Origin of the sequence: Pseudoalteromonas sp. 10-33 (genome assembly GCF_001469195.1) — a bacterium.
Taxonomy (GTDB): Bacteria; Pseudomonadota; Gammaproteobacteria; order Enterobacterales; family Alteromonadaceae; genus Pseudoalteromonas.
Window position 1 is genome coordinate 1 of record NZ_LOFI01000001.1, and the last position, 115,343, is coordinate 115,343.

The following is a 115,343-nucleotide window of genomic DNA, read 5'->3' on the forward strand; positions in this document are numbered from 1 at the left end:
TGGAAGGGCCATCGCTCAACGGATAAAAGGTACTCCGGGGATAACAGGCTGATACCGCCCAAGAGTTCATATCGACGGCGGTGTTTGGCACCTCGATGTCGGCTCATCACATCCTGGGGCTGAAGTCGGTCCCAAGGGTATGGCTGTTCGCCATTTAAAGTGGTACGCGAGCTGGGTTTAGAACGTCGTGAGACAGTTCGGTCCCTATCTGCCGTGGGCGTTTGAGAATTGAGAGGGGTTGCTCCTAGTACGAGAGGACCGGAGTGAACGAACCGCTGGTGTTCGGGTTGTCATGCCAATGGCATTGCCCGGTAGCTACGTTCGGAACTGATAAGCGCTGAAAGCATCTAAGCGCGAAGCAGGCCTCGAGATGAGTTCTCACTAGACTTTTAAAGTCTCTGAAGGGCCGTTGAAGACTACAACGTTGATAGGCAAGATGTGGAAGTGGTGTGAGCCATTAAGCTAACTTGTACTAATTACCCGTGAGGCTTAACCATACAACGCCAAACGCGTTTTGTGTGATAGTTGAACAAGCGAAGAAGTTAATATAACTAAAGTAGATATTACTTAGAAAGACTTAAAAAATATTATCAGATATTTTCCAAATTTATGAGGTGACTCTTAGCGCGTAGCGTTAACATTGAGGCACCTTGCGCAAAGGAAAAAGAAGCACTACGTGCTTGTCATAAATCCTTTGCACCTAATTTGCTTGGTGACAATAGCGTTTTGGACCCACCTGATCCCATGCCGAACTCAGTAGTGAAACGAAACAGCGCCGATGATAGTGTAGCATTTGCTATGTGAAAGTAGGACATTACCAGGCTTCAAATACAAGAAAGCCCGATTCGAAAGAGTCGGGCTTTTTTACGTCTATAGGAAAGTAAAGTTAAGCATTTCTTTCTCTAAAGCGCAGCGTCTCTTAAGCGAAGCGCCTCTTTGTGAACAGTATTTGGACTAAAGCAGATACATTAAACCAAGCCATATTCGCTCATCTATTTCATCATAACTACTAAATACATAACATAATTAGATGTAGAGTATTGACCTAGTTAACTCCATATTTCTCAATTGGACTAAATGCAGCAAGGTAATAACGTGTATGGTATTAAAAATAGAGCGCCTGTTTTAGATGCTCTAATTTAGATTTCAACACGTTCCTTATATCTATCATCGACTCTTAATAGTTATTGATTTAAGCTAATTAAAATTTAATCTTGCGTACTACGTTTTAAGAGTATGCCTAATATAAAAATAACAAAGGCTTCAATATGGACAATTATCCACAAGGTATTTTTTGCTGGTCAGAGCTATGTACACATAATTGGAAAGAGGGTAAAGCTTTTTATACGTCTTTATTTGACTGGGGTACTGATGATCAACCTATAGGCGATGATCTATTTTATACTATGTTACAAAAAGAGAATGACGACATTGCCGCCATGTATGAAATGCCAAAAGAGCAAATTCAAGAGGGTATTCCAAGCAGTTGGTTAACTTATATTGCGGTAGACGATGTGGATGAATGTGCATTAAAAGCGAAGGAACTCGGAGCAGAAATAATTGCAGGTCCTCATAATGTTATGAATGCTGGCCGGATGTTAATGCTTACTGATCCGGGTGGAGCAACAGTTGCTTTATGGCAAGGTAGAGAACATAAAGGATGCAAGCGTCTCTCAGAGCTATCAACGCCTTATTGGCATGAGCTAGCTACACGCAACAGTAAAATTAGTAACGAGTTTTATTGTGCTTTGCTGGGATGGAGAAGTGAAATAAAACCAATGGATGGTATGGATTACACATTATTCATGGTGGATGGGAAGCCTGTTGCTGGAATGCTTGAAATGAATAATGAATGGCCTGAGGAGGTTCCTCCTCATTGGATGATTTATTTTTTAGTTGATAACTGCGATTCAACAGCCAACAAGGCACAGGAACTGGGGGCTCAATTATGTGTACCTTCTACTACAGTACCTGAAGTTGGTCGGTTTGCCGTTTTTTGCGATCCTCAAGGTGCTGTTTTTTCGGTGATCCAAGCGCAAGAGTAACGCGTTTATGGCGTATGAGTGAGTGTATGGGAAGACTAACTTGTACTCAACTACTCTGGCTATTAGCTTTAGCGTTTAATTATTCGTTATTTTGTTATAATGCCAGCCATATAAAATATCTATGCATGTTGAGCAGACAATGGAATTTGAACAAAATAGCAATTTAACCCTTCCTTTATTTCTATTAAATGAGTCTTTAAGTGATAGAGATTTAGAACAGCCTGATTTTGAAATATTAATACCACTTGATGATGATCTACTTGCTCAAATTTGCCAAAACCCTTCAGAGGATAGCAGCATAGCTATTACAGTGACAGATTATGAATTATTGATTACAGACCCTGCTTATACTCCTGTGTTAGAGCAACCGCACAGTGCGCAAATAACTTTAATTCATGGTCCTGTTCTAAGTGTTGTACTCAATACTGAGAACCAAAATGTATTTATATCTCCGCAAATGGATATGATGCCGACCTTCGATTTGGGTGATGAAGACGAATGAACAAACTCATAGGTATCGTTATATTAGTTATTCTCAGTGGTTGTGCGTACTTAGGTAATGCTCATTACAATGAGATATTTGGCACTGAACAACCTCAGCTGAGAATTGTTTCTCATAATACAGGCGAAGGGGCTAATTTTTTACAAAATGTAAAACCTGTGCTTGATACTCGCTGTGTTGTTTGTCATGGTTGTTACGATGCACCTTGTCAGTTAAAACTATCATCCCCTGAAGGGATAGATAGAGGTGTAAGTAAAAACCTTGTTTATGATGGTACTCGTTTACTTGCTACAACCCCAAGTCGGCTATTGTTTGATGCGACAACCACGCAGCAATGGCGAGAAAGGAATTTTACTCCAGTTTTAAATGAGCGAATCCAAACTCAAGAAGCTAACTTGGCTGGTAGCGTGCTGTTTAATAGTTTAGTGCTAAAGCAAAGTCATGAATTACCTGCAAATGAAATATTAGGTGATGAGTTTGATTTTTCGCTGAGCCGCTCTCAAACCTGTGCCACTATGGGGGAGTTTGATCAATTAGCGAGTGAACAACCTCATGCTGGTATGCCTTATGGATTACCGGGTGTATCTCGTGATGAGTTTAATCATTTGCAGAAATGGCTCAAAGCAGGTGGAAAGATGGCGCATATCGACCCGCCAACTGAGTTTGAGCTTGAGCAGGTTAAGCGTTGGGAAGCTTTTTTAAACCAAGATGCTTTGAAGTATCAGTTATCGGCTCGCTATATATACGAGCATTGGTTTTTAGCTCACATATATTTTGACCAAAAGACCCCAGATAACTTTTTTAAGCTTGTTCGTTCGAGCACGCCACCCGGTGAAAAAATAAAATTAATAAGCACACGCCGACCTTATGACGATCCTAAGGTTAACCGTGTTTACTACCGATTACTGCATGATCGCAGCACTATTTTATCTAAAACTCACTTACCGCTTAAGCTAAATGATGAAAAGTTGGCCCGTTTATACCAACAGTTCATTGCACCAGAGTATACGGTTAAAAGCATGCCAAGCTACAAGGCAGAGTCTGCATCTAATCCGTTTAAAACGTTTGAAGTGATCCCTATTGATTCTAAATATCAGTTTATGCTTGATGAAGCTGAGTTAATTATTATGGGCTTTATTAAAGGGCCAGTATGCCGTGGTCAAATTGCGTTAAATGTGATTAACGACCACTTTTGGGTTGCTTTTGCTGATCCCAAAAAAGTGGCAACCCCAGCGGTTGGACAAATGATAATGCAGCATGAAGACGCACTTGAATTACCCGCCGCAGAGGAAAGTAATGCATTTCCTATTGCTAACTGGGTTAAATACTCAGCTCTGGAGCAAAAATATTTAAAAGCAAAGGTCAATTTAGCTAATGAGATGTTTAAAGGTGGCGAGCATTTAACAACAGATCTATTGTGGAAAGGAGATGGTCACAATAAAAATGCAGCATTGACTATATTTCGTCATTTTGACAGCGCCACCGTGGTGAAAGGTTTTATTGGCCAAGAGCCAAAAACAACTTGGATTTTAGATTATGCCTTATTTGAGCGAATTCATTATTTGCTGGTTGCTGGTTTTGATGTTTACGGCAATATTGGGCATCAACTGGTAACGCGTTTGTATATGGATTTTTTACGCTTAGAAGGAGAGCAAAACTTCTTAGCATTATTACCTGAAAGTAAACGAGATAAAATTAAAGGCCAGTGGTATCGTAAATCACCACCAAGTCTTGCTGAGTTTTTTAAAAATAACCGTGAGTTTAGTCAGCCAAGCGGTATAACTTATAAAACAAGCAATCCTCAAAAAGAGTTATATGCATTAATTAAAGAGGCGCTAAGCCCAGTGCTAAGCGAACACTACGATTATAAACAAGTACCTAAATCGCTAAGTGCCATTAATGCTATGCCTGCAAAAGCAGTAAACTTACTACCGCAGTTATCGTTTGTGTTAGTAAAGCAAGATGACGATAGCCATAAGGCTTATACCATTATTCATCATAACGCACATTACAATATTTCGAGCTTATTAAATGAAGACGGTCAACGAGCTTTTGACGAAGACACGGCAACAATCGTCCCCGGTTTTATAGGTGACTACCCAGCTTCCATTTGGTATTTGAATAATGAACAACAGGTTGAGGCTTTTGCTGAACAGTTACCTATGATGCAAGTTGAAGCTGACTACGCAGCTCTAAAAACTAAGTTTGGTATTAGACGTTCCCATCCACAGTTTTGGCAATACAGCGATATTTTGCACGCTACAGCAAAAAAATACCGTGGTATTGAATACGGGATGTTCGATTACAATCGTTTAGAAAATAGATAGTAAATCCTCTTATATAGCCCAGCTTTGAGTTGGGCTTTTTTATATTTATAGATTAAGCATAGATATTGATGTAATTGGACTACACTTAAACCAAAAAGTTAGGCTAACTATGTTTGAAATTGTTGCAAATATTCGCCTACGTAATCGGTGGGCATTAATCGCGATTGCGCTATTAATTAGTGTTTCTGTATCACTAATGCAGTACTTTTTTTCAGTACAAAAAAATGATGCAAACATTATTAACATTGCTGGTAAACAGCGAATGCTGTCGCAAAAAATTGCATTGCATGGTGATAAGTTATTAACCTCGCAAGTACCTAGTACAGATCATCAGCAGTCTTTAGATGCATCGCTCAGCCTATTTAAAGCAAACCATCAATATTTATTGTCAAAAAACGATAATGGTCAATATAAATATCTCAGCCCTGAGCTTATCAAGTTATATATAAAATCACCTATTGAGCTAGATTTGCGTGTGCAAAAATTTATCCAGCAGGTAGAAGGGCTGCTGTATAAACAGGAAAAAATAGACCCCAATGTGTTTTCTGTTAAGCGCATGGAAGAGTTACTAAAGTATTTAGATCAAGCTGTTGGCTTATTTGAAAAAGAGTCCGTTAAAAAAGTGGCGTGGGTGTCTTCAGCCGAGTTGTTTTTTTGGTTGCTAACTATGTTATTGCTTATTGGTGTATTACGCTTTGTGTTCATACCGATGGAAAAGCAGATCACTAAGGCGTTATCAAAGTATCAACAGCAAAAAGATTTTGCGCAGCAAGTGAGCAAAAATAAAGAACACTTTATAGCTCGAGCAAGTCATGAGTTTAGAACGCCTCTACAAGGCTTTATTGCCTCGATTGATTCGTTAGAGGTCAGTAATAGCCAAAAATCGATTAAAACACAGGCCTCTTATTGCGCATCAAGAATAATAGCAATGCTTGACGAGCTACAAGATTTACAGGCACTTAGTTTAGGTCGTTGGACATTGAAACCGTCAAATGAAAACTTACTTCAGTCATTCAATAAAGTGCTTTTAGGGTATGAATTTGGTTACATCCAAAAAGGTATTACCTTAGTTACAACACTTGATTCGACACTTGATCAAGCTATAAAACTAGATCATCAACGCTTTCAGCAAGTGTTAGCTGAGTTAGTTGGCAACGCATTAAAGTTTACAGAAGAGGGGTCTGTTACTGTTAAGGCTTGTGTTAGCAATAAGCAATTAACAGTAACAATCACGGATACAGGTTCAGGGTTAACCAAGCCAGTCAGCAAGTTAACTTTTAATTCATCTAATCAAAATAATCACTTTCAAGGGTTAAGAACAGGCCTTGCAAGGGTGCAGTACATTGTTGATGCTTTTGACGGAAATATTGTGTTTGAAAATACATCGCCAAATGGGGTGCGCGTTACGCTGAAAATGCCCGTTGTGATTGATGAAAGTGCACCTTCGTTATGTGCGCTGTTACCTAAAAATCTGCATTGTTTAGTTGTTGAAGATAACCCGTTAAACATGCACATATTAACGCGAATTCTTTCACAACTTAACTACAGCTATGAATGTGCAGAAAACGGAAAGGTCGCCTGCGAGATGGCCACTAAAAACGAATACCAGGTTATTTTTATGGATTTAAATATGCCAATAATGGATGGCTTTGAGGCTATTAAAAAAATACGCATTTTTGACGCTAATACGCCTATTATTGTGGTTACCGCTAATACATCTACAGAGGATATGAAGTTAGTATATGAGTATGGCGCCAGTGGGCATATTCATAAACCAATTGGTAAGCAAGCAATTGTCGATGCGCTATTTAATGTATGTATGAGCAGTGAAATAAATTAAAAATGTGTAAAATACGCTGACTTACATAATTAGCCTTATGTTAACTTGGCAGTACAGTAAGTGCTATGATGTAGGCAAATCGACACTGTTTGCAGTGCTAATTGATAAGGTTAAATTAGTACTGCAAGCATAGAAGCACCTTACCCAAATGAAGTTATTGCTACCTGAGATACAATTTTTTTAGGTTTTAGAATGTTTTTTATATTTTTTATTAATACTTTCTATTGCGTAAATAATAATTTCGATCACAAGAAGTAAAGAAGCAATGATTAACCCACCACTTGGTTTAAAGTGTCCCTCTTGATAGTAATATATTCCACTTATAAAAAGCATGGAGAGAAAAAATAAAATCTCGAATTGAATACGTTTCATAATCCACCTAAATATTATTAGCTTACGCAGGGTAAATATTTACGTAAGCTTTATTGGAGTTCTTAGTTTTAAAGACGAGTAACACTAAAACCTTTGTCTTTTAGCTGCTTAATTAAGCCATGTTGCTCTGGTAAGTGCAGTGCACCTACCGCAATAAATAGTTTTTCGTTAGCTAAGCGAGGCACTAATTGCTCAACCCATTTATTATTTCGACTAACCAGCATGACTTGCTCGCTTATTTCACCGTAATTACTATCGTCAAAGCTCATATTGTAGTACTCGGTAAGCGTATCCATATCGCCATTTTTCCACGCGTTTACTAGCTTAATAAAATAAGTATTAATGTCGGCAAGCTGCTCGAAGGTTTCTTCAATCATTTCGTTACTTAATAGCGCCATACCATCAAACATTTGTAACTGCTGCTCTAGGGTTTCTAGTTCGCTTATTTTTATATTTTGCTTTTTAGCGTAAGCAAGTACTTGCTTGTCTATGCCTGTTTGATCAGAAAATCCTGCATTTTGAAATTCAATTTGCATCATAGTTACCATTACAGCCCACGGTTTAAAGGTGTTAAACATGGCAATATCAATCGACTTTTTTGCAAAGTAATCTTTAAGCTTTTTGTAGTTTTGTTTTGATAGTTCTGTTTGTAATGTTTTGCCATTTTTTAGCATCATTAACGGCATAGAGCGCTGTTGCATCTCAAATGGAGTAAGTTTACTAATATCCACTTCCACAACCACTTCATTACTTTGCTCAATGGCTTGAGTTATATTTTCAGGCAAGCCTTTCATACTGGCATCACCTACGTGAACAGTGCCAAATAAATAAGATGTTGTGCCGTTTTTTTCTATTTTATATAAGGCTGGTGTTGCAAGGCTATTAAAGCTGAGTGCTGTAAGCAGCACCATAATGAAAAAGTAACTAATACGAGGTATCGGTTTCATGGTTTGTCCTTCAAATCCTGTTGTTGAGTTAAACAAATACTAACCTAAATTTGCCTATACAGCAGTGCTAAATTCAGTATTTATCAATCGTCTTTGTGAGGGTATTGGTACTAATATACGCGCTCAGTAGAATATTTGTTCTAGTTACGTTTTTTGATTTAGTAAAGTCGCAAGTCATAATCATTAAAACTATTCGGAAGGTCTAAATACTATCTGTATAAAAAATTAATTTAATTTTTACTTAAACTCAAAAATTAATCAAACCATAAATGGGGGATATAAGAATAGTGAATTTCTATACTTTAAATTAAAACATAAAAATTTCTTTATAGTTGTTTTTAGTGAATTTTAAAACCACTTAATTTAAGTTTTAGTGCTTTTTTTGAATTGAGTTTGGTATTGACTTAAACCGCTCAGCGCGGTACTAATACATAACAGAGCGAAAGATGAACTTTCGCAACAGATTATTTAAATTTGGTGTTAATTACATGCTTACAACTGCACTTAAACTAGTCCTGATTATTATCGTGGTGATTATTCCCGCGGGGGCTTTGTAGTGCTATAAACTTGAGCATTAAAAAGCCCTCCGCACTTAACCAGTACGGAGGGCTTTTTAGTTTTAAGGGTAAAAATTAATTAGGTTGTCACTGAAGAATGAGGATTTATTAATGACAGGCGCAGAACTCACAATCGACTTATTAGCCAAACACGGCGTAAAAGAGGTATTTGGCTACCCTGGTGGAGCCATTATGCCAATTTACGATGCGCTGTATGGTGCGCCAGTCAAGCATTACCTCACTCGCCACGAGCAAGGTGCTGGTTTTGCTGCTGTAGGTTATGCCCGCAGCACAGGTAAATTAGGCGTATGTTTAGCAACATCAGGCCCTGGGGCAACTAATTTAATAACAGCACTTGCCGATGCAATGATGGACTCAGTACCATTATTAGCAATTACTGGCCAAGTACCTACTGCAGCCATTGGCTCTGATGCATTTCAAGAAGTAGATGTGCTAGGTATGTCACTTTCGTGCACAAAACACAGTTACATGGTAGAGCGTCCAGAAGATTTAGCCGAAATACTACAAGAGGCCATGCACTTAGCCCTAAGTGGTCGCCCAGGTCCTGTACTTGTGGATATCCCCAAAGATATTCAAATGGCGCAAGTGCCTTTTAAGCCGTGGTTAGCCGCTGATGAATACTTACCGCAACTCGATTTAAACCAAGTTGCTATTGCAAATCAGTTATTAAGTGAAGCAAAGCAGCCAGTTGCATATGTTGGCGGCGGCGTGCAAGCCGCTGATGCGCAAAATGAGTTAATGCAGTTTTTAAATAAAACGCAGATGCCAGCAGTATCAACACTTAAGGCATTAGGCAGTGTATTACCAGATTACGAACATTACTTAGGTATGCTAGGCATGCACGGTACACAAGCCGCTAATATAGCAGTACAAGAGTGCGATGTATTAGTGTGTATAGGCGCTCGCTTTGATGATCGCGTAACAGGTAACTTAGCTAAATTTGCCGCTAAAGCAAAAGTAATTCACTTAGATATAGATGCGGCTGAAGTAAGTAAACGAAAACCTGCTAAAGCCTCATTAATTGCTGATTTAAAAACGTCATTACCGACACTTGAGTGCTTTGTAACCCCTAAAGCGTGGTGCGATACAAATAGGCAGTTAAGCGTAAAACATGCGTGGCGCTACGACTACCCAGGCGAAAAAGTATTTGCCCCGTATTTATTGAACCAATTAAGCCAGCGTATGCCAAAAACAGGCGTAGTGTGCTGCGATGTTGGTCAGCATCAAATGTGGGTAGCGCAACACATGAAATTTAGCCACCCGAGCAACCATTTAAGTAGTGGTGGTGCAGGCACAATGGGCTTTGGTTTACCTGCAGCCATAGGTGCACAAGTAGCGCGTCCAGACGATTTTGTAATAACGGTGTCGGGTGATGGCTCAATCATGATGAACATTCAAGAGCTTGCGACTATTCGCCGTAACAATTTACCAGTAAAAATACTAATATTAGATAACCAACGCTTAGGTATGGTTCGCCAATGGCAGGAGCTATTTTTTGAAGGACGTTACTCTGAAACAAACCTTTCAGATAACCCTGATTTTGTTCAGTTAGCCGCTGTATTTGGTATTCCTGGGCAAACAATTACACATGCAAATCAAGTTGATGATGCGATAACTGCATTAGTTAACAGCAAAGGGCCGTACATAGTACATGCCTGCATAGACGATAAAGAAAACGTATGGCCACTTGTACCACCTGGGGCTGCAAATGACGAAATGATTACGGAGAAAGCACAATGAAACACAGCCTAACTATTGCATTAAAGAGCCAAAGTATAGCGGTCGAGCGTTTTTTACGTGTAGTGCGTCACCGTGGTTTTGATCTTACGCATTTTCAGCTCAATATGGATGATGGCCACTATAATGTAGCGATGACAGTAGACAGCGATAAACCAATCCATCTTTTAACAAGCCAGTTAAATAAGCTGGTGGACGTTAAAGAAATCACTTTACAAAATTTACAGCAACAAGCTGTGTAATTGCTAACGACACAAATTTACGAGTAATTTAATAACAGTTACTCACCAATTTTTAGAATGAGGAATGCCCGCTTACAGAGCGGCAAAACAGAGGTAACTATGGCTAAATTAAGAAGTGCAACAACAACTGAAGGACGTAAACGCGCAGGCGCACGTGCATTATGGCGCGCAACAGGCATGACCGACACAGACTTTGGTAAACCAATTATTGCTGTAGTTAACTCGTTTACGCAATTTGTACCAGGGCATGTTCACCTTAATCAGCTTAGTGAGTTAATGGCTGAAACAATCACGCAAGCGGGTGGTGTACCAAAAGAATTTAATACCATCGCTATTGATGACGGTATCGCAATGGGCCACGGGGGTATGCTTTACTCACTCCCATCACGCGACCTAATTGCCGATTCGGTTGAGTACATGGTTAACGGGCACTGCGCCGATGCGATGATCTGTATTTCTAACTGTGACAAAATCACCCCAGGAATGATGCTTGCAGCGCTGCGTTTAAATATACCTGTTATTTTTGTATCGGGCGGACCAATGGAAGCGGGTAAAACGAAACTTGCTAACATCGATATTAAATTAGATTTAGTCGATGCCATGGTTAAAGGCGCTGATGAGTCGGTAAGTGATGCTGATTCAGAGCAAGTAGAGCGCTCTGCATGTCCTACCTGTGGTTCGTGTTCGGGCATGTTTACTGCAAACTCGATGAACTGTTTACTAGAGGCTATTGGCCTTGCACTACCGGGTAACGGTACAACGCTTGCGACCCATAAAGACCGTAAGCAGCTATATGTAGAAGCGGGTGCTCGCATTGTTGATTTATGCCGTGAGTACTACCAAAAAGATAACCAAGACGTACTGCCTCGCGCTATTGCTAACAAAACAGCCTTTATGAACTCTATGGTTGTTGATATTGCCATGGGTGGGTCATCTAATACGGTATTGCATTTATTAGCTGCGGCACAAGAAGCCGGCGTCGATTTTGACATGTCGCACATTGATGAGCTATCTCGTAAAACACCATTTTTATGTAAAGTTGCCCCAGCAACAGCGCAGTACCACATTGAAGATGTGCACCGTGCTGGTGGCATGATGGCTATTGTGCGTGAGTTGGGCAAAGCCGGTTTAGTTGATTTATCGGTAAACCACGTAGCGGGTATGACCATGGGGGAGCTTGTTAAAAAGTGGGATGCGACTGATCCAACAAACGAAGCCGCACAAAAGTTTTACCGCGCAGGCCCTGCTGGTATTCGTACTACAAAAGCAATGAGCCAAGAATGCCGTTGGGATGAAGGCGATAACGACCGTGAAAACGGTTGTATTCGTAGTGTTGAGCACGCTTTTCGCCAAGATGGCGGCTTAGCTGTGCTCTCAGGTAACTTAGCGGTTGATGGCTGTATAGTTAAAAGCGCTGGCGTTGTTGACGAAATGCTACATTTTGAAGGCACTGCAGTGGTGTACGAATCACAAGACGATTCCGTAGAAGGTATTTTAAACGACGAAGTAAAAGCCGGTGACATTGTTGTTATTCGTTACGAGGGCCCTAAAGGCGGCCCAGGTATGCAAGAAATGCTTTACCCAACGAGCTACTTAAAATCAAAAGGCTTAGCTGAAAAGTGTGCATTGATCACCGATGGTCGTTTCTCAGGTGGTACATCAGGCTTATCTATTGGCCACGTATCGCCAGAAGCGGCAAGCGGCGGTGCCATAGCGTATGTTGAAAATGGCGACAAAATTATTATTGATATAGCAACGCGCGAAATCACCTTAGCATTAAGCGATGAAGAACTTGAAGCGCGTAAGCAAAAGCAACTAGCGCGTGGCAAATTAGCGTACAAACCGGTTGATCGTGAGCGTTATGTGTCGTCGGCATTAAAAGCGTATGCACTACTTGCAACCAGTGCTGATAAAGGCGCAGTACGTGATTTAGCCAAACTGGAGGAGCTTAGCTAATTATGGTTTCTCAAGAGCTCGATTACTTCCGTGCAATTATTCAAGCAAATATGGAGCCCTTGGCTAAAGTCACTGAGGTCAGCAAAATGCCCGACCTCAGTGCGAAGTTAGGTAACCATGTTTGGTTAAAGCGTGAAGATCAGCAGCCGGTGTATTCGTTTAAACTACGGGGTGCTTTCAATAAACTTAATAAGTTGCCCAAAGGCTCGGTTGTCATTACGGCATCGGCGGGTAACCATGCTCAGGGTGTTGCATTAAGCGCTTCGCATTTAGGGCATAAGGCAACGATTGTGATGCCTGTTACAACGCCAGAAATAAAAGTTAACGCCGTACGGGCTTTAGGCTCAGAGGTGGTATTACATGGTCATCAGTTTGATGTAGCTAAAGCTCATGCACTTGAACTTACAGAGCAGCGTAATGGCATTTTTGTTCCACCATTTGACGACCCTGACGTTATAGTAGGCCAAGGGACTGTAGCACGAGAGCTAATGCAACAACTCAATGAGCTTGATGCAGTATTTATACCTGTTGGTGGCGGTGGTTTACTGGCAGGCATGGCTGTTTATATAAAGTCACTTCGTCCTGATATCAAAGTCATTGGCGTTGAAGCCGATGAGAGTGCTTGTTTACAAGCTGCACTTAAAGCGGGTGAACCGGTAGAGCTTGACCGAGTTGGCAGTTTTGCCGATGGAGTCGCTGTTAAAATTATTGGCAAAGAAACATTTCGCTTGGCACAAAAGTTTTGTGATGAAGTGGTGACTGTAACCAGTGATGAAATATGCGCCGCCATGCAAGACATCTTCGTATCTACACGCGCAATTGCTGAGCCCTCTGGCGCTCTTGCAATAGCAGGGCTAAAAAAGTGGAGTCAGCAATCAGGTCTTAAAGGGTTAAATTTAGCGGCTATATTATCAGGGGCTAATTTAAACTTTGATCGGCTTCGTTATGTAGCAGAGCGCACTGCACTAGGTGAAAAAAACGAAGCGTTATTAGCCGTTACCATTAAAGAAGAAAAAGGCAGTTTTAAACAGTTTTGTGCGTCTTTAGGAGGTCGTGCTATTACTGAGTTCAACTACCGTTATGCAGGGCCTGGTGAAGCGCAAATTTTTGTAGGTATTGCACTGCGTCAAGGAGAGCAGGAGCTCAATGAGCTCAAGCAGGACCTAACTAAAAACGATTACGCATTTTGCGACTTATCAGATAATGAACTTGCTAAATTGCACGTACGTTATATGGTTGGCGGTAAAGCACCCGAAAAACTGCATGAACGTTTGTTACGTTTTGAATTTCCAGAATACCCCGGCGCACTAGCGCGCTTTTTAGATACGTTAGGCAACGATTGGAATATCACATTATTTCATTATCGGAGTCAAGGCGGCTCAATGGGTTATGTATTAGCCGGTTTTGCCATTGAACCTGAGCAATTTGAGACTTTTAACGAGCATTTAAATGACTTAGGCTATAGCGTGCAAGATGAAACGCATAATCCGTGTTTTACACAGTTTTTAACGACGCAACCTCTTTCAGAAAAAACCGCAAAGCTCGCTTCAGTTTAACAGCCATTAAAGAGCAAGTACCTTACAAGGGTGCTTGCTTTATCATTTGTTTTACATATAGTTACTGATACCGTCATTAACTTGAGGAAACTTGGTTGTTACTTAAAGGATTAATACTTGGATTGTGTTGTTTTTGTGGCCAAATTGCGGCGCAAGAATCGGTCACTTTACAATTAAAATGGACACATCAGTTTCAGTTTGCTGGTTACTACATGGCCAAAGAAAAAGGGTTTTATAAAGATGTGGGTCTTGATGTAACCATAAACCCAGCAGATCTAACAATGCCCGATGCGTTTAGTGCTGTGGCTAATGGCGACGCCGAGTTTGGTGTAGGTCACTCGGGTATTTTACAGGAACGTATAAACGGCCAATTTTTTGTAGCAATGGCGCCTATCTTGCAATATTCACCTTATTGCTGGATGGTCAAAGACACCTCTGATATTTTTCACCCTCGTGATTTTGTAAATAAGCGTATTAGTAAAGTGAGTCACAATGATAGCAATGAGTTAATGGCTATGCTGACTCGCAGCGGAGTTAATACGCGTTTGCTTAGTGTATACAACGGTGACAACCCAAGCCAAGCCTGGATTGAAAACAAGCTCGATGCGATGCAAGTTTATCTATCTACTGAGACATACAATATGACTCAAAGAGGTATATCACATCGCCTAATATGTCCTCAGCGTTACGGCATAGACGTCTATGCAGATATCTTATACACCACCAGGAAAATGTTAAACACATCCCCAGAAACGGTCGAAAGATTTTATCAAGCCAGCCTAAAGGGGTGGCGCTACGCAATGATGAATATGGACGAGGCCATTGCGGTAACCCAAATACTTTACGCACCTAACAAAAGTTTCCATGAATTAGCATACGAGGCTGAAATGCTAAAAGAGTATATTATGCCAGCAACAACCAGTTTGGGGCATATGTCTATTCCAAAGTGGCGCCTAATTGCAGACTTGTACGGTATTCACCAAACTGAGTTTGACAAGGTTAAAGCCAGTTTTATTTATAAATATCAGCGGCCGGAACAAATGGAGCTATCATGGATGTTAATTGCAGCGATGATTGTGAGTGTTATTTCTATACCTCTGTATTTGCGTTTAATGTTTAGTAAAAAAATAACCGTTTAATGGCTGTTAATGTTACTGATACAATTGGCCGCCTTTTAATAAATTAAGCTGTTATGACGTTAGCCGAGCAATTTACTTCACTTGATTCTATTTTAAAGCGGACTCGCGCCTATTGGCAGTGCACCGCTTTTGACTTTGATGCGATCCCTTGGCCTGAACTGCAAGGCATATTAAACAGCCTAACCGATGAGCAAGTAGCGACACTTGATACCAAGCAGAATGAATTAATAGATTTTTTTAATCCGCATATTAAGTTACTTGATGAATTACAGCTATTATGTGAATTACCTCAAGCAGATACCCGCCGATATGATTACCCTTTTTGGATTAGTAATGGCATAAAAGGGCGTAAGTTCGAACAACTTCAAGACTTTGTGTCTGCGTTGCCAAACACAAAATTACCGGTATTAGAATGGTGTGCGGGTAAAGGGCATTTAGGTCGCATGCTGGCATTCAACGGTGCTACACATATTAATAGCCTTGAGCTGCAGGCAAATTTATGCGAACAGGGTCAAAAAAGCGCAAAGCAACAAGGCTTGGCGATGCAATTTAGCCAAGTGGATGTATTACATGATGACACTACATTATTTTTTAATACTGAAATGCATGCTGTGGCGCTTCATGCATGCGGCGCTTTACATCAAGCTATGATACACAAAGCAATAGCTGCAAACGTGCAGCAAATTAGCTTCTCACCTTGTTGCTATCATTTATTCACACCGAACGATTACTTGCCAATGAGCGAGCTTGCCAAGCAAAGTCAGCTTAGGTTAACTCACCGTGATTTAAAACTGGCTCTGCAAGAAACAGTAACAGCACCATCTCGAGTTGATAAAATACGAAAAACAGAACTTGAGTGGCGATTGGGCTTTGATGCGCTGAGGAGGTCAATTACCAATGAGTCGTACTACGTTAGTGTCCCCTCAGTTAATAAGGCGGTGTTCTCAGGTTCATTTAAATCATTTTGTGAGTGGGCGGGTGATAAAAAAGCATTAAAAATACCACAAGACATTGATTATGAGCGTTTTTTATCTGAAGGCGTCGCTCGAAAAAAGGTGACTGACAGAATTGAACTGGTTCGACATGTGTTCAGAAGAGCAATTGAGGTTTGGCTTGTGCTCGATCGTGCTTTATATTTGCAACAGCATGGCTATCAAGTAAGTATTAAAACCTTTTGTGAAAAGCAGTTAACGCCTCGGAATATTTTAATTCTTGCCAATAATAACCCTTCCACCCAATAAATAGTCGTTTTGGCTTAATAAGAGATGCAATGAGAAAATTAAAAAAATTGTTCGATAATAATAAAAATTGGGCTGCGCGGACAAGCGAAGCGAACCCAGAGTTTTTTAAAATTTTGTCTATGCAGCAAAACCCAGAGTACTTATGGATTGGTTGTTCAGACTCTCGTGTACCAGCTAATCAAATAGTTGATTTATTACCGGGTGAGCTATTTGTACACCGCAATGTCGCCAATGTAGTTGTACATACTGACCACAATTGCTTATCAGTGATGCAATACGCAGTCGAAGTTTTAAAAGTTAAACACATTATGGTCGTTGGTCATTATGGGTGTGGTGGTGTTCAAGCGGTCCTGAACGATGCAAAGTTTGGCTTTATTGATAATTGGCTTCGTCATGTTGGCGATGTAAAAGAAAAACACATAGAGCAACTCAACAGTATAAATGAAGAACAGCGATTAAGCCGCTTGATAGAACTTAACGTAATAGAGCAAGTTCGTAATGTATGTCGAACCAATATTGTGCAAGATGCATGGGAGCGAGGCCAAGACTTAACGATTCATGGATGGGTTTATGGTTTAGAAAACGGCCATTTACATGACTTAGAAGCGGTTGTAACGTGTGCAGAGGAAGAGTCAGACAGTTACAAACGTGCAATACAACATGTATTTAAAAAAGCAGGTTGTGAGTAAATAAATGACGAAAACGGCGGTTGTTATTGGCGCAACAGGTTTAGTAGGGTCTGAGCTTTTGACGGCATTACTCAGCTGTGTCGAGTATAGTAAAGTTGTTGCTATAACACGCCGAGCGTTACCACTTTCCGATAAAAAGTTAACTAACCATATTATTGATTTTGAAAAGCTGACTCAATACAGTGAGTTATTTAAAGGTGATGTGTTTTTTTCATGTTTAGGTACGACACTTAAACAAGCAGGCTCTGTTGAGGCACAGCGTAAAGTCGACTTTGATTATCAATTTATTGCCGCGCAACTTGCTTCATGTAATGGTATGAAACACTATTGCTTAGTGTCATCAAGTGGTGCAAATGCAAACAGCAGCAGCGCTTATTTAAAAATGAAGGGGCAGTTAGAGCAAGCGGTTATGCCTTTGGCGTTTAATAAAACGAGTGTTTTTCAACCGTCACTGTTATTAGGGGCGCGGGATCACTTTAGGCTAGCTGAAAAGTTAGGCAGTGTTATTTTACCATTACTTACAAAAGTTAGTGTTTTAAAGCGTTATAAACCCATAACAGGCAAGCAAGTTGCTGTAAAAATGTTATTGGTGAGTTTAAAGCAAGAAGAGGCGCAAAAATATTATGTGCTTGATGAGCTATTTGAATAGATATTAATTTCATGTATACATAATAATGTAAAAAAAGCAGCTCAGGCTGCTTTTTTATGCGTTAAATTAATTATTCAACGTCTGTTTTTTCGCTTAGTTGCTGCTCAAGAACTGCCACTTTAGCTTCTAGCTCAGTTAGTTTTTCGCGTGTACGGATAAGTACTTGGCTTTGGATATCAAATTCTTCTCGGCTAACAAAGTCCATCTCAGCAAGTTTGTTTTGTAAAACTTGCTTTGTTTTACCTTCTAGCGTGTCTGCTAAATTTTTTACACCTTGTGGCATATTACTCGTAATTTGCTTAGCAATTTCTTCTAGTTTTGCTGGGTTGATCATAATTGTCCCTTCGGCATTGCCTAAAATGATAATGACTAATATTACCTTATACCCACTTCATTTAACACATGATCATGTTTGCGTAATTAATTATGGCAATCGCTATGCCTGTAGTAATGGTTACGTTAAAATTGCGCGTCTTTTAAATCATTCTGGTCGTTATGAAACTCAATCCAAAACAAGATGAAGCAGTAAAATATATAAGTGGCCCATGCTTAGTACTTGCTGGAGCTGGCTCTGGAAAAACCCGCGTTATTACAAATAAAATTGCTTACTTGGTACAAAAGTGCGAGTACAAAGCACGTAATATTGCAGCGGTTACCTTTACTAATAAAGCGGCCAAAGAGATGCGTGAGCGCGTATTACAAACGCTTGGTAAGCAAGAGGCAAAAGGGTTATGGGTATCGACGTTTCATACACTGGGTTTAGAAATAATAAAAAAAGAATTGAGCACACTCGGCTTTAAACCTGGTTTTTCGTTATTTGACGATCAAGATACCAATCAGCTGTTATCGGAACTCACCGAAGATGAATTAAAAAAGGACAAAGATTTACTTAAGCTGCTAAAAATGGAGATTGGTAGCTGGAAAAACGAGCTAGTGCTGCCAGAGCAAGCAATACGTGAAGCACGTGACGCGCAAAAGGCGTTATTTGCACAGCTTTATGCCCGTTATCAAACCCAATTGCGTGCTTATAATGCATTAGACTTTGACGATCTGATTATGATCCCCACATTACTACTTACTGGTAACGCAACATCTCGTGAGCGTTGGCAGCAACGCTTTAAGTATTTGCTGGTGGATGAATACCAAGATACCAACACCAGCCAGTATCAGCTTGTAAAGCTACTTGTTGGCGAGCGCGCACGTTTTACTGTAGTAGGTGATGATGACCAATCTATTTACTCTTGGCGTGGTGCGCGTCCACAAAACCTTGTTCTTTTAAGTAAAGATTACCCCGGGCTTAGGCTTATAAAGCTTGAGCAAAATTACCGAAGCGCGCAGCGAATACTTAAATCTGCCAATATACTCATTGCCAATAACCCGCACGATATAGAAAAAAAACTATTTAGTGAGTTAGGGTACGGTGAGCCGATAAAAGTGATTGGTTGTCGCGACGAAGAGCATGAGTCAGAGCGTGTAGTTGCTGAAATTATTTCGCATAAATTTATGAAGCGCACAAGCTACAAAGACTACGCTATTTTGTATCGTGGTAATCACCAAGCACGCGGCTTTGAAAAGTCATTAATGAGCAACCGTATCCCTTATAAAATAAGTGGCGGCATGTCGTTTTTCGCGCGTTCAGAAATTAAAGACATAATGGCGTACTTGCGCTTACTCGTGAACCAAGATGACGATAACGCATTTTTACGTATAGTGAACACGCCGCGACGAGAAATAGGCACGGTAACACTTGAAAAACTGGGTACTTTAGCCAACGAAAAACATCAAAGTTTGTTTGCTACCTGTTTTGATAACGACCTAGGTTACAGATTAAAAGGGCGAGGTTTTAACGCTTTAGCTGGGTTTGCTCGATGGATTGTCGAATTGTCAGACAACGCGGTACGCAGTGATACGTTAGAGGCGGTGAAAGATTTAGTGCGTAATATTAATTACGAAGCTTACCTTTACGAAACATCGCCTAGTGCTAAAGCGGCCGAAATGAGAATGAAAAATGTCTCTGAATTGTATCGTTGGATCACAGACATGCTAACCGGAGACGCTGATAACGAGCCGATGACGCTTGCCGAAGTGGTTAGTAAACTGACACTGCGCGATATGCTTGAGCGTAACGAGGAAGAAGATGAATCCGATGCTGTTCAGTTACTTACATTGCATGCCTCTAAAGGTTTAGAGTATCCGTACGTGTTTATGGTTGGTATGGAAGAAGGGTTGCTACCTCACCAGGTGAGTATTGACGAAGATAACGTAGACGAAGAGCGTCGACTCGCTTACGTTGGTATTACTCGTGCGCAGCAAGAGTTAACACTTACATATGCAAAGATCCGCCGTCAGTTTGGTGAAACCTCTGAGACAGAGTTAAGTCGATTTGTGCAAGAGTTGCCGCAAGATGATTTGGCATTTGAAAACAAAAAGGCGCCTAGTTCGCAGGCAGAGCGAATGGAAAAAGGGCAGGCTAGGGTAGCAAACTTACGTGCTATGTTTAAAAAGCCTGAGTAATACTCAGGCTTAAATAGACTGACTGATGTGTCCTTGATTTAGCTTAGAGCAGGTTAATGTATGTTGTTTGCCAACAAAAAATGACAAACCATGTTTATCTAATAAAGCTCTAAAATTAAGTATAGAAGGCCCTTTCGCTATTACCTTTATTTTTTTGAGCTTAGTGATAGGAAGCACACCTTGCAGTTGCAGATCGTAGCTTTCTTGCTGCAGTATACGTTTACTGAAGGTGGAGCTAAGTAGTAGATAGTCAAAGTTAACATCAGTTAATAAATTCAGTTCACATCTGTCTTTAGCAAAATTATTTAGGCCGACTGAGTACCCTAACAACGATAATTGCTTAAGGTTTTCTAGCTGGGTAGCACATGCATGGCGAATTTCTTGCTCATCAAAAAGTAAACAAAGCTGGCTTGGACCGCGTTGTTTGTTTAATACATCAATAAATAAAGTAAATTCGTGTTTTTCGAGTAATAAAGCAGAGCAGGGTACTAGTGCCATTGCCACATTGGCGTTTATGGCCTGCGCGTAAGCACACTCTAGCAGTTGTAACTCGACTTTGAGGTGCTGCTCTTTGTCGGTGGCAAATTTTTTCAAAACCTCAAAACTGGTAAACCCTAAAATAGGGTGTTCACCAAATGCTTCAAATAGCGATTCAGATTGTTGTTGCTCATTTAAAGTAATAATTTCTGAGCTTCTAAAACTCATCGGCATTACATCAAGATGATGCAATGCTTTTTGCCCTACATCAGCAATCGATTGAGTGAGTAGCGGATGAAATAACTCGTAACGATTTTTCCCTGAATTTTTTGCATGGTACATTGCGGCATCGGCATCACGAATAATTTCATCTGTGTGTTTATAGCTTTGTTTAGAGTAATTTATACCAATGCTCGCACCGCTTTGCAGTAAAGTACCTTTAATATTAAAAGGCTTTTTCATTAAATCGATAATGCGATTAGCCACATCTTCGGCTTGTTGTGGTTCGGTTAAATGCGTTAGTAAAATAACGAATTCATCTCCACCCAAACGGGCTAATAAATCGTGCTCACGAATACATTGTGAAAAAAGCTCACTTACATTAATTAAGAGCTGATCGCCAGCCTGATGGCCGAGTTGGTCGTTAATATCCTTAAACTTATCTAAATCGATAAAAAGTACGGCAAAGTGACGGTCTGGGAAGCGTTGAAAGTGCTGAAGTGTTTTTTCTAATTGAGTTAAAAACAAACTACGGTTTGGCAAACTGGTTAACGAGTCGTGATGGGCGTCGTGATAAAGCTGTTGCTCTATTTTTTTTCGTTCTTCAATTTGCATTTGTAAATGCAAATTAGTTTGTTGTAGTTCTTTTGTTTTTTCGTTTACTCTAAACTCAAGCTCTTGATGGCTTTTTGCAATGGCCTGATTCGCTAGTTTAGTTTGCAAAACAGCTGCTATTTGGTGCGATACAAAGGTAATTAGTTCATTATCGTCATGACTAAAAATATGTTTATTGTTGTATGCTTGGCACACAATTAGACCAATAACACCCTGAGATGTTTTTAAAGGTGCGCCCAGCCAACTAGTGGCTTGTTGTGTTTGAGGGACAGGTGTTGAGTGTTGTACTATGCCACTGTTTAATAGCGCTTGTGCCTTATCAGGATTTATAAGCTGCGTTTCTTCTGTGCTTATAACTAATTCGCTGTAGCCTTTGGCAAACTGACGGGGCTGAGTATTTTCTTTATATTCATCAACACAGTAAGGGAATGTTATCCAACCTGAGTCTTTGTCATAGAGTGCAATGTAAAGGTTTTCTGCGTAGGTAATTGTTTTTATTATGTCGTGTATTTTAACGTAAGCGTCATCAAGGTTTTTAGCTTGGGTAGCAATTTCAGATACTTTAAATAAAATTTGCTGGCGCTGCAGCGCGCGTTTGCGATTGGCAACTTCAAGGTTGAGTGCATCGTTACTTTGGGTCAGTGCTCGGGTACGAATTTTTACTTCTGACTCTAAATATTCACGTTTTTTTACACGCTCTATTGCCGTCGCTAAATACAGCGACATCACTTCAAGAAGTTGTATTTGCTGAGAGTTATAACTCTGATTTACGTCATAGCTTTGTGCGGCTAACACACCAATAATATTTTTTTCTTGGTACACAGGTACACCTACCCAATGTTCAGCGGGTGTACCTAAAGCCTTGAATAAACCATCAGCGGCGGCGTCTTGCATTTGTTGTTTTGTAAAGTAAGTAGTTTTACCTTCATTAAAAACGTAACCTGTGGCGCCTTCATCAAAGCTATTAGAGTGATTTAGTGGTACTGCAATACCATCTTTTTCGTCTGAAAAATAAGAAAGCTCTAACGATTGGCATTGTTGGTTTTGTAAAACGACATAAAAGCTTTTACTAGGCACATACTTTTGCAAAATATCGTGGATAGCGGGATAAAGTAGAGTTAGCTCCGAAACCGTACTCGCGCGCTCAGATAATTGGATAAGCGCGTTTTGCAAATGGTGTGATTGCTTGTACTTTTCGAGTAGGGTTTTGAGGCGTTTATTTTGGTACGCTAATTTACTCAATGCAGGGAGTTTATCTTCCAATGATGTGACCGATATTATTATTGTATAGTTATTAGACTTATACTTTCACTTTTAGTGCTTAGCGTCAAGTTGATATTCTAATAAAAATAATGGTTAACGCGGCATTTTAGACATAAAAAAAGGCTTAACAAGTTAAGCCTTTTTTTATGTCTAACGGATAATTATTCTGCTGTCATGAAATCGATTGCTGCGCTTATTTCATCGTCAGAACAATCCATACATGTGCCTTTAGCAGGCATTGCATTAAAGCCGTTAATTGCATGCTCAAGCAGCGTATCTTTGCCTTTGGCAATACGCGGTGCCCAATCGTCTGCAGATTTAGGTGCACCTAATGCGCCTGTACCATGACATGCAAAGCATGCAGCCTGGTAAACTTGCTCACCAGAGCGGGGCCCTGTTGGTGCGGCAGCTACTGCAGCTTTATCACCTTCAAGGTACACAGCACCAACAGGTGCTAAACGCTTTTTAATTGCATCTTCAGTCATAGAGTTATCATATGGCTGTGCGTATGCTGTAGTTGCTAACACTAATAATGCTAATGCTGTTAATTTTTTCATTTTGCCTTGCTCACTTCGATTTGAACGTGATCAATCACGATATAGATGACGGAAATTACGCCGATTATAACTCTCTGAGGCAATTTATAAAATGCTAAGAGGTATTTTTATTACTAAAAACTGACTACTTTTTGCGTTAGCTCAACAAAAATAAGTGCCTTGGCGTATTTATTTAGCCAATATACCTGGTCATCCAATAAATAACCTTTGTTACAATCAATTTAATGCTAATACGGACTTTACAAGTTTTTCGATCCCCGCATCTGCTTCAACAATCGATTGCGCTAGCATGTAAGCAGGTGTAGTCACAATTTTATTGTGCTGGTCAATCACAACGTCATCAACGTCACAGTTTAAATGTGTTGCGCCAAGCGAAGTGAGTGCGGCAGCTGTGTCATTATCATTGCCAATAGTGAGCTTTGCATTATCGTAAATAAATGGAATTAACGCAGGCGCAATACACATATAGCCAGCTGGTTTATTAGCATTAGCGAATTGTTTACACGCGTTTAATACGTCACTATTAATAGTCGCTTGCGCACCTTTTAAAGCGAAGTCACATAAGTTTTTCGCAGCGCCAAAGCCACCTGGAACTATTAATGCGTCAAACTCATCAATATTGAGGTGGTTAAGCGTTTTTATTTCACCTCGGGCAATACGTGCAGCTTCTACTAATACATTACGCTTTTCACTCATTTCCTCACCCGCTAGGTGATTAATAGTGTGAAGTTGCTCTATGTCTGGTGCAAAACACTGGTATGTTGCACCATTTTTAGCTATGTGTAGAAGAGTCAAAATGGCTTCATTAATTTCGGCACCATCGTATACACCATTTCCAGCTAATAACACGGCTACTTTTTTCATGCTTTTGTGCTCCTTGATTAAATTTATTCAGTCTATAGTTTGAAGTTTAACACGAGCTAAATTGTCTCTTTAAATTAATTTTTGCGTGAAAATTATCCGCTAAGTAAGTTGCAATGCGGCATATGCCATTTCACAATTAACACCAATAAAAAAAAGTATAAAGGATCGCTATGATCTTCGATCCATTATGCTAGAATACTCCTCCGGTTATTTAAATGGACGAGAATAACTAAAGTAGGTGATGGCATCAGCAGCCATAAAAAACCTTTTTCCACATTGGTTTAAAAATAATAAAAAAAGAACTTCGTATTATCTTTTTTAAATTAAAACATATAGTTAATTATTTTTCTAGGCGTTTAAATATGCTTTGGAAGAATTATTTGTGTCTGTTATCTACATACTTATCCACAGCTTGCTCTTATTTAAATAAAATACCTAGCATTAATTGATAGTCGTTTTATTTTAACCCTTGTGGCATGCTTACAATTATCATAATTTTTAGCATTTAGGATCCAATTTCACCATGGCTCAGATCCCCGAAAACCCACTTATTTTAGTTGATGGCTCGTCGTATTTATTCCGTGCTTATCATTCTCCTCCGCATCTAACTAATTCTAAGGGTGAGGCTACGGGCGCTATTTATGGCGTTATTAATATGCTTAAAAGCCTGATCAGACAATATGATCCTACGCATATGGTGGTTGTGTTTGACGCGAAAGGTAAAACATTCCGTAATGACATGTACAGCGAATACAAGGCTAATCGCCCACCTATGCCTGACGATTTACGCACCCAAATAGCACCTATCCACAGTATTATTAAAGCAATGGGGTTCCCGCTTATTAGTATTGAAGGGGTTGAAGCCGACGATGTCATTGGGACCTTTGCGCGAATTGCATCTGAACAAAAACGCCATGTACTGGTTTCGACCGGTGATAAAGACATGGCTCAGCTTGTGAATGAGCATGTGACACTTATTAATACCATGACTGACAGTATTTCAGATCCTGACACTGTGGTTGAAAAGTTTGGTGTTGGTCCTGAACTGATCATTGATTACCTGGCTCTTATGGGCGATAAAGTTGATAACATTCCAGGCGTTGAAGGCTGTGGCCCCAAAACAGCCGTAAAATGGTTGCAAAAATATGGATCTCTGCAAGGTGTAATGGATAACGCAGGCGAAATTAAAGGCAAAATTGGTGAAAAATTAGCAAATGCATTAGATCATTTACCTTTAAGTTATGAGTTGGCGACCATTAAGTGTGACGTTGAGGTTGAATCAGATCTTGATACGTTTAAATTACAAGAGCCAAATAAAGACGAGTTAATTGCATTATATGGTGAATGCGAATTTCGTCGTTGGTTAGCTGAGCTGCTAGATAACCCAAGTGATGCACAAACTCATTTAGCGGTTCCATCTGAGGAGACAGAATTACCAAAAGTTGAAGAGGCTCATTACGAGACAATTTTAACAGAGGCGCAGTTTAATACGCTAATAGAGCAGCTCAATAGCGCTGAGCTTTTTGCATTTGATACAGAAACAACTAGCCTCGATTACATGCAAGCTCAACTAGTAGGCATGAGCTTTAGCGTTAAATCAGGCGAGGCGGCATATTTACCGGTCGCGCACGATTATCCTGATGCGCCAGAACAACTAAGCCTTGAATTTGTGATGCAAAAGCTTGGACCAATTTTAGCTGACCCTAATAAAGCAAAAGTAGGACAGAATCTTAAATACGACAAAAGCGTATTAGCCAATGCTGGCTATGAACTTAATGGTATTAAATTTGACACTATGCTTGAGTCTTATGTTTTTAACAGCGTAGGTACGCGTCATGATATGGATTCGTTGGCACTAAAATACCTAGGCCATAAAAATATTAGCTTTGAAGATATTGCAGGCAAGGGTAAAAAGCAGCTAACGTTTAATCAAATTGAACTCGAAAAAGCAGCGCCTTATGCAGCTGAAGACGCAGACATAACACTTCGCTTACACGAAGTGCTATGGCCTAAAATTGAGGCGGATGAAAAGCTTAAATCGGTATTTGAAGATATTGAAATGCCATTGGTAAGCGTCATTTCAGATATTGAGCGCACAGGGGTTGCGATTGATAGCAATATGCTTGGCGCGCATAGCCAACGCTTAGGTGAGCGCTTAATTGAACTTGAAAAAGAGGCGTTTGAAATTGCAGGTGAACCTTTCAATTTGAGTTCACCAAAACAGTTACAAGTATTATTGTTTGAAAAGCTAGAGCTGCCAATAATTAAAAAAACGCCTAAAGGTGCACCTTCAACAGCTGAAGAAGTACTTCAAGAGCTCGCTCATGATTATCCGTTACCTAAAGTGATAATTGAGCACCGTGGTTTATCAAAACTTAAATCAACATATACCGATAAACTACCCCTTATGGTTAATGAAAAAACGCAACGTGTGCATACGTCATATCATCAGGCTGTAACAGCGACAGGGCGTTTAAGTTCTACCGATCCTAACCTGCAAAATATTCCAATTCGTTCAGAAGAAGGTCGCCGTATTCGAGAAGCCTTTATTGCAGCCGATGGGTATAAGATAGTTGCAGCAGATTACAGCCAAATTGAACTGCGTATAATGGCGCATCTTTCACAAGATAAAGGTTTACTTAATGCTTTTGCGAATGGCCTAGATGTTCATAGTGCGACCGCCTCAGAAGTGTTTGGTGTTGATTTAGATGACGTAACAACAGATATGCGCCGTAAAGCAAAAGCCGTAAACTTTGGTCTTATTTATGGTATGTCGGCTTTTGGTTTAGCCCGTCAGTTAGATGTTCCACGCCATGAAGCTCAACATTATATTGATAAATACTTTGAACGTTTTCCTGGTGTATTAGAGTACATGGAAACAACACGCGAAAAAGCAGCAGAGAATGGTTATGTTGAAACAATATTTGGACGCCGACTACATTTACCTGAAATAAATGCGCGTAACGGAGCCCGTCGCAAAGGCGCAGAGCGCGCAGCTATTAATGCGCCAATGCAAGGCACCGCTGCTGATATAATTAAAAAGGCCATGTTAAGTGTTAATCAGTGGGTGTATGAGCAAGCTCCAAATACTGTTAAGTTACTCATGCAAGTGCATGATGAATTGGTATTTGAAATCAAAACTGATTGTGCAGAGACTTATACTGCAAAAATTTGTGAGCTAATGTCACAAGCTGCTTCACTCGATGTACCGCTAATAGTAGAGGCTGACGAAGGTGAAAATTGGGAGCAAGCCCACTAAATTCTATAAACAATAAAAGCGCCGATAGGCGCTTTTTTTATGTGTATTAAAAATATGAGTAACTTATTCTTCAATTTTTTATAAACAGAATTTAGTTAAAAATAGGTTAAAATAGGTTAAAATAGGTTAAAATAGGTAATTATTTATGCTAAATGGTTACATGTTCGTCAATTCTAACTATTAATGCAGAATATGATTGTATTTTTATGCGTGCTTTTGTTAAAGTCCCGCCCGTCCTACTCTGTAGGACATCCTGTTGATGATGCGTCTGTAAAGATGCAACAAATTGTTAGCAACTCCCCAGTTTGCTATATCGGCCTAATAACCTTTTATTAGGCCGTTTTTTATTATGCGCTTTTCAGTTTTCTTGCTTTATTCTAATGTGTTCATTCTTATGCTCAAATGTCGTAGTTATATCGGGTGTTAATTACGATATTGTAATCCCATATTTTAGTATGGTTTAAGCTATTTCTAAATGATAGTATCCAATGAGATTTCTCTTGATTTATATATTTAAAGGAGTGCGTTATGTTTAAAGCGTTAGCTATTACAGGCCTTTCGTTATCAAGTTTATTTATGTCTAATTTTACCTTTGCCAATTGGCAGTTAGACAACGATAAAAGCCAGATAAGTTTTGTTTCTATAAAAAAAGACACCATTGCTGAAGCTCATCACTTCACTGCGATCGAAGGCAAGCTTAGCGATGAGGGTGAGTTTAATATTCATATAGATTTAGCATCGGCAGAAACGTTTATACCTATCCGTAATCAACGGCTTACAAGCCTGTTATTTGAAGTAAATACTTTCCCAAAAGCCGTGCTAACCGCTAATTTGAAACAGTCGTTATCAACAATTAAAAAACCGGGCAGTTACGTGCTAAAAGGAATTAGTGCTGAGCTTGATTTTCATGGCAACAAAAAATCACTCATAATTGATGTGCTCGTAAATAGCAATAAAAGTGGTGATTTGATGCTGGCTTCATTTACGCCAGTTATTATAAATAGTGGCGACTTTGGTGTGACAGAGGGGGTTAAACAATTACAAGAACTTGCTGGTTTACCTTCTATTGCAACCGCTATCCCCGTTTCATTTGCATTAACACTTAAAAAATAGTGATTTCGCTTAATGAGCTCAGTAAACAGTTAAGTGAGCCGAGTAAGCCCTTTGATAGCTGGCAACCCTCGCATTGTGGTGAGTTGCCAATAGTTATTAACGACCAAGGTGAGTGGTTTTACGGTGGTAGTAAAATAACAAGGGCGCCTATGGTTAAGTTGTTTGCTTCTGTGTTGTGCAAAGAAGATGAATATTTTTATTTAAAAACACCTATCGAAAAAATTAAAATTACAGTAGTAGATGCGCCATTTATTATTGTTGACTGGTTTTTAGAACAGACATCTGAAGGCGAGGCATTATGTTGTATTGATAATTTAGCCAGGCAGTGGGTTGTTAGTCAGCAGCAGCCTCTGCTGGTAAAAAGCTATAAAGGCGCTAAAGTGCCTTATTTAATTTTACCTTTTGGCTGTAGTGCACGCATTTCAAGAAGTGTATTTTATCAGTGGGCTGAAAAAGCCGAGTCTGATGAGCTCGGCTATTTTATTCGATCTTCGGGTGAGGCGTTTTACTTAACTTAGCTTGTGGTACGAGTGTCTGAACTACTTTCGTCAGATGCTTTGTCTGCTGGCGGTACTGCGATCACGGGGCCTAAAAACCACTCGTCTAGTTTTTTCGCAACTTCTGGTAATCCAGTGCCTTTTAAAGACGAAAAAGCATGAACAGTAATATCGCCATCAAGTGCGCTTAGTTCACGTCGTACCTGAAGTACTTGGGCTTTGCGCGCACCTTGTTTTAGTTTGTCTGCTTTAGTTAATAATGCTAATACAGGAATCTCACTGCCTATTGCCCAGTTAATTAAGTCTCGGTCTAAATCTTTTAACGGATGACGAATATCCATTAAAACAACAATCCCTTTTAAGCTTTGGCGCTTTTGAAGATATTCACCTAGTGACTTTTGCCACTTCTTTTTCATTTCAATTGGTACTTTAGCAAAGCCGTAACCGGGTAAATCTATTAACCGCATGTTGTCAACGTCGGCTAACTCAAACGTATTAATTAATTGAGTTCGGCCAGGGGTTTTACTTGTACGTGCTAATTTTTGATCGGTTAATGCATTTAGCGCACTTGATTTACCTGCATTAGAACGACCCGCAAACGCAACTTCAATTCCCGTATCAGCAGGTAATTTAGTGATGTCTGGAGCGCTTGTAACGAAAGACGCGGTATTATATTTGATACGAGATTTGAGCACAGGCTCTCCTAAAACTTTAAAAGTAACGTTAAGTAAACCAAATTTACTTAGGGTGCGTATTTTATACTATAAAGTATGTATTAAAAAGCGTATTTGAGTACCTAAAAGCACTGGCTGTGGTACATTTAAAGCATATTAAAGCTTCACCTTAGTCAAAACCCTGTAAATTATAAGCTTAATATGTGTAGAAAACGTGCCAGAGAATTTATTATCGTGTAGAATATATGTATTGCAACATCATGATTGTAGATGATACAGGGTCGGGAACAGAGAATTCACCATGAAAAAAATAGCACTATCTTTAACAATACTGCTTGGTGCGTTGTCAGCAAGCAACGCAACAGCATTTGATGGCGATGTAAACGCAGGTAAACAAAAATCAGCAACGTGTGCGGCATGTCACGGCCCAGACGGCAATGCGCCGGTTAATATTTACCCTAAAATTGCAGGCCAACACCCAGATTATATCCTCAAGCAATTGCAGGAATTTAAACTAGGTATGACTTCAGGCGGAAAAGAAGGACGTATGGATCCTGTTATGAGCGCAATGGCAATGCCATTAAGCGAACAAGACATGAAAGATCTGTCAGTTTATTTTTCTTCACTAAACATGTCAGAAGGTTCAACACCTAAAGACGTTGTTGAAGTAGGCGCAATGCTTTACAAAGCGGGTGATGCAGAGCGAGGAATTCCTTCATGTGCTTCATGCCATGGTCCTCGTGGTAACGGTTCATCGTTAGCTAAGTTTCCAAAAGTATCTTTTCAGCACCCAGAGTACATCAAGTCTCAGCTTGAAAAGTTTCGTAATGGTACTCGTAATAATGACCTTAACGGTATGATGGGTGACATAGCTAAAAAGCTAACAGACAAAGACATTGAAGTGCTTTCTAAGTACTTAGGTGGTTTACACTAAAGTCGTATTTATCTAAATTTAGATACCAACTACAATGTAATATTGAAAAAAAGCAACCTCGGTTGCTTTTTTTGTGTCAGAAATTGGCGATATTGTCTTTTACTTTGTGAGACATTGACCATGTCAATGTATGGTAAAAGTCTTATTTTAAACGTCTTTTTTTTGTTAAGTTATTGTTATTTAAATAGGCTTTTATTTGAATATAGGTGCAATGTAAGAAAAAAGATATAAACCAGTTGTAACAAAATTATTAACGAGTAAATTAACTCCTGTCGCAAAAAACAATAAAAAAATGGAAACAGCTATAAGGATAGTAGCGCGGCACGACTACATGGCACAATGATAGTGCTACTAAAGGAAATACTACAAAAGAGTCAGGATGACCGAAAATAATAAAATAACTCATGGAAGTTTAATAATAAAAACAAAATGGAATGAAACAAGGAACGTAAAAATAATAACAATACGGACTGATAATAATAAAAATAACAAAGACTAAAAAGTCGAAGGGAGAAGTGTCCATTCAATGGCGCTCAGATTAGTAGGCGGTAGAGATGTTTTCTCTACCGCCTTTTTATTTGTCCTGTTACAATACCCACCGTTTAGCAATTTGCTAGTGCGTAATTTTAAAGAGTAGCCCAACCTCTTAAGCGCAAACTGAATTCTTCTGGCTTTGCCAGCATTGCGATGCCTATTAATTTGCGCCTCGCTCAAAACCTCTTAAGTGAGATGATCAAGATATGAGTAGAAAGAAAAAGTCACGTAAAATCCCATCAAATGGACCTGTTCGCTTAAGCCAAGATAAGCTTAAAGAAATGCGTGCGTTAAAAGAGCAGCGTGTTAAAAAAACCAAAGGTGCTAAGCCTGGTTCCCGTAATGCGCCAGATTTGCTTGAAGAACAAAGCCAAGCATCGCATTCAAGTTCAAGAGATAAACGCATAGGTAGTAAAAAACCGGTGTCTTTAGTGCCTGTTGCTGCTGAACCAAAAGTAGAAATGAAACGTAACTTAAAACCAGCTGTTGAACTTAAGAAAGTCATTCAACCAGAGCTTTCGCCAGAGCAAGAGCTTGAAGAGCTTGAAAATGATGTGCGTTTACTCAAGCTAGTGGAGCGTCATGAAGGCGGTGAGATGCTGACTGGTAAAGATGCGAAGTACTTCAATAGCCGCATTGCTCGTCATCAGGTTCTATGTAAGTTATTAGGTCTTGAAGACGAAGATGAGTTTGATGATGAAGATGATTTTGGCGAAGAGAGCAATTCAGACTTCGACCAGTATTTATCAAATGATCTTGCCAGTGAATGGTTAGACGATGATGAAGACGAAGATAAGTAATTAAGGGTATTTAATGAGTACTGCAGTTATCGTGGCTTTATGTTTAGGCGCTATCATTATAGCTGGTTTGGCATTTTATGCGGGTCAGTTGTTATATAAGTTAAGTGCGCAAAAAAAGTTAATAGCTAAAACACAAGCTGAGCAAAAGCAAAAGCTTGCAGCGTCTCGTTTAAAGCGAAATGCTAAGCTTGCCGACAGTATTCATTTAATCGCACGTGCAATGAATGAAGAGCAGTGTGAGTTTTCAGAGGGATGTTTGCGCGTTTGGGTGCTTATGTCGCAATACGGTTTTGAAGACGAACGAGATTTAACCACACAGTATCCTGGTATTTATAAAATGTACCAAGTGGTAAAAGAAATGCCGACACACGACGCACGTAAAAAATATTCTAAAAAAGAAATTTTTAAGCAAGACACTGCGCGCTGGCGTGCAGAGGAATGCTACAGTGATGAGATTAAGGCCGATTGCGTTAAAATTATTTCTGAGTTCAAAGCTGCCCCAGGTAGTGAAAACGTGGTATTTAATTAAAGTAGCGTAGAAAACATAAAAAAGCATACCTAGGTATGCTTTTTTTGTGCCCAAATATTATACCAATCCGCAATTATCCTTAATCATTTTACGGGGCTAAACGTGTCGTTAAATGCGGTGAAGAATTCTTATTTAGAACAATTAAATAGCGAGTTTTTTGCCTAGCTATCAACACGTTTTTCCAGCCTCAAAATAGATCGCTTAATTAAGCGAATTAGTATCATTTGATGAGTGGATTAAATCACCCGGGAAAAACGCGTTGCGTTGATTTGATTTTGTAAGTGAGCATCAAAGCACATGCAAATGATACGAATAAATAAGTTCCCCCGTGGTGTGACACGTATGTGGTTGTTTTCAATAATCACCATTTTATCGTCTATAAGTGGTTTAAGTGAAGTCAATGCGCCTGCAAAGTAGCTATCAAACTCAATATGATACTTCTTAGCAAACTCATCTATATTTAGTTCAAACTGACAAATAAGCTGCTTAATAGCATCAGCTCGAATAACATCATCATGGATTAAATGCATGCCTTTACTAAGTGCGCAGCCGCTTTGCGTTTCAATACTATGGTAGTAATGCTTCAGCTCTTTTTTATTTTGCAAAATAGCCGTGCCAATTTGTGAAATAGACGATGCACCTAACCCTAATAAATCACAATTACCATGTGTGGTATAACCTTGAAAATTTCGATGCAATTTGCCTTCATTTTGTGCGACAGCCAGCTCGTTGTCTGCTTTCGCGAAGTGATCCATACCAATAAATTGATAACCTGCTTGTGTCATCTGCTCTAAGGTATTTTTAAACATGGTTAACTTGTCGTGAGCGTTTGGTAAGTCGTGCTCTTTTATTTTGCGTTGTGCGGCAAATCGTTCTGGTAAGTGAGCGTAGTTAAATACCGAAACACGATCGGGGCTAAGCTCAATGAGTTGCTCTATTGTTTGTTTAAAGCTTTCGGGTGTTTGCAGTGGTAGGCCGTAAATCATATCGGCGTTAATTGATTTAAAGCCCAATTCACGTGCCTGAGTAATTAACTGCTTAACGGTATCGGCATGTTGAGGGCGATTAACTGCAAGTTGCACGTCGTCATTAAAGTCTTGTATCCCAAACGACACTCGGTTAAAGCCAAGCATTCTTAAATCAACCAACATATTTTCAGCAAGCGATCGTGGGTCAACTTCAATACCGCGCTCTGTTGTGCTGGTAAAATTAAAGTGCTGTTCCAGCAGGGCAATTAAGCGTTTCATTTGTTGAGGGGTTAAAAAGGTAGGAGTGCCTCCACCTAAATGCAGTTGCTCAACACTGTAGTGCTTAAACAAAGGTGCGTGTGCTGCAATTTCTTTTGCTAAAAAGTCTATATATGTATCGGCTTTAGATTGGTGGCGAGTGATTATTTTATTACAACCACAGTAGTAGCAAAGCTGACTGCAAAATGGAATATGAACATATAGAGAAAGCGAACGAGATTGAGATGATTCTACAGCGCTAATTAAATCGTGTTTATCGTATCCCTCATTAAAAGATAATGCGGTAGGGTAGGATGTATACCGCGGACCAGACACATTGTATTTATTAATGAGAGTTTGGTCCCATTGAGGAAGTTTTATCATCACGCGCACCTGAGTTTTAAGTAGAGCCGTGATTATAAAAAAGTAACTAAGGAGATATGTTGATCTATAACAAAAAAGGTGCCGAAGCACCTTTTTTTACAACGTATTACGCGTTAATACGTGACGGTATGCGCATCTTTTAAATACTGAAAAAGCTCTTTATAGCCTTTACCTGGCTTTTCGGCTTTGACTTCTTTTGCTGCATTGCGCACTAATTGACGCATTTTTTGACGATCTAGCGATGGGAACTGCTCAATAGTTTCGTTTATCAGGCTGTCGCCTTGTTCTATTAGGTCTGAGCGCAGTTGCTCTATTTTTTTAACCAATACTTCAGCTTGGTTATTTTTATTAAGCATTACATCGATAATAGCTTTAATATCTTCAATGTTTTCTACTGTGCGAAGCGTTTTTGCAATGTAATTTAAGTGACGACGGTATGCATCACTTTTGTTACTAATTTTATCAGCAACAACCATCGCTTCTTTTAAATCGTCATTTAATGGTAGGCGCTCACGCTGCTTTTTACCCATTTTGGCAATTTCAGAACCTAACTGATGAAATTCTTGTGCTTCGCGCTTAAGCTCTGTTCTTGATACGTATTCAATTTCTTCTTCAATTTCAGCAGGCTTGCCTTTTTTCTTCGCCATGGGGTGCTCTTAAATAAAAATAACTGGTGACATTATACGCCATTCTTTTAGTGATTAATATTAGCTGATGTGGTGCAGTGAGTGTGTTAGCATTTAACTATAAGAAATGCATGCATTATGCCTCTAAGGCTCAGGACTTAATTTATGAAAAGCCAACAAAACGATCCAATTTATGCTCAAATATCGCAGATTAAAGATGCGGTAGCAGAAGTACTCGAACATGCTAAAAAATTAGGTGCTACAGCAGCTGAAGCTGCAATGTCTAGCACGTCGGGTTTATCGGTGAGTACACGAATGGGTGAAGTAGAAACCATTGAGTTTAACCAAGATGGTGGCCTGGGTATTAGTGTTTATGTTGGCAATAATAAAGGCTCTGCCTCAACGGCTGATTTAAACCCTAAAACATTGCGCACAGTAGTAGAAAAAGCCATTGATATTGCAAAGTTCACATCAGACGATCCATTTAATGGGGTCGCCGATAAAGAGCTACTTGAGTTTAACCCGCAAGATCTCGATTTATACCACCCTTGGGATGTTAGCCCAGAACAAGGTATTGAGCTTTGCCATACCGCCGAGCAAGCGGCATTAAATGCTGATGAACGTATTGTAAATTCTGATGGTGCGAGTTTTTCATCGCATCAAGGGCTGCGTGTTTATGGGAACAGCCATGGTTTAATTGCTGGCTTTCCTCGCACACGTCATAGCATCAGCACCATGGTAATTGGTAAAGATGGCGAACAAATGCAACGCGACTCAGCATACACGGTTGCCCGCGATCAAGCAGGTTTAACTGATGCAGCTGCGGTTGGGCTTGAAGCCGCATCAGAAACATTGGCTAAATTAAACAGCCAAAAATTAGGAACAATGAAAGTCCCGGTTGTATTTAGGGCTGATATTGCAAACTCATTGTTTGGCCATTTAGTGTCTGCGATTGGTGGTGGCGCACTTTATCGTAAGTCGAGCTTTTTACTCGATAGTTTAGGAACACACGTATTTAGTCATTGTGTAAATATTGCTGAACGTCCACACATGTTAAAAGGGTTAGCTTCATCACCGTTTGATAGCGAAGGTGTTAAAACGGTTGATCGTGAAATAATCCAAGGTGGTGAGTTACAAACTTATTTATTAGCAAGTTACGCCGCGCGTAAAATGAACATGACCCCTACAGGTCATGCAGGCGGTATTCATAATTGGTTAGTAGAACAAACGCATAACGATTTAAAAGCAGTGTTAAAAACAATGGGTACCGGCTTGTTAGTTACCGAGCTTATGGGGCAAGGCGTAAACACAGTAACAGGTGATTACTCTCGAGGTGCTGGTGGTTTTTGGGTTGAAAATGGAGAGATTCAATATCCAGTAAGTGAAATTACGATTGCCGGTAATTTAAAAGATATGTTTAAAGGTATTTCTGCTATCGGTGGTGATATTGAGCGCAGAGGCGGCATTCAAACTGGCTCCGTTCTAATTGAGCAAATGCAAATAGCGGGTGCTTAATACCTAATTTATGCTTAATTATGGACACACTTAAGTTTAATCTGATGGTGCTAAATTTAAGTGTGTAAATAAGTACGAGTTGAGATATTTAATGGCTAAAGATAGATACGCACCAAAACCACTCACCGATATTATGGCGGGCCTAAACAATCGCTTGTCGGCTTATGCTGGTAAAAGCCAAGCTCTCGATACTCAGCAAACTTTACTTAAAGACTTTTTAGGCCCTAAATTAGGAGATAAATGTCGCGTAAGTAATTATCGCGATGGCACTTTAATGATTGAAGCGGTATCGGCCCCGATAGCGCTTCGGCTTAATTATTTAAAAATGGATATGCTATCGCACTTTAGGGCCGCAGGTATGGCTGAACTGGGGCAAATTAAAATTACAGCTAATCCTCAGGCCACTCAGCGATTAAGTACGACAAACAAAACAGCTTCAGCCGCCGTCACCAACTCGCGTAAAATGAGCGAACAAACAGCCGATTATTTAAATGCGATTGCCGACTCAGCACCTCCTTCATTAAAAGAGAAGTTACAACGTTTGGCCTTACACGGTAAAAATAAGAGCTAATTACCAACTGCTTTATTAAGCTATTGATAGGGTAATTTAGAACGCTTATTTCATTCAAAATACTTTGTTACATATTCTATTTCAATGTTCTCAAAATCAGGTTTATTATAGCGCTATTGCACTCAATGATAAGTGTAAGTTGATGCCCATTCCATTAAGTAAAAGCTGACTGCTATCTTGTTAAAGAGCTTAATGGAGTTGGTATGAGCAATTTATAAAATTGACTAACAAATGGATTAATTATGAATAAAGTAACAATGGCCGCTGCGAGTATTGCACTTGCGCTTGGCTTGATAGGTTGTGGCGAAAAACAACAAGAGACTCAAGTAACCGACACTCAAGCAGCAACAGCAACAGCACCAGCAGAGAAACCGTTAGAGCTAGGTATTGAATTGGCTAATATGGACAGCTCAGTTCGTCCGCAGGATGACTTTTATTATCATGTAAATGGAACTTGGTTAGCAACAACTGAAATCCCAGGTGATAAGTCTAACTATGGGTCTTTTTCGCAATTATACGATGAGTCGCAAAAAGCGATGAAAACGGCGCTTGAAAACGCAGCGGCCAATAAGTCGGCTGAAAAAGGCAGCGATGAGTATAAAATTGGCGCATTTTATAAAAGTTATATGAATAAAAATGCCCGTAATGAGCTTGGAATTACCCCGTTACAACCATCGCTAGATAGTATTGATAGCATTGAGTCTAAATCTGACTTAGTTGGCCTTATGGCGTCTATTCAACAGCAAGGTGGCACTTTACCGTTTGGTTGGTTTATTAACAACGATGCTAAAAATTCAAGCGAATACGCATTGTACTTATCGCAATCAGGTCTTGGCTTACCCGATCGCGATTACTACTTAAAAGACGATGAGAAGTTTACTAAAATTCGTGCCTCTTACGAGCAATACATGACTGATGTCTTGGCTAAAGCGGGTGTAAAAGAGGCCGCACAAGCTGCAGTAAATGTACTTGCCTTTGAAAAAGCCATTGCTGATGCGCAGTGGAGCCGTGTACAAAGCCGTGATGCAACTAAGTCGTATAATAAAATGACTGTAGCCGAGGCGAATAAATTAGCCGGTGATCTTGATTTAGCTGCGTTCTTTAAAAATGCAGGTGTAAACACCGCTGATATTATTGTGCGTCAGCCTAGTTATTTTGAAGCGCTGGGTAGTATTTATCAAAACACGGACTTAGAAACGTGGAAAAACTACCTTAAGTTTCATTTTGTAAGTGGCTATGCTCAGTTGCTAAATGATGATTTAGTTGATCTCAAATTTAACTTTTATAGCACCACTTTACGTGGCGTAGAAGAGCAAGCGCCACTTTGGAAAAAAGCCGTTGATGCCTCTAATAGTGTGCTAGGTGAAATTTTAGGTAAAGTATACGTTAAAGACAATTTTCCGCCTGAAGCTAAAGCGCGTATGGAAGAGCTGGTTGATAACGTAATTAAAGGTTACAGCGTTGCAATTGAAGGTCTTGAGTGGATGGGACCTGAAACAAAGATTGCAGCACAAGAAAAACTAGACAAATTTATTCCTAAAATTGGTTACCCTGATAAGTGGAAAGACTACTCTGAACTAGAAATTAATTCAGACGAACTAGTAGGTAATTACATTCGTTACAGCCAATGGGCATATAAAGATATGATTGCCAAGCTTGGTCAGCCTGTTGATCGCTCTGAATGGTACATGACACCACAAACGGTGAATGCCTACTACAACCCGGTAAACAACGAAATTGTATTTCCAGCCGCTATTTTACAACCGCCATTTTTTAACTTAGAAGCTGATGATGCTGTAAATTACGGTGCAATTGGTGCAGTTATTGGGCACGAGCTTGGCCATGGTTTTGACGACCAAGGTTCTAAATACGACGGCGATGGTAACTTGCGTAATTGGTGGACTGAAAGCGACCTTAAGCAGTTTGAAGAGCGTTCAGGTGCGTTAGTTGAGCAATTTAACAAGTACAAACCGTTTGACGATGCGAATGTAAACGGCGAGCTTACGCTTGGCGAAAATATCGGTGATTTAGGTGGGTTAACTGTCGCGTATAAAGCATATCAGCTATCATTAGGTGACAATAAAGCACCAGTTATTGATGGTTACACTGGTGATCAACGCTTCTTTATGGGGTGGTCGCAAATTTGGCGTCGTAACTACCGCGATGAAGAGTTACGTAACCGCTTAATGACCGACTCGCATTCACCAAGTCATTACCGTGTAATTGGTATTTTGTCTAATATGCCAGAGTTTTACGAAGCGTTTGATGTAAAAGAAGGCGACAAAATGTATATCAAACCAGAAGACCGCGTAAAAATTTGGTAATTGATATTCTTTTTGGCTAACTTAGTAAAACCAGCAAGTGTTTAGCTTGCTGGTTTTTTATACTAATAACATTGCTGCTATTGCATGAGGATTTTATACATCCAGCTTTCATTACTTAAAATGTTTTTATATAAAGCCAGTTGGTTTTGAGCCCGCTCTAAATTATGCTCTGCATGAGTGGTTTTAAAGTACACATCGTTATTTAAGTAATCAGTTAAAAAACGCACGCTAAGCATTAAAGGCATAATTTTAGCACCAAGCAACAAGCTTGATTGCTCTGTATTACTCATAAGAGGCTGAAGGGGAGCGAGGTAACCCTTAACGAGCGCCTCAAAAATCTCTTTTCGAATAATAACCTTATCAAGGCTCGTCGAATCCTCTGCTTCTGCAGAGCAAAATGTACGTACCATATCGCCAAAATCATACAGTAAAAAACCTGGCATGCAGGTGTCTAAATCAATAACAGCTTTCGCTTTATGGGTTTTACTGCAGTACAGCATATTATTTATTTTAGTGTCGTTGTGGCAAACGCGAACGGGTAAATGTTGAGCTATGGTTTTAAGTTCGCTCACTAAGTGCAGCTGCGATAAGCAATATTCTATGTCGTTTTTACAGCGGTTAAGTCTGCTTTTATTACTATTCGTCATTGCTGTATTTAGCTGCTCAAAGCGCATAGTCAGATTATGAAAATCATCAATAACAGTATGTAGTGTGGTTGTATCAAAGTCGTGTAAGGCGCTTGCAAAAGTACCAAAGGCTAAAGCAGCTTGATGTGCTTGCGCTGGATTTTTAACCACATCTTCACTGTAACTGTGCTCAATAAAGTTAAGTACACGATACGGCTCTTCATTAAGCATGGTTAAATATTCGTTGTTGCATGTATTAATGTGCTTAACAATATCGAGTGGATAGTTATTTTGCTGCTGCTTAGTATTCAGATGTTGCTCAATAAGTTGTGCGTTACTGACAAGTTGAGCAGGGTGTTTAAATACATGGGTGTTAAGCTTTTGCACAATAAATCGCTGATCAAAATGTGTTAGTAGCCATGTGCTGTTGATATGGCCGCTACTTATGGTACTCAACTGAGTTGATTCAGGGTTGAGTTTTAGCAGTTTACTTAACGTATTTTGTACAGTGGTATTCATTGTAACTCACTTAATCAGGCGTATCGAGATTGCAGTTTTTCAATTATTTCAGCATTAGCTGCGGGGAAGTCATAGTTAGTTAACTCACTAATATTTACCCATTCACTAGGTTGCCCTTCAGCGCCATGTGCTTGACCACTAAAGTTACTGACAACGTGGATATCGAGTCTCACGCATTTGTCGCCATAATCGTGTTCAATTACCATGAGTTGGCTAGAGCTGTGAATAGTAATACCTACTTCTTCAATCAACTCACGTTTTAGCGCTGCAAATACACTTTCACTTGCTTCAACTTTACCACCAGGGAACTCCCATAAGCCACCTTGATGCTGCTCGTTTGCACGTTTACAGATAAATATTGCATTATTTTTTTTAATTACACCAACGGCTACATTTACTATTTTTGTTGTCATATTTTTATCCCATAAAAAAAGCGACGCAAGCGCCGCTTTTTAATTACTTACAATGCGTCGTTATTTTAATTTACCACAACATTGCTTGAATTTTTGACCCGAACCACAAGGACACGGATCGTTGCGGCCAACTTTTGGCTCTGTTCTTGCCATAACCGTAGCACTTGGAGGTGCTTCGCCGCCTACGTGCTCAGCTTCTTCGTGTTGGTACTCACGAGGTGCATTTTCACTCTTACGGTGTTGCTCTTCTACTTTTTCAACATCTTCTTCAGCGCGCACTTGTACTTTACTTAAAATACTCACTACATCAACTTTTAAGTTTTCAAGCATTTCAGAGAACAGTTCAAACGATTCGCGCTTGTATTCTTGCTTAGGATTCTTTTGTGCGTAACCACGTAAGTGAATACCTTGACGTAAGTGATCCATCGCCGCAAGGTGATCTTTCCAGTGTTGGTCAAGACTTTGCAGCATAATTGCTTTTTCGAATTGACGTAGAACTGAGTCACCAACCTGCTGCTCTTTTTGCTTGTAAGCTTGATCAACGGCTTCTTCAATACGCTCACGAAGCTTTTCTTCGTATAGCTTATTGTCTTCTGCTAACCATTGAGTGATAGGCAGCTCAATTAAGAAATCTTGTTTTAAGCGCTCTTCAAGACCCGGTACATCCCACATTTCAGCAAGGCTTTGTGGAGCAATGTATTGATCTATTGTATTGCTCAGTACGTCACCACGAATTGCAGTGATAGTTTCTGAAATATCACCTTCTTCAAGTAACTCATTACGCTGAGAGTAAACAACACGACGTTGATCGTTTGCTACGTCATCGTACTCAAGTAGTTGCTTACGAACATCAAAGTTACGTGCTTCTACTTTACGCTGTGCGTTTTCAATTGCGCGGTTAACCCATGGGTGTTCAATTGCTTCACCGCGTTGCATGCCTAGTTTACGCATCATGTTAGTCATGCGCTCGCCAGCAAATATACGCATTAGCGCATCGTCCATCGATAGGTAAAAACGGCTAGAGCCTGCATCACCCTGACGACCAGAACGACCACGTAATTGGTTATCTATACGGCGCGATTCATGGCGCTCAGTGCCAATAATGTGCAAACCGCCAGCGTCAATAACAGCATCATGACGAAGTTTCCATGCTGCTTTAATTTCAGCAATTTTTTCATCAGTTGGGTTATCAAGTTTTTCAACTTCGCTATTCCAGTTACCACCAAGCATAATATCGGTACCACGACCGGCCATGTTAGTTGCAATGGTAACAGTACCAGGTAAACCTGCATCTGAGACGATATCAGCTTCTTGTGCGTGGAATTTAGCATTAAGTACATTGTGCTTAATTTTTTCTTTGCGTAAATACTGTGATAAGTATTCGGAGCTTTCAATTGAGATAGTACCTACTAGTACAGGCTGTCCGCGTTCTTGACAGTCTTTAATATCAACTAAAATAGCTTCGTATTTTTCTTCTTGCGTTAGGTAAACTAAATCAGCGCGATCATCACGGATCATTGGCTTATTAGTTGGCATAACAACGGTATCTAGGCCATAAATTGACTGAAACTCAAATGCTTCAGTGTCGGCAGTACCTGTCATACCCGCTAATGTTTCGTACAAACGGAAGTAGTTTTGGAACGTAATAGATGCCAAAGTTTGGTTTTCGTTTTGAATTTTAACACCTTCTTTAGCTTCAACAGCTTGGTGTAAACCTTCAGACCAACGACGACCTTCCATTGAGCGACCGGTATGTTCGTCAATGATGATAACTTCGTTTTCTTTAACAACGTAATCAACATCTTTTTGATATAATTTGTGTGCGCGAAGGGCAGCGTAAACATGGCTTAATAACGTGATGCTGGCGGCAGAATAAAGCGAATCGCCTTCTTCAATTAAACCACGTTCGCTAAGTAGTTCTTCTACTTTAACTTGGCCACGTTCAGTTAAGTGAACTTGCTTAGATTTTTCATCAATGGTGTAGTCGCCATCGCCTTCTATACCTTCCTCGTCTTCTTTTTCTTGTAGTTCAAGTAAAGGAACGATGGTATTTATTTCAGTGTATAGTTCTGAACTGTCTTCAGCAGGGCCTGAAATAATAAGCGGTGTACGAGCTTCATCAATTAGGATTGAATCTACTTCATCGACGACGGCGTAAAATAACGGACGCTGAACGCGCTCATCAATACTAAATGCCATGTTGTCGCGAAGGTAATCAAAACCAAACTCGTTGTTTGTACCGTAGGTAATGTCAGCAGCATACGCTTGCTTTTTTTGTTGTGGCATCATGCCAGGAACATTGCAGCCCACCGTGAGGCCTAAAAATTCAAATAACGGACGGTTAGTTTCAGCATCACGCTTTGCAAGGTAATCATTCACGGTAATAACGTGAACCCCTTTGCCTGTTAAGCCGTTTAAGTAAGCTGGCAGTGTTGCTGTGAGTGTTTTACCTTCACCGGTGCGCATTTCTGCAATACGGCCTTCGTGTAAAACCATGCCGCCTAGTAGCTGTACGTCAAAGTGGCGCATGCCATTAACACGCTTAGATGCTTCACGAACTACTGCAAATGCTTCAGGTAGAATATCGTCAAGGCTTTGTCCGTTATCGTAACGTTCTCTGAATTCTGCTGTTTTAGCGCGTAAGTCTTCATCAGAAAGCGCTTCTAGCTGCGTTTCAAGCGCATTGATTAGCGCGACCGTCTTTCTAAAGTTTTTAATAGTGCGGTCATTGCGACTACCAAAAATCTTGGTAAATAAATTAGATATCATGATAAAACCGTTACAATCAATTCTTTGTTAGCCGCGTATCGGCTAACCCATTTTTAACAATTGGTAATTAATATGTGCTTTTAAGTAACACTTAGTACATATTAATTAGCAATTTTGTATTAAACCGTTCAAAAAGCACTGTTTATTACGTGCGCTACTATACCAGACTCTGCCAAACAACAAACTACCTCAGCCAAAAGATCTGTATATAAAATAGAAAAATTTGATCTGCATTCTAAAAAAGCTGTGGTACTGACTGGTTGCTATAAAATTAGCAGTAAGCTGTAAATATATGGTGCTTAAAAAATTAAAAACAAGGGGGGCGTTACATTTGTGAACTTTGGCTATTTATGCTCAGATAATAACATTGAGTAACGATGCGTTTAACATGAAGGTGTGTGTCAACATGCAAAATAAAGTGAATAAATTAGTGGTATTGGGTGCTGGCTGGTTAGGTCATGCGCTATGTGTAAATGCACAGCAGGCAGGTTGGCAGGTGCAAGGCACCCGTCGGTCCGATACGCAGGAGTTTGATTTTGAACGCCAGTTTATAGTAGAAAATAATCAGCTAACCCATCAGCTTGATTTAGAGGGAGCGTATTGGGTGTGTGCCATTCCACCACGAAGTAGACACAGTGAAAGCAACTACCCAGAAACACTTACTGCGGCCTTGACGTTGTCTAAAAAGTTAAATGCAAAAGGATTTGTATTGTGTTCATCTACAGGGGTTTATGACCAAGAACCCGGTGTATACAGTGAAAGTAGCGATATTGCTTGCGCCAACCCAAGGCAAACAAAGTTGTATCAGGCTGAAGAGCAGGTTCTTGAGCAAAATGGTAAGGTACTTCGTTTAGCAGGATTACTTGGCCCAAATAGAGAGCCTGGTAAGTTTGTTGCGGGAAAAGAGCTCAACACTTCAAGTCAGCAAGTAATTAATATGGTGCACCAGCAAGATGTAATAAATGCTATTTTTGCGGTAGTTGCAAATTGGGAAGTTGGACAAAATATTTACAATGTGGTCAACCCTGACCACCCAACAAAAGCCGATTACTATGCGTTAAAGTGTAAGCAGCATGGTGGTGAAATGCCAAAATTTACAAGTGATGAAAAAGCTGAGCGCAAGGTTATTGGCTCAGCTATAGAGGCGTTAGGTTTTACTTACCAATACGGTATTTAAGGCATGTTTTTAATAAGATGGAAGAGGGTTGCGCTCAATAAAGTCGCACAATTTACCTTCGCTCAATAGTGCGTTAGTTTGCTCTATATCGGGGGCAAAATAGCGATCTTTATCGTAATAGGTTACGTGTTCGCGTAATAAATTTTTTGCCTTTAAGACTTTTTTACACGGGTTTAGCGGTTTTCTAAACTCTAAGCCCTGTACCGATGCAAGCCACTCTATAGCCAAAACACCTTGTGTATTATTGGCCATCTCTTGTAATCGCCTCGCGGCGAACGTGGCCATTGAAACGTGATCTTCTTGGTTGGCAGATGTTGGTAAGCTATCTACAGACGCGGGATGTGCAAGCGACTTATTTTCAGATGCCAATGCAGCTGCTGTCACTTGAGCAATCATAAAGCCAGAGTTTACTCCACCATTTTCCACCAAAAAGGGTGGTAATTTTGATAAGTTAGAATCAATAAGTAGGGCTATTCTTCGCTCTGCTAAAGCGCCAATTTCTGCAATTGCAATAGCGAGGTTGTCTGCCGCCATGGCGACAGGCTCAGCGTGAAAGTTTCCGCCAGAAATAATATCGCCCACATCGGCAAATACGAGTGGGTTGTCGGTTACCCCATTTGATTCGCACAGTAATACTTCTGCTGCTTGACGTATTTGTGTTAAACACGCGCCCAATACCTGAGGTTGGCAGCGCAAGCAATAAGGGTCTTGTACTTTTTCACAGTTAACATGAGAGTCGCTAATTTGTGATTGAGTATCAAGTAAATCTCTAAACACTTGCGCGGTATCTATTTGACCACGTTGTCCACGAATTTCGTGAATACGTGAGTCAAAAGGTGCGCGGCTGCCCATTGCTGCCTCAATACTTACCGCGCCAATTACACAGCTTTGTGCATATAAATCTTCTGCTCTGAATAATCCCTGTAGTGCAAAAGCGGTAGACGCTTGGGTACCGTTAAGCAGTGCTAAACCTTCTTTTGCTGCTAGCGTAAGCGGTTCAAGCCCTGCTACTTTTAAACCTTCAGCCGCACTGATTATTTTACCCTGATGACGCATTTGGCCTTCGCTTAGTAAGGGTAAGCACATATGTGCAAGTGGGGCTAAGTCACCCGAAGCGCCAACAGATCCTTTTTTAGGAACGCATGGGTATACTTCACTATTGAGCAAGTGCATAAAAAACTTAATTACTTGCAAACGAATGCCTGAAAAACCACGAGAAAGCGAGTTGATTTTTAGTGTAATCATCAGTCTTACTGTGCTGTCGTCCATGTATTCGCCGATGCCAGCGGCATGAGAAAGTACAATTGAACGCTGAAGTAGTTCAAGCTCGTCATCGGCAATTTTGGTATTAGCGAGCAGGCCAAATCCGGTGTTAATCCCATACACTGTGCGTTGCTCATTTATGACATTTTGAACGGTTTGTGCGCTGGCAGCGATTTGTGATTCGGCATTTTTTTCAAGGTTTATTTTTACACTTGATGCATTAATCTTTCTTAATATGTTTAAATCAAGCGAGCCGGGTGTGAGAGTTAGTTCGACCATGATTATTCCTCGTTCAGCATTGGTAAGTCTAAGTTTTGCTCTTTGGCACAATTTTTTGCGATGTCGTAACCGGCATCTGCATGGCGCATCACACCGGTGGCAGGGTCATTCCAAAGCACGCGACCAACACGTGCTTTTGCTTCGTCTGTACCATCGGCAACAATAACAACACCTGAGTGTTGGCTAAAGCCCATTCCTACACCCCCACCATGGTGAAGTGATACCCACGTAGCGCCGCTTGCCGTGTTAAGCAGGGCGTTAAGTAACGGCCAATCAGAGACGGCATCTGAACCATCTTTCATGCTTTCTGTTTCACGATTAGGACTTGCTACTGAGCCAGAATCAAGATGATCACGGCCAATAACAATGGGGGCTTTAAGCTCGCCATTTTTTACCATTTCATTAAATGCGAGCGCTAAGCGTGCTCTATCTTTTAACCCCACCCAGCATATACGAGCCGGCAAGCCTTGGAATTGAATGCGTTCGCGAGCCATATCAAGCCAGTTGTGCAAATGTGCATCATCAGGAATTAACTCTTTTACTTTAGCATCTGTTTTATATATATCTTCTGGATCGCCCGATAAAGCGACCCATCTAAACGGACCAATACCTTGGCAAAATAATGGGCGAATATAAGCAGGAACAAACCCAGGGAAATCAAATGCGTTTGTAACACCTTCTTCAAATGCCATTTGGCGAATATTATTACCGTAGTCAGTGGTTGCCGCGCCGGCTTTTTGTAATGCTAGCATGGCATTAACTTGCACTGCCATTGATTGCTTGGCTGCTTTTACAACCGCTTTTGGGTCTTGTTCACGCATTTTTGCGGCGTGTTTCATAGTCCAACCTTGTGGTAAGTAACCATTAAGTGGATCGTGTGCTGAAGTTTGATCGGTCACTACATCGGGTGTAATACCACTGTTTACAAGTGTGCTAAATATATCTGCGGCGTTGCCCAGCAATCCAACTGAAATTGCTTTTTCGTTAACGCATGCGTCAGTAATTAATTGCAATGCATGTTCAAGGTTTGTGGCTTTAACATCAACGTAGCCAGTTTTAATGCGAAAATCGATGCGGCTTTCGTCACACTCTACAACTAAGGCACAAAAGCCCGCCATAGTTGCCGCAAGTGGCTGCGCGCCACCCATGCCACCAAGGCCACCGGTTAATACCCATTTACCTTTGGCTTGACCATTAAAGTGTTGTTTAGCCATGGCTACAAATGTTTCGTATGTACCTTGTACAATTCCTTGAGAGCCAATATAAATCCAAGAGCCAGCCGTCATTTGGCCGTACATCATTAACCCTTTTTTATCCAGCTCGTTAAAGTGCTCCCAGTTAGCCCAATGGGGTACCAAGTTTGAATTTGCAATTAAAACGCGAGGAGCATTACTGTGTGTTTTAAATACGCCAACAGGTTTACCCGACTGAACTAACAATGTTTCATCATCATTTAATCGGTCGAGGGTTTCTATAATTTTATCGAAACTTGGCCAATCACGTGCTGCTCTGCCAATGCCACCATAAACAACTAATGCGTGTGGGTGTTCTGCAACCTCAGGGTCTAAATTGTTCATGAGCATGCGTTTTGCCGCTTCAGTTTGCCAGCTTTTAGCGCTTATCATATCGCCATGCGGTGCACGTATTACGCGACTTGTGTCGAGTCGGTTAGTCATGTATTTCTCCTGTTGTATATACAAGGTGATTCGTCACAAAAAAAGCGCATTATGCGCAATTTTTTTATCTTATTTTTTAAACGTTAAGTGCCCGCCTAAGCGATATTTGCTGCCAGGTGATACAAGGCGTGCAAAACTTACAATACCGTTAACAGACCATGTTCTGCGAATAACTTGCAGGCAAGGCTCTTCGTTGTATAGGTTTAACCATTGGCACATTTCGCTGTTGGGCATAATGGCTTCTACTGTGTGTCTCGCTTGAGTGAGAGGTGCAACACTTGAAAGATACTCATGAGGAGTCGTTGCACTAAAATTTTGTTGCAAATAGCCGCTGGCAAGCGCTGGGTTTACAAAACGTTCCTCAAGCTGCAATGGGCTGTCGTTTTCGTTATGAACCAGTACGCTTCGGTACACGACGCTATCTACTTCTACTCCTAATGCGATAGCAATGGGGGCAACCGCATTTATTGATTCAAGTATAAGCACGCTACAGGTGTAATTGCCGTTGCGCTCTTTAACCTCATCGGCAATATTTTTAATTTCAAGTAACGAAGACTGTGACTTAAAAGAGGCAACAAACGTTCCTAGGCCTTGGCTACGCGTTAGTATTCCTGCTTCTGTTAATTCGCTAAGTGCACGGCGAGCGGTCATTCTGCTAACGCTAAATTGTGTGCTGAGCTCGTTTTCAGAGGGAACGCGTTGGTTTTCTTGCCACATACCGCTGCGAATTTTATCGACGATAAATTGTTTTATTTGCGCAAATTTAGGTGTTGTCATTAACTAGATAGCTGCGTTAGGAGTAATTTATATTAAATAAGATGACATAATCCTCTTGTATATACAAGGTGTGTTGTTAGACTATATTTCAATCATGTCAGGGTATGTATGGACTGTTATATGCAAAACACGCAGCAAAATAATAACTTAGAAAATATTGATTTACTTTTAACGGATGCAAATATTGCCACAATGGATCCCACTAGGGATACACCTTATGGGATCATCGAAAATGCAGCCTTAGCGATTAAAAACGGAGAAATCGTGTGGCTGGGTGAGCAAGCATCGCTGCCGTCATTTGACGCTTTCGCAACGCCAACCTTGAGCATAAAAGGCCAATGGTTAACACCTGGGTTAATAGATTGTCATACCCATTTGGTGTTTGCAGGGTCTCGTGCGCAAGAATTTGAGCAGCGTTTACAAGGCGTAAGCTATGAACAAATTGCAGCCCAAGGTGGGGGGATTGCAAGCACAGTAAAAGCAACGAGAGCCGCAGATAGAGAACAACTATTTGTTGATGCCAAAGACAGGCTAAATACACTGTTAAAAGAAGGCGTAACAACGGTTGAAATTAAGTCGGGTTATGGGCTCGATACCGAGAACGAAATTAAAATATTAGAAGTGGCACGATTGCTGGGTGAACATCATCCCATTGATATTAAAACAACATTTTTAGGCGCTCATGCATTACCTAATGAATACAAAGGCCGTGCAGATGAATATATTGATTTAGTGTGCAACGAGATGCTTGAACAAGTCGTTGCTGGCGATCTTGCCGATGCCGTTGATGTGTTTTGTGAAAATGTAGGTTTTAGTTATGAGCAAACTAAACGTGTATTCACTGCGGCAACAAAACATAATTTACCAATAAAGTGCCATGCAGAGCAGTTATCTAATCAGTATGGTGCTGAGCTGGTGGCCGAATTTAATGGATTATCGGCAGATCATATAGAATACCTTGATGAGCAAGGTGTAAAAGCTATGGCAAAGGCTGGCACTGTGGCTGTGCTGTTACCGGGGGCATTTTATTTTTTAAGAGAGACAAAACAGCCACCTATCGCGTTATTAAACCAATACAAAGTGCCAATAGCCATTGCTAGCGACTTCAATCCGGGTACTTCACCGTTGTGCTCGGTACAATTAATGATGAATATGGCATGTACTCTATTTAGGTTAACACCAGAACAAGCGTTAGCAGGTGTTACCAGCAACGCAGCTAAGGCACTGGGTTTAAACGATAGAGGAGTGTTAAAAGTGGGAGCCAGAGCCGACATTGCACATTGGCAAATAAGCCACCCATCGCAATTAAGTTACCAATTCGGCGTAAATAAACTGTCAAATTTATGGATTTTGGGTAGACTTAATTAGTTTGTATTATTTTTGTTCATATTTAACAAGTTGTTGTTAAAGTTTTTTTACGAATACGAGTGCCGTTAACTTGAATATATTAACCGACAGTAATTTTCCGATTTTTTTCAGTGGTGCGCTTTTAATGGCGATGATCACTACTTTATTTTCGGTTAAAAATACCAATATTAAATTTAGTTATTTATGTACAGGTGTTGTAGGTTTAGCTATTTTAAGTAGCGGTGAAGCATGGCTAGCTATTTTATTGGCGTTTGGTTTTTGCTTTCATTTATGGCAATCATTTGAGCGTAATAATTGGAGTATGATTATTATCAGCTCCGCCGCTGGATTGTTATTTGTGGTGCTGTTTTCAGCGCATCTATTATTAGACGTACCGTTATTTTGGGTTGTATTAGCTATATTATTTTGCGCTGTTGTGGGGTTGTTAAACGATGAAAGCGACGATCCCAAAGTGACCATAGAACCCAAACAGCTTGATGACGCGTTTGTTGAAGAGTCACCGCTTTCGGTATTTGCCAGCAAAAAAGAGTTACGCCAAGGGTATTACACATGGTGTGATAATACCCAAGTTGAAGCCGTGCTCATCATTATTAGGCTTGAAGGTTTTGAGCAAGTGAATCAGCATATTGGCCGTGGGTTTGGTGATGTTTTATTAGCGCAATCAGCAAATAGAATACAAGAACAATTAGAAAGCGAAGAAGTGGTTACTATAGTTGGCCACGAAAAGCTTGCTCATTTAGGCGGGTTAAATTTTGCATTTATTTGCAGCTTAGCCAATCACAAGCACTTACATGAACAAATTATTGATAAAATACTCGGAGCAACACTTAAGCCTTTTAATGTGGCTAATTGCACTGTAGAGGTAAAAGCGCGAGCAAGCTATGTGGCATGTGATGAGCAAGAAACTAATTTTGATGATTTAATTTCGTATGCCTATTTAGCGCTTGATAGCCAACCAAAGCAAAGAGTTGTGCCTTATCATCAGCAAATGATGGTTGAACAGCTAGAGCAGCAAGCGCGTTTAAAAGAGCTTGCTAATATTGACTTTGCAAGTGAACTCGAACTGTATTTTCAACCCATTATTTGTAATAAAAATGGTCAAATTGAGTTTTTAGAATTATTACTTCGTTGGCAGCACCCTAAGCAGGGAATTTTGTCTGCTAATCGTTTTATTGATGATATTAGAATTGCAGGGCTTGGCTATCCACTTGCTAAGTTTGTTATAGAGCGTGCTGCCGAACTTGCGATGGCGCTAAGAATAGAAGGTATAGCCATACCGCTGAGTATTAACGTTTTTGGTCCAGAAATGCTTAATGAGGAGTTTGTAGAATTTGTTGATAGTGTAATCACAGAGCATAATCTTCAAGTGGGCGATTTAATTGTTGAGTGCCCTCTGCACATATTTACGGGGCTTGATGATAAAGGCAGGGCAATGATTGCCAGACTTAATAATATTGGCTTAAAGTTATGTGTTGATGGTTTAGGTGATAACCCTGTATTGCTTTCAAAGTTACCTAGCTTAGCGGTGGAATATATAAAAGTAGCGCCGTCATTAACTGCTGATTTTAGCAACCAAAATAATATTCGTAGCTTAGTTGGCGGTATGGTTGAAATGCACAACCAGCAAAAAACAAAAGTTATTTTTGAAGGGGTAGAAACCCTTGAGCAACTTAAATTTGTTAAAAGTTTAAATGCGTATGCCGCGCAAGGTTATTATTTTGGGCATCCGCTGAGCAGTATCGGTTTAATGAGCTGGTTAAAAGAGTGGCGACAAGCGCAAGAATAATCAAAACAAAAATTGAGTAAGTAAGCTTTGCCCGACCTTTCATCATTCTTAAATGACTTTAAGCTATAAAAAGAACGCAAGGGCGTTTTTAACTCAGAGTATAAACTCGCCTACAATTTTATTGTCTCTAAAATAAACCTCAACATGAAAGGCTAAGGTGCCTTCGATTCTCTTGCGAGTATAAAACTATTTACCAATGCGCTGATCACTTGTCCTACATGCGCAGTTCCTGCTATAGGCCCGTTTGGATGTTGGCTTGGTGATGCTTCACATAAATGTAAGTATTTAGCGTTTCGGTTGCTGGCTGCTGTATATACAAAATGCTCAGTGTCGCCGACACTAAACCCGCAGCAAGTATAAGCACTTACAGGCATAAACGTAATGCTATCTAAGTCGATCTCAATACCAAGCGGTAATGAGTCAAAACTATTAATTGCGTTATTTATAGATTGAGTAAGGTTTATATCGCGTTTTACATTGAGAGACTGATAACTATCAAACGTAAAGTTTGCTTGTGTCATGGCATCTATAATTGCTTGGTTATTTTTCTGCTCGTGTAGACCAATAACATGGTAATTATTGAGTCGCTTCTCGTTATAAGCATATCGAAAGCCATTACCACTGTGACGCCCTTCGCATTCTCTAAAATCAGCATGAGGGTCAAAATTTATGGCATTAACGGCCGTGTGCTGTGTTTTACTGAGCGCTCGAATAATTCCTAAGCAGTTATTATGCCCACCGCCAATCACTATGGGTTCAAGACCGGCTTTAAATATTAGGTTTAATACGCTTTCTACGCGCTCGTCCAACTGTTGGCATAGCAAGCGCAATTGCTGAAGTTGTTCAGGGTTTTTGTTGTTTAATTGGCTACTTTGCGCCATTAAATCATCAACGTTTACTTCGCCAAGTAATAACACTTTTTGAGTTGCGATAAATTGGTTATGAGGTTGGTTTAAAAACTTTGCTAAAAAAGCATGCCAAGCTTCATTTGCTCCGCCATTCCCCAAATTTGCTTTGGGGCCAATGTCTTCACATATACCTAGTAGTACATAGCGCATACCAAACTCAGCGGCATCAACTAGGGCTTGTTGAACATCTACGTGAGTATCAAGCAAAGACATAGCTTGCCATGCTTTTTTTTCGTTTGCGCGGGTAAAGCACAAAGCTTTAACCGCACTTTCATCATATACTTTTAAGTGATTGGACACGTTATACTTCTACAACTTCCAACTCAAGTTCTTCAGCAGATAATACAATACCCGTGCTGTCGGCATAGATAAAGTCGTCGTCAAAAAACGACACACCCGCAAAGTTAACACCAATGCCATTTTCGCCAGCACCTTCACTGTCGGCAGCCACAGGAATTGAGGCTATGGCTTGAATGCCCACATCAAGTTCTTCTAGCTCATCTACATGGCGGACAGCACCGTATACAACAATGCCATTCCAGTTGTTTTCAAAAGCAAGTTCAGCAAGTTCAATATCAATAAGTGCACGGCGAGTAGAACCGCCACCGTCAATTAATAGCACCTGGTCTGTACCGTCTTGAGATAGTATTTCGCGGATCAGTTCATTATTTTCAAAACATTTAACCGTTTTAATGCGGCCACCAAAACTGTGTCGACCACCAAAGTTGATGAACATTGGCTCTAGCACGTCAACCACATCAGCAAAGTGGTCACATAAATCAGAAGTGCTGTAATCCATTATTTTATCCTCAAAAGGTACATTAATTTATAACTCAGTATACCTGCCTTATATCCAATAACAACGACTTAATAGTAGTAAATTTAAGCAAAACAAGGAGTAAATCAATAATAGCAACAATAGTGTCTTAAAAGCGTCACTCAATTGTTATTTACACCACCTAAGCTAATTCAGTGTTCATATATTATGCAATGGGGAATAAGCAATGAGTGATAATAATATACTAAAAAAAGTAGCGCAGTTTGATGAGCGACTATTTTTAACGTTGTTTAATTGCAACTCACCTAAATGGCTAAAAAAATTGGCGCTTGGGTTATCTAAAAGTGGCGATGGCGGATTGTATTTAGTTATCTGTGCAGGCGTGTGGTGGCTTAGTAAAAACGAGCAGTACCAGTTACTCCCTATTGCCATCATGCTTGGGTTTATTATTGAACGCCCCATTTACTTTCTAGCTAAAAAATATTTTGCACGAATAAGACCATGCGATTGTTTAGTCACCAATGCCTACATAGTACCGAGTGACAAATTTAGCTTACCTTCAGGTCACAGCGCTGCCGCTTTTTTAGTTGCTATTATTCTGTGCCATTTTTTCCCTCAATATGTATGGATATTCTTAGCATGGGCTGGTGGCGTGGCAATATCGAGGGTGGTATTGGGGGTCCATTATCCGGCTGATATTATCATTGGTGCGCTCATAGGCAGTTCATGTGGTTTATTTGCGTTAGCGGTGGTGGTGCCAGCATGAAAATATTATATGGTATTCAAGGCACAGGAAATGGCCACATAACACGAGCCCGTGTAATGGCAAGTTGCTTTAAAAAGTTGAATATTGAAGTGGATTATGTTTTTTCAGGACGTGCAAATAAAGACTACTTTGATATGCAAGACTTTGCGAACTACACAAGCTTTAGAGGGCTGTCGTTTAATACTAAAAATGGGCAAGTGAAAAGCCTGCAAACAGTGAAAAATGCACGTATTTGTAGATTAATAAAAGACATAAAAACACTCGATGTTAAACAGTATGATTTTGTACTTAACGACTTTGAGCCTATTACGGCTTGGGCAGCTAAACGCGCCGCTATACCGGTGGTTGGTATTAGTCACCAGGCGGCATTTTTATCAAGCAGTGTGCCTATGTTTAGCCGGGGAATTTTACGTAAATCATTAATTAAAAATTATGCCCCTGCCGATACCTATTTAGGGGTTCATTGGCAGCCGTTTGCTGAAAATATCATTCCGCCTTTTATTGCCCACCACGATCACGGCAACCCTGTTGCAGTTATGAACAAAGTGTTGGTGTATTTACCGTTTGAGAGTCTAGAGAGTATTGTTGACTATTTAAAAGATTTTCCTGAAAAAGAGTTTTATTGCTATCACCCAGATGCAAAAAATAAGTCGATGGGAAATATACATTTACGGCCACCATCGAGAACACATTTCTTAAATGACTTAGCCAACACCAGTGGTGTGATTGGTAATGCAGGGTTTGAGCTTGCCAGTGAAGCGCTTAAGTTAGGGAAAAAATTATTGCTTAAACCTTTAAATGGGCAGTTTGAGCAGAGTGAGAACGCACAAACTTTACGCTCTATGGGAATGGCCCATGTAATGAATTATTTAAACCCTCAAGCATTAGATGATTGGAATAATGCCCCTCAAAATAAGCAAATTAATTTTCCAAGTGACCCAGAACCGCTTGTGAATTGGTTATTACAAAAGCAATGGCACAAAACGCAATTACTTCACAAGGGATTATGGGGAAGTGTTAACTTATAATATTAGGTTCTGGTCAGGTATGACCAGTTTATCAAAAGCTAAAAAAACTGAAGCAGTTTAAGACATTAGTCTATAATAAGATTGCATATTAACCAAAGGTGTTTGAAATGAGTTTTTTAGAAAATTTAACGATTAAGAGGCGACTGCAACTTAATGCTTTGGTAGTTGGTTTAGCAATGGTTATTCTATTATGTGTAATTATTTTTGAGGGAAGGGAAAATCTTAAGTTAAATCAGACTATACAGTTAGCGAAAGAGCTGAACATTCAGCAATTAGAATTGAGAAAGCACGAGAAAAACTTTTTGTTTTACAAAACTGAGAGTTCTTTAGCGTCGTTCGAAAAAGAGTATGCAGTATTGGATACAAAGCTAGCTGAATTACAGACTTCAATGGCCAGTTTAAATATTGATACTCAAAAAGCAGCGCAGTTAAAAAGCTTAGTTGCTAAGTATAATAGCGATTTTAATAATGTAGTCTCTCTTCAAAGAAAAATAGGCTTAAACCCCAAAGATGCCCTTTATGGTGAACTAAGAAGTGCAGTGCATAAAGTAGAAACATTGCTTAACGAGCAGCAAAGCGATGAGTTGCTGGTGCTTATGTTGCAATTAAGACGTGCTGAAAAAGATTTTATGCTGCGCTTAGATACCAAGTATCTCCCCCGTTTTAATGACACTATTACGAAGCTTGAACAAAGCCTTTCTCGTGCAACAATAAACTCAAGCACCAAATCAGAACTCAATAGTTTAATTGCTACTTATCAAAATTCTTTCCAGGCGCTAGTAAAAGCCCAAGTTGAATTAGGGGTAAACCTAGAGTCAGGAGCTCTTGGTAAAATGCGGGAAAGTGTGTCGAAAAGTGACACGGTGGTTGGCCAAATTGTTGAAGAAACAGTGATTCATGTTAAAAACAGCGTAAGTGAGGCACAGTTTTTGGCAATTACTATTTTTGTTATTGCTGGTGTTATTGTTTTATTACTTGTTTACTTTACTAGCCATTCAATCATTGTTCCTATTGAACGCGTTTATCACAGCATAAATGATATAAGACGCAATAACGACTTGAGCGTAATGATAGAGCAAACGGGTAAAGATGAAATTACTATCATGACGACAGACTTTAATAGCTTAATAGGTGACTTTAAAAACCTGATTTACGAAGTTAATGGCGCATTAAACACACTCAATGTGGCAACAGATCATTTATCTGAAAGCACTGCAGCCACAAGCTCCGGTATGCAAGAGCAATTACACGAAGCTGACATGGTTGCTACGGCTGCGACAGAAATGCAAGCCACGATTCAAGATATTTCGCACAACACTGAGGCGGCAGCTAAAAAAGCGGAGTCTACAAACTTGAGCGCTCAACAAGGCCGTAGCGAAGTCGAATCAACCGTTAACCATATCAGGGAGTTGTCAGGCTCTTTAGGGAGTGCATCTGATGTGGTGTCTCAACTAGAAAAAGACGGTGAAACGATTGGCTCGGTACTTGACGTTATTCGTGGTATTGCTGAGCAAACTAATTTACTTGCGCTTAATGCTGCAATTGAAGCAGCTCGTGCTGGTGAGCAAGGCCGCGGCTTTGCGGTGGTTGCTGATGAAGTGCGCTCGTTAGCTCAGCGTACGCAAGAATCGACAAGTGAAATTGAAGGGATTATTAATACCCTGCAGCAACGCACTCAAGAAGTGGTAAGTATTATGCACCAATGTCGATCACAAGGTGATGAAAGTGCATCTCAGGCTATTAAAGCCGGTGAATTGTTAGGTGCTATTACTGAAGATGTACAAACCATTATGGAAATGAGCACGCAAATAGCCGTTGCCATCGATGAGCAAAGCCAAGTTGCATCGGAGGTTAATAAAAACGTGGTACGTATTAGAGATATAGCACAAGATGCATCAGAGCATGCATCGCGTAACGCACAAACTAGTGAAGAGGTATCTGAGCAAGGTCGCGTACTATATGCTGCGATAGATAAATTTAAAGTCTAAATTTACTAAGGAGCCAATAAAGTTTAAGGAATAAACTTTATTGGCACACTGTCTTTGTTTTTTGTGTTTTCGCTTACACGTTCTAAATACTCATCCCATAACTTAGTCTGCTGTTCTTGCAGCTTAGCAAAATAGTTCCAGCTAAATAATCCGCTATTATGGCCATCGTCAAAATCTAGGCGCAATGCGTAATGCCCAACCGGGACTATTTTTTTTATCCCGACTGATTGCTTGTTTAAAACTAGCTTCATAGGGCCAGAGCCATGACCTTGCACTTCTGCTGATGGAGAGTGAACACGTAAAAATTCACAACTAAATACGGCTTTACTATCATCGTCAAAGTAAACATCTAAATTTTTGCTCACGCTATGATAATGCACTTTTGTTACGTGTTTCATATTTTGTATCCCACTAAAAAGCCCCCAATATGGAGGCTTTTAGTATAACTACTTATAGTACCAATTAAAGAATAAAGCGGCTTAAATCTTCATCTTCAACTAGTGCACCTAAATGTTTTTCAACGTAAGCCGCATCAATAACTACTGACGATCCAGCTTGCTCAGACGCATCGTATGAAATCTCTTCCATTAGCTTTTCCATCACGGTATGAAGACGACGAGCACCAATGTTTTCGGTTTTCTCGTTAACTTGCCATGCCGCTTTTGCAATTCGCTCAATAGCGTCATCACTGTATTTAACATCAACTTGCTCTGTTTTAAGTAGCTCGCGCTGTTGCTCTGTGAGTGATGCATGCGGCTCTGTAAGTATACGTTTGAAGTCATTTGCAGTAAGTGCTTCAAGCTCAACGCGAATAGGTAAACGGCCTTGTAGTTCAGGGATCATGTCTGATGGTTTAGCCATTTGGAATGCACCAGAGGCAATAAATAGCATGTGGTCAGTTTTAACCATACCGTGCTTAGTGTTCACTGTTGAACCTTCAATAAGCGGTAGCAAATCTCGTTGTACACCTTCTCGACTAACATCTGGACCCGATGAATCTCCGCGCTTACAAATTTTGTCTATTTCATCGATAAACACAATACCATTTTGCTCTACAGCAAATATAGCCTGTTCTTTTAGCTCTTCAGGGTTTACTAATTTGCCCGCTTCTTCTTCGGTTAGTAACTTAAAGGCTTCCTTAATTTTGAGCTTGCGCTTAGTGCGCTTATCGCCCCCCATGTTTTGAAACATGCCCTGTAGCTGGTTGGTCATTTCTTCCATACCAGGAGGAGCCATAATTTCTACATTTGGTTGTGCTTGTGCTAAGTCGATTTCAATTTCTTTATCGTCTAATTGACCTTCACGAAGCTTTTTACGAAATGTTTGGCGTGTTGATGAGTTTTCATCACGCTGAGTTTCACCGTATTGATCTTTAACAGGTGGTAAAAGTGCATCTAAAATACGATCTTCAGCCGCTTCTTCTGCGCGGTGTTTAAACTTTTTAGTTTGTTGTTCACGTGTCATTTTAATAGACACTTCAACTAAGTCGCGAATAATGGTTTCAACTTCTTTACCAACATAACCCACTTCGGTGAACTTGGTTGCTTCTACTTTAATAAAAGGGGCATTAGCAAGTTTGGCTAAGCGGCGCGCAATTTCTGTTTTACCAACACCTGTAGGACCAATCATTAAAATATTTTTTGGCGTTACTTCTGCACGTAAATCATCGTTTAATTGCATGCGGCGCCAGCGATTACGAAGTGCAATAGCAACGGCTTTTTTTGCGTTAGCTTGGCCAATAATATGTTGATCTAACTCGTGAACAATTTCTCTTGGGGTCATAGCAGACATAGCGGTTCCTATTATAATTCTTCAATAGTTTGGAAGTTGTTAGTAAATACGCAGATATCGCCTGCAATAGTTAGGCTTTTTTCTACTATTTCACGAGCGCTTAAATCGGTGTTTTCTAATAACGCGGTTGCGGCCGATTGGGCAAAGTTACCACCACTACCAATGGCAATTAAATCGTTTTCTGGCTGAACTACGTCGCCGTTACCGGTAATAATTAAAGAGGCAGTTTCGTCGGCTACAGCTAAAAGGGCTTCTAACTTTCTGAGTGCGCGGTCACTACGCCAATCTTTCGCCATTTCAACAGCGGCTTTGGTGAGATTACCTTGATGCATTTCTAGTTTGCTTTCAAAGCGTTCGAAAAGGGTGAAGGCATCAGCAGTACCGCCGGCAAAACCTGCGATTACTTTGCCATTATAAAGACGTCGAACTTTACGGGCGTTGCCCTTCATTACGGTATTACCCAATGAAACTTGGCCGTCGCCACCAATTACAACTTTGTTGTCGCGGCGTACACTTACAATAGTGGTCATGTTATTCCTCATCATCGAGTTGCAGGGGCAACTCGTTAAAAACGATTATGATGAGGTTATATGGGTGAATGGTTTATTTTCAAGTCCAGCCCCAAATTCCGCAGCCGACGACTTTTACACGCTTGAGTTTATTTTTATCACTTTCTGCTTGGCGCTTTGTTTTATATGGCCCTAAACGTACTTTATACCAAATACCCGTTTCGCCTTTGGTTTCTCTTATTTCAGATATAAGCCCAGCAAACGCTATTTTCGCTTTTAACGATTCAGCTTGCTGATAAGTTCTGAACGAGCCACATTGCATGACGTAAGGGCCTTTTTGTTCAATTTCTTTTACTTCAACTTGTACTTCATGGTTTCTTATTTCTTTTATAAATTCAGGCGCACGAGGAACGACCACTTCAACTTTTTCTTTTGCAGCTGGGTTAGTTTGTTTTTCAACAAGCTTGGGGTCGGCGTTATTTTTAATAAACCATAATCCATAGGCAAAACCGCCCACAAGCAAAGCTGCAGCAATTACCAAAAGATAAGGAAATGGCTTTTTAGCGGGTTCTTTTTTGGTGTTTTTTCTATTTTTGGGTTTTTTGTTAATGTAATCGTGCTGTGCCATAGCGTTATTTTGGCCTTAACCTAAATCATATCTATAGGGTCTACATCTAAACTCCAGCGAACTTTTTGTGCAAGTTTGCTCGTGCTTAAATAATCAACCATTTGCGCAAGATACTGATGTAATATGCGGCGATCTTGCGCTTGAATGTGCAATTGAAACCGATACATACCCGCTATTCTCTCTAAAGGGGCAGGGATCGGACCGAGTAATTGTATACCAGATACACCGTTAACTGGAACCAAATCTGTCAAAAAGTCAACGACTAGTTTAATACTAAGCCCTTGTGCACGGACTATGGCCATATGAGTAATAGGGGGTAAGTCAGCGTCATCACGCTCGCTTAACGCAAAACGTGCAAAATCTTGGTAACCATTATTGACTAAATCTTGTAATAGTGGATGTTCAGGGAAATGTGTTTGCAATAACACTTGGCCAGGTTCTCCCGAGCGGCCAGCTCGCCCTGCCACTTGAGTTACCAACTGCGCCAAATGTTCAGTTGCTCTGAAGTCGCAGGAGTAGAGGCCGCTATCGACATCTAAAATAATCACTAAGCTTACATCGGCGAAGTGATGACCTTTAGCAAGCATTTGCGTGCCCACTAATATGCGCGCACCGCCTAAGTTAATTTCGTCGAGGGCTTTTTCTAAACTACCTTTACGGCGGGTGGAATCGCGATCAATACGGGTTACAGGCGTCTCAGGAAACTCGTTTGTTAAAAACTCTTCTATTTGCTCGGTACCTTTCCCATTAGGGAATATTTGTGTACTACCACAATCAGGGCATTGATGAGGTACCTGATGTTGGTCACCACAATGGTGGCAAATCATTTGACCAATCGCCTTGTGGAACGTGGCACTGGTACTGCAACGGTTACATTCACTCAACCAACCACATTCATGGCAAATAAGCGTAGGCGAAAAGCCGCGACGATTTAAAAACACCATAACCTGTTTGCCACGATTTAAGTGTTGGCGCATGGTAGCAAGGCTTGCGTGAGCTATACCTGCCTGATCGGGCTGGCCTTTCATGTCGAGTAATTTAAACTGGTTATCGGTTGAAGTTTGAGCGCGCTCGGTCAGGCTTAATAGTTGGTACTTATTATTAATGGCTTTATGCAAGGTTTCGAGCGCAGGAGTTGCACTGCCCAGTATAAGTGGAATTTTATGCTGGAATGCACGATAAGCTGCTAAATCTCGTGCATGGTAACGAAGGGTGTCTTGTTGTTTAAATGATGAGTCGTGTTCTTCGTCAACGACAATCATACCGAGCTTTAAAAAGGGTAAGAAAATACTTGAGCGCGTACCTATTACAATCGCGCAACTCCCTTTTTCGCAAAAGCGCCAGGTTTGTAAACGTTCGTTATCGGTAAGTGCAGAATGCCATAACATGATGGGAGTATCTGGAAAGCGCCGACGAAAACGGTTTACCGTTTGAGGGGTAAGGCCTATTTCGGGTACAAGTACTAAGGCTTGCTCACCTCGCTTTAATACTTCTTCAAGACATTGAAGATAGACTTCTGTTTTACCACTACCGGTAACCCCTTCTAATAAAAATGTGTTAAAGCCATCACTTTGATTAATTGCAGTGCAAGCTACGGCTTGCTCTTTATTTAGTGTAGGCTTGCTACCCACTGTTGGGGCTGTACTTTGCCACTGATTATCATGTTCTATGGTTTGTGTAATCAATGCTTTTGCAATAAGGCTATCGATAGTTTTTTTACTAAAGCCTAATGCTTTAAGCTCGGTTAATGATGATTTACCAGACTGCGCAAGTTGCTTTAATAAGTTAAGTTGAGTTTTTGCTTTGAGTGACGGAAGTTTTGCCCCTTTTTCTGTCAGCATAACCATGTTGATACTGGTTTTATCCGGTGATTCACCTTGGCGAAGCGCACTGGGTAGTGCTATATGAATTGTTTCGCCAAGTGGGTAGCAGTAATAGCGGGATGTAAAACTTAAAAGCGCAATGTGCTCAGGTGATAAAATAGGCGCATCATCGATGACTTTAATGATAGGTTTTATTTTGTTTTCGGGCACATCGGTCTTGCTTTTAATAGCTAAAATAACGGCTACTTTTTGTTGGTTACCAAAAGGCACCAACACACGCATTCCTGGTTCTAGTGGTGATGCCATACCATCAAGTTGCTTATCTACTTTGTAATCAAAGGTGCGCGGTAAGGGAACTTTTATAGCGACTTCAACAAAATGCATAGCAACTCAACTCATAAAATTAATGATGTAATGTACTAAAAATAACGTTAAAAACCTACTAGCAAATGTTGCTTGCTTGAGTGCCTGGCTACTTTTTTAGCAAAACAGTTAATAATAGCTTGTGTGTTTGATGGTAGTTGGATAAAATCCGCGACCAACAAATTTGTTTTAACGACGTATGGTGCCAGACTTCGGGTTTGGAGAGCGATGCGGCCTTAACTAGAGGTTTCTATGAAAGAAGGTATTCACCCTAAGTACGAAGTAATTTCTGCAACTTGTTCATGCGGCAATAAATTCGAAACAAGCTCTACTCTTTGTAAAGACATTCACCTTGACGTATGTTCAGCGTGTCACCCTTTTTACACTGGTAAGCAAAAAGTTTTAGACACTGGCGGACGTGTTGATCGTTTCAACAAGCGTTTCGGTGCACTTGGTAGCAAGAAGTAATTTTTGCTGTCTCGTTAAATTAAGCACCTTAGGGTGCTTTTTTTATGCTTTTAATTTAATTGTGGCAATTTGCGAGCGATACCGTCTCAATTTAAATAATTAAATTTTACGCGAGCTGCGTTAAAGTTTTTTAATATAGAACAACTAAGTAACAAATTTTTAGCTTATCACTCGATTTTCTTATTTCTCTGCAATGCATAACTATTTCCTGTTCTTATTCTGAATATGCATAAACCCTTACAGACAAACCGCAAATTATTCTCTATATTTTTCATTAGTTCATTTTTTAACTAAGTGGTTAAATGCAGCTAACGTGAAGTTATATGTTTTTAAAGTATTTGAATAAGTCTATTTTTGCTTATTTTAATAAGACTTTATTAAGATGTTTTATAAAAAATAATGAAAGAACAAATGTGCCTTTAAACCCCGTTATTGGATGAATTTTTATTTATAAAGTGTCGATATAATTTACTAAAGTTATTGAAAAACCTCTTAAAATTAATCGAACTAGCATATAACAGGATAGACCTGATATTGCTTGGAATTTAAAAATAATAAGGGTATCGTAGCCTAAACTTCACCTCTCACTTTTACTTTAATTGCAGGATACAATCGCGTTATGTCAGACTTTCGTGAACAAGCACTACACTATCATTCGCACCCCGTTCCAGGAAAAATTAGCATTGAGCTAACCAAGCCTGCTGAAACGGTTAAAGATCTCGCATTAGCATATAGCCCAGGAGTTGCAGAACCAGTACGCGAAATAGCTGCTGACCCTGCAAACGCTTATAAATATACCGGCAAAGGGAATATGGTTGCGGTTATCACTAATGGTACTGCAATTTTAGGCCTGGGCAATTTAGGCCCACTTGCTTCAAAACCTGTAATGGAAGGTAAGGCGTTACTGTTTAAGCGATTTGCTGGCCTTGATTCTATTGATATTGAAGTTAAACATCGCACCACGGAAGATTTTATTAATACAGTGGCTAATATTGCCGACACATTTGGCGGTATTAACCTCGAAGATATAAAGGCGCCAGAGTGCTTTGAAATAGAAAAAGCGTTGATTGAACGCTGCAGTATTCCTATATTTCATGATGATCAGCACGGTACAGCTATTGTAACCGCTGCGGGTATGTTGAACGCGCTTGAGGTGCAGGGCAAGTCTATCGAAAATGCCACTATTGTGTGTTTGGGGGCGGGTGCTGCTGCGGTTGCTTGTATGGAGCTTTTAATTAAGTGTGGTGCTTTGCGTGAGCACATATACATGCTTGACCGTAAAGGTGTTATTCATACTCGTCGCGATGACTTAAATGAATACAAAAAACTTTTTGCAAACAATACAGATAAGCGCACGTTGCAAGATGTGATTGAAGATGCAGATGTATTTGTTGGTGTATCGGGGCCTAATCTATTAGCCGCCGACGATTTAAAGTTAATGGCAGAAAAACCAGTTGTGTTTGCTTGTTCAAACCCCGATCCTGAAATTGACCCTGCTTTGGCCCACTCAGCTCGAAACGATCTAATTATGGCAACGGGTCGCTCAGATTACCCTAACCAAGTTAATAATGTGTTGTGTTTTCCGTTTATATTTCGTGGTGCTCTTGATGTACGCGCTAGTGCAATTAATGATGAAATGAAAATAGCTGCCGTAGAAGCGATTAGAAGTATTGCAAAAGAGCCTGTGCCTGCTGAAGTACTGACGGCTGCGGGTGTTGATAAGCTGGAGTTTGGCGATAAGTATATTATTCCAAAACCAATGGATCCTCGTTTACTACCACGCATTGCAAAAGCGGTTGCAATGGCTGCGGTAGAGTCAGGTGTTGCACAAATTGATTTACCTGAAAACTACATGGAATAACTGTTAGGTTGTAACTTTAGACACAAAAAAACCTCAATTAATTGAGGTTTTTTTGTGTCTAAAACTACGTTTAGTCTTCGTTTAACACAGGCACTTCTAGCCCCATTTCTTGCATTATTTTTTTCACTTCTTCAGGGACTTTTTCGGCGTTATCCTTACGTAAGTCATCATCGTTAGGCAAAGGTTGGCCGGTAAATGCATGTAAAAACGCTTCACAAAGTAGTTCACTGTTTGTTGCATGACGTAGGTTATTAATTTGACGACGCGTGCGCTCGTCCGTTAATACCTTTAATACATTTAGTGGGATCGAAACGGTAATTTTTTTTACTTGTTCTGATTTTTTCCCGTGTTCTGCGTATGGGTGAATATACTCACCATTCCATTTAGCCATAAGATGTATCGTCGCCTCAGATTAATAATTGCTCACATGCGCTACAATGCATATGAATATGCGTGAAATTCTATCGATTTAAAAAAGATAGTCAAATACTAGTTATTTAGCCATCTAGAGCTTTAAATGTTTTGACATCTTTAATGAGATAAACTACTCTTTTAGACGTCTAAACATCCAAATTGAGCAGGTGACGAATATGAGCGAAAAAAATAAAGCAACCATTGCAGTGAGAAGTGGTGTTGAAGCCGACAAGCATCATGGCGCAGTTGTCGCACCTATTTATTTATCGACAACATATTCGTTTGCCGACTTTGATACAAAACGCCAATATGATTACGGACGAAGTGGTAACCCCAATCGTGATATTTTAGCTGAAACGTTAGCCGAACTAGAGGGCGGAGCACGGGGCATTATTACTGCTACGGGCATGTCTGCCGTTCATTTGGCTACGCAAATTTTGAATCATGATGATACGTTGGTGATCCCTCATGATTGTTACGGCGGCAGCTATCGTTTATTTACTTCACTGCAAAAGCGCGGTTTGCTTAAGCTGGAAGTTTTAGATTTAACTCAAGCACAAAGCTTGGACAAAATTTTAGCAATTAAACCCAAGCTAATTTGGATAGAAACACCCAGTAACCCATTACTACGCTTAACTGATATTAAAGCAATAACCGATATTGCTAAGCAGTGCGGTGCTTTAGTTGCTGCTGATAACACATTTTTATCACCGGCATTACAAAACCCCATTAAGTTTGGTGTTGATATAGTGGTGCACTCGACCACCAAATACATCAACGGCCATTCAGATGTAGTAGGCGGTGCGGTGATTGCAGCTTCACAAGCGCTGGGCGATGAATTGGCATGGTGGGCAAATAATATAGGTATTACAGGTGCGCCATTTGATAGTTATTTAACATTGCGTGGCTTGCGAACACTCAATGTGCGTTTAAAGCAGCATCAAGAAAACGCATTATCGATTGCTAACTATTTAGATAAGTCTGAATTTGTTCGTCAAGTGTATTACCCAGGCCTTGAATCGCACCCACAGCATGAATTAGCTAAAGCTCAGCAACTGGGCTTTGGTGGCATGGTGAGTTTTGATATTAAAGGCGACATAAACGATGCTGCGGCGTTTTTAACAAGCTTACGTGATTTTAGCTTGGCAGAGTCTTTGGGCGGAGTTGAGAGCTTAATATGCCATCCTGCAACGATGACACACGCTGGAATGGAACCTAAAGCACGGCTTGAAGCAGGGGTTGGCGACACGCTTATTCGAGTTTCAGTCGGTATAGAAGATATAAACGACTTATTAGCTGATTTAGAACGCGTGTTTCAGCTTGTAAAGCCTGGGCAAAATAAAAACATTGGCCTTGTTGGTAAAGGGGCTGGCTCGCCTGAAGGCAATGTGAAATTAAGTGCAGCCCGCCCGGCGCTTTGGTAAGTAATACCAATCCGCAATAATACTTAATCAATTTGAGAGATTAAACCGCACGCTAACTTCGTTAAAAATTTCTTATATAGAACAACTAAACAACGAAATTTTTGCCTTGTTATCGATACGGTTTTCTTATCCTCAAAATAGACAATCTAATTAAGCGAATTGGTATAAATATGGTCAATTGTGTACATAAATTTGGTGGTTCAAGTTTAAGCTCTAGTGAGCGCTATCAAAGCGTAGCTAAAATAATTATTTGCCACTCCCAACCGGGTGACTGTGTTGTGGTATCTGCTGCCGGTAAAACCACAGATACCCTTGTGTCGTTGTGGCAAAGTTATCAGCAGCAAGACACACAAGCTGTCGCAGATATTTTACTGCAGTTAAATAATCATCAGAGCGATTTAATTGAACAATTATTACAAGCTGATTTAAAGCGCAGCGCACTTAAAACATTACTCGAAGAGCTAAATATAATTGCAAACTTAGCGCAAAGTGAGCAACTCAAAGAAGCGCAGTTACTTGCTCATGGTGAGGTATGGTCTGCGCGATTATTAGCTGCATATTTACAACAGTTAAACGTACATGCCTGTGCACACGATGCTCGCCTACTTTTTACCTTAAATGATGGCGAATTACGCCATGCTCAAAATAAGCTGCAATGTAGCAGTGTTATTGATGCCAATAAAGTGAATGTAGTAACCGGGTTTATAGCGGCAAATACATTTGGCGATACGGTAACGCTTGGGCGTAATGGTAGCGATTACAGCGCAACACTACTTGCCAGCTATTGTGATGCTAAGCAGGTATGTATTTGGACTGACACGCAAGGTGTATTTAGTACCGATCCGCGTAAAGTAAAAAAGGCAATTAAGTACGCTAAAGTGTGCCGCACTCAGGCCAATTTACTAGCGCGATTAGGCAACCCCGTTCTGCATGCTAAAACGTTATCGCCTTTAAAAAATACCAATATAAAGCTAGCTGTACGCAGTAGTTTTGATGTTCAAGCAAGTCCAACTCATATTGTTAAAGAAGGTCTAGCTAAGAAAAAGCGCTTTATTACGACGCTACAAAGTGTTGATTTATTAACAGTAGAAGGCATGAGTGAAGGTGAGGTTGCAAGTGTTAGCCAGCTTATTCAGCATAGTCTTCATCACTTTAACCATAATGGCGAAGTGTATTTAGTCGTACCGGCTGCACAAACATATCAAGTTATTAATTACTTTGCTGGTAGAGCTAATATTAGTGAGTCGAATTTAAACGGCTGTGCAGTTGTTGCCCCAGAGCAAGACATCAGCACACTTAAACTGCAAGCTTTAGAAGTATTAGCTGAGCAAACTATAAAACCGCGTTTTGTGCATCAAGATAATGGTTATGTTTTATTACTAACTGATCAATTTATTGATAGCGATGTGCAAAGCACATTGCACGATAAGCTAGTCAACAAAGGTCAAGAAATTGCGATTATAGTTGCAGGGTTAGGTAATGTAGGTGAAGTGTTTATACACCAACTGGCGGATCAATTTGAGCGCCTAAGCGGTGACTTTAGTATTAAATTAGTTGCTTTGGTTCGCTCTCAAGAGATGCTGTTTAATCCAAGTGGAGTTAACCCTCAAACATGGCAAAAACAATGGCAGCTTGAGGCCAAAAAATACCAAAGTAGTGATTTATTAAATTCAATTAACGAGCTTGATTACGAGCATAAAGTAGTCATTGATATTACTGCTAGTGAGCAATTTAGCCAGCTTTATGCTGACTTTGTGCAAAGCGATTGCCATTTAATTAGTGCAAATAAATATGCCGGCACAGCGCCTACACATTGGTATCAAACACTTAGACATAATTTGGCAGAGCGCAACTTACACTGGCGTTATAACACAAGTGTAGGGGCGGGCTTACCTATAAACTTTGCTTTAGCTGATTTACAAAATAGTGGCGATAAAATCACGCGAATAGAAGGCGTGTTTTCTGGCACGCTATCGTGGTTATGCAGTAAATATGATGGCAGTGTTTCGTTTTCAGAGTTAGTGCTTGAAGCACAAAAAATGGGTTTTACAGAGCCTGATCCACGTGAAGATTTATCGGGCCGTGATATGCAGCGTAAGCTACTTATTTTAGCCCGAGAGCTAGGTGTAGAGCTTGAGCTTGACGATATAAGTCTCTCGGCACTTATGCCAGTTGAACTTGCTCAGGGTAGCTGGGACGATTTTATAGATAAAAAAACGCAGCTTGATGCGTTTATTGAAGAACATGCTGCAGCAGCGCAAGCTAAAAATGCTGTGCTTAGATACACAGGGTTGTTAGAAATTACACGCGATAAAGTCGTTGCAAAAGTAGGCATTGCATACGTGCTAAACGGTGATGCGCTAGCAAACTTAACACCTGGCGATAATATTTTTGTGATCAACAGTAAATGGTACAGCGACAATGCATTAGTTATTCAAGGCCCAGGGGCGGGTAGTGAGGTAACTGCGGCGGGTGTTCATTCAGATTTATATTGGCTTGTGCAAAACTTAAAATAAGCTGTGTATATTGATATAAAAAACGGCGGCTTAAATTAAGCCGCCGTTTTTTGTTTATAAATGCTTTAAAATAGTTCTTCTTCTGTTTTTGTATCTTCTTCAAATATATCGTTAGGCTGAGATAGCACATATTTGGTAGGTGCGGTTCCTTTGTCAAAATACTCAAAGCGACTCGTGTAATCGTTTTTGTGACTCAATAAACCGGTTTCTAAATCAATCCTAATGGATACTAAGCCTTCAGGCGGCTCGATGGGTGCCTCAGGTTTACCTTCAAGCGCGACTTTCATAAACTCAACCCAAGCAGGTTGTGCTGTTTTAGCGCCAGATTCAGCCCCTGATATTTGACTGCTATCAAGGTTGTTATTGTAAGAAGTCCGGCCCAATGGGTTGCCTGGGTTATCAAACCCAACCCAAACTGAAGTCATCACATTTCGGTTAAAGCCACTAAACCATGTATCTACAGAATCATTAGTTGTACCTGTTTTTCCTGATAGATCACGACGGCCTAATGCTTGAGCGCGCCAACCTGTTCCTGACCAACCCGTTTTACGTGACCAGTTACCACCACCCCAAACAGCGCTATGCATTGCTTGAGCTATTAAAAATGCATTTTGTTTGGATATGACCTGTGGCGCACATTTTATCTCTGGCATGTCAGAGTTTTGTGACTGAAATAATTCGGAGTTTATTACTGGCGTTAGCGATTCCGCAGAGTTGTCTTCACATACTTTTGTCGGGTTAGCTTTAAATAAGCTATTGCCAAACGCGTCTTGAATTTCAGCGATAAAGTACGGCTCAATTAAATGCCCGCCATTGGCAAATGCGCTCATACCACGCGCAAGTTCAATAGGGGTAATTGAAGCACTACCCAGTGCCAATGATTCACTACGGTTTATGTCTGAATTTTTAAAGCCAAATTTTAATAAGTGATCTGCTGTACGTTGTAAACCAACACCTCTAAGCAAACGAACTGAAATTACGTTTTTAGATTGCGCTAATGCGCGGCGAATTCTGATCGGGCCATTGTAAACAGCCGGACTATTTTTAGGCCGCCATGCTACACCTTGGCTTTTGTCCCACTGATTAATTGGCGCATCATTTAAAATAGAGGCGAGCGTATAGCCGTTTTCAAGCGCGGCAGAATAAATAAACGGCTTTATGTTTGATCCCACTTGGCGTTTTGCTTGAATAGCTCGGTTGTATTGGCTTTGCTCAAAGCTATAGCCACCAACAATGGCTTTTATACGGCCATCTTGCGGGTCAAGTGAAACAATCGCACTTGAAGCTTCAGGTAGTTGGCTTAGTTCATACTCGTTTTTGCTGTTTTTACGCACCCAAATTTGCATGCCAGGGGTTAATATTTCAGTAGCGGTTGTTGGAGCAAAGCCTTGTCGGTAACGCGTTATGTATTTACGTGCCCATTTTAAATTGTCCCACGATAGGGTTATTTGCTCTGCATTTTTAAGCATTACCGTGGCATTGAGTTCATCCACATTTAAAACAGCCGCCGCTTTTAATGTGCCTATTTCTTTAGCTTCATTAAGTTTGGTGAGTATTTTTTCTTCGCTAAGAGCTGGTTGCTGCTCAGGGTCCCATAAAATAGCGTTGGGTCCTCTAAAACCATGGCGCATATCGTAGTCATGAAGATTATTAACTAACGCGGTTTGCGCCGCTTTTTGTACTTTAGACTCAACAGAGGTGAATATTTTAAAGCCTGAGTTATATGCTTTGTCTATTCCGTAGCGTGCAACCATTTCTGCACGCACCATCTCAGAAATATACGGCGCGTATAAATCTATTTCTGCGCCATGAAAATACGCAGTGATAGGTTGGCTTGTTGCATCATCATATACTTCTTGAGTTATGTAGTTTTCAGTTAATAGGCGACCCAGTACAACATTACGGCGTGCTTTTGCACGGGTGGGGTTACGAATAGGGTTTAACGCAGAAGGAGCTTTAGGCAAGCCTGCAATCATCGCCATTTGAGCAAGCGTTAAGTCTTTTAACTCTTTTCCGTAATAAACTTGAGCTGCAGCCCCAATACCAAAGGCACGGTTACCTAGCTCTATTTTATTGAGATAAAGTTCTAATATTTCGTCTTTGGTAAGAACATTTTCAATATGCAGTGCAATGAATATCTCTTTTATTTTACGAATATACGCTTTTTCTCGGGTTAAGAAAAAATTACGCGCAAGCTGCATAGTAATGGTACTTGCTCCTTGCTTTTTTTCGCCGGTAGAAATAAGCACAATTGCAGAGCGAACTATACCAATAGGGTCTATACCTATATGGTCATAAAAGCGATTATCTTCAGTTGCTAAAAATGCATCAATTAATGGTTGTGGGATTTCGTTAATAGTAACCGGAATACGACGTTTTTCACCAAATTGATTGATTAAGAGGCCATCTTTAGTGAATACTTGCATAGGAGTTTGTAATTGCACGTCTTTTAAAACTTGCACACTGGGGATATCAGGTTTAACGTAGTAATAAAGACTGACCAAAGTTATCAGACCGATTAACGTACAAATGATAAAAAATTGTAAAGTTCGTTTTAATAAAATCACTTATATTTCCCTAAATGGACTCCCAATTGCGAGTTTGGACTGATAGTATATATTGATTAAAAAATGAATAATATTTTTTCAGAAAAAAATTATAACTTGTTTATTATTAAAACAAAGGCCAAGTTGCAAACATGCTAAGTCAACTATTTCAAAAGCCGTCACCGATGATGGTAGGAATTGATATCGGATCGCACTCGATTAAAGCGGTGCTTCTGAGAGAAATTGAAACTGGATTTCGATTAGAAGCGCTAGCAATTGAGCCCATGCCTAAAGGCGCCATGAGTGAACGAACGATTCAAGATATTGAAGCGATTGGTAATGTAATAACAAAATTAAAAAGAAAATTACCTAAATCACTTAAAAATGCAGCTGTGGCCGTCTCGGGGCAAACGGTTATCACTAAAGTAATTTTTATGGACGTGTCGTTAAGCGATGCAGAACTTGAGTCTCAAATTGAAATTGAGGCTGACAGTTTAATACCTTACCCACTTGACGAAGTGAGCCTAGACTTCGAAAAACTTTCAACCAATGAAGCTGATCCGAGTAAAATGAACGTGTTACTTTCTGCTGCGCGAACAGAAAGTGTAGAGGCTCGTGTTGGCGCACTAGAAGATGCAAACCTAGATACCAAAATTGTAGACGTAGAAAGTTATGCACTTAGTCGTGCTATGGATGTTTATTACCAACAGCTGCCAAGTGATGCCTTCAACAAATGTGTGGCGGTAGTTGATATAGGGGCTGTATTAATGCTTGTGAGTGTTGTGCAAGCCGGTGAAACTATTTATACCCGTGACCAGGTTTTCGGTGGTGATCAATATACAAACAGTATTGTTAACTACTACAACAAAGGGTTTGATGAGGCTGAAATAGGTAAAACATCTGGCGACTTGCCTCCTAATTATACTTTTGAGGTGTTGGCGCCGTTTCAAACAGCGTTATTGCAGCAAGTACGTAGAGCGGTACAAATGTTCTTAACCACCAGTGGTAAAGAGCAAATCGATTACATTGTACTGACAGGCGGCACATCTATGATCAAAGGAATAGATCGCTTGTTAATAGAGGAACTAGGTATCCATAGTGTCGTTGCAGAGCCTTTTGCAAATATGGAAATTTCGCCCAAAGTAGATCGTAATGTAATGCAACGCCATAGAACACAGTTTGCGATTGCGACAGGTTTGGCATTAAGGAGCTTTTCATCATGCCACATATAAATCTACTGCCTTGGCGAGAGCGACAACGCGAAGAATCTAAAAAGAAATTTGTAACCATATTGATTGGAATTGTGCTGGCGTGTTTTTTAAGTATGTACTTGTTAAGCATGTTTTATGGCGCCTTAAAAGATGGGCAAAACCTAAAAAATAATTATTTAAGTTCAGAAATCAGTATGCTTGATCGAAAGATAAGTGATATCAGAGAACTAGACAAACGAAAAGAAAATCTACAGCAACGTATGCGATTAATCGAAGAGCTGCAAAGTAGTCGTAACCTTGGCACACAAATTATGGATGAAGTAACAAAGATAGTGCCTCAAGGGATTTATTTAACAAAGCTTGAGCGCAGAGGTAGCCAAATTTATGTGCTTGGGCGCAGTGAATCAAATAACCGTTTATCCACTATGATCCGCCAGGTACAGGGTTCTTATTTATTAGAGCGCTTAACAATGCAAGATATTGTTGCAGGCGATCAGTCTTCGCGTTTACTCAGTGACTTTAGTATGGAGTTTTACGTAAAACCATTTGATGAGATTGGTGAGGTGCGTAATGAACCTTGATTTTAAAGCGCTTGGCGAAATAGATTGGAATGAAATTGAGTTAGACAATATTGGTGATTGGCCTGCTGCTGTAAAAGTAATTTGCTGTGCATTTGTTGCTGGTCTCATATTATTTTTTAGCTATAGCTTATTAGTTTCTGACGAGATTGATAGCTACCATAATGCGGTATCAAAAGAGGTCGACTTAAGAAGTACCTACAGAACAAAATACGCTGTAGCGAGTAAGCTAGATATTTACCGCCAACAAATGATAGAAATGGAAGACAAGTTTTCTCAATTACTTAAGCGGTTACCCACATCAAACGAAATACCTGGCTTACTTGACGATTTGTCTTATGTTGGCACAACTAGCGGGTTAACATTTTTAAAAATTGGTTGGTTACCTGAAGTAGAGAAAGAGTTTTATACAGAGCTACCTATCAAAATAGAAGTGGTAGGTACTTATCATGAATTTGGTGAGTTTGTTGGTAAAGTCGCTCAGTTACCACGAATAGTTAGTTTGCATGACTTTTCTATTACGTCTTCTGGTGAAAAACAACTAACATTTAGTGTTGTAGCTAAAACTTACCGCTATGAAGAAGGAGCTAAAAAATGAGGCTCCTTCATTTAATGCCGGTTTTGGCTATTGTTGCGTTAGCGGGTTGTAACGATGATACATCGGAACAAAAAGAGTTTATTGATCAGGTAAAAGCAAGCACTACGCCTAAAGTTGAGTCAATTCCTGAACTTACTCAATTTGAAATTTTTGAATATAGTGCAGGTAATTTACGAAGTCCATTTGTGGCACCTCAACCTGAAATAATTCAGAACAAACTGACGCAAATAAAAAACTGTTTACACCCAGATCCAGACAGACGCAGAGAGCCATTAGAAAAATACCCGTTAGATAATTTAGCAATGAAAGGTACAATTGGTTCAAGTGGTCAAGTTTGGGCGCTTATAACTGCTGCAGATGAAACATTACATCGTGTAACGATTGGTAATTATTTGGGTAGTTACGATGGCAAGGTTAAAGCTGTGAGTAACGATTATATAGAATTAGTTGAATTAATCCCTGATGGGTCTGGTTGTTGGAAAGAGCGCCTGACTAAACTGGAAATGTTAGAGGCGGCAACTGATGGCGCAAATTAATAATAAAAAAGGTAAAAATAACATGCATAAGGATGTTCTTTGGTTTAACCGCATTGCGAGAGCTTTATTTGCAACAGCCGCTTTGGTTTGTGCTAACAATGCTTTGGCAGGACCATTGCTTTACGATGTACGTTATAACCCATTACTTAAAGGTGAAACCGAACTACAGCTTGTTTTCGACGAAGAGATAACTTTAGAACCGCAAATTCAAGTATTTAACAGCCCAGCGCGTATTGAAATGTTTTTTGACACCGCAGAGTTAGAATTAGGGTTAAATGACGTTGAAGTTAATCAAGCAGGTATTAGTAGTGTCACTAATGTTTTATCTGAGCAAGGTTTAAAGGTAACGGTTAACCTAGACAGATTAAAAATGTATGAAACAGAGGTTAACAATAACCTAGTTTCAATACGTGTATCAGATAATCCATTAACAGGTTCAGTGACCGAAGATGAAGCTTTACTAACCGGTGATGTGAGTGGAAACTATATCAACCGAATTCAATCTATTGATTTTAGACGCGGTGAAAAAGGTGAGGCTAAGGTGCTTGTATTTTTACAAGATACTCAAGCTGCAATAGAAGTTCACGAGAGTGGCGGCAAAATTTACGCAGATTTTCACCATACTGACATTCTTGACGATTTACTCTATGAGTTAGATGTTTTAGATTTTGGTACCATTGTTAGTACCATAGAAACATTTAAAGAAGAAGGGCGTAGCCGCGTTGTTATTGAACCAAATGCCGAATTTACGTTCACGTATCAGCAAATAGACAATATTCTTACTCTTACTGTTGAAAAAGATGAGACTCAAAATGCCTATTTAGATGGTGGTAAAGAGTATCAAGGTCGACCAATGACCTTAAACTTTCAAGATATTTCGGTCCGTGCCGCATTACAAATTATCGCAGGTTATAACGACTTTAACTTAGTAACGAGTGACTCTGTTACGGGAAATATTACGCTGCGTCTAGACGGTGTGCCTTGGGATCAGGCTCTTGATGTAGTATTACGCATCAAAGGGTTGGACAAGCGTATGGATGGCTCTATATTGATGGTAGCGCCAGCTGAAGAGCTTGCCGCCCGTGAAGCTAAAGATTTAAAAGCAAAGCAACAAGTTGAAGATTTAGAGCCGCTTTACAGCGAATATATGCGTTTAAATTATGCCAAAGCTGAAGACTTTGCTGATTTATTAAAAACTGATATTAATAGCATCATTACTCCACGCGGAAGCGTGTCGGTTGATCAGCGTACTAATACGCTACTCGTTAAAGATACTGTTAAGAGTATAGAAAATATCAGACGCATGATTGAAACCCTAGACATACCGGTTCAACAGGTAGTCATTGAATCTCGTATGGTAACAGTTCGTGATAATGTAACTGAGGACCTAGGTGTACGTTGGGGGTTTAGCGATCAGCAAGGTAGTGATGGCATATCAGGTTCTTTGGAAGGTGCTGAAACAATTTCAAATGGGGTAATACCTGACTTAACAGACAGATTAAACGTAAACCTACCTATTACAAACCCAGCGGCAAGTATTGGCCTGCACATAGCAAAGCTCGCCAACGGTACATTAATCGATTTAGAGTTAAGTGCACTTGAAGAAGAAAATAAGGGTGAGATTATTGCAAGCCCGCGTATTATTGCTGCCAACCAGCAAAAAGCGCGTATTGAGCAAGGTACTGAAATACCTTATACAGAATCAGCTTCTAGCGGTGCAACAACGGTTAGCTTTAAAAAAGCAGTACTGAGTCTAGAGGTTACGCCGCATATAACACCTGATAACAAAGTAATATTAGACTTAATTATCACGCAAGATACACGGGGCGATGTTGTACAAACGGGCACTGGTGAGGCTGTATCAATTGATACGCAGGAAATTCAAACGCAAGTGCTAGTAGAAAATGGGCAAACTATTGTACTCGGTGGTATTTTCCAACAACAAATAATCAACACCACGAATAAAGTGCCGGTATTAGGTGATATTCCTTATGTTGGTAGGTTATTTAAAAGCACTAGCGAATTTAATGAAAAGCGCGAATTGCTTATTTTCGTGACACCAAAAATACAAATAGATTAAAATAAGGTACTTTTTTGTTAATCAACGGGTGATTATTTAGTTTAATTGCTCGTTATGTGGCTTTTTATTCTAATTGACTTGAAATACCCCTGCAATTACTGAGATAATCCCCTCCTTAATTTTGGGGCCAGGTCGTTAGGCGGGGTTTTATTTCAAATTTTAGAGTTCGTTTGTACTAAAAGATATGGCTGAGAAACGTAATATATTTCTAATTGGCCCCATGGGGGCTGGAAAAAGCACAATTGGTCGTCACATTGCCGATCAATTACACCTTGAATTTGTTGATTCTGATCAAGAAATCGAACGCCGCACGGGTGCAGATATTGCCTGGGTATTCGATCTTGAAGGTGAAGAAGGCTTTAGACTTCGTGAAGAATCTGTTATTGGCGACTTAACTGAAATGCAAGGTATTGTACTTGCTACCGGTGGTGGTTCAGTAATGAGTAAAGAAGTTCGAAACAAGCTTTCGGCTCGTGGTATTGTTGTATACCTAGAGACACCTATTGAAAAGCAAGTTGCACGCACACAACGCGACAAGCGTCGCCCGTTACTGCAAACAGAAGAAGCACCTCGTGATGTACTAGAGCGCTTAGCAGAAGAACGCGAACCGTTATATAAAGAAGTGGCTGATTTTGTTGTACGCACTGATGAGCAAAGCGCTAAAGTTGTTGCAAATCAAATCATTGAGAAATTAGATTTTTAAAACCAATACATAATGAAGGATTAGCTGAGCATGCTTAAATTAACTGTTAATTTGGACGAGCGAAGTTATCCTATTTATATTGGGCAATCTGCACTTCAAGATAATGGCCGTCTAATTCACCATATTGGTGATTGTCGGCCTATCATCATTACTAATGACACAATTGAACCTTTATACTTACAAGGCTTGCTTGATTCATTAGCTGAATTAAATCCTCTTTCCTTTATTATACCTGATGGTGAGCAATACAAGTCACTAGAGTGGTTTGAAAAAATATCTGCTTTCTTACTGCAAAATAATTGTGGTCGCGATACTTGTTTAATTGCATTGGGTGGCGGCGTAGTTGGCGATTTAACCGGCTTTGTAGCTGCATGTTATCAACGTGGCGTGCCGTTTATTCAAATACCTACAACACTTTTATCGCAAGTGGATTCATCTGTTGGTGGAAAAACAGCGGTGAACCATCCGTTAGGAAAAAACATGATTGGGGCTTTTTATCAGCCACAAGCTGTTTTTATTGATACTCAGTCTTTGCATACACTCCCTAAAAGAGAGTTTGCGGCAGGAATGGCTGAAGTTATCAAGTATGGTTTAATATACGATACCGAGCTATTTGCTTATTTAGAACAAAATGTTGAAAACTTACAGCTGTTAAATGAAACATGCCTACAGCATATTATTTACAGGTGCTGTGAAATTAAAGCGTTAATCGTTGCTGAGGATGAAAAAGAGCAAGGTCTCAGAGCATTGCTCAACTTGGGGCATACCTTTGGTCACGCAATTGAAGCCCAAATGGGTTATGGTAAGTGGCTTCATGGTGAAGCTGTCGCTACGGGTATGGTATTAGCTTCTCAGTTAGCTCACACTCGAGGTGACTTAACGCAGCAGGATGTAGCGCGTATTGTGGATGTTATTAAACAATATAACTTGCCAACTGAAGTACCTCTAGATATGACGAGTGAGCAATTTTTATTGCATATGCGTAAAGATAAAAAAAATAAAAAAGGAACTATCCGTTTTATTTTACCCACTCAATTTGGTCAATGTGCACTGGTAGACGATGTATCTGACGATCAAGTCCGAGCATTAATCGAGCACTAAATGCAGTCACAAATTTTACCAAGCCGTGCGGCTTTGGTGGATAGAATCGCACTGCAATTTGAATATGGTCAAAACCTCATTGTTTTACTGGGCACATCAGGCTTAGGTAAGAGCTATTTGCTTGAAACCTTTATTACCGATAAATACAACGATTTTAATAAAGCATTTGTACAATCAAGTGCAAAATTGACGGACGCTCAGTTAATGAGCGATCTGTTAGAGCAAAGCTTTAACAACCCGTTGGTTGACCATAATTTAAGTTTGTCTGAAAATTTTTATCAGTTACTTAATCAACAACAACCGGGCTCCTGTTTGTGGGTTATTGACGGTGGTAGGCACTTATCAGAAGAGTTTTTAATTGAGCTGGAGCTACTAGCTAAAAATAGTCCAATCACTCTTTATATTATGATTGCCTCAGCTGCAAAATTGCCGGTTGAACATGCAGTTGAAATTCATCTTGAACGGCTTCCTCTTCATGAAAGTAAGCAATTAATGGGGTGGTACTTTGAAAAGCTTCCTCATGATGAAGATCCTGTCTTCCAAGCTTTTTTAGCTGAAGCTAATGGTAATCCTAGTTTATTGCTTGCTTGGCAACAAGATGAGTATATTGCTGATATTAAAGTCAAAGATAAAGTATCATGGCGTGTACATTTATTAGTACTTATGTTGCTCATTATGTTCTTAATTATAGGCTTGTTATATAAGTCAGATATGAGTGATTGGTGGCAAAAGCATTATGAACAGGGCACCATTGAGGTTGGTAGCACTGCTATTCCAGTGAGCCAGGTCACTGCACCTTCTACTTTTGAAGATGATACAGAAAGTATTACTAATATATCAGCCGAAACAGAAACAAGCACCAAGCAGAGTGAGCAACCAAACGTTGAGCTGCAAAGTACAAATGATATACCTGCAATAATGCAAAGCTTAAGTGCTGGAAGTCAGGACAATAATTCAACTAAGTCAAATAGCCCTATAGAGGATGAGCCAGTTGAAGAGTTTGTAGAGGAGAGGCAAACAAGCACTGAAGCAGATGAATCACCAGTGCAGCTGCCCATTAACGAAACTAGCGTGTGGTATTCCCAGCAAAATGATTCAAATATAGTTATTCAGTTGCTTGCAGTTACACAAAAAAAAGTTGTAGATGATTTTATAAAAGAGTATGCACTTCAATTAACAGCGTACACCTATCAAACACAAAGAAACGGTAAAACATGGTGGGTGGTTACAACAGGCAGTTTTACAAGCATAAGTGATGCGCAGCAAGGTATGAAAAACTTACCTGCTAGTATCTTAAAAAATAAACCGTTTTATAAAAAAATTAGTAAAATAAAACAAGAAATTGCACTAGTTGATCAGTAATATAAATCGCTTTAGTGTAAAATCGCGCAACACCAGATTGAAGTAAAGAACCAATGCAGCAAAAGAGTAGAGCTTTCCTTAAATGGGCTGGCGGAAAATACAGTCTCGTTGATGATATTAACGCGCGATTAAACCAAGCAAGTTCGGATGCTGATACCTTGGTTGAACCTTTTGTTGGTGCCGGTTCAGTTTTTTTAAATAGCAATTTTAAGCATTATGTTCTTAACGATATTAATGCTGATTTAATCAACTTGTATAAAGAATTAAGAAATTCACCCGATGAGTTTATTAGTGACGCAAAAAAACTATTCGTTGATTTAAATAACCACCCCGATGCTTACTACGAATACCGAGTTCAATTTAATCAAAGTCGCGATGTATACGAACGGTCAATGCTGTTTTTATACATGAATCGTTTTGGTTACAATGGACTATGCCGTTATAACTTAAAAGGTATTTTTAATGTACCATTTGGTAAATATAAAAAGCCTTATTTTCCTGAAAAAGAAATGTATTTTTTTGCTGAAAAAGCACAGCAAGCGACGTTTACGTGCTTAGGCTACGATGACGTATTTAAATTGGTTCCCAATAACGCGGTTATATACTGCGATCCCCCGTATGTTCCTTTGAGTAAAACGGCTTCGTTTACTTCTTATGCTAAGGGCGGGTTTAATTTAGATGATCAGGCAAATCTAGCTAACTTGGCAGAGAAAGCTGCGTTTGAAAATAACACGCCAGTGCTTATTTCAAATCACGATACTGTATGGACACGAAAAATATATAGCCAAGCGTCTCTTGATCAAATTCAAGTTAAGAGAACGATAAGCCCTAAGGGGGGAACTCGTAACAAAGTCGGCGAGTTAATGGCTATGTACTTACCACTAAAGCAACCACAGCGTAAATTGAAAACGCAAAAGCGATAAAAAGTATTACCGCAATGGCAATAATTGATGAAATCGAGTGTTCTTGAAAATCGGCACGGCGTTTTTGTTCTGATTGAACACCAAAAAATGCGGCTAGCACACTTTGCAACGCGCTAATAAAGTGCCGCATTGTTTAGAATAAAGGCTTTAAAGAAGGTGTTTTCTTGCTGTCGTCTGAGCTTGTTAATAGCTCTAATAAATCTAGGTAATGAAACTGAGCACTGCGGCTATCGCCTGTGATCCAAGAAAACCACGAAGAATCTTCTTCAAGTACATGTAAACAGGGTTTACTTGTCTCTATTTCGTGTGTTGCTTGCGAGGCACAATTGTTAACCGAGCTTAATTCTTGCCCTGAGCTTGGCGTAAAATTGACTACCCCAATCACTAATAATGCTGATGCAATTAATATCCCAATTTTAAAAGCGCGCATGGTTTAAACCTAATATTTTGTTACTTTTTTAAGCATAACAAAAACTGTTCAAATAACAAACTTGTTTCTAATAAAGACGATTAATTAAATTTAAAAATAGCCACTTAACCACTTTAAAAACAGCATGTTTACGCCTTAGTTGCTTGGGTAACGTCATCAATTGAGTTACATTAACGTAATATTTGACTCATTGGTGAATCTGCTATGTTTAGCCCAGAACAAAAATACTTAATTGCCCCATCAATTCTTTCAGCTGATTTTGCAAAGCTTGGTGAAGATGTTGATAACGTTTTAGCCGCCGGCGCAGATGTAGTTCATTTTGATGTAATGGATAATCACTATGTACCAAACTTAACAATTGGGCCGATGGTGTGTAAAGCACTTAGAGATTACGGTATCACCGCGCCAATTGACGTGCATTTAATGGTTAAGCCTGTCGATAGTATCATTCCACAATTTGCTGAGGCGGGGGCATCCATTATTACGTTTCATCCCGAAGCGAGCGAGCATATTGATCGCACTATTCAGTTAATAAAAGATCAGGGCTGTAAAGCGGGTTTAGTATTTAACCCAGCAACAAGTCTTAGTTATTTAGATCATGTGATTGATAAGCTAGATACCATTTTGCTTATGTCAGTAAACCCTGGGTTTGGTGGGCAAAGCTTTATTCCTCACACACTTGAAAAACTAGCACAGGCAAAGCAGCGTATTGTTGAGTCAGGCCGAAATATTCGACTTGAAGTGGACGGTGGTATCAAGGTAGATAATATTGCTGCAGCAGCTCAAGCAGGTGCAGATATGTTTGTAGCAGGCTCAGCTATTTTTAATCAACCAGACTACAAAGTGGTTATTGATAAAATGCGTAAGCAACTTGAGAGTGTAAAATAATGCAGTATGATGCCGCATTTTTTGATTTAGATGGCACGTTAGTCGATAGTGTATACGACCTCTATATTTCGATTAATTTAACATTGAGTGATTTGGCATTTCCTATTGTAAGCCAACGCTTGGTCGAAAGCTGGGTTGGTAATGGTATAGACATACTGGTAAAGCGAGCACTGAGTGGTGATATGCAAGTTAGTGAGCATTTAGATGAATCGCTAATGAATAAAGCTATTGCACAGTTTCATAAGCATTATGAGGAACAAGTAGGTCAATACAGCGTGCCATACCAACATGTTGAAACAGGACTTGCTGCTTTACGTGGTATGCAAAAAGCATTGATAACTAATAAGTCTCGAATTTTCACAGAAAAGTTACTCGATAAGTTAGCCCTTACTAATCATTTTGAGCTGATTATTTGTGGTGATGATATGGCAAAAAAACCGTCACCTGAGCCATTATTATTTGCGTGTAAAAAGTTAAATATTGAGCCTGCTAAAGCAATAATGATTGGCGATTCTAAAAGCGATATACTTGCTGCAAAAGCGGCGGGTATTGATGTAATAGCAGTAGGCTATGGCTATAATCAAGGTGAAAACCTTGCTGATTATAATCCACAGTACCTATGCGATAACTTCTTAGATATAATACCTGTTCTAATGCAGCGTTAAATATTAATAATTAAGTAAATAAAGGAAAATCATGAGTAAACCAGTAGTTTTAAGCGGCATTCAGCCAACCGGTGGTATGACAATAGGCAACTATGTTGGCGCTATTAACCAGTGGCTAAAGTTACAGGAAGATCACGAAAGTTTCTTTATGTTGGTTGACTTGCATGCTATCACCGTTCGCCAAGAACCTGAGTTATTACGCTCTCGTGTACTAGATGGTGTTGCGTTGTATGCTGCGTGCGGTATCGACCCTGAAAAGTCAGCGTTATTTGTTCAGTCTCAAGTGCCAGAACATGCACAGTTAGCGTGGGTGCTTAATTGTTATGCGCAAATGGGTGAACTTAACCGCATGACCCAGTTTAAAGATAAGTCGTCAAAGCATGCTAACAATGTAAACGTGGGCTTATTTTCGTACCCAGTATTACAAGCAGCTGATATCTTACTTTATCAAGCCGATCAGGTACCGGTAGGCGAAGATCAAAAACAACACTTAGAGCTAACGCGTGACATAGCGACGCGCTTTAATAACTTATACGGTGACGTTTTTAAGCTGCCTGAGCCATACATTCCTGAGTTTGGGGCGCGTGTAATGAGCTTGCAAGACCCACTCAAAAAAATGTCTAAGTCTGATGAAAATCCAAATGGCTACATTATGTTGTTAGATGAGCCTAAAAAGATTGAGAAAAAGCTTAAAAAAGCAGTAACCGATTCAGACGAGCAAGCACGTATTTACTTTGATCGAACTGAAAAGCCAGGCGTATCAAACTTACTTACTTTATTAAGCGTTGCGACTAAGCGCTCAATAGAAGACCTAGTGCCAGAGTTTGAAGGTAAAATGTATGGTCACCTTAAAAAAGATACAGCCGATGCCGTAGTGAGCATGATTGAACCAATTCAAGCACGCTTTAAAGAAATTCGTGAAGATCAAAACTTACTTGATAACATAATGAAATCGGGTGCTGAAAAAGCAAGCGTACGTGCAGAGAAAACGCTAAAGTCGGTATACGATGCATTAGGGTTTATTCCACGCGGATAGGTTTATCGAAATAAAAATGCCGCTTATTAGCGGCATTTTTTATATTGCACATATCAACATGATAGACCCAAATAAAAACAGCAGGGATACTGCTAATTTGTCTGTTTTATCCATTATTCGACTCCTTTTGCAGTAATTTCTTGTGCGTTATTAATGCTCACTAAAGAAACGCTGTAGCCTTTATTTTCAAGTAATGTAAGCAAACTATCTTCGCCTACAAGGTGTCCAGCTCCAACAAGTACAAACTCATTGCTATCGTTATTAAACATTGCCTCTACTTTTGGTAACCAATTATTATTTCTATCTTTGAATAGCTGCTTGTAGCTTTTTGGGTCATTTTTCTGCATTTTTTCAACCGCTACCTTATTTAGTGTGTCGGTATCACCTTCTCGCCATGCAGTTAATAATCCTTTAAATACATCATTATAGTTATTAAGATCGGCTAGATTACGTTTAATAAAGTCATTTTCGTTACCTTGACCCATTGTTTGAAATAACGCTAGCTGAAACTCCATTGTTTCTAAGTAGTTTTTTGTTTTGTTGTCTTTAGTCGCTTTTTTCGTATAGTAAGCATCAACACCTTCACCCATTAAGTTTTGTTTTTGCAGTTCCATCGACATTAAAACGATACCCACCATGGCTGGGCGAAAACCATCTAACTTATCGAGGTTAGCGCCAAACTCACTCAGTTTATTTTCAAGTGAAGCTTTAACCTCAGGCTCTAACTTTTCGCTTAACGTTTCATTATTTGTATATGAAAGCGCGCCAAGCATTTGCATTTGAGCATTAGTATCAGCTGGGTCTGTTAATGGCGCTTCAAAAACAATTGTATCGGCTTGTTCATAAGCATGATTAAACTCAACAGGTAATGGCATTTCAGCTTTAGGCAAAATATGTACAGTACCGCCAATAAATAACGAGTCATTCCCTTTGCTTACTTGCCATACTGAACTTTGTGCATGTGCTGTATTTGCTACCAAGCTACAACCAAGTAAAACGCTGGCAGACACTAATTTTTTTGTAAAATTTTTCATGATGATTCCTTAATGCAATTTCTAAATTTATTGTTTTTAGTTAGATAAAATATTGCTGAAATAAGCAGTGATTGACGATGTGACCTTTGAAAGGTTTTTATCTATTTGTGAGTTTATTTTGTCCATTGAAGAGTCAAGCTCCGCTGATATTTTTTCATCTATTGAAGAGAGTAGCGTTTGTGTATCACTATTACTTTTTAAAGACTCTGTAGCGTCTATTTTGGTTGTTTTTTTCTGCTTTACATTTTTTGAGCTAGTTATCATTGGGTTTTCACCAATCATGCATTGCTCAAAACTCCTTTGAGTGTTTTGTTGATTAGTGTCAGCTGCAATAGCTGAAGTAGTATTAAAAGCAGTGGCTAATAGTAAAGTAGATAGACCTTTTTTCATTGTGCTGTTCATAATTAAACCTTTTATATTTTTAATCGCAGCTAATTTAGAATCGCAAATGATTTTTTAGTAAGCTGCTTGTTGATGACGGTTTAAAGAATATCGCTGAATTTATTAAGAGTCGCTTATCTAGTTGTGAGCAATTAATAGGTAAGCTTTTATTGTTAATTAATCCTTTTAATTTAATTGGTTAGGGTTAAACCTTATATTGTTAATATAAGGTTTTAAATGCTTTTTATACAAAATAATGGATACATGTGATACGGTTTATAAAAATAAAAACATGTAAAGACTATGAATTATCAAATCGGACCTTGGCAATTTATTAGTAATCGCTGCGTGATTACTTCAAATAACTTAGAAAGGGAATTAGATCCACTCTTAGTAAGGTTATTACTGCACTTCGTAAGTAAGCCTCAACAAATAGTTTCTCGCCAAGCGCTTATTGAAAGTGTATGGCAACAAACTTTCGTAGACGATAATGCGATTAACCGAGCTATCTCAGAGCTAAGAAAACAGCTTGCCCATCCAATTGAAAAAGCACCTCTTTTAAAAACGCACTACCGAAAAGGCTATAGCCTAACGGTTATTCCAGAGCGTTTATCGCAAGTTAATGACGCTGACAACTACGTACAAGTATTGAATGAGCCATCTGCTTTAAGTTCAAAAAATGTGGATGCTGCAGAAACAACTTCCACTCAACCTTTTAAAAAAAGTAGTTTAAAAAAGCCCATCTTTTATTCTTTATTAGCCATTGTCTGTTTATGTTTTTTTGCATGGTTTGTGTGGCTGTTTGTTAGCACTCCTTCTAAAGATGAAGTTAAACAGATCACGGTAAATAAGGTGGCGAGTACATGGAATATAGGGAGTGAGGTTCACCCTGAACTATCATCAGATAAGCAATATTTAGCTTATACCAATGTTGAACCTGAACAGGATTTTAATCGTGCATTTGTTAAACGTCTTTCTGATCAACGAGAAGTGGAAATTACATACCCTGGTTTTCAGGTATCTATTTTATCGTGGCAGCTAAACCAACAGGCTGTGCTACTACAAGCTACAAACTTAAAGCAGCAGCAATGCGAAATGGTATTGGTTGATTTAAGCCAGTTTCCACTTATTGGGGATGCTAAACGAATAAAAAAATGTGATCTCAGATACACAGGTTATGCGCAATTAGATAAAAATGGTGAGTATATTTATTATACCGAGTACAAAAATGAACAAGATGGCTCAGGTTTATATAAATTTGACTTAGAATTACAAAAGGAGTCGATTGTTATTCCTCCGCCAGGTGTAATGTATGGCGTAATAATGCCACGCTTATCTCATTCGGGTAATAAAATAGCGTACATATTGAGCCAAAAAGGCCAACCATTTTCTGTATTTAGTTACGACTTTACTTCGCGTGAAACTAAGCGATTATTTAAAGCAAAGAGAAGAACAATTAGTTTCGCGTTCGATTGGCTTTCAAATGATAAAGGCGTCATTGTGTTTGAAGACTCAGATCTTGCAACCATTACGTTTGATGAAAATAATATAATTAAACATACACAGACGATTACCCCTGCAATTTCACCTTATTATATTACAGTTCAATCTGCTAATAGCCTGTTTTACTCAGCAAATAAAACACAAGCATTTTCATTAATTAAAGCAACAGATACCTTTGGCGATAATCCAGTTTATGAATCTTTGTATAAAAGTGATAATGATGACTACAGCATTGTTGAAGTAATAAATAAAGCCGGACCAGCACATGTTTTTGTTTCAGAGCGCTCTGGTAGTAGCCAATTATGGATTGCTCAAAATGGACTAACTAAGCAACTTAGTTTTTTTAATTACGATGACGTCTCATCTGCCTATAGGTTCAGAGGGTTAAAAGTATCTCCTAATAAGGAACGTATATTATTAATAAAAAATAAGCGCTTTTCACTTTATGACGTAAATACTCAAAAATTCTATCCGTTGGAAATGTTGAGTGGGCGTAAAATAGAGAGTTATATTTGGTCAAAAAACAACGAAAGTATTATTTATATTGAGCAGCTTGATTCAAAAAATAGAGTTGTTGAGCTGAACTTGCTAACCCGTGATACCCGCGTAATAGAAGACATTAAAGCTAATAAACTCATTTCAGATAGTGAAGGTAACGCCTACGCAATTAGCCTTGAACAGTTGATTCGCTTCGCGGATAAGCAAAGCTGGGCATTACCTAAAAATGCTAGAAAGGCGCATGTGTATGGAATTAGTAAAGACTATTTCTATTATTCAGATTCTATTTCAAGAATCGCTAGGTTAAATTTAAAAGATGGCAGCGTGCAAGATACTCACGTTGATTTTCGGCCTATCGCTTTTGAAGTAAGCTCAGATAACGAAATTTTATTTACGGGTGCAAAGTACAAAGATATGCAAATTATACAAATTAGTTGGGATGAATAGCGAAGTTTATAAAGGACTAACAGTCGGGAGCTAAATATAAAAAAGCACCAAACAGTTAAACTGCTTGGTGCTTTTTATAATCTATATTAAAGCAATGGCTTTAGGTAATGCCCGGTGTGCGAGCGCTCACATTCAGCTACGTCTTCAGGCGTACCTGCAATAAGTATTTCACCGCCGCCAGCGCCTCCCTCAGGACCTAAATCAACCACCCAGTCTGCGGTTTTAACCACATCTAAGTTATGCTCAATAACTACGATGGTATTACCATGATCGCGCAGGCGATGTAGTACAACAAGTAGCTGTTCAATATCGGCAAAGTGAAGGCCGGTTGTTGGCTCATCAAGTATGTACAGTGTTTTACCTGTATCGCGTTTAGAAAGCTCACGAGCTAGTTTTACACGCTGAGCTTCACCACCAGAGAGTGTAGTAGCGGCTTGTCCTAAACGCACATACGATAAACCAACATCCATTAGCGTTTTAAGTTTACGTGCTATTGCAGGTATTTTATCAAAGTAGTCGTGTGCATCTTCAACAGTCATTTCGAGTACTTGGTGAATGTTTTTACCCTTGTATTGTACTTCTAGGGTTTCGCGGTTGTAGCGCTGCCCTTTACACACATCACATGGTACATATACATCAGGTAAAAAGTGCATTTCTACCTTAATTACGCCATCACCTTGGCAGGCTTCACAGCGTCCACCTTTAACATTAAAGCTAAAGCGACCCACTTTGTATCCGCGAGAGCGTGACTCTTGTGTACCGGCAAATAGCTCACGAATGCCCGTAAAAATGCCGGTGTACGTAGCAGGGTTTGAACGCGGCGTACGTCCAATTGGGCTTTGGTCAATATCAATTACTTTATCAAAATGATCAAGGCCACTAATTGATTTATACGGTGCAGCTTCTGCTGTAGTTGCGCCGTTTAATTCAGTATGCGCAAGTTTAAATAACGTATCGTTTATAAGTGTTGATTTACCAGAGCCCGATACACCGGTAATACACGTCATTAACCCAAATGGAATTTTCAAATCGACATTTTTTAGGTTGTTACCGGTCGCGCCAAATAGCTCAAGCCATTTATCGCCGGTTGGATTACGCTCTTTTGGTACTTCTATTTTGCGCACGCCAGATAAAAACTGGCCAGTTACCGAGTCTTTAGTGGCTAGAATATCGTCGCGTGTACCTTGTGCAATAATATGCCCACCGTGAACACCTGCACCTGGGCCAATATCAATAATATGATCGGCGGCACGAATAGCATCTTCATCATGTTCAACAACAATAACGGTGTTACCTAGGTCGCGCAAATGCACTAATGTTTGCAGTAGGCGGTCGTTATCGCGTTGGTGTAAACCAATTGATGGTTCATCCAATACGTACATTACCCCTACAAGGCCTGCACCAATCTGACTGGCTAAACGAATACGCTGCGCTTCACCACCAGAGAGGGTATCGGCACTGCGCTCAAGCGATAAGTAATTAAGACCAACATTAATTAAAAACGATAAACGGTCGCGAATTTCTTTTAAGATTTTTTCTGCTATTTGGGCTCTTTGGCCACTTAACGATAGGCTTTCAAAAAAGTCCATCGCTTCGCCAATGCTCATAGTAGTAATAGCAGGTAAGTTTGTTTGACCTATAAATACGTGGCGTGCTTCTTGGCGTAAACGCGACCCCTTACAACTAGGGCAAGCTTGGCTAGTTTGATATTTAGCGAGCTCTTCACGCACCGAGTTTGACTCAGTTTCGCGATAGCGACGGTTCATGTTGTTTAACACGCCTTCAAACTCGTGGTTGCGTGTTATTAAATCGCCTCTGTCATTACGGTAATTAAAAGCAATCTTAGTTTGCCCTGAACCCTCTAAAATAATTTTTTGAGAGTCTTTAGCCAGCTTTTCAAATGGTACATCTAAATCAAATTTATAATGCTCGGCTACCGCTTGAAGCATTTGAAAGTAATAAAAGCTGCGTTTATCCCACCCTTTTATTGCACCACCGGCCAAGCTTAGCTCAGGGTTATGTACTACGCGGTTAGGATCAAAATATTGACGTACGCCTAAACCGTCACAGCTTTGACACGCGCCGGCAGGGTTATTAAACGAAAATAAACGAGGCTCTAATTCGGTCATTGCGTAGCCACAGGTAGGGCAGGCAAAGTTGGCTGAAAACAGCATTTCTTCAATGCTACTGTCGTCCATGTAAGCTACATTTGCCACACCACCCGACATTTCGAGCGCAGTTTCAAATGACTCTGCTAAACGCTGTTGTTGGCCATCTTTTACTTTAAAGCGATCAACTACCACTTCAATAGTATGCTTTTTGTGAAGCTCGAGCGTTGGCGGATCTGATAGGTCGCATACTTCGCCATCTATACGAGCGCGAATGTAGCCTTGACTTGCTAGTTGCTCAAGCAACTTAACATGTTCACCTTTACGCTCTTTTACTACCGGTGCCAAAAGCATTAGCTTAGTGCCTTCAGGCAGTGCTAAAACGGTATCTACCATTTGGCTAATTGTTTGTGCGGCTAAAGGTAAATCATGTGTAGGACAACGAGGTTCGCCCACGCGAGCAAACATTAAACGTAAGTAATCGTATATTTCGGTAATGGTACCCACGGTAGAACGTGGGTTATGCGAGGTTGATTTTTGTTCTATTGAAATTGCAGGAGATAGGCCTTCAATATGATCAACATCGGGCTTTTCCATCAAGGATAAAAACTGTCTTGCATACGCAGAAAGTGATTCAACATACCGGCGTTGCCCTTCAGCGTACAAAGTATCAAATGCAAGTGATGACTTTCCCGAACCAGATAGGCCTGTGATAACAATTAATTTATCACGTGGGATGGTTAGGCTGATGTCTTTTAAATTGTGCGTACGGGCGCCTCGGACTTCAATGTTTTCCATGCTATCTCGTTAATTACCAAAATTATTTACTGAGTATCTCATAATACGCTGCAATATTAATCCTTGATCATGAAAAATCCTTAGCTTTAAGCGATTAATTATTGCCAAGCTTGTGATAGAATCCTTGCCTAATTTTTTCACATCGTAAGATTTTGCTGATAATGACTGCATCTTCACTTAATTCACGAGAAAAGCGCGCCGCTGTATCGCTAGCGAGTGTGTTTGCATTTAGAATGCTCGGCTTATTTATGCTGATGCCGGTATTAGCGATTTATGGCCAGTCGCTTGACGGCTTTTCACCGATTTGGATTGGTTTTGCTATTGGTGCGTATGGCTTAACACAGGCAGTATTGCAAATACCTATGGGCCGTTTGTCAGACAAAATAGGCCGTAAAAAAGTTATTATTGGTGGTTTAGTTGTGTTTGCTATCGGCTCAGTCATAGCCGCATTGGCTGAATCTATCCAAATGGTCACTGTAGGGCGTGCCTTACAAGGTATGGGCGCTATTGCTAGTGCATTACTGGCTTTTGCCAGCGACTTAAGTCGCGACGAACAACGCCCTAAAGTAATGGCTGTAATTGGTATGAGCATAGGCATGAGCTTTGCCTTTGCGATGTTATTAGGCCCAATTGTTGCCGCTTCGTGGGGTGTAGCTGGGGTATTTTGGTTAACAGCAATACTTGCCGTGCTCGGTATTGGTATTATTTTATTTTTAGTGCCAAACGCAGTAAATAAAGCGCCCAAAGGGGATACCTTGGCAAGCTTTAGCGATATTAAAAAACTGATTAAACATCCAGAGTTATCACGTTTAAATGCAGGCGTATTATTACTGCATTTAACATTAACCACTATTTTTGTGGTACTACCAAGCCAGCTGATAAAAGAAGGTTTGGCGGCAGAGCAACATTGGTATTTGTATATTCCGGTCTTGTTTTTGGCATTTTTATTAATGGTACCTATTATGATTGTGGCCATTAAAAAAGAAAAAGAAAAGCAAGCGTTTATCGGTTCTGTAGCGCTGTTAACAGTCAGTATGCTGGCCATGTCAGTATGGATTAATAGTGTGGTAGGTATTGCTATATGTATGTTGCTTTATTTTGTCGCATTTAACTTTTTAGAAGCCACAATGCCAGCGCTTGTATCGCGTATAGCCCCGGCTAACCAAAAAGGATCAGCCATGGGGGGATACTCGTCTAGCCAGTTTTTAGGTGCCTTTTTGGGCGGGGTGTTAGGTGGTTATATTGCTCAAACTACAACAACGCAAGCTGTGTTTGCGGCAGCGGCACTTGTTGGGTTAATATGGCTTGTTGTTGCGTGGAAAATGCAAGTACCACCCAAAAGTAAAGTTATTAGTTTAATGACCAAATTAAGTTCTGAGGAGCATGCCCAAACATTGGCTTCTCAGTTAGTTGCTTTACCAGGTGTAATAGAAGCAACAGTAGTGCGCGACGAAAGCCGTAGCTACTTAAAGATTAATGATAAAGAATTTGACCTAGACCAAGCACGTAAAGTAGCTGGTTTAATCTAACGTTTATAGGAGATGGTTCCATGGCACGCGGTGTGAACAAAGTAATTTTGGTTGGTAATTTAGGACAAGATCCTGAAGTTCGTTACATGCCTAATGGCAATGGTGTAGCAAATATTACCTTAGCAACGTCAGACAGCTATAAAGATAAAAACACTGGCCAAATGGTTGATAAAACTGAATGGCACCGTGTTGTATTTTTTGGAAAGCTGGCTGAAATTGTTGGTGAGTACTGTCGTAAAGGCTCGCAAATTTACGTTGAAGGTAAACTTCAAACACGTAAATGGACCGATCAACAAGGCCAAGAAAAATACACCACAGAAATCGTTGTTGATGGCTTCACGGGTCAAATGCAAATGCTAGGTGCTCGCGGTGGCGATCAGCAAAGTGGTGGTGGCTATCAAGGTAATCAAGGCGGCCAACAAGGCGGTGGTTATCAAGGTAATCAAGGTGGCCAACAAGGCGGTGGTTATGCACAAAATAACCAAAGCCAGCAAGGTGGGTACGCACCACAACAGCAAGCTGCACCTGCTGCACAGCCTCAATCGGCGCCTGCTCCACAGCAAAGTAATCAGTATCAGCCACAAAATGGCGGTTTTGCTCCACAGCAAAATAGTGCACCACAGCAGCAAGGTGGTTTTGCACCTAAGCCTCAAAATGCACCACAAGGCGGCGCATCAAATCCAATGGAACCAACTATAGATTTTGATGACGACATTCCGTTTTAGACAAAGACAAAAGTAAGAATGTTGAAAAAACTTTTGAAGACCGCTACTTAGCGGTCTTTTTGTTTTATAGGGTTATTATACCAATCCGCAATAATACCTAATCATTTTATGTGGCTAAACATGTTGCTACTTGCGTTAAAAATTTGTTATTTGGAATAGCTAAATACCAAAATGCTTGTCTTGTTATCGACAATGTTTTACTGCCTATAATAGAACACTCAAGTAAGCGAATTGGTTTAAAAATAGCGATTAGCTTGCTTACTATTTTATATTTAAAGTTGATTAGTTACCTTGTACTTATGGCAGTTTTGAACAACACTTCAGTTATTAATATAACGTTTGGGTGAGCTATGTTTAAGGGGCGCTATTGGTTATCAAATCATTTAAAACCTGTATGTTTGGCCTTGCTTATTATCTTGCTGATTGGTTTTAATTTTATATTAAGTAATGCATTACATTTAAAAATATATAGAGCTGGGCACCAGCTTGTAAAGCAAGTGTATGAATTGCAATTAAATGCGCCATTAGATCAAAAAACATTAGCTGCTTTAGTTAAAAGCAATGGATTTATGCTTTCAGCTGAGCCGTCTTCTGGGCATTTTAAAAAACTAATAAAGCCAGAGCTTAAAGTGTTTTCGTATAAAACGTTAAATTTAGGCCTTTATCACCCTCCTGTCTGGATAATGGAAAGTTACCTCTTCATTTTACTCAACCTTATTGTTTTAGGATCTGCAAGCTCGCTTTATCGCTGGGGAAATGCAGTTAATTTAAAACAATTGAAACGACTCAATAGTCAGCCTAAGGAGTTAAAACTACCAAGTGACACGTGCGATAGGGTAGATATAGTTAAAACCGTTAAAACCGTTAAAAGCGATGAGCTAGGGTCGCTCTATGCCGCGGCTGAGCAGTATCATAGTTTATTTATTTTAGTGAGTTGGGATTGCGAGTTTGATAAAAATACTGACTTAGAAACAAGCTTTAAAGTATTAATACTTAAAAGCGTTCCTGAAATAAAAAAAATTGCTGTGAAAGTCATTAACCCTGAACAACTAACCATTACACTCTACAATGTGCCTATCGCTGAGCTTGATCGTTATACTGAACGTCTATACAAAATTATTTTTAATGTGTGTCAAAGCCATCAGAAAAGTACGACTCGTAAACATGTTAAGTTAGGTGCATGTAACTTTCGCTTAGGTGCCGATCAATCCAAGGTATTGCAAATAGCAAAAGCGGCTTTAACGCTTTCTCAAAATAGTATGTTATTGCACCGTCATCGATTAGCACTGAGCAAAAGCCAAGAAGTGTTATTTTGTAATGAGCAGGTTATTAACAATATTAAAAAGAATAAGTTTATGCTTTCTTTTCAGCCTGTGTTCGATTTGATTAGTGGCGATATTATTCAGCATGAGGCATTAATAAGAGTAAGGCACGACATGCATGGTTTGCTGGCGGCTCAGTATTTTATTAATCAAGTTGAGAGTAAAAATGACGCGCTAATATTAGATAAAGCGGTGTTATCGCAAATACTCACTCTGGTAATGGCTGAAAAGTCACCATTAAGCGTTAGCGTTAATATGCACCCTAAAAATTGGCTTAACGAAGAGTTTTGGAGCTGGTTAAGCACACAAATGGATAGGCTGAATTTAAGCTGCCAATTACAGTTTGAAATGAGTGAAGCTTTTTTTTGCAACAACAAAGATGCGTTAGCAAATACGTTAAATATAATAAAAAAACACAGATCTAATATTATTATTGATAATGTAAAAACGAGTGAAAACATTCCTCTGCTTATTCACTGTGAAGAGGTAATAGGTTTAAAGCTAAGTTACGATCTAGTGCACTTAGTCAATGAAAAATCGCATAATCAAAAATGCATCAAAAACATTGTTAATGCAGGAAAAATGTTAAATCTTCCTGTTTATGCGGTAGGAGTAGAAACTCAAAAAGAACTTATTATGCTTACAAAACTAGGTGTCGCGGGCGCGCAAGGCTTTTATTTTTCGGAACCTTTACAAGAGCTAACTCAGGCTGTTTTTCATTGATGTACTTTAGTTTTTTAATTAAACCCTACGCATTGGGTGCTCGACTGAAAAAGTATGCTTAAATAAGTTTTCTGTACTTAAGCCCTTCTAATCCTTGTAAGCCGCCGGTATGAACTGCAATTATTTTACTGCCAAAAGGAAAGTAATCTTGCTCTATTAACTGCCACAGAGCGTACAGCATTTTACCACTATAAATAGGCTCTAGCGGTAGATTGTGTGTAGTGCTCATATGTTGGCAAAACGCCCATAACTCAGGAGTGAATTTACCATAGCCACCGCCATGAAAATCGCAAAGCAATTGCCAGTTAGTTTGTGACCTTGCTTTAGCACTTAGCTTACGGACTTCCTCTATTAAATATTGTGCTTGCTTTAAAACTGCAATTCCTATTATTTGTGTTGTTACATTACTGCCCTCAATAAGGCCCGCAAGCGTTCCACCACTACCTGTAGGGCATATTAAGTAATCGTGTTTTGGTAAACTTTGTGCAAGCTCTGCGCAGCCTTGTATTGCATAGGTATTAGTGCCACCTTCAGCAAGAAAATACGCATTGGGGAATTTTGTTCTAAGGTCTGCGAGGTATTGCGCATCGCTTCGTAGCTTATATTCAATACGGTTAACAACATGAAGCTGCATGCCACACTGCTGTGCAAATTGAATAGTTGGGTTGCTTTGATCTAAATTAGGCCCGCGAATAATCCCATGCGTTGTTAAACCAAACATCTTTCCCGCTGCGGCGCACGCATGTATATGATTTGAAAATGCGCCACCAAATGTAAGCAACTCGGTTTTATTCTGGGACTGCATTTGTATTAAATTATATTTTAGTTTTCGCCACTTATTCCCATTTATTAAAGGGTGAAGCAGATCATCTCGCTTTACTAATAGCTCAATGCCTTTACCTTTTAACCACGGATCATCAATTTTTTGCGTAATAGTGGTTTCATTTATTTCGAAAGATGCAGGCATTTTTTCTCAATTAAAAGGATAAATAATAAAATACACGGCTAATTTTATAGCTTATAAATAGAAGGGGCTATACAAAATTACGGTGGATTGTTTTGTGTAACAGTGCGTTGATTAAACTTTGAGTAGCTAGATTGGTTAACATGTTTTAAAGTTAACCAATTGTAAAGGGAGTTTAGTTATGAAAAAACAATTTAAGAAAACAATACTTATAAAAAAACAGATTGGCTTTTCGTTACTGCAGCTAATAATTGTTATTGTCACTTTTGGGGCGTTATCTGTTTATTTTGCCCCGCGCTTTTTAAACCTTCAAGGGGAAGCACACGCATCCATTCTTGAAACACTGCAAGTATCAATTCAAGCTGAAATAAGCGTTGTACATGGAAAAGCCATTATCAAAAACGTCCATAATAATGCTAATGGCAGTATCGAGCTTGATTCAGGAAAAATGGTTGATATTGTTTATGGCTATCCTGCTGCAACTGAGGCCGCTTTTAAGGCGTTTTTAGATACTAAATTTGCAACTGAACACACTGGGGATTTTAATATTACGAGTAGCCCACAAGCTGCAAAAGCTGTTATTTATCCCAACAGTTATTCTGCAGTGGATAATTGCCGTATTGAATATGTTGAAGCCAAAAACAACACGAAACAAAATGTAATTATTGCGCCCGCTTTAAGCGTATTTACGTCTGAGTGTTAGTACAAAAAATAAGTGTTTATAAGTTTGCTAGTTTATTTGATAACGTAATTTTAAATGGTTAACGGTTAAATAACGCAAATACGCTAGGTTTAATACAAAATGATACTCAACAGTGATGAATAACCTAAAATAAAATAGTTTCACTGTTAAGTGTAAGTTTATGAATTTAAGTAAGATCTAAGCAGTGTTTTACAATTTATTGGCTTTAGAGTAAATGATCAGGTTATTTACTAGCGTGAAACGGGCGAATAGTTGTAAACTAAGATAATAATTGAACAAAGCTTGTGTTTTGCGCTGCAAGTACATAGCATAAGACTTTAATTATAAAAAAATAATAACGACCAAATAATTGCCGCTTTTTGGGACTGGAATATATGCGAATTACTCCTTTATCTCTGTTAATTACAGCTAGTTTGTTAGCAAGTAGTGCATTTGCACAAGACACAGCTACCGTAACTGGAATTGAGTCAGAGATTAGTGTTAAACAGACAGAATACGATAACTCGACAAGAATACTTGATAAACATTTAAAAGAAGAAAGTCAGTTACAAAATCAATTAGAGCTACTTCGTTCTCGTTCAACTGAGCTAGATAAAGAAAAAAACCAAGCGCTCGACGCGATGAACGAAATGTATCGCCGTTTAATTGATGATCCATCAATAAATATTACAAGTGCTCAATCTCGCTATCAACAGGCGGTAGTTGATCACAAGCAAAATAAAGATGATATCTCTATGCAGTTGGCGGCAATTGCATCTCACCGAAAAGATATTGAGCAAATACGAGTTGCTAAGCACACTTTACTAAATACCTTAGAAAGTTTAAAAGAGCAGTTAACAACGGCTCGTGTAGAGCGCTTGCGTAACGAGTTTACGCGTGAAGGTACGCTTGAGGTTAACCATACAATAAATTGTAAGCGCACAGAAACACTTGCGGCGTGTGAGCAACGTGGTCAGCAAATGGGGTTACAAAAAGCAACCAAACGCTTTGTAGACCAAATTTTTGCAAACTTAACAGAAGAACGCATAGTTGAACCAAAACGCAATTTAGCTGGTGCGCAAGTACAAATTTTAAGTAGCCATGTAGTGAGTAGTGCATTTAGCGGCCAAGGTAATTATAACGTTAACTTAAGCGTTTCAATGCGCGGCGAAGTTAATAGCAGCCGTTTATGTAACTTATTAAGTATAGATAACCGCTATTGTTCAGAATACGGTTCACCCCTTAATACCGCTTACCAGCCAACTTATGGCACAACGTATACGGATAGTCAGTTAACATTCAGCAATAGCGCGGATAATAACAGTGCAGTTTCGGTATCGCGCTTAAACAATCAGCCTGTACGCGATTATTCTGTTAAGCAGCCAGTACAATCTAAACCTGATTACACGGTTGTTGAACAAAAAAAAGAACAGTCGGTAGAGCTAACTCTTCGCTCTAACGTTTACGACGATGAAGTGTTTATTAATGGTGTGAGCTTTGGTTCTACACGTTTAATTACGCGTTTACCAAAAGGTGTGCACGAAATTGAAATTCGTAAGTTAGGCTACAAGCCTTACCAAGCACGTGTAAACCTAAATAAAGCGCAAACAATTAATGCTAACTTAGTAAAAAAGCCTAAGTCGATTGCTGCACCGACCTATACTCGCGAGCAACCAGAAACACAAACACGCAGAGTAAGCGAAAATGTTAACGTTTTAAACGCAAATGTAGAAACACCTGTTGTGGTTATTCCTGCTGGCAAATTTAAAATGGGTGATATTAATGGTAACGGATTGGCTAATGAGCGCCCAGTTATTGAAAAAGCCATTGCTAACTCATTTGCGATGCAAAGCAAGGAAGTAACAGTAGGCGATTATGAAAAATTTGTTGCTAATACGGCGTATAAAACAGAAGCAGAAATAAATAAAGGCTGCGCATATTATTTAAATGGCGAGCCAGTATGGGAAGCGGCTTTAAACTGGCGCAATCCTGGTTTTGAACAAGGCAGTGACTTTCCGGCTGTATGTTTAACTTACAACGATGCAAAAGCATATGCTGAGTGGTTATCGGGCCAGACAGGTCAGCAGTTTCGTTTACCTAGCGAAGTTGAATGGGAATATGCAGCTCGTGCAGGTACAGAAACTGAGTACCCTTGGGGTAACGAAATTGGTAAAAACTTAGCTAACTGTGGTTGGTGTGGTAGTGAATGGTCAAATAAGCGTGCTGCACCCGTGGGGTCTTTTTCTCCAAACGCGTTTGGACTTTACGATACGGTAGGTAACGTATGGGAATGGACCAATAAAAAATCAGGTGAATCGGATGTTGCCGTAAGAGGTGGAGCATGGAACTTTGCACCAAGTCTTGCGCGTGTATCAACACGACTAATCTTAGCGCCTGATTTTAGATCAAACTACATTGGTTTTCGCTTAGTTCGCGAGAGATAAACTTTATAAGGAAGCATTGCTTCCTTTTTTAACAAATTCACAAAGGCGCCACACTTTATATTGCTCATCAAAATAAGCATGTTAAAGTGAGGCAGCTAATATAAGAACGTATTTCAAAGGTCATCCAGCCTCATGTTTAAAAAACTCCGTGGTATTTTTTCTAACGATCTATCGATCGACTTGGGTACAGCCAATACCCTAATTTATGTAAAAGAAGAAGGTATTGTTCTAAACGAACCTTCAGTTGTTGCTATCCGTCAAGAGCGAGCTGGTGGCCCTAAAAGTGTTGCATCGGTAGGTACCGAAGCAAAACAAATGCTAGGTCGTACGCCGGGTAATATTAAAGCAATCCGCCCAATGAAAGACGGCGTAATTGCTGACTTTTATGTAACAGAAAAAATGTTACAACACTTTATCAAGCAAGTGCATAACAATAACTTTATGCGCCCAAGTCCGCGCGTGCTTATTTGTGTACCGTGCGGTGCAACGCAAGTAGAAAAACGTGCAATCCGCGAATCGGCAATGGGCGCTGGCGCCCGTGAAGTTTACTTAATTGAAGAACCAATGGCTGCGGCAATTGGTGCAGGTTTACCGGTATCAGAAGCAACAGGCTCTATGGTTGTTGATATTGGTGGTGGTACAACTGAAGTTGCCATTATTTCACTAAATGGTGTGGTTTACTCATCATCAGTACGTATTGGTGGCGATAAATTTGACGAAGCGATTATTAACTATGTGCGCCGTAATTTTGGTAGCTTAATTGGTGAAGCAACCGCTGAAAATATTAAGCACCAAATTGGGTCTGCGTTTAAAACAGACGAGCCAATTGAAATTGAAGTACGTGGGCGTAATCTAGCTGAAGGTGTTCCACGTTCATTTACGCTTAACTCACACGAAATTTTAGAAGCCCTTCAAGAGCCACTAATGGGAATTGTAAGCGCAGTGATGGTTGCCCTTGAACAATCGCCACCAGAGCTTGCGTCAGATATTTCTGCACACGGTATGGTACTTACTGGCGGTGGTGCACTATTAAAAGATTTAGATCGTTTACTAATGGAAGAAACAGGTATCCCTGTTGTTGTAGCCGATGACCCACTAACGTGTGTAGCACGTGGCGGCGGTAAAGCATTAGAAATGATTGATGTTCACGGTGGTGACGTTTTTAGTTACGACTAATGAAATTAATGTTTGGGCGCACTGTCTCTTTGCAACTGCGACTTTTTGTCGCAGTGCTTTTGAGTATCGTACTCATAGCTGGAGACCGTTACACAGAAGGTGGAACCGTTGTGCGCACCAGTTTAAATACGCTGGTCAGCCCGCTTATTTATGTTGCCAACTTACCTTATGAGTTATTTAGCATTGGCGCTAAAAGCTTACACACGCGCGATCAACTTCTCACTGAAAATGAAGCACTGAAAAAAAAGCAAATGCTACAAAGTGAGCAGTTGCAACAGTATCAGTTTTTGGCCAGAGAAAACCAAAAGTTGCGCGCATTACTTGGCTCATCGGCAAAACAATCTAACCGTAAAATTATTGCGCAAGTACTTTCCGTTCACTCAAACCCCTACAGTCATCAAGTTGTTATTAACCGTGGCACCACCGACGGCCTTAGTGAAGGCCAAGCTGTAATAGATGAAATGGGAGTGGTAGGGCAGCTGACAAAAGTAGGCTCTACTACATCGCGCGTACTACTGATGACCGACACAACTCATGCAACACCGGTGCGTATACTTAGAAACGACGTGCGAACCGTCGTTGAAGGCATTGGTAAAATTAATGTAGTTAAGCTTTCGCATGTGCCTCATAGTTTAGATGTACGTATTGGTGATGTATTAGTGACTTCTGGGTTAGGTGGCACATTTCCTGAAGGGTATCCGGTGGCGATAGTCACAGAAATTAACCGCGATGAAGGCCGCCCATTTGCACAAGTATTTGCAGAGCCAATCGCGCTGCTTGACCGAATTCGCTTGCTGGTTATTTTATGGCGCAGCCAACAGGAGCAAATAAACGATGATTAACCGTTATTCATTGTTAATTGCGCTGAGCATATTTTTTGCCTTAATAATGGCGCTAATGCCGCTGCCATTCTCGTTTGAACCATTCAGACCGGATTGGGTCTTATTAGTACTTATGTATTGGTCATTAGCCGTGCCACATCGGTTAAATATTGGTACTGCTTGGGTTGTAGGTTTACTCATTGATTTAGCCTCAGGCTCACCTTTAGGTGTTAACTCGCTGACATTTTCGGTGTGTATATTTATTACCGCGAGCAACTTTCAAAAAATTCGTAACTTCTCACTTTGGCAGCAAAGTTTGTTAATTGGTTTGTTTTTAACGCTTTATCATTTAATGCAGTTTTGGCTAAACCATTTTTTGCTTGGTGTTTACTTTAACCCACAATATTTATGGCCAGTATTTACTGGCATGGTAAGTTGGTTTTGGGTGTTTTTATTACTTCGTAAGTACCGCAGACATTTTAGGATCAGATAATGAATACTGCCGTATATCTGGCATCAGCTTCTCCTCGTCGAAAAGAGCTACTTGCCCAATTGGGTATTGAATTTTCTCAATTTAGTGTTGATGCAGACGAAAGTCAGCTTCCCAATGAACTCCCTCATGATTACGTAGAGCGTTTAGCACGCCTTAAAGCGCGTTCAGGTGTTGAACTTGGTTACACAGACCGGCCAGTGCTTGGTAGTGATACGGTTGTTGTTATTGGTAATGAATCATTATGTAAGCCACGCGATGAAGCCGATTTTACTCATACACTAAAGCGCTTGTCTGGAAATACACATCAGGTACTAACTGCGATTGCTTTTGCAACCAAAGATAAAGTACTTAGCCAAGTTGTCAGTACCGACGTCACATTTAAAAAACTGAGCGATGAAGAGATCAAAGCCTATTGGCAAAGTGGTGAGCCACAAGATAAAGCCGGTGGTTATGGCATTCAGGGGTTAGGTGGTCGCTTTGTTACACATATTTCAGGTAGCTATTTTAGTGTTGTCGGCTTACCTTTATATGAGACTGAACAATTATTACACGCATTTTTGAGAGGGTAGCATGAGTACAGAATTACTGATCAACGTAACGCCGAGTGAAAGCCGTGTTGCCCTAATCGAAAACGGTGTGCTTCAAGAGATTCAATTAGAGCGCATTGGTAACCTAGGTATTGTTGGCAATATTTACTTAGGTAAAATAAGCCGTGTTCTACCGGGAATGCAGGCAGCATTTGTTGATATTGGCTTAGAGAAAGCCGCATTTTTACATGCATCAGACATAGTAAACAGTGCTTCAATTGTTGAAGGCGTAGACGATGTACCAATAAAAAAAGTGCAAGACATACGCGAACTGGTTCGCCAAGGCCAATACATTATGGTGCAAGTGGTGAAAGATCCATTAGGCACAAAAGGTGCAAGGCTAACGACCGACATCACTATTCCTTCTCGTTACTTAGTATTTATGCCTGATGCAACGCATGTTGGTGTAAGCCAGAGAATAGAAACAGAAGAAGAGCGTTCTCGCCTTAAAAAAATAGTTGCAGAATATGGCGATGAAAATGGCAGCTTTATAGTTCGCACAGCGGCCGAAGGCGCAAGCGAAGAAGAATTAAGACACGATGCTGGTTTTTTAAGGAAGTTGTGGGAAAAAATAACTGCACGTCGTAAAAAAACTAACAAAGCAACCATATTACATGAAGACCTCACACTTGCCTTTAGAACACTGCGCGATTACGTGGGTGAAGACATGGAGCGTATTCGTGTTGACTCAAAGCTTACCTATCAAGAGCTAAAAGTATTTACCGAAGAATTTGTGCCGCAACTTTCACAAGTACTCGAGTACTATCCGGGTGAGCGACCTATATTTGACCTATTCGATGTAGAAAACGAAGTGCAAAAAGCGCTGCATCGTAAAGTCACGTTAAAGTCCGGCGGATACATTATAATTGATCAAACAGAAGCGATGACTACGGTTGACGTAAACACAGGTGCATTTGTAGGCCATCGTAATTTAGAAGAGACTATTTTTAATACTAATGTTGAGGCAACGTCTGCCATTGCGCGCCAGTTAAGACTTCGTAACTTAGGTGGAATAATTATTATCGACTTTATCGATATGGTCAGTGAAGAGCATAAAAGCCGTGTATTACACTCGCTTGAATCGGCGCTTGCTAAAGATCGTACTAAAACAAATATTAATGGTTTGTCAGCGCTTGGGTTAGTTGAAATGACCCGAAAACGTACCCGAGAGAGCTTAGAGCATATTTTATGTGATGTATGTCCTGCATGTTCAGGACGTGGCTCACAAAAAACAGTCGAAACGGTATGCTACGAAATTTTGCGTGAAATTGTACGCGTAAATCGCGCCTACGCAGCCGATAAGTTTATGGTTTATGCAGCACCAGCTGTAAGTGAAGCCTTACTTAATGATGAGTACCACAATTTGGCAGAGCTTGAATTATTTATAGGTAAGCAAGTACACATACAAACAGAAAGCTTATACAGCCAAGAGCAGTTTGATGTGGTAATGATGTAATGAAAGCAAAAGCGGTCTGTTTTTTTTGTTTTAGAAAGTTATGGCAAACCTGCGCCATAATTTTGGTATTACTGGCCGTTATTGTTTCAATATTAAAATACACACTCCCTTACGCAAACGATTATAAAGGCGACATAGAAACCTACCTAGATGAAAAATTTGCTATTAGTTTATCTATTGGTGCTATTTCAGCAAGTTGGCAGGGGAATGGTCCTGCTCTTGTGCTTGAAGACTTGTCGTTTAAAGATAACGAAACTGCACCTATTTCGCTAACCATTGCAAAAACCAGCCTAGAGCTTAACTTATGGGAAAGCATAAAAACACTGCAATTAAAGTCTAATTACTTTGTTATAAATGGCTTTCATACCACAGTAAATGTGACAGACTTGTTTGAGAGTAGTACTCAAGATGATGTTTCGTTTGAGCAAAAAGAGCTTATAGAGGGGCTTTTTTTAGGTAATACCGGTCATTTTGCAATAGAAAACTCCAGTATTAATTTTGTTTTAGACGACAACAAAGAGCGTAAACTCCTACTTGAAAATATCATTTGGCAAAATGAAGAGTCACAACATTTAGGCAGTGGAACATTAGCTTTACCTGGTATTTCGGTTGGCACCTTTGACGCGCGTATTGCTCTGAAGGGAGAGAGCTTAGAAGAAGTTGCGGGCAACATGTATGTCCAAGCCAATAAGGTGGATGTGTCTAATTGGTTGGCGCAATATATAAATACTGAAAAACAACAGTTAACTAGCGATATCAATTTACAGGCTTGGTTAAAAATTGAAAAAGGCCTGATTGACGATATAAAAATGCAATGGCTGCCAAGCTCCGTTACTTGGTTTAATGAAGCGCAAAGCCAACAAGTTAGTTTAAGTGAAGGTGGCTTTCATCTTTATCCTGAGCAAGGTAATTGGCATTTAAAAAGCACCGGTTTAGCGTTTAATAACAACAATACGACATGGCCAAGCTTAGAGTTTGAGGCTCAACTAGGTGAAAATAATCAAATTTGGTTAAATCAAATAGATATAGCACTGCTGGCTAACTTGGCAGCATTGACTAATTTTGACTCTCTTGATGCTTTTTTAAAGCGTAAACCAAGTGGGCAAATACAGCAGGCATACGTTAATTATGAAAGTAACCAGCAGTGGCAGGTATGGTTTAACGCCAATAACATTGGCTGGCAAGAGCTTAATTCAGTGCCTGCTGCGCAAGGTTTACGCGTAAGCGGTTTATTAAATCAAGATAAAGGTCGTATCAGCCTATTTGGCGAAAACGGCACCTTAATAACTGGCGACAGCTTTAGTGACAACATTAAGTATAACCAGCTAAACATAGAGTTAGATCTCGCAAAGCAAAATAATAATTGGCGTATTAGCAGTGATAATATTTGGTTTGATAACAATGAGGTCACACTCGCTGCTGAGATGCAGCTTAGCTTTGGTGATTCACCGCGCCTTGATTTATACGCAGAGGCGTTTGCAGAGGATGCCAGTATTGCGGGTCATTATTTCCCGTTAAAAGCAATGAGCCCTGAACTCGTTAGCTATCTTAACGGGGCTATTAAAGGCGGTGAAATATCAAAAGCTCAAGTTTTATTTGCCGGGCCATTATCTGGGTTTCCGTTTAAAGATGGCTCAGGGCAATTTGATGTACTTGCCCAAATTGATGACGCCACGTACCAGTTTGATCCGCAGTGGCCAGCTGTAACAGATGCAAAAGTAAAACTACATTTTGCTAATGAGCGCATGGATATTTACAGCCAACAAGGCACCTTGGTTAATTTAAATGTGGGTAATAGCGTTAAAGTTAGCATTAATGATTTAATGAATGCCGATGAGCTTGTGGTGCAAATAGATAAAAAAGCACCAATGGAAAACCTGCACACCTTTTTTAAAGCCACACCTATTGCGAGCCCACTAGCTGATATTTTTGAGGTCATACAAGGTAAAGGTGAAGCCGATGCCAGCATTGAGTTACTGGTAGGTTCAAAGTTTGAAGGTGGTGCAAGTGTTAGCGGCGCCGTCAAGCTAGATGATTTGCCAGTATTTATTGCCACACCCGGTATTGCATTAAATAACTTAACCGGCGTGCTTAACTTTAAAAACGATAATATCGAACTTAAAAATGCGAGCGCTACATGGCTTGGGATGCCGCTGGCAATTAATTATACTAGCCAAAGTGAAGCGAGTGACTACAAAGCAAACATAAATATTAATGCACACCTTGATGCCAATACCCTAATTGATAGCGGGCAAGGTATTTTAAAAGGCTCACTAGAAGGGCAAAGTGCGGTTGATATAGGGCTTGTGCTTAACTTTACCGAGCAAGGGTTTAATTACCGTGCACAGGTTAACTCTGACCTTATTGGGTTAACAAGTAAATTACCAGCACCATACAATAAAGTTGACACACAACCGTGGGTTCTTAATGCGGTTGTTCAAGGCGATGACATCTCAAACCTTATAACAGCACAGGTAAATAAGCAGTTTTATTTTAATGCAATATTAGAAAATGGAAAATCGCAATTTAGCAATGCGCACTTTATTATAGGTAAGCAAGACTTAGGTCTTAACTCACAAGACTTAAGCGTTACGATAAACCTAGAGCAAACAGAGCTTGTTCCTTGGGTAGATCTAATTGATCAAATTATTAGTGCAGCCCAAAACGATGACGATCCTCAATCTCAAGGCATTATGCCACCCCTGAATGAAGTAGTCGCCAATATTGGCATGCTCGATATTAGCAGTATGGTATTTAACGACTTTGAAATGCGCTTAGCCCCTGAGCAAAGCAATGTGTATTTAAAATTAAACGCCAAAGAACTGCGTGCAGGTGTATTTATTCCTACCTCGCAGCGCAGCCAGCCTATTAGAGTTAACGCAGATTATTTACGCGTAAATTTTGCAGAGCAAATTGAAGCCCCTATTACTGAAGCTACAAAAGCAGAACCCGAAACCGATTTAACGTGGCTGACGAGCTTACCTGCTATAGAGTTTGAATGTGCAGATTGTAAAATTACCAACTACCAGCTAGATAAAGTAAGCGCTTCGTTACTTGGCGACGGTAAGCGATTGGTTATTTCTGAACTCGTTGTTGATAAAGGCGACCATATTTTACGTACTAAAGGGCAATGGCAAAATGGGCTTACCCAGCTAAGTGGCGAAGTTAAAAGTGATGATATAGGGGCCTTGTTTAATGAGTTTGATATTACAACTGCAATTAAGGGCTCTAAAGCGACTATAAACTACAACCTTGCATGGCAAGCTGCACCTTACTCATTTGATGTTCCGAGCCTCAGTGGAGAAATTGATTGGGACTTAGGTGAAGGGCACCTAACCGAAATTAGCGACGGTGGCGCCCGAGTCTTTTCGTTGTTGAGCTTAGATTCGTTGGTGCGTAAATTAAAACTTGATTTTAGAGATGTATTTTCAAAAGGGTTCTTTTACAACAGCATGCAAGGTTCTATGCAATTAGAGAACGGTATCGCTTATACAAAAGACACTAAAATGGATGGCGTTCCGGCTGATTTAACTATCAAAGGGTATGCAAATTTAAATACGCTTGATATTAACTACGATCTTGCTGTTGCGCCGCAGGTTACCTCAAGTATTCCGGTTATTGTGGCATGGATGGTAAATCCTGTAACAGGGCTAGCAGCACTGGCACTAGATAAAGTAATACACTCTGCGCGCGTTATTTCTGAAATTAATTTTAAAGTGACTGGCACTATGAGCGAGCCTGTTGTTCAGGAGCTAGATAGGAAAAGCCGTGAAGTTACCTTACCACAAGCGGCGCAAAACCAGCCCCAAGCATCAGTCGATTTAAAACTTAAAGATGCTGAAGTAACCGCAACTAATGACTAATTTAGCGAACCCTAACAACCACAATATATTTGCTTTGCAAATGTGCTCTGGCTTAAATGCCGACGACAATATTGCAGAGTTAAAAAAAGCGTTAAGCACACTCCCTGCTAAGCGGCCATTGCTTGTATGCCTACCAGAGGCCTTTTTGGTGTTTAGCAAAAGTGGTCACGACACGCTGTTAATAGCTAAACATATTGAGCAATACAAACGTCAAATAAGCCAGTTGTGTAAACAACATAATATTTGGTTAAACGCAGGCACAATTCCTGAGCCTTACAACGATACTAAATATTATGCCGCCTCACATTTATATAATAATCAGGGTGAGTGCGTTGCAACGTATAATAAAATACACCTATTTGATGTAAACGTAGACGATAAAATGGGGAGTTACCGCGAATCCGATTTTACCCAAGCTGGTAGCGATGTGGTTGTGGTTGAATCCCCCTTTGGTAAACTAGGTCTAACAGTATGTTATGATCTGCGTTTTAGTGGCTTATTTACTGCGATTGTGCGTAAAGGCGCAGAGGTTATTTTAGTACCAAGTGCATTTACAATGGTTACAGGCCAAGTACATTGGCAGGCATTATTAGCGGCGCGAGCAATAGAAACCCAGTGTTATGTCGTTGCTGCAGCCCAATATGGCACACATGAAAATGGCCGACAAACGTATGGTCACAGTATTATTATTTCACCCTGGGGTAACACTTTAAGTAATTTACCCAGCGGTACAGGTTTTATTAGCGCTAACGCTGATTTAGAGCAGTTAAAAAAAATTAGACGAGATATGCCTGTGCAGTCTCATCAACGATTTAGAGAGCATTTATTATGAATTCGGTTGAACAGCATTTATTACACGACAGCCAGCTAAATAGAGAAGAGCTCGAAAAAACGCTCGCCTACATACATCAGCACAAAGTAGATTACGCCGATTTATACTTTCAATCGAGTCATCACGAGTCGTGGGTACTTGAAGATGGCCTAGTAAAAGAAGGCTCTTACAATGTAGAGCGCGGAGTTGGCGTACGTGCAGTAAGCGGCGAAAAAACGGGCTTTTCATATTCAGATGCTATCAACTTAGAAGCGCTTAACAAAGCGGCTACAGCAGCTCGCAGCATTGCCGATGCAGGCGAAGATAAAGCCATTAAAGTATTTAGCGATGTATCAGCAAAAGTGCAATTTGCACCGCACCAGCCAATTTCAAGTATGAGCGATAGCGATAAAGTTAGTTTATTACGCGAGCTTGAAAACTACATTCGAGAACTAGCCCCTGATGCAGAGCAAGTAATTAGCTCTATGTCAGCAGTATACGAAGAAGTATTAATTGCAGCCAGTGACGGTACATTTGCTACCGATATTCGTCCGCTTATTCGTTTAAATTGTTCAGTATTGCTTGAAAAAAATGGCCGTCGTGAGCGCGGTGGCGCAGGCGGTGGAGCACGTTTAGATTACGGCTATTTTAAAGAGCTGGTAAACGGTAAACCACGTTGGATGGAGTTTGCACAAGAAGCTGTTCGCCAAGCTAAAGTCAACCTAGAAGCCATTGACGCGCCAGCTGGCACTATGGAAGTGGTATTAGGAAATGGTTGGCCAGGTGTACTTTTACACGAAGCGGTAGGCCATGGCCTTGAAGGCGATTTTAATCGTAAAGGCGCATCAGCGTTTAGCGGCAAAGTAGGCCAAAAAGTAGCTTCTGAGTTATGTACCGTCGTTGACGATGGCACCATGGCCGATCGTCGCGGCTCTCTAAACGTAGATGATGAAGGCACTCCTGCTGCATATAACGTGCTTATCGAAAACGGTATTTTAAAAGGCTACATGCAAGATAAGTTAAACGCACGTTTAATGGGGGTTAACCCAACGGGAAATGCGCGTCGTGAGTCGTATGCGCACTTACCTATGCCACGCATGACAAATACCTATATGTTAGGTGGCGAGCATAGCCAAGCCGATATTATCAGTAGTGTTAAAAAAGGCGTGTTTGCACCTAACTTTGGTGGCGGGCAGGTTGATATTACCTCGGGTAAGTTTGTGTTTAGTGCATCAGAAGCGTACTTAATTGAAAACGGTAAAATTACACAGCCAATCAAAGGCGCCACCCTCATTGGTAATGGCCCTGAAGTCATGCAGCATATTTCAATGGTAGGTAACGACTTAGCACTTGATAAGGGCGTTGGCGTGTGTGGTAAAGATGGCCAAAGTGTTCCGGTTGGCGTAGGGCAACCAAGCCTTAAAATTGATCAGCTAACGGTAGGTGGAACAGCTTAAAAGCCTAACCGATAAAGTTTAGGCGCGAAACCCTTCGCGCCTAGTCGTTCTATGAGCTAGTTGCTTGGTTATTTACTTCGCTTAACGCAATTTTATGCTTCATTTCTTCTTCATACCATAGCGCCATAAAACACTCAGTGAGTTTATGCTCTATGTCCAGTGCCTGCTCGGTTGGGCAAAATAGCGTAAAGCGCGCTCTAAACTCACCCAATTCGGTTGTTCCAAAATGTATTTCTGGTGCTGGGCCCGATATTTTTGCATCTAGTTTTCGCTCAATAATCGAGTTATAACGAGTGGCGAGCTCTTCAAACTCTTCGCAGTACATTTTAGCTTTCACCGAGAGCGTGTCGTAAATTGGATAAGGGTTAAAGCTCTCTTTTCGAACAATACAAAAGCTATGTGTTGCAAAGCGCTTTACATAATTTAGATTTTTAATTGGGCTGGTGATGAGTTTATTATTAGGTATGTAAATCGTTTTTCTTGAAAACTGATAGGTGTGCATGTCTATTTCATGCATGGTTGTTTTTATCCAGTCTGTTTCTGCTACTTCACCGTAATATTCACCGACTTGCACCCAGTCGCCTACCCTAAATGGGCGTGTGGTGACTAAGTAAAAAAAGCCAATAACACATTGAATAAATTCACGAGTGGCTAAAACAATGGCAACTGCAAAGGCCGCGATAGATAACGCAAAATTTTGAATTTCAGTCGACCACACAAACAACAGCGACAGCACCAACACAAAATTAATAAAATGCTTAATGTTATGAGCAATGTAGCGAATATCTTTGTCTTTTTTTTCTGCGCGGTTTCTCGCTAATTTATCAACAAGTACTTTTAATCCAAGTGCAAAACTAAGCATAACAATTGAAACAAGAAACGGGTGTAGCAATATATCAGTAATCATAATATCCAGTTGTAGGTATGTTGATAAACACACGCTAGTATATTGAGTTATTTAGCTAATAAGCAAATTTTACCCTAATAAAAAGGCCCCTTAACACATAACTGTAAGGGGCCTAGGGCGTGTTGATCTTTGATGGTTGAATTTGCAGCAGCATGTTTGGTTTTTAGGCAAGGCAGAACCTATGTAGTGTGGTTATTCCCCATAAATAGGCGATAACGCAGCATAAATGCCAAACATGCGCTGCCCTTCGGGTTCTGCCTAGGGGCGATAAACTCTTTGTTACTTGGTTTTTACTTAGCCCACTAGGTTACAAACCTCGCGCCGCGATTTAATCGCCCCTAGATTGAACAAACTTTAATCCGCAAAGGTCAACACGCCCTAGTTAAATTAGTAAATAACTTGAACTCTGGTTAAGAGATTTATTATCCAGAGTTTAGGTTAAATAGCTTAGCGCATGGTAACAAACTCTTCAGAGCCCGTTGGATGTAGTGCAACAACAGCATCAAAGTCAGCTTTAGTTGCGCCCATTTTCATCGCTACGGCAAAGCCCTGAATCATTTCATCAACGGCAAAACCAAGCCCATGTAAGCCAACCACTTTTTCCTCTTCCCCTGCGCAAACTAGCATCATATTACATGCTTGGCGGTGCTGAGTTACCGCGGTGTACATAGCAGCAAAGCTTGATTTATACACTTTCACGTTTTCGCCACCGTATTGAGAAATCGCTTCTTGCTCGGTTAAACCAATGGTACCAATAGGCGGATGACTAAATACCACGGTAGGTACTAGGCTATAATCCATTTTTAAATCGTCTGGGAGGTCTTTATTAAATAAGCGCTCAGATAGGGTACGGCCCGCTTTAACTGCAACAGGCGTAAGCTCAATACCGCCTTCGATAATATCACCCACTGCATAAACATTTTTAGCCGTCGTATTTTGGTATTCATCTACTTTTACATAACCACTTTCGTTTACTTCTACCCCCGCTGCTGCAAGGTTTATTTTGTCTGTTGTAGGTGTACGGCCAATGGCCCAAATAACCTGGTCAACATTTTGGCTGTAACCGTTTTCAAAATGGATAGTTAAACTGCCGTCGCCTTCTTTGATTACTTCTTTAGGGGAACATTCAGTATGAAGAGTCGGACCTTCTTTAGCCATAATATCGACGAGCGTGTCGATAATATAAGGGTCAAATGTACGTAGAGGCTTACTCTTACGCACGAATAAATGTGTTTCTGTGCCTAAGCTATGTAATACACCCGCAATCTCTACGGCAATGTAACCCGCACCAATAACAGCTACGCGTTTAGGTTGTTCGTTAAGCTCAAAAAAGCCATTTGAGTCAATACCATGCTCAGCGCCTGGAATGTTTGGAATAGTAGGGCGCCCACCTACGGCCACTAAAATATGATCGGCGGTGTAGTGTTCACCATTTACTTCAACAGTTTTGCTATCAATAAATGTAGCAAAGCCTTTAATTACGGTAACGCCATTGCTAGCTAGTCCGTTATCGTAACCTTTATGAATTCGGCCAATGTAGGCTTCACGACTTTCTACTAACTTGCTCCAGTTGAAATCTTTTACTTCAACGTTAAAACCGTAATCTGGCGCATATAAATTGATTGCTTCAGCTACTTGGGCACCATGCCACATAACTTTTTTAGGCACACAGCCTACGTTTACACAGGTTCCGCCCATGTGTTTTGCTTCAATAAGTGCGACTTTAGCGCCACGCATAGCAGCTCGGTTTGCAGAGGCAATACCCCCACTACCACCGCCAATTGCAATGTAATCAAAGTGTTGTGTCATTTTAAGTCCTTAGGCGTTGAGTTTTATGCGCATTAGCATAACATTAAGTTTTAAAAATAAAGAGTATTTAGGTGACCTATGTTTAGTAAAAAAACATTCGAATTTTCAGCCTTATCGATATAAACCGATGCGCTAAGTCAGTACCAAACAGAATATCTGCAGTACGTAACCGGACTCGCTTTAGATTGCATTACCTGTAGGCATTCGTTATTACCGAGTCTAAAAGTGGTTTTTAATGGCTTTCGAATAGCCAGATTAATAAAAGTAAGTTGTTTTTTAACTTTTAGACCCAATCTAAAAATGAAATGCATTAACGCAAAGAGAGTATTTATGAGCAACCCACTAATTGGCCTTGAGGGCTTACCACCATTTTCTAAAATTAAGCCTGAATTTGTAGTACCGGCACTTAAAGACGGTATAGCAAATTGCCGAAAAGCTATCGATGACGTACTTGCTAAAAAGTCATACACGTGGGATGACTTAGTGTTACCACTTGAAGAAGCCGACGATAAACTATCGCGACTATTTTCGCCTGTTTCTCATTTAAATTCAGTAATGAACAATGACGAACTACGCGAAGCGTATGAGCAATGTTTACCCCTTATTTCTGAGTACTCAACCTTTGTAGGCCAACATCAAGGTTTATACGAAGCGTATAACACCTTGTACAACAGTGACGAATTTAAAACACTGACTACAGCACAACAAAAATCAATTGCCAACGCGCTGCGCGATTTTAAATTGTCGGGCATTGCATTAGCGAGCGATCAGCAAAAGCGCTATGGCGAAATTAGTGCGCGCTTATCTGAGCTTTCATCTAAATTTGGTAACAATGTAATGGATGCGACGTTGGCGTGGCATAAACACATTACTGATGAAGCCGATTTAGCCGGGTTACCCGAGTCTGCACTTGCACTTGCTGCTGATACCGCAAAAAGTAAAGAGCTAGAAGGTTGGGTATTTACGCTTGATTTTCCATCTTACTTGCCAATTATGACGTATGCTGATAACCGTGAGCTTCGCAAAGAAACCTACACGGCATTTAGTACACGCGCATCGGATCAAGGTCCAAATGCGGGTGAGTTTGATAACTCAGACATTATGAAAGAAGCACTTGCACTTCGCCATGAGCTTGCTCAGTTATTAGGGTTTAACAGCTACGCTGAGAAATCACTAGCGACAAAAATGGCTGAAACACCAGAGCAAGTATTTTCGTTTTTAGAAGATTTAGCCGCTAAATCTAAGCCGCAAGCAGAGCAAGAAGTGGCAGAGCTAAAAGCGTATGCTGCACAAAAACACGGAATTACAGAGTTAGAAGCGTGGGACTTTGGCTACTACGGCGAAAAATTAAAACAAGAAAAATATGCAATTTCAGATGAAGTACTGCGCCCATATTTCCCTGCTGATAAAGTGTTAAGTGGCTTATTTGAAACGGTTAACCGTTTATTTGGCATTAGTGTCAATGAAGTAACTGACTTTGATACGTACCATAAAGATGTACGCTTTTTTGAGATTGTCGATAGCAATAACACGCTACGAGGTCGTTTTTACTTAGATCTATACGCACGCGATCGCAAACGTGGTGGTGCTTGGATGGACGATTGTATGGGTCGTAAGGTACGCGCTAATGGCGAGTTACAAACGCCTGTCGCTTATTTGGTATGTAACTTTAATAAAGCCGTAGGCGATAAACCGGCTTTGTTTACCCATAACGAGGTAACCACCTTATTCCATGAATTTGGCCATGGTATTCACCACATGCTAACTCAAATTGATGCTGCACCTGTAGCAGGTATCAATGGCGTAGCATGGGATGCGGTAGAGCTACCAAGTCAGTTTTTAGAAAACTGGTGTTACGAGGAAGAAGCGCTGCGCTTTATTTCGGGTCACTTTGAAACCGGCGAGCCACTACCAAAAGAACTACTTGATAAGCTATTAGCCGCTAAAAACTATAACTCAGGCATGCAAATGCTGCGTCAAATTGAGTTTTCGTTATTTGATTTCAAAATTCATAACGATTATGTCGCAGGCGAGCCGTGTCAAATTCAGGCGGTATTGAATGATGTTCGCAGCCGTACCTCGGTTGTTCAAGCTCCAGAGTTTAATCGTTTTCAGCACGGGTTTAGCCATATTTTTGCGGGTGGTTACAGTGCCGGTTATTACTCGTATAAATGGGCTGAAGTATTATCGGCCGATGCGTACGCTAAGTTTGAGGAAGAAGGTATTTTTAATCCCGAAACAGGGCAAGCCTTCATGCAGCATATTTTAGAAAAGGGCGGCAGTGAAGAACCTATGGAGTTATTCAAAAACTTCCGAGGCCGAGAGCCACGTGTTGATGCGTTACTTCGCCACAGCGGCATCGCAGCTTAAAAATATGTCATTTATTAAATTTAACAAAAGCGCCTTTTAGGCGCTTTTTTATTGTGTGTAGATAATAGGCTATAAACGTTAGTAATTTCAGCACGCCGTACTATGCTCTAAGCATACTCAACTAAACGGATTTGTGTATGACAAAGTTAGTACTTACCATTGATGATGATAAATTAACCCACCTTATTATTGAAGAGTCTTTAACTGGGTTTTGCAAACTTCTTCACGCTAAAGAAGGCGCTGAAGGGCTTAGATTAATAAACGAACATAAACCCGATATTATTCTTCTTGATATAGAAATGCCGGGCAAGTCGGGTTATCAAGTCTGCCAAGAAATAAAACAAAATCCCGATACAAAAGATATTCCGGTTATGTTTTTGTCATCAAAAGAAGCGCTTATCGACCGAGTAAAAGGCTACAGTGTTGGTGCGTCTGACTACATAATGAAACCGTTTAACGCAGAAGAGCTAATGGCACGTATCAAAATACTGTATGCGTATCGTCAACAATGCGTCAAACTCGAAAGCGATATAAATAAAGCCAAC

At 40.0% G+C, this 115,343-nt stretch carries 92 protein-coding genes and 2 rRNA genes (1 of these 94 running past the window's edge); 62 read left to right on the top strand and 32 right to left on the bottom strand.

All coding sequences use genetic code 11. The annotated features are described in order from the left end of the window. From ATS76_RS00005 to ATS76_RS00030, 6 genes are all read left to right on the top strand, one after another. A 23S ribosomal RNA gene (locus tag ATS76_RS00005) occupies positions 1–497 on the top strand; the annotation flags it as partial. 211 nt (positions 498–708) lie between these two features. Then, positions 709–823 (top strand): 5S ribosomal RNA (rrf, locus tag ATS76_RS00010). 445 nt (positions 824–1,268) lie between these two features. Continuing rightward, positions 1,269–2,045 (top strand): VOC family protein, encoded by a 777-nt coding sequence (locus ATS76_RS00015; RefSeq protein ID WP_058550545.1) that lies wholly within the window; start codon positions 1,269–1,271, stop codon positions 2,043–2,045. A gap of 139 nt (positions 2,046–2,184) precedes the next feature. Beyond that, positions 2,185–2,547, top strand: a complete 363-nt coding sequence (locus ATS76_RS00020) for a hypothetical protein (RefSeq protein WP_058550546.1) — start codon at positions 2,185–2,187, stop codon at positions 2,545–2,547. Then, entirely contained in the window at positions 2,544–4,874 is a 2,331-nt protein-coding gene (locus ATS76_RS00025; protein ID WP_058550547.1) for a fatty acid cis/trans isomerase, read from the top strand. Before ATS76_RS00020 ends, ATS76_RS00025 begins: the two co-directional genes overlap by 4 nt. Positions 4,875–4,983: 109 nt before the next feature. Next, the gene (locus ATS76_RS00030; RefSeq protein ID WP_058550548.1) at positions 4,984–6,714 is read left to right on the top strand and encodes a response regulator; all 1,731 of its coding nucleotides are present in this window, start codon (positions 4,984–4,986) and stop codon (positions 6,712–6,714) included. A gap of 180 nt (positions 6,715–6,894) precedes the next feature. On the opposite strand, the gene ATS76_RS00035 is transcribed toward ATS76_RS00030, so the two are convergent. Both ATS76_RS00035 and ATS76_RS00040 read right to left on the bottom strand, forming a co-directional pair. Beyond that, entirely contained in the window at positions 6,895–7,086 is a 192-nt protein-coding gene (locus tag ATS76_RS00035; RefSeq protein WP_058403897.1) for a hypothetical protein, read from the bottom strand. Between the two features lie 68 nt (positions 7,087–7,154). Continuing rightward, a complete protein-coding gene (locus ATS76_RS00040) occupies positions 7,155–8,033 on the bottom strand; it encodes a TraB/GumN family protein (protein ID WP_058550549.1) in 879 nt (292 codons plus the stop codon). Positions 8,034–8,701: 668 nt separating this feature from the next. On the opposite strand from ATS76_RS00040, the gene ilvG reads away from it, so the two are divergent. The 8 genes from ilvG (at position 8,702) to ATS76_RS00080 (ending at position 17,820) form a co-directional block, all read left to right on the top strand. Then, positions 8,702–10,351, top strand: a complete 1,650-nt coding sequence (ilvG, locus tag ATS76_RS00045; protein ID WP_058550550.1) for an acetolactate synthase 2 catalytic subunit — start codon at positions 8,702–8,704, stop codon at positions 10,349–10,351. After that, on the top strand, positions 10,348–10,590 hold the full coding sequence (ilvM, locus tag ATS76_RS00050) for an acetolactate synthase 2 small subunit (RefSeq protein WP_006793049.1): 243 nt from the start codon (positions 10,348–10,350) through the stop codon (positions 10,588–10,590). The genes ilvG and ilvM overlap by 4 nt, the downstream gene beginning before the upstream one ends. A gap of 99 nt (positions 10,591–10,689) precedes the next feature. Further along, the gene (gene ilvD, locus ATS76_RS00055; protein WP_058550551.1) at positions 10,690–12,546 is read left to right on the top strand and encodes a dihydroxy-acid dehydratase; all 1,857 of its coding nucleotides are present in this window, start codon (positions 10,690–10,692) and stop codon (positions 12,544–12,546) included. A gap of 2 nt (positions 12,547–12,548) precedes the next feature. Continuing rightward, the gene (gene ilvA, locus ATS76_RS00060; RefSeq protein ID WP_058550552.1) at positions 12,549–14,102 is read left to right on the top strand and encodes a threonine ammonia-lyase, biosynthetic; all 1,554 of its coding nucleotides are present in this window, start codon (positions 12,549–12,551) and stop codon (positions 14,100–14,102) included. Between the two features lie 95 nt (positions 14,103–14,197). Beyond that, on the top strand, positions 14,198–15,241 hold the full coding sequence (locus ATS76_RS00065; RefSeq protein ID WP_058550553.1) for an ABC transporter substrate-binding protein: 1,044 nt from the start codon (positions 14,198–14,200) through the stop codon (positions 15,239–15,241). A 53-nt stretch (positions 15,242–15,294) separates the two neighbouring features. Next, positions 15,295–16,482, top strand: coding sequence for a methyltransferase (locus ATS76_RS00070; protein WP_058550554.1), 1,188 nt, complete (start codon positions 15,295–15,297; stop codon positions 16,480–16,482). A 29-nt stretch (positions 16,483–16,511) separates the two neighbouring features. Next, entirely contained in the window at positions 16,512–17,171 is a 660-nt protein-coding gene (can, locus tag ATS76_RS00075) for a carbonate dehydratase (RefSeq protein ID WP_058550555.1), read from the top strand. A gap of 4 nt (positions 17,172–17,175) precedes the next feature. Continuing rightward, positions 17,176–17,820, top strand: a complete 645-nt coding sequence (locus ATS76_RS00080) for an NADH dehydrogenase (RefSeq protein WP_058550556.1) — start codon at positions 17,176–17,178, stop codon at positions 17,818–17,820. 70 nt (positions 17,821–17,890) lie between these two features. Here ATS76_RS00080 and ubiK read toward each other — a convergent pair whose 3' ends face one another. Then, the gene (gene ubiK, locus ATS76_RS00085) at positions 17,891–18,154 is read right to left on the bottom strand and encodes a ubiquinone biosynthesis accessory factor UbiK (protein WP_058403888.1); all 264 of its coding nucleotides are present in this window, start codon (positions 18,152–18,154) and stop codon (positions 17,891–17,893) included. A gap of 161 nt (positions 18,155–18,315) precedes the next feature. Here ubiK and rep point away from each other — a divergent pair, with 161 nt between their 5' ends. Then, positions 18,316–20,334 carry a DNA helicase Rep gene (gene rep / locus ATS76_RS00090; protein WP_058550557.1) on the top strand — a complete coding sequence of 673 codons (2,019 nt, stop codon included), beginning with the start codon at positions 18,316–18,318 and terminating at the stop codon, positions 20,332–20,334. Between the two features lie 9 nt (positions 20,335–20,343). Here the strand turns inward: rep and ATS76_RS00095 are convergent, their stop codons facing one another. The 3 genes from ATS76_RS00095 to elbB form a co-directional block, all read right to left on the bottom strand. Beyond that, positions 20,344–22,908 (bottom strand): bifunctional diguanylate cyclase/phosphodiesterase, encoded by a 2,565-nt coding sequence (locus ATS76_RS00095; RefSeq protein WP_058550558.1) that lies wholly within the window; start codon positions 22,906–22,908, stop codon positions 20,344–20,346. A gap of 161 nt (positions 22,909–23,069) precedes the next feature. Next, the gene (locus tag ATS76_RS00100) at positions 23,070–23,465 is read right to left on the bottom strand and encodes a c-type cytochrome (RefSeq protein ID WP_058550559.1); all 396 of its coding nucleotides are present in this window, start codon (positions 23,463–23,465) and stop codon (positions 23,070–23,072) included. 216 nt (positions 23,466–23,681) lie between these two features. Beyond that, complete coding sequence (gene elbB, locus ATS76_RS00105; RefSeq protein ID WP_058550560.1) at positions 23,682–24,329, bottom strand: isoprenoid biosynthesis glyoxalase ElbB; 648 nt, start codon at positions 24,327–24,329, stop codon at positions 23,682–23,684. A 523-nt stretch (positions 24,330–24,852) separates the two neighbouring features. Between elbB and polA the strand changes: the two genes are divergently transcribed. The 3 genes from polA (at position 24,853) to ATS76_RS00120 (ending at position 29,219) form a co-directional block, all read left to right on the top strand. Then, the gene (gene polA / locus ATS76_RS00110; RefSeq protein ID WP_058550561.1) at positions 24,853–27,588 is read left to right on the top strand and encodes a DNA polymerase I; all 2,736 of its coding nucleotides are present in this window, start codon (positions 24,853–24,855) and stop codon (positions 27,586–27,588) included. A gap of 528 nt (positions 27,589–28,116) precedes the next feature. Continuing rightward, complete coding sequence (locus ATS76_RS00115; RefSeq protein WP_058550562.1) at positions 28,117–28,701, top strand: YceI family protein; 585 nt, start codon at positions 28,117–28,119, stop codon at positions 28,699–28,701. After that, a complete protein-coding gene (locus tag ATS76_RS00120) occupies positions 28,701–29,219 on the top strand; it encodes a DUF1285 domain-containing protein (protein WP_058550563.1) in 519 nt (172 codons plus the stop codon). Before ATS76_RS00115 ends, ATS76_RS00120 begins: the two co-directional genes overlap by 1 nt. Here the strand turns inward: ATS76_RS00120 and yihA are convergent. Continuing rightward, on the bottom strand, positions 29,216–29,893 hold the full coding sequence (gene yihA, locus ATS76_RS00125; protein ID WP_058550564.1) for a ribosome biogenesis GTP-binding protein YihA/YsxC: 678 nt from the start codon (positions 29,891–29,893) through the stop codon (positions 29,216–29,218). The genes ATS76_RS00120 and yihA overlap by 4 nt on opposite strands. 280 nt (positions 29,894–30,173) lie before the next feature. Here yihA and ATS76_RS00130 point away from each other — a divergent pair, with 280 nt between their 5' ends. The 3 genes from ATS76_RS00130 (at position 30,174) to ATS76_RS00140 (ending at position 32,669) form a co-directional block, all read left to right on the top strand. Further along, on the top strand, positions 30,174–30,806 hold the full coding sequence (locus ATS76_RS00130) for a c-type cytochrome (RefSeq protein WP_058550565.1): 633 nt from the start codon (positions 30,174–30,176) through the stop codon (positions 30,804–30,806). A 740-nt stretch (positions 30,807–31,546) separates the two neighbouring features. Then, complete coding sequence (gene yihI, locus ATS76_RS00135) at positions 31,547–32,140, top strand: Der GTPase-activating protein YihI (RefSeq protein ID WP_058550566.1); 594 nt, start codon at positions 31,547–31,549, stop codon at positions 32,138–32,140. 13 nt (positions 32,141–32,153) lie between these two features. After that, the gene (locus tag ATS76_RS00140; protein ID WP_058550567.1) at positions 32,154–32,669 is read left to right on the top strand and encodes a DUF2489 domain-containing protein; all 516 of its coding nucleotides are present in this window, start codon (positions 32,154–32,156) and stop codon (positions 32,667–32,669) included. 236 nt (positions 32,670–32,905) lie between these two features. Here ATS76_RS00140 and hemN read toward each other — a convergent pair whose 3' ends face one another. After that, positions 32,906–34,279, bottom strand: coding sequence for an oxygen-independent coproporphyrinogen III oxidase (gene hemN / locus ATS76_RS00145; protein WP_058550568.1), 1,374 nt, complete (start codon positions 34,277–34,279; stop codon positions 32,906–32,908). Between the two features lie 113 nt (positions 34,280–34,392). Further along, positions 34,393–34,926 (bottom strand): ribosome biogenesis factor YjgA, encoded by a 534-nt coding sequence (gene yjgA, locus ATS76_RS00150; RefSeq protein ID WP_006793069.1) that lies wholly within the window; start codon positions 34,924–34,926, stop codon positions 34,393–34,395. Positions 34,927–35,070: 144 nt separating this feature from the next. On the opposite strand from yjgA, the gene pmbA reads away from it, so the two are divergent. From pmbA to ATS76_RS00165, 3 genes are all read left to right on the top strand, one after another. Beyond that, positions 35,071–36,420: a metalloprotease PmbA gene (gene pmbA, locus ATS76_RS00155; RefSeq protein ID WP_058550569.1), complete on the top strand. Its 1,350-nt coding sequence runs from the start codon at positions 35,071–35,073 to the stop codon at positions 36,418–36,420. A 91-nt stretch (positions 36,421–36,511) separates the two neighbouring features. Further along, positions 36,512–36,991, top strand: coding sequence for a DUF721 domain-containing protein (locus tag ATS76_RS00160; RefSeq protein ID WP_058550570.1), 480 nt, complete (start codon positions 36,512–36,514; stop codon positions 36,989–36,991). A gap of 242 nt (positions 36,992–37,233) precedes the next feature. Then, positions 37,234–39,315 (top strand): M13 family metallopeptidase, encoded by a 2,082-nt coding sequence (locus ATS76_RS00165; RefSeq protein WP_058550571.1) that lies wholly within the window; start codon positions 37,234–37,236, stop codon positions 39,313–39,315. Positions 39,316–39,392: 77 nt separating this feature from the next. On the opposite strand, the gene ATS76_RS00170 is transcribed toward ATS76_RS00165, so the two are convergent. Genes ATS76_RS00170 through secA form a run of 3 tightly spaced genes read right to left on the bottom strand, consistent with a single transcriptional unit; the run spans position 39,393 to position 43,642 of the window. Further along, positions 39,393–40,460, bottom strand: a complete 1,068-nt coding sequence (locus tag ATS76_RS00170; protein WP_058550572.1) for a phosphotransferase enzyme family protein — start codon at positions 40,458–40,460, stop codon at positions 39,393–39,395. 14 nt (positions 40,461–40,474) lie between these two features. Further along, on the bottom strand, positions 40,475–40,873 hold the full coding sequence (mutT, locus tag ATS76_RS00175) for an 8-oxo-dGTP diphosphatase MutT (RefSeq protein WP_058550573.1): 399 nt from the start codon (positions 40,871–40,873) through the stop codon (positions 40,475–40,477). Positions 40,874–40,933: 60 nt separating this feature from the next. After that, the gene (secA, locus tag ATS76_RS00180) at positions 40,934–43,642 is read right to left on the bottom strand and encodes a preprotein translocase subunit SecA (RefSeq protein WP_058550574.1); all 2,709 of its coding nucleotides are present in this window, start codon (positions 43,640–43,642) and stop codon (positions 40,934–40,936) included. 406 nt (positions 43,643–44,048) lie between these two features. Here secA and ATS76_RS00185 point away from each other — a divergent pair, with 406 nt between their 5' ends. After that, positions 44,049–44,819 carry an NADP-binding protein gene (locus ATS76_RS00185; RefSeq protein ID WP_058550575.1) on the top strand — a complete coding sequence of 257 codons (771 nt, stop codon included), beginning with the start codon at positions 44,049–44,051 and terminating at the stop codon, positions 44,817–44,819. A 9-nt stretch (positions 44,820–44,828) separates the two neighbouring features. On the opposite strand, the gene hutH is transcribed toward ATS76_RS00185, so the two are convergent. The 3 genes from hutH to hutC all read right to left on the bottom strand — a co-directional run bounded on the left by hutH (position 44,829) and on the right by hutC (position 48,814). After that, on the bottom strand, positions 44,829–46,361 hold the full coding sequence (gene hutH / locus ATS76_RS00190) for a histidine ammonia-lyase (protein ID WP_058550576.1): 1,533 nt from the start codon (positions 46,359–46,361) through the stop codon (positions 44,829–44,831). A 2-nt stretch (positions 46,362–46,363) separates the two neighbouring features. Continuing rightward, on the bottom strand, positions 46,364–48,037 hold the full coding sequence (gene hutU / locus ATS76_RS00195; RefSeq protein ID WP_058550577.1) for a urocanate hydratase: 1,674 nt from the start codon (positions 48,035–48,037) through the stop codon (positions 46,364–46,366). A 69-nt stretch (positions 48,038–48,106) separates the two neighbouring features. Then, positions 48,107–48,814: a histidine utilization repressor gene (hutC, locus tag ATS76_RS00200; protein ID WP_058403867.1), complete on the bottom strand. Its 708-nt coding sequence runs from the start codon at positions 48,812–48,814 to the stop codon at positions 48,107–48,109. A 120-nt stretch (positions 48,815–48,934) separates the two neighbouring features. Between hutC and hutI the strand changes: the two genes are divergently transcribed. Beyond that, on the top strand, positions 48,935–50,182 hold the full coding sequence (hutI, locus tag ATS76_RS00205; RefSeq protein WP_058551028.1) for an imidazolonepropionase: 1,248 nt from the start codon (positions 48,935–48,937) through the stop codon (positions 50,180–50,182). Positions 50,183–50,306: 124 nt separating this feature from the next. Further along, on the top strand, positions 50,307–51,968 hold the full coding sequence (locus ATS76_RS00210) for a GGDEF domain-containing phosphodiesterase (protein ID WP_058551029.1): 1,662 nt from the start codon (positions 50,307–50,309) through the stop codon (positions 51,966–51,968). 152 nt (positions 51,969–52,120) lie between these two features. Here the strand turns inward: ATS76_RS00210 and ATS76_RS00215 are convergent, their stop codons facing one another. Further along, positions 52,121–53,176, bottom strand: a complete 1,056-nt coding sequence (locus ATS76_RS00215) for a formimidoylglutamase (RefSeq protein ID WP_058550578.1) — start codon at positions 53,174–53,176, stop codon at positions 52,121–52,123. Between the two features lies 1 nt (position 53,177). Then, a complete protein-coding gene (gene rraA / locus ATS76_RS00220; RefSeq protein WP_058403865.1) occupies positions 53,178–53,675 on the bottom strand; it encodes a ribonuclease E activity regulator RraA in 498 nt (165 codons plus the stop codon). A 205-nt stretch (positions 53,676–53,880) separates the two neighbouring features. Here rraA and ATS76_RS00225 point away from each other — a divergent pair, with 205 nt between their 5' ends. The 3 genes from ATS76_RS00225 to ATS76_RS00235 all read left to right on the top strand — a co-directional run bounded on the left by ATS76_RS00225 (position 53,881) and on the right by ATS76_RS00235 (position 57,436). Continuing rightward, positions 53,881–54,420, top strand: a complete 540-nt coding sequence (locus ATS76_RS00225) for a phosphatase PAP2 family protein (RefSeq protein ID WP_058550579.1) — start codon at positions 53,881–53,883, stop codon at positions 54,418–54,420. After that, positions 54,417–55,448: an MJ1255/VC2487 family glycosyltransferase gene (locus ATS76_RS00230; protein ID WP_058551030.1), complete on the top strand. Its 1,032-nt coding sequence runs from the start codon at positions 54,417–54,419 to the stop codon at positions 55,446–55,448. The genes ATS76_RS00225 and ATS76_RS00230 overlap by 4 nt, the downstream gene beginning before the upstream one ends. Positions 55,449–55,555: 107 nt before the next feature. Next, a complete protein-coding gene (locus ATS76_RS00235; protein WP_058550580.1) occupies positions 55,556–57,436 on the top strand; it encodes a methyl-accepting chemotaxis protein in 1,881 nt (626 codons plus the stop codon). A 23-nt stretch (positions 57,437–57,459) separates the two neighbouring features. Here ATS76_RS00235 and ATS76_RS00240 read toward each other — a convergent pair whose 3' ends face one another. From ATS76_RS00240 to priA, 5 genes are all read right to left on the bottom strand, one after another. Next, positions 57,460–57,834: a gamma-butyrobetaine hydroxylase-like domain-containing protein gene (locus ATS76_RS00240; RefSeq protein ID WP_058550581.1), complete on the bottom strand. Its 375-nt coding sequence runs from the start codon at positions 57,832–57,834 to the stop codon at positions 57,460–57,462. Between the two features lie 64 nt (positions 57,835–57,898). Next, positions 57,899–59,227, bottom strand: coding sequence for an HslU--HslV peptidase ATPase subunit (gene hslU, locus ATS76_RS00245; RefSeq protein ID WP_058550582.1), 1,329 nt, complete (start codon positions 59,225–59,227; stop codon positions 57,899–57,901). Between the two features lie 11 nt (positions 59,228–59,238). Beyond that, positions 59,239–59,757: an ATP-dependent protease subunit HslV gene (gene hslV, locus ATS76_RS00250; RefSeq protein ID WP_006793089.1), complete on the bottom strand. Its 519-nt coding sequence runs from the start codon at positions 59,755–59,757 to the stop codon at positions 59,239–59,241. A gap of 79 nt (positions 59,758–59,836) precedes the next feature. Further along, entirely contained in the window at positions 59,837–60,364 is a 528-nt protein-coding gene (locus tag ATS76_RS00255) for an SPOR domain-containing protein (RefSeq protein WP_058550583.1), read from the bottom strand. A gap of 20 nt (positions 60,365–60,384) precedes the next feature. Beyond that, a complete protein-coding gene (gene priA / locus ATS76_RS00260; protein WP_058550584.1) occupies positions 60,385–62,571 on the bottom strand; it encodes a primosomal protein N' in 2,187 nt (728 codons plus the stop codon). A 231-nt stretch (positions 62,572–62,802) separates the two neighbouring features. Here priA and rpmE point away from each other — a divergent pair, with 231 nt between their 5' ends. After that, positions 62,803–63,018 carry a 50S ribosomal protein L31 gene (rpmE, locus tag ATS76_RS00265; RefSeq protein ID WP_006793092.1) on the top strand — a complete coding sequence of 72 codons (216 nt, stop codon included), beginning with the start codon at positions 62,803–62,805 and terminating at the stop codon, positions 63,016–63,018. A gap of 619 nt (positions 63,019–63,637) precedes the next feature. Further along, complete coding sequence (locus ATS76_RS00270; protein ID WP_058403857.1) at positions 63,638–64,879, top strand: malic enzyme-like NAD(P)-binding protein; 1,242 nt, start codon at positions 63,638–63,640, stop codon at positions 64,877–64,879. A gap of 70 nt (positions 64,880–64,949) precedes the next feature. On the opposite strand, the gene metJ is transcribed toward ATS76_RS00270, so the two are convergent. After that, on the bottom strand, positions 64,950–65,270 hold the full coding sequence (gene metJ / locus ATS76_RS00275; RefSeq protein WP_006793094.1) for a met regulon transcriptional regulator MetJ: 321 nt from the start codon (positions 65,268–65,270) through the stop codon (positions 64,950–64,952). Positions 65,271–65,469: 199 nt separating this feature from the next. On the opposite strand from metJ, the gene metB reads away from it, so the two are divergent. Together metB and metL are read left to right on the top strand one after the other, a co-directional pair. After that, entirely contained in the window at positions 65,470–66,717 is a 1,248-nt protein-coding gene (gene metB / locus ATS76_RS00280; RefSeq protein ID WP_058550585.1) for a cystathionine gamma-synthase, read from the top strand. 170 nt (positions 66,718–66,887) lie between these two features. Beyond that, on the top strand, positions 66,888–69,233 hold the full coding sequence (metL, locus tag ATS76_RS00285; RefSeq protein WP_058550586.1) for a bifunctional aspartate kinase/homoserine dehydrogenase II: 2,346 nt from the start codon (positions 66,888–66,890) through the stop codon (positions 69,231–69,233). A gap of 65 nt (positions 69,234–69,298) precedes the next feature. Here metL and ATS76_RS00290 read toward each other — a convergent pair whose 3' ends face one another. Continuing rightward, the gene (locus ATS76_RS00290; protein WP_058550587.1) at positions 69,299–71,800 is read right to left on the bottom strand and encodes a penicillin-binding protein 1A; all 2,502 of its coding nucleotides are present in this window, start codon (positions 71,798–71,800) and stop codon (positions 69,299–69,301) included. Positions 71,801–71,931: 131 nt separating this feature from the next. Between ATS76_RS00290 and ATS76_RS00295 the strand changes: the two genes are divergently transcribed. The 9 genes from ATS76_RS00295 to ATS76_RS00335 all read left to right on the top strand — a co-directional run bounded on the left by ATS76_RS00295 (position 71,932) and on the right by ATS76_RS00335 (position 80,871). Next, on the top strand, positions 71,932–73,011 hold the full coding sequence (locus ATS76_RS00295) for a pilus assembly protein PilM (protein ID WP_058403854.1): 1,080 nt from the start codon (positions 71,932–71,934) through the stop codon (positions 73,009–73,011). Beyond that, a complete protein-coding gene (locus ATS76_RS00300) occupies positions 72,999–73,571 on the top strand; it encodes a PilN domain-containing protein (RefSeq protein WP_058550588.1) in 573 nt (190 codons plus the stop codon). Before ATS76_RS00295 ends, ATS76_RS00300 begins: the two co-directional genes overlap by 13 nt. Then, positions 73,561–74,166: a type 4a pilus biogenesis protein PilO gene (locus tag ATS76_RS00305; RefSeq protein WP_058550589.1), complete on the top strand. Its 606-nt coding sequence runs from the start codon at positions 73,561–73,563 to the stop codon at positions 74,164–74,166. The genes ATS76_RS00300 and ATS76_RS00305 overlap by 11 nt, the downstream gene beginning before the upstream one ends. After that, the gene (locus ATS76_RS00310) at positions 74,163–74,702 is read left to right on the top strand and encodes a pilus assembly protein PilP (RefSeq protein ID WP_058550590.1); all 540 of its coding nucleotides are present in this window, start codon (positions 74,163–74,165) and stop codon (positions 74,700–74,702) included. The genes ATS76_RS00305 and ATS76_RS00310 overlap by 4 nt, the downstream gene beginning before the upstream one ends. Further along, positions 74,689–76,782 (top strand): type IV pilus secretin PilQ, encoded by a 2,094-nt coding sequence (locus ATS76_RS00315; RefSeq protein WP_058550591.1) that lies wholly within the window; start codon positions 74,689–74,691, stop codon positions 76,780–76,782. Before ATS76_RS00310 ends, ATS76_RS00315 begins: the two co-directional genes overlap by 14 nt. A gap of 184 nt (positions 76,783–76,966) precedes the next feature. Next, a complete protein-coding gene (aroK, locus tag ATS76_RS00320; RefSeq protein WP_006793103.1) occupies positions 76,967–77,485 on the top strand; it encodes a shikimate kinase AroK in 519 nt (172 codons plus the stop codon). A 30-nt stretch (positions 77,486–77,515) separates the two neighbouring features. Then, positions 77,516–78,586: a 3-dehydroquinate synthase gene (aroB, locus tag ATS76_RS00325; protein WP_058550592.1), complete on the top strand. Its 1,071-nt coding sequence runs from the start codon at positions 77,516–77,518 to the stop codon at positions 78,584–78,586. Then, positions 78,587–79,948: an SPOR domain-containing protein gene (locus ATS76_RS00330; protein WP_058550593.1), complete on the top strand. Its 1,362-nt coding sequence runs from the start codon at positions 78,587–78,589 to the stop codon at positions 79,946–79,948. A 53-nt stretch (positions 79,949–80,001) separates the two neighbouring features. After that, positions 80,002–80,871, top strand: a complete 870-nt coding sequence (locus tag ATS76_RS00335; RefSeq protein WP_058550594.1) for a Dam family site-specific DNA-(adenine-N6)-methyltransferase — start codon at positions 80,002–80,004, stop codon at positions 80,869–80,871. Here ATS76_RS00335 and ATS76_RS00340 read toward each other — a convergent pair. Both ATS76_RS00340 and ATS76_RS00345 read right to left on the bottom strand, forming a co-directional pair. Beyond that, on the bottom strand, positions 80,816–81,001 hold the full coding sequence (locus ATS76_RS00340) for a DUF2970 domain-containing protein (RefSeq protein ID WP_058550595.1): 186 nt from the start codon (positions 80,999–81,001) through the stop codon (positions 80,816–80,818). The genes ATS76_RS00335 and ATS76_RS00340 overlap by 56 nt on opposite strands. A gap of 3 nt (positions 81,002–81,004) precedes the next feature. Beyond that, positions 81,005–81,301, bottom strand: coding sequence for a hypothetical protein (locus ATS76_RS00345; RefSeq protein WP_058550596.1), 297 nt, complete (start codon positions 81,299–81,301; stop codon positions 81,005–81,007). Between the two features lie 204 nt (positions 81,302–81,505). Between ATS76_RS00345 and rpe the strand changes: the two genes are divergently transcribed. From rpe to trpS, 3 genes are read left to right on the top strand one after another with little or no spacing between them, the layout of a single operon-like run. Further along, positions 81,506–82,189, top strand: a complete 684-nt coding sequence (rpe, locus tag ATS76_RS00350; RefSeq protein WP_058550597.1) for a ribulose-phosphate 3-epimerase — start codon at positions 81,506–81,508, stop codon at positions 82,187–82,189. After that, positions 82,189–82,854: a phosphoglycolate phosphatase gene (locus ATS76_RS00355; protein ID WP_058550598.1), complete on the top strand. Its 666-nt coding sequence runs from the start codon at positions 82,189–82,191 to the stop codon at positions 82,852–82,854. The genes rpe and ATS76_RS00355 overlap by 1 nt, the downstream gene beginning before the upstream one ends. Positions 82,855–82,885: 31 nt before the next feature. Then, on the top strand, positions 82,886–83,890 hold the full coding sequence (trpS, locus tag ATS76_RS00360; RefSeq protein ID WP_006793110.1) for a tryptophan--tRNA ligase: 1,005 nt from the start codon (positions 82,886–82,888) through the stop codon (positions 83,888–83,890). Positions 83,891–84,003: 113 nt separating this feature from the next. On the opposite strand, the gene ATS76_RS00365 is transcribed toward trpS, so the two are convergent. After that, complete coding sequence (locus ATS76_RS00365; protein WP_058550599.1) at positions 84,004–84,924, bottom strand: TraB/GumN family protein; 921 nt, start codon at positions 84,922–84,924, stop codon at positions 84,004–84,006. A 36-nt stretch (positions 84,925–84,960) separates the two neighbouring features. Further along, on the bottom strand, positions 84,961–85,326 hold the full coding sequence (locus ATS76_RS00370; RefSeq protein ID WP_058550600.1) for a hypothetical protein: 366 nt from the start codon (positions 85,324–85,326) through the stop codon (positions 84,961–84,963). A 282-nt stretch (positions 85,327–85,608) separates the two neighbouring features. On the opposite strand from ATS76_RS00370, the gene ATS76_RS00375 reads away from it, so the two are divergent. After that, entirely contained in the window at positions 85,609–87,753 is a 2,145-nt protein-coding gene (locus ATS76_RS00375) for a winged helix-turn-helix domain-containing protein (RefSeq protein WP_058550601.1), read from the top strand. Positions 87,754–87,839: 86 nt separating this feature from the next. Here the strand turns inward: ATS76_RS00375 and uvrA are convergent, their stop codons facing one another. Next, complete coding sequence (uvrA, locus tag ATS76_RS00380) at positions 87,840–90,659, bottom strand: excinuclease ABC subunit UvrA (RefSeq protein ID WP_058550602.1); 2,820 nt, start codon at positions 90,657–90,659, stop codon at positions 87,840–87,842. Between the two features lie 161 nt (positions 90,660–90,820). Here uvrA and ATS76_RS00385 point away from each other — a divergent pair, with 161 nt between their 5' ends. The 3 genes from ATS76_RS00385 to ATS76_RS00395 all read left to right on the top strand — a co-directional run bounded on the left by ATS76_RS00385 (position 90,821) and on the right by ATS76_RS00395 (position 94,958). Then, the gene (locus ATS76_RS00385; RefSeq protein WP_058403838.1) at positions 90,821–92,188 is read left to right on the top strand and encodes an MFS transporter; all 1,368 of its coding nucleotides are present in this window, start codon (positions 90,821–90,823) and stop codon (positions 92,186–92,188) included. A gap of 20 nt (positions 92,189–92,208) precedes the next feature. Beyond that, the gene (gene ssb / locus ATS76_RS00390; RefSeq protein WP_058550603.1) at positions 92,209–92,913 is read left to right on the top strand and encodes a single-stranded DNA-binding protein; all 705 of its coding nucleotides are present in this window, start codon (positions 92,209–92,211) and stop codon (positions 92,911–92,913) included. A 350-nt stretch (positions 92,914–93,263) separates the two neighbouring features. After that, positions 93,264–94,958 (top strand): EAL domain-containing protein, encoded by a 1,695-nt coding sequence (locus tag ATS76_RS00395; protein ID WP_235590884.1) that lies wholly within the window; start codon positions 93,264–93,266, stop codon positions 94,956–94,958. A gap of 58 nt (positions 94,959–95,016) precedes the next feature. Here ATS76_RS00395 and ATS76_RS00400 read toward each other — a convergent pair whose 3' ends face one another. Continuing rightward, positions 95,017–95,925 (bottom strand): 1-aminocyclopropane-1-carboxylate deaminase/D-cysteine desulfhydrase, encoded by a 909-nt coding sequence (locus tag ATS76_RS00400; protein ID WP_058550604.1) that lies wholly within the window; start codon positions 95,923–95,925, stop codon positions 95,017–95,019. Between the two features lie 178 nt (positions 95,926–96,103). Between ATS76_RS00400 and ATS76_RS00405 the strand changes: the two genes are divergently transcribed. From ATS76_RS00405 to tldD, 10 genes are all read left to right on the top strand, one after another. Next, positions 96,104–96,625, top strand: coding sequence for a type II secretion system protein (locus tag ATS76_RS00405; RefSeq protein ID WP_058550605.1), 522 nt, complete (start codon positions 96,104–96,106; stop codon positions 96,623–96,625). A gap of 374 nt (positions 96,626–96,999) precedes the next feature. Further along, the gene (locus ATS76_RS00410; RefSeq protein ID WP_058550606.1) at positions 97,000–99,048 is read left to right on the top strand and encodes a formylglycine-generating enzyme family protein; all 2,049 of its coding nucleotides are present in this window, start codon (positions 97,000–97,002) and stop codon (positions 99,046–99,048) included. 132 nt (positions 99,049–99,180) lie between these two features. Then, positions 99,181–100,224 carry a rod shape-determining protein gene (locus ATS76_RS00415; protein WP_002958401.1) on the top strand — a complete coding sequence of 348 codons (1,044 nt, stop codon included), beginning with the start codon at positions 99,181–99,183 and terminating at the stop codon, positions 100,222–100,224. Beyond that, positions 100,224–101,066 carry a rod shape-determining protein MreC gene (gene mreC / locus ATS76_RS00420; protein ID WP_201023481.1) on the top strand — a complete coding sequence of 281 codons (843 nt, stop codon included), beginning with the start codon at positions 100,224–100,226 and terminating at the stop codon, positions 101,064–101,066. The genes ATS76_RS00415 and mreC overlap by 1 nt, the downstream gene beginning before the upstream one ends. Continuing rightward, positions 101,059–101,538, top strand: coding sequence for a rod shape-determining protein MreD (mreD, locus tag ATS76_RS00425; RefSeq protein ID WP_010555554.1), 480 nt, complete (start codon positions 101,059–101,061; stop codon positions 101,536–101,538). The genes mreC and mreD overlap by 8 nt, the downstream gene beginning before the upstream one ends. After that, positions 101,538–102,107 (top strand): Maf family protein, encoded by a 570-nt coding sequence (locus ATS76_RS00430; protein ID WP_058550607.1) that lies wholly within the window; start codon positions 101,538–101,540, stop codon positions 102,105–102,107. Before mreD ends, ATS76_RS00430 begins: the two co-directional genes overlap by 1 nt. A 1-nt stretch (position 102,108) precedes the next feature. After that, complete coding sequence (gene rng, locus ATS76_RS00435) at positions 102,109–103,581, top strand: ribonuclease G (RefSeq protein WP_058404660.1); 1,473 nt, start codon at positions 102,109–102,111, stop codon at positions 103,579–103,581. Beyond that, positions 103,581–107,444: a YhdP family protein gene (locus ATS76_RS00440; protein ID WP_058550608.1), complete on the top strand. Its 3,864-nt coding sequence runs from the start codon at positions 103,581–103,583 to the stop codon at positions 107,442–107,444. Before rng ends, ATS76_RS00440 begins: the two co-directional genes overlap by 1 nt. Beyond that, a complete protein-coding gene (locus tag ATS76_RS00445; RefSeq protein WP_058550609.1) occupies positions 107,437–108,276 on the top strand; it encodes a carbon-nitrogen hydrolase family protein in 840 nt (279 codons plus the stop codon). Before ATS76_RS00440 ends, ATS76_RS00445 begins: the two co-directional genes overlap by 8 nt. Next, the gene (gene tldD / locus ATS76_RS00450; protein WP_058550610.1) at positions 108,273–109,712 is read left to right on the top strand and encodes a metalloprotease TldD; all 1,440 of its coding nucleotides are present in this window, start codon (positions 108,273–108,275) and stop codon (positions 109,710–109,712) included. The genes ATS76_RS00445 and tldD overlap by 4 nt, the downstream gene beginning before the upstream one ends. Before the next feature lie 49 nt (positions 109,713–109,761). Here the strand turns inward: tldD and ATS76_RS00455 are convergent, their stop codons facing one another. Both ATS76_RS00455 and gorA read right to left on the bottom strand, forming a co-directional pair. After that, a complete protein-coding gene (locus tag ATS76_RS00455; protein WP_058550611.1) occupies positions 109,762–110,619 on the bottom strand; it encodes a mechanosensitive ion channel family protein in 858 nt (285 codons plus the stop codon). A gap of 447 nt (positions 110,620–111,066) precedes the next feature. Next, positions 111,067–112,428 carry a glutathione-disulfide reductase gene (gene gorA, locus ATS76_RS00460; RefSeq protein WP_058550612.1) on the bottom strand — a complete coding sequence of 454 codons (1,362 nt, stop codon included), beginning with the start codon at positions 112,426–112,428 and terminating at the stop codon, positions 111,067–111,069. Between the two features lie 330 nt (positions 112,429–112,758). Between gorA and prlC the strand changes: the two genes are divergently transcribed. Next, positions 112,759–114,798, top strand: coding sequence for an oligopeptidase A (gene prlC / locus ATS76_RS00465; RefSeq protein WP_058550613.1), 2,040 nt, complete (start codon positions 112,759–112,761; stop codon positions 114,796–114,798). Positions 114,799–114,935: 137 nt separating this feature from the next. Beyond that, positions 114,936–115,343, top strand: partial view of a response regulator gene (locus tag ATS76_RS00470; protein WP_058550614.1) — the 5' end (the start) only. Its footprint extends 771 nt past the window's final position; the window shows 408 of its 1,179 coding nt (coding positions 1–408); the start codon lies at positions 114,936–114,938; its stop codon lies off the right edge, out of view.

What these genes read in the sequence shown, in the direction of transcription:
- ATS76_RS00015 (WP_058550545.1), top strand. Translation starts at nt 1,269, where the DNA reads ATGGACAATTATCCACAAGGTATTTTTTGCTGGTCAGAGCTATGTACA.
- ATS76_RS00020 (WP_058550546.1), top strand. Translation starts at nt 2,185, where the DNA reads ATGGAATTTGAACAAAATAGCAATTTAACCCTTCCTTTATTTCTATTA.
- ATS76_RS00025 (WP_058550547.1), top strand. Translation starts at nt 2,544, where the DNA reads ATGAACAAACTCATAGGTATCGTTATATTAGTTATTCTCAGTGGTTGT.
- ATS76_RS00030 (WP_058550548.1), top strand. Translation starts at nt 4,984, where the DNA reads ATGTTTGAAATTGTTGCAAATATTCGCCTACGTAATCGGTGGGCATTA.
- ATS76_RS00035 (WP_058403897.1), bottom strand. Translation starts at nt 7,086, where the DNA reads ATGAAACGTATTCAATTCGAGATTTTATTTTTTCTCTCCATGCTTTTT.
- ATS76_RS00040 (WP_058550549.1), bottom strand. Translation starts at nt 8,033, where the DNA reads ATGAAACCGATACCTCGTATTAGTTACTTTTTCATTATGGTGCTGCTT.
- ilvG (WP_058550550.1), top strand. Translation starts at nt 8,702, where the DNA reads ATGACAGGCGCAGAACTCACAATCGACTTATTAGCCAAACACGGCGTA.
- ilvM (WP_006793049.1), top strand. Translation starts at nt 10,348, where the DNA reads ATGAAACACAGCCTAACTATTGCATTAAAGAGCCAAAGTATAGCGGTC.
- ilvD (WP_058550551.1), top strand. Translation starts at nt 10,690, where the DNA reads ATGGCTAAATTAAGAAGTGCAACAACAACTGAAGGACGTAAACGCGCA.
- ilvA (WP_058550552.1), top strand. Translation starts at nt 12,549, where the DNA reads ATGGTTTCTCAAGAGCTCGATTACTTCCGTGCAATTATTCAAGCAAAT.
- ATS76_RS00070 (WP_058550554.1), top strand. Translation starts at nt 15,295, where the DNA reads ATGACGTTAGCCGAGCAATTTACTTCACTTGATTCTATTTTAAAGCGG.
- can (WP_058550555.1), top strand. Translation starts at nt 16,512, where the DNA reads ATGAGAAAATTAAAAAAATTGTTCGATAATAATAAAAATTGGGCTGCG.
- ATS76_RS00080 (WP_058550556.1), top strand. Translation starts at nt 17,176, where the DNA reads ATGACGAAAACGGCGGTTGTTATTGGCGCAACAGGTTTAGTAGGGTCT.
- ubiK (WP_058403888.1), bottom strand. Translation starts at nt 18,154, where the DNA reads ATGATCAACCCAGCAAAACTAGAAGAAATTGCTAAGCAAATTACGAGT.
- rep (WP_058550557.1), top strand. Translation starts at nt 18,316, where the DNA reads ATGAAACTCAATCCAAAACAAGATGAAGCAGTAAAATATATAAGTGGC.
- ATS76_RS00100 (WP_058550559.1), bottom strand. Translation starts at nt 23,465, where the DNA reads ATGAAAAAATTAACAGCATTAGCATTATTAGTGTTAGCAACTACAGCA.
- elbB (WP_058550560.1), bottom strand. Translation starts at nt 24,329, where the DNA reads ATGAAAAAAGTAGCCGTGTTATTAGCTGGAAATGGTGTATACGATGGT.
- polA (WP_058550561.1), top strand. Translation starts at nt 24,853, where the DNA reads ATGGCTCAGATCCCCGAAAACCCACTTATTTTAGTTGATGGCTCGTCG.
- ATS76_RS00115 (WP_058550562.1), top strand. Translation starts at nt 28,117, where the DNA reads ATGTTTAAAGCGTTAGCTATTACAGGCCTTTCGTTATCAAGTTTATTT.
- ATS76_RS00130 (WP_058550565.1), top strand. Translation starts at nt 30,174, where the DNA reads ATGAAAAAAATAGCACTATCTTTAACAATACTGCTTGGTGCGTTGTCA.
- yihI (WP_058550566.1), top strand. Translation starts at nt 31,547, where the DNA reads ATGAGTAGAAAGAAAAAGTCACGTAAAATCCCATCAAATGGACCTGTT.
- ATS76_RS00140 (WP_058550567.1), top strand. Translation starts at nt 32,154, where the DNA reads ATGAGTACTGCAGTTATCGTGGCTTTATGTTTAGGCGCTATCATTATA.
- hemN (WP_058550568.1), bottom strand. Translation starts at nt 34,279, where the DNA reads ATGATAAAACTTCCTCAATGGGACCAAACTCTCATTAATAAATACAAT.
- yjgA (WP_006793069.1), bottom strand. Translation starts at nt 34,926, where the DNA reads ATGGCGAAGAAAAAAGGCAAGCCTGCTGAAATTGAAGAAGAAATTGAA.
- pmbA (WP_058550569.1), top strand. Translation starts at nt 35,071, where the DNA reads ATGAAAAGCCAACAAAACGATCCAATTTATGCTCAAATATCGCAGATT.
- ATS76_RS00160 (WP_058550570.1), top strand. Translation starts at nt 36,512, where the DNA reads ATGGCTAAAGATAGATACGCACCAAAACCACTCACCGATATTATGGCG.
- ATS76_RS00165 (WP_058550571.1), top strand. Translation starts at nt 37,234, where the DNA reads ATGAATAAAGTAACAATGGCCGCTGCGAGTATTGCACTTGCGCTTGGC.
- ATS76_RS00170 (WP_058550572.1), bottom strand. Translation starts at nt 40,460, where the DNA reads ATGAATACCACTGTACAAAATACGTTAAGTAAACTGCTAAAACTCAAC.
- mutT (WP_058550573.1), bottom strand. Translation starts at nt 40,873, where the DNA reads ATGACAACAAAAATAGTAAATGTAGCCGTTGGTGTAATTAAAAAAAAT.
- secA (WP_058550574.1), bottom strand. Translation starts at nt 43,642, where the DNA reads ATGATATCTAATTTATTTACCAAGATTTTTGGTAGTCGCAATGACCGC.
- ATS76_RS00185 (WP_058550575.1), top strand. Translation starts at nt 44,049, where the DNA reads ATGCAAAATAAAGTGAATAAATTAGTGGTATTGGGTGCTGGCTGGTTA.
- hutH (WP_058550576.1), bottom strand. Translation starts at nt 46,361, where the DNA reads ATGGTCGAACTAACTCTCACACCCGGCTCGCTTGATTTAAACATATTA.
- hutU (WP_058550577.1), bottom strand. Translation starts at nt 48,037, where the DNA reads ATGACTAACCGACTCGACACAAGTCGCGTAATACGTGCACCGCATGGC.
- hutC (WP_058403867.1), bottom strand. Translation starts at nt 48,814, where the DNA reads ATGACAACACCTAAATTTGCGCAAATAAAACAATTTATCGTCGATAAA.
- hutI (WP_058551028.1), top strand. Translation starts at nt 48,935, where the DNA reads ATGCAAAACACGCAGCAAAATAATAACTTAGAAAATATTGATTTACTT.
- ATS76_RS00210 (WP_058551029.1), top strand. Translation starts at nt 50,307, where the DNA reads ATGGCGATGATCACTACTTTATTTTCGGTTAAAAATACCAATATTAAA.
- rraA (WP_058403865.1), bottom strand. Translation starts at nt 53,675, where the DNA reads ATGGATTACAGCACTTCTGATTTATGTGACCACTTTGCTGATGTGGTT.
- ATS76_RS00225 (WP_058550579.1), top strand. Translation starts at nt 53,881, where the DNA reads ATGAGTGATAATAATATACTAAAAAAAGTAGCGCAGTTTGATGAGCGA.
- ATS76_RS00230 (WP_058551030.1), top strand. Translation starts at nt 54,417, where the DNA reads ATGAAAATATTATATGGTATTCAAGGCACAGGAAATGGCCACATAACA.
- ATS76_RS00235 (WP_058550580.1), top strand. Translation starts at nt 55,556, where the DNA reads ATGAGTTTTTTAGAAAATTTAACGATTAAGAGGCGACTGCAACTTAAT.
- ATS76_RS00240 (WP_058550581.1), bottom strand. Translation starts at nt 57,834, where the DNA reads ATGAAACACGTAACAAAAGTGCATTATCATAGCGTGAGCAAAAATTTA.
- hslU (WP_058550582.1), bottom strand. Translation starts at nt 59,227, where the DNA reads ATGTCTGCTATGACCCCAAGAGAAATTGTTCACGAGTTAGATCAACAT.
- hslV (WP_006793089.1), bottom strand. Translation starts at nt 59,757, where the DNA reads ATGACCACTATTGTAAGTGTACGCCGCGACAACAAAGTTGTAATTGGT.
- ATS76_RS00255 (WP_058550583.1), bottom strand. Translation starts at nt 60,364, where the DNA reads ATGGCACAGCACGATTACATTAACAAAAAACCCAAAAATAGAAAAAAC.
- priA (WP_058550584.1), bottom strand. Translation starts at nt 62,571, where the DNA reads ATGCATTTTGTTGAAGTCGCTATAAAAGTTCCCTTACCGCGCACCTTT.
- rpmE (WP_006793092.1), top strand. Translation starts at nt 62,803, where the DNA reads ATGAAAGAAGGTATTCACCCTAAGTACGAAGTAATTTCTGCAACTTGT.
- ATS76_RS00270 (WP_058403857.1), top strand. Translation starts at nt 63,638, where the DNA reads ATGTCAGACTTTCGTGAACAAGCACTACACTATCATTCGCACCCCGTT.
- metJ (WP_006793094.1), bottom strand. Translation starts at nt 65,270, where the DNA reads ATGGCTAAATGGAATGGTGAGTATATTCACCCATACGCAGAACACGGG.
- metB (WP_058550585.1), top strand. Translation starts at nt 65,470, where the DNA reads ATGAGCGAAAAAAATAAAGCAACCATTGCAGTGAGAAGTGGTGTTGAA.
- metL (WP_058550586.1), top strand. Translation starts at nt 66,888, where the DNA reads ATGGTCAATTGTGTACATAAATTTGGTGGTTCAAGTTTAAGCTCTAGT.
- ATS76_RS00295 (WP_058403854.1), top strand. Translation starts at nt 71,932, where the DNA reads ATGCTAAGTCAACTATTTCAAAAGCCGTCACCGATGATGGTAGGAATT.
- ATS76_RS00300 (WP_058550588.1), top strand. Translation starts at nt 72,999, where the DNA reads ATGCCACATATAAATCTACTGCCTTGGCGAGAGCGACAACGCGAAGAA.
- ATS76_RS00305 (WP_058550589.1), top strand. Translation starts at nt 73,561, where the DNA reads ATGAACCTTGATTTTAAAGCGCTTGGCGAAATAGATTGGAATGAAATT.
- ATS76_RS00310 (WP_058550590.1), top strand. Translation starts at nt 74,163, where the DNA reads ATGAGGCTCCTTCATTTAATGCCGGTTTTGGCTATTGTTGCGTTAGCG.
- ATS76_RS00315 (WP_058550591.1), top strand. Translation starts at nt 74,689, where the DNA reads ATGGCGCAAATTAATAATAAAAAAGGTAAAAATAACATGCATAAGGAT.
- aroK (WP_006793103.1), top strand. Translation starts at nt 76,967, where the DNA reads ATGGCTGAGAAACGTAATATATTTCTAATTGGCCCCATGGGGGCTGGA.
- aroB (WP_058550592.1), top strand. Translation starts at nt 77,516, where the DNA reads ATGCTTAAATTAACTGTTAATTTGGACGAGCGAAGTTATCCTATTTAT.
- ATS76_RS00330 (WP_058550593.1), top strand. Translation starts at nt 78,587, where the DNA reads ATGCAGTCACAAATTTTACCAAGCCGTGCGGCTTTGGTGGATAGAATC.
- ATS76_RS00335 (WP_058550594.1), top strand. Translation starts at nt 80,002, where the DNA reads ATGCAGCAAAAGAGTAGAGCTTTCCTTAAATGGGCTGGCGGAAAATAC.
- ATS76_RS00340 (WP_058550595.1), bottom strand. Translation starts at nt 81,001, where the DNA reads ATGCGGCACTTTATTAGCGCGTTGCAAAGTGTGCTAGCCGCATTTTTT.
- ATS76_RS00345 (WP_058550596.1), bottom strand. Translation starts at nt 81,301, where the DNA reads ATGCGCGCTTTTAAAATTGGGATATTAATTGCATCAGCATTATTAGTG.
- rpe (WP_058550597.1), top strand. Translation starts at nt 81,506, where the DNA reads ATGTTTAGCCCAGAACAAAAATACTTAATTGCCCCATCAATTCTTTCA.
- ATS76_RS00355 (WP_058550598.1), top strand. Translation starts at nt 82,189, where the DNA reads ATGCAGTATGATGCCGCATTTTTTGATTTAGATGGCACGTTAGTCGAT.
- trpS (WP_006793110.1), top strand. Translation starts at nt 82,886, where the DNA reads ATGAGTAAACCAGTAGTTTTAAGCGGCATTCAGCCAACCGGTGGTATG.
- ATS76_RS00365 (WP_058550599.1), bottom strand. Translation starts at nt 84,924, where the DNA reads ATGAAAAATTTTACAAAAAAATTAGTGTCTGCCAGCGTTTTACTTGGT.
- ATS76_RS00370 (WP_058550600.1), bottom strand. Translation starts at nt 85,326, where the DNA reads ATGAACAGCACAATGAAAAAAGGTCTATCTACTTTACTATTAGCCACT.
- ATS76_RS00375 (WP_058550601.1), top strand. Translation starts at nt 85,609, where the DNA reads ATGAATTATCAAATCGGACCTTGGCAATTTATTAGTAATCGCTGCGTG.
- uvrA (WP_058550602.1), bottom strand. Translation starts at nt 90,659, where the DNA reads ATGGAAAACATTGAAGTCCGAGGCGCCCGTACGCACAATTTAAAAGAC.
- ATS76_RS00385 (WP_058403838.1), top strand. Translation starts at nt 90,821, where the DNA reads ATGACTGCATCTTCACTTAATTCACGAGAAAAGCGCGCCGCTGTATCG.
- ssb (WP_058550603.1), top strand. Translation starts at nt 92,209, where the DNA reads ATGGCACGCGGTGTGAACAAAGTAATTTTGGTTGGTAATTTAGGACAA.
- ATS76_RS00395 (WP_235590884.1), top strand. Translation starts at nt 93,264, where the DNA reads ATGTTTAAGGGGCGCTATTGGTTATCAAATCATTTAAAACCTGTATGT.
- ATS76_RS00400 (WP_058550604.1), bottom strand. Translation starts at nt 95,925, where the DNA reads ATGCCTGCATCTTTCGAAATAAATGAAACCACTATTACGCAAAAAATT.
- ATS76_RS00405 (WP_058550605.1), top strand. Translation starts at nt 96,104, where the DNA reads ATGAAAAAACAATTTAAGAAAACAATACTTATAAAAAAACAGATTGGC.
- ATS76_RS00410 (WP_058550606.1), top strand. Translation starts at nt 97,000, where the DNA reads ATGCGAATTACTCCTTTATCTCTGTTAATTACAGCTAGTTTGTTAGCA.
- ATS76_RS00415 (WP_002958401.1), top strand. Translation starts at nt 99,181, where the DNA reads ATGTTTAAAAAACTCCGTGGTATTTTTTCTAACGATCTATCGATCGAC.
- mreC (WP_201023481.1), top strand. Translation starts at nt 100,224, where the DNA reads ATGAAATTAATGTTTGGGCGCACTGTCTCTTTGCAACTGCGACTTTTT.
- mreD (WP_010555554.1), top strand. Translation starts at nt 101,059, where the DNA reads ATGATTAACCGTTATTCATTGTTAATTGCGCTGAGCATATTTTTTGCC.
- ATS76_RS00430 (WP_058550607.1), top strand. Translation starts at nt 101,538, where the DNA reads ATGAATACTGCCGTATATCTGGCATCAGCTTCTCCTCGTCGAAAAGAG.
- rng (WP_058404660.1), top strand. Translation starts at nt 102,109, where the DNA reads ATGAGTACAGAATTACTGATCAACGTAACGCCGAGTGAAAGCCGTGTT.
- ATS76_RS00440 (WP_058550608.1), top strand. Translation starts at nt 103,581, where the DNA reads ATGAAAGCAAAAGCGGTCTGTTTTTTTTGTTTTAGAAAGTTATGGCAA.
- ATS76_RS00445 (WP_058550609.1), top strand. Translation starts at nt 107,437, where the DNA reads ATGACTAATTTAGCGAACCCTAACAACCACAATATATTTGCTTTGCAA.
- tldD (WP_058550610.1), top strand. Translation starts at nt 108,273, where the DNA reads ATGAATTCGGTTGAACAGCATTTATTACACGACAGCCAGCTAAATAGA.
- ATS76_RS00455 (WP_058550611.1), bottom strand. Translation starts at nt 110,619, where the DNA reads ATGATTACTGATATATTGCTACACCCGTTTCTTGTTTCAATTGTTATG.
- gorA (WP_058550612.1), bottom strand. Translation starts at nt 112,428, where the DNA reads ATGACACAACACTTTGATTACATTGCAATTGGCGGTGGTAGTGGGGGT.
- prlC (WP_058550613.1), top strand. Translation starts at nt 112,759, where the DNA reads ATGAGCAACCCACTAATTGGCCTTGAGGGCTTACCACCATTTTCTAAA.